The organism is Bacillus sp. SG-1 (genome assembly GCF_000181495.1).
Classification (GTDB): Bacteria; Bacillota; Bacilli; order Bacillales; family Bacillaceae_B; genus Rossellomorea.
In genome coordinates, this window is record NZ_ABCF01000003.1 from 1 (window position 1) to 115,343 (window position 115,343).

Sequence of the window (115,343 nt, forward strand, 5' to 3'; positions counted from 1 at the left end):
AAAAGCATCTGCCGGAAGTGTTGATTAAATTGGAGCAGGCAGGGTATGAGGCTTCCTGCCATGCGACTGTTTGCGAAGGGGACGCAACAGAAGCGGCCCGCACAGCTGTGGAACGAAAGTATGACCTCGTGGTGGCAGCCGGCGGCGATGGAACGCTGAACGAAGTGGTCAATGGGCTCGCTGAACAGGACTATCGTCCGCGCCTGGGAATTGTCCCAATGGGCACGACGAATGACTTTGCCCGGGCACTCCATATCCCAAGGGACATCGGTGCAGCTGTAGATGTCATCATTAAAGGCGACACGATTCCGGTCGATATCGGCCGCATGAATGGCGAACGTTATTTTATTAATATTGCAGGCGGAGGAAGAATTACGGAGCTGACTTACGAAGTGCCGAGCAAGCTGAAAACCGTGCTTGGGCAGCTGGCCTATTACTTGAAGGGCGTCGAAATGCTTCCTTCCATTAAAGCGACCGACCTGACGATTGAATATGACGGGAAGCTCTTTGAAGGTGAAGCCATGTTATTCCTGATCGGGCTTACCAATTCAGTGGGAGGATTTGAAAAACTCGCACCTGACGCGTCCATCAACGACGGGATGTTCTCTTTGTTGATCTTGAAAAAGACAAATCTGGCAGAGTTTATCCGGATAGCAAGTCTTGCGGTCAGAGGCGACCATATCAAGGATCCCAACGTTATTTACACTCAGGCAAACAGGGTTAAGGTCTACTCCAAGGATAAAGTTCAGTTGAATATCGACGGTGAATTCGGAGGGCTTCTTCCAGTTGAGTTTGAAAATCTTTACCGCCACCTGGAAGTGTTTGTTCCGATTGACCAAATACGTGAAGAGGATAAAGCGGATAGAGGCTGATTAGAGTAAATGAATTAAAGGTTGAAGGACAGACTCAGTGGGAATTCTGGGATTTGACAGAACTTCTCCTGACCTGCTCTTCCAGTAATCATTTTAATAAGTAAGTAATTTCCTGACGCTGAATTAATTTTCAGCGTTTTTTTTTAAAAACCGGGTGTTTTTACCAGGTCGATAAATCAACCGGTTTATTGGCATACTAAGCTAAAAAGGAAGAGATTATGAAAAACATCATTGTGTTATGTATGCTTGCTCTATTGTTTGCTACCGGGAATGTTTCAGCAAAAGAACCTGAACCTTCCTCGTTAAAGAAAAGATCCCTATCCATTGTCATTGATGATTTCGGTAATAATATGGAGGGCACAAAGGAAATGCTGGAGCTTCCCATTTCCTTGACCGTGGCAGTGATGCCGCTGATGGACACGACCAAGGAAGATGCAGACCTGGCACACCGGTTAGGCCATGAAGTGATAGTCCATATGCCCATGGAACCGTTGAAAGGAAAGCGGAGTTGGCTCGGACCGGGAGCAATCACCACTGACCTCAGTAATGAGGAAATCAGAAAAAGGGTTGAAGCGGCAATTGATTCGGTACCATTCGCCGTCGGTATGAACCATCATATGGGATCCAGGGCATCGGCGGACGAGCGGGTGATGAGAGTGGTCCTGACGGTTTGCAAAGAAAGGGGCCTTTATTATCTGGACAGCAGGACTACACCTAAATCCGTCATCCCTGAACTGGCGGAAGAAATAGGAGTGCCCCTCTTGGAAAATGAAATGTTTTTTGACGATATATATACTACAAGGCATATCGTGAAACAAGCCAATCGTGTTGTAAAACGTTTGGAAAAAGACGACGAGGTCATTGCAATTGGCCATGTCGGCATCACAGGGACCAAGATGGTGAACGTTTTAAGAGAGTATATTCCCGTATACCTCAATGAAGCGAAGGCGGTGCCGTTATCTGAATTGATTCCGGAATTTGAGTTAGTAAACGAGCGTTTGGAATAAAGGGGAGCCGCAACAAGGAACGACATTTAAGCAAAAATTGAAAGTTGAATCATCTTTTGTCCGATTCCCTTTTCAAGCCAGTATATAACGTGTATGGAAAAAATAGAGCTCCGTTCAATGCGGAGCTCTATTTTTATTTCATTCTTTTTAAAATGTGTTTTCGCAAAATTTTTGGTTTTTAATTCAAGATTTAAAAAAATATAGGTTGGTTGAAGCGGAGTCACGCACCTGGAGCGGAAATCAGTTTTATACATCACAAGAATGATGTCTACCAAAAGAATTTTTAAAGTTGAAATCCCCCGGTGTTTAAGGAACAACACCAATGGGAAAAGGAGGGTTAGAAAAAGACAAAGGAGTTGAAAAGATGAATAACATGAATATGTACAATTTTGAGGGATTTTTAGGAAAGCTCCCCGATTTTATTCTTGCACTAGTAGTTCTTCTTATCGGGTGGCTTATTGCCAAAGGGGTTGAAAAGGCGGTTTACAAACTGCTGAACAGAACCGGGATGGATGACAAGTTATTCTCTCATATCCCTAACAAAAAATATTCATCTGAAAAAATTATCAGTAAAATCGTATATTGGATTTTACTCTTAATCGTATTCATCATTGCACTAAACATCTTAAATCTTGATCTGATCGCAGAACCGCTGGTAAATCTGATGAATTCTATCTTCGGTGCGATTGATAACATCCTTAAAGCAGCTCTCATCCTTCTTGTTGCTTACGCTATAGCAAAGTTAGTCAGCTACGGTGTACGCAAGCTTGGTGAAGCTTCTCACTTTGATCATCTGCTTGTGAAATGGAAACTGGCAGACACTGAAAAGGATGCACATGCAGGCATTGATAAGACAGCTAAGGTCTTGTTCTACCTTGTTCTTCTCTTGTTCTTGCCGGCAGTTCTTTCAGCGCTGGATATTACAGGTATATCCGAGCCATTCACGGATATGCTGAACAGTATGCTCGCATTTATTCCTAAATTGCTTGCAGCGGCATTGATTGTCCTTGTGGGATACTTTGTTGCCAAGCTTGTCCGTACAATTGTGACAAACTTTCTGCATACAATTGGTTTGGAAAAGCTGAGAAGTCGACTTGGATTAAACAACACCCTGAACGGTACGACTCTTTCTTCCCTTGTCGGCAATATCGTGTTCATCCTGATTTTGATTCCGACTGTTATTGCCGCACTGGAGAAACTTGATATCGAAGGAGTTTCAGGACCGGCAATCGACATGCTTAATGATGTTCTGACGATGCTGCCGAATATCGCTGTAGCCATCGTACTGATTCTGGTCGGTCTTTGGGCAGGACGCATGGCAGGCAAGTGGACAACCAACTTCCTTGATCAATTGAGCATCAACTCCCTGATGAGCAATATGAAAGTGGGAAGCTGGAAGCCGGGAGAGTCAACTGATTCACTCACGATTACGAAGATCCTTGGTTACATTGTTCATTTTGTTGTAGCTTTGCTGTTCATTGTGGAAGCACTGCAGATCGTTGAACTTGAATTCCTTGTGACACTGGCTACGGGTGTATTCGCCTATATCCCGAGCGTCATCGCAGCGATTGTCATTCTGGCTGTCGGACTGTACCTTGGAAATATCGCGAAGAAAGTGTTGACCAGCATTCTGAATGGAAACAACAAGAATGTGCTGGCGGCAGTCGCAAAATATGCGATCATCATCATGGCGTTTTTCATGGCGCTTGATCAGCTTGGCATTGCACAATCCATCGTTAATTCTGCGTTCATCCTTGTCCTTGGAGGAGTTGCCTTGGCATTCGGCCTTTCATTCGGACTTGGAGGAAGAGAATTTGCATCTAATTACCTGAGCAAGATGGAAAACAATCTATCTGATATCTCAGTCGATAAAGAAAAAGCAAAAAGAAAGGCTCAGGAAAATCAAAAAGATGATTGGACATCTTCAATGAATGAAGACGGTACAATTGATAACCAGCCGAATCGTTTTGACGATGATTTTCCTAAAAGATAATCAATAAAAAGGGCCCGGGGGCATCCCGGGTCTATTACATACTAATTAGTAGGTAACATGTATTTTGGGTGCCGCATTAACCATTATGCTGAAATAATTTTTAAAATTAGCAAAGATTTGATAGAATAGAGATACAAAGCTCGAAGTTTGCATTTCATGTAATAATATTCAAAACTAAATAAGTTCATACATACTTATGGGACAGATGTCGCTAAGCGTACTCTGAATTGGCTCCGCTTACACTATATTTTGTTGTAATGCAAAATGGTGTATAATTACCAATTATCATTAATAATTGAAAAGTGAATTTATTTACAATATTGTTACAGATTATGTTAAACTATCTTTGTTATTAAAAAAATTTATAGGGGTGAATGACCATGAAAAAGAGAAGTTTATCATTCAGTGCTGTGATTCTTCTTGCAGTGACTATGATTCTGGCAGCTTGCGGCGGCGGAAGCGGCGGTGGATCTGGTGAAGGCGGAGAAACAGAAGTAGACTTTATCGGAATTGCTACAGGTGGTACGGGTGGTACATACTATCCACTTGGCGGTACATTTGCAAAAATCATTTCAGATGAAGCAGGAATTGAATCTTCAGCATCAACATCTGGTGCATCTGCTGAAAATATGGCAAGCATTAAAGCTGGAGATATTGAAATCGCCTTCACACAAACAGATATCGCATCTTATGCGACTGAAGGAACAGAAATGTTCGCTGATAATAAAGTAGAAAATGCTCAAGGTATCGGTACGTTATACCCTGAGACAATCCAAATCGTTACAACTAAAGGTTCTGGTATTGAATCGGTTGAAGACCTGAAAGGGAAAGTCGTTTCTGTCGGTGAAGCGGGATCTGGTACATTGTTGAATGCTACACAAATCCTTGAAGTTCATGGATTGAGTGTTGACGATCTGAAAGCACGCAACCTTTCTTTCGATGATTCAACAACGGGTATCCAAGACGGTACGATCGACGCAGCGTTCATCACATCTGGAACTCCAACAGGTGCTGTAGAAGGACTTGCGGCTACTCAAGATATCGTCATCATTCCTGTCTCAGCTGATAAAGCAGACGAGTTGATTGAAAAGTATCCTTACTATGCAAAAGATACAATCAAAGGCGGCACTTACAGCAAAATTGACAGCGATATCGAAACAGTTGCTGTCCGCGCAATGCTTGTAACACGCTCTGAAATTTCTGAAGATGTTATCTATGAAGTAACGAAAGCCATCTTCGAAAATACAGACAAGATCAGCCATGCGAAGGGTGAACTGATCAGTGCGGAAAATGCACTTCAAGGAATGGGTATCGAACTACATCCTGGAGCTGCAAAATACTTTGAAGAAAAAGGAATCTCTCAAGACTAATATACTTTCTTCAGGCAAGATGGAATAGGCCGATCTTATCGGTCTATTCTTTTGTTATGAAGAACGGAATTTGGAAGAATATTCTTTTTCTCCAAAAAGTATGAAAAGAGTGTTGAAGCATGAAGTGGAAAAGAACGGCTGCATTCCTTGCAGCAGGCACACTGCTCCTTCTGTTATTCGTTCCCTTCCAACGGTGCGTTGTCCTGGTGTCTCTTAAAACAGAGGGGGATAAGGTCCTGGCTCCGCTGAAATCAGGAGAAGAGAGTGAGTTCTCCATCCTTTACACTCATTCCATTCATCTTTCTGATGTCCGTGAGGTGTACAAAGCGGATGAATATATGAACATCGTCCAGACAACCCTGATTTATGAAGACACAGCGATTGGGATGCCCGGGGGGGCAACAGGAGAAGAGGTTTTTGGAAGAACAGAAGACGGACGGTATAAGATCAGCAATATGAACCGGACTTTTCCTTTTATTGATATCTCTATCGGACGAGTAGCGGCAAATCATCGTTTCATATACAATGAAAAGGTATACAAACTGGCTGACTACTTTAAACAAGGAACACTCATCCGCATGAGTGTACAGAAACAATCATTATTTCAACTTTGGAAAGGAGTGATCCTTGATGGATAACAACTCAAAACACTTCGAGTCACTGACAGCTGAGCAGCAGCAAGAGCTGTTGGAAAAATATGATCCTGAGTCTTCCACGAGAAAATTCAAGTCGGGAATCGTCAAATGGATCGTATTCTTTGGATTGCTGGCATTTTCGCTTTTCCAGCTGACAGCCTCCATTTTTCAATTCATTCCCAGGCAATTACTTCTATCCATTCACTTAGGATTTGCATTATCGCTAATCTTCTTATTATTCCCTGCAAGCAAAAAGAGATCACGCAAGGACAAAGTTGCCTGGTATGACATTATTCTTGCATTATTGTCCATAGTCGTCGGAAGCTACTGGACGATTATGCAGGACGATATAGTCAGCAGGATCGGAATCATGACAACGGCTGACTTTACAGTCGGGATCATTGCAGTGGTGCTGGTACTTGAGGCAACACGCCGAGCTGTAGGTTTGCCAATCACAATCATCGCCGGTTCCTTCCTGCTGTATATGTACTATGGAAGAATCATGCCTGGATTCTTGGCACATAGAGGGTATGATATTGATGCCATCGTCAAAACAATGTTTTTTACAAGTGAAGGAATTCTTGGGACACCGTTATATGTTTCAGCGACCTTCATCTTCCTGTTCCTATTGTTCGGGGCGTTTCTGGTCAAGACCGGTGTAGGTCAGTATTTCAATGATCTCGCTGTTTCTCTTGCCGGAAAAAGAACTGGAGGACCGGCGAAAGTCGCAATCTTCTCAAGTGCCCTGCAAGGAACGATCAGCGGAAGCTCAGTTGCTAACGTTGTAACATCGGGTTCATTCACGATCCCTATGATGAAAAAGCTGGGTTACCGTAAAGAGTTCGCCGGCGGGGTAGAGGCAGCCGCATCGACGGGCGGTCAGTTAATGCCGCCGATCATGGGTGCAGCCGCATTCCTGATGGTTGAATTCATCGGCGGGGTTTCCTACTGGGAAATCGCAAAAGCTGCCGCGATTCCAGCCTTGCTTTATTTTACAGGAATCTGGATCATGACCCACTTTGAAGCAAAGAGAATCGGCTTAAGAGGGTTAACAGATGAAGAAATGCCGGATAGAAAAGAAGTCTTTAAGAAAATTTACTTGTTGCTGCCGATCCTGACAGTTATCATCCTATTGTTCTCCGGAATGAGTGTTATGCGTGCGGCCCTATGGTCGATCGTTGCGACGATTGCCATCAGTGCCATCCGCAAAGATACACGAATCGATTGGAGAGATGCGGTGGATGCCCTGGTTGATGGGGCGAGAACAGCTCTTTCCGTTGCAGCTGCGACGGCTGCTGCGGGTATCATTGTCGGGGTAGTAACGAAAACAGGTCTTGGCCTGACAATGGCAAACGGACTTGTTGACCTTGCCGGAGACTTAACTAACTCTGCTCAAGGAAAGCTGTTATTAACTTTATTCTTCACGATGGTGGCTTCCATCATCCTTGGAATGGGTTCACCGACAACAGCGAACTATGTTATCACATCCACCATCGCAGCACCGGCGATTATTTTACTAGGTGCACCTGAGCTTGCTGCTCACTTATTCGTGTTCTACTTCGGAATTATCGCGGATATCACACCGCCGGTTGCTCTTGCTGCCTTTGCCGCCGCAGGGGTATCGGGAGGCGAACCGATACGAACCGGACTCAATTCCGCCAAGCTGGCAATTGCCGCGTTCATCATTCCGTATATGTTCGTCTTATCACCGGAACTTCTGATGATCGACACGACAATTCCATATCTGTTATGGGTTGTATTCACGGCCATCACTGGTATGATGGCCATCGGAGCAGCCATGATCGGCTTCTGGTACCGCAAAGTGACGGCTATCGAGCGTGTACTTTGTCTTGCGGCCGGAATCATGCTGATCTACCCAGAAGGAATGACAGACATCTTCGGATTGATCTTGTTTGTCATCATGCTGGCGCTTCAGTTCTTCATAAAAGGTAAAAGCAGCGGGGATAAAGAACCTGCTACTGCTTGAGCCGGAAATTAACCTCAAGGTAACAGGTTTATTTCGGAACCGAACAAGTAAATAACAAAGTAAAACGCACTGTATTTTATTGTGAAATACAGTGCGTTTTTTTGTGTTGATAACAAGTGTGTTTTAGTTGCCAAGTGTATACAACAACACATATTATCAAATAGAGATATGGAAGAATACGAGGTGTGGAAGTCAAAATTTAGTTCTTCGGAGAGATTACTTTACCCGATACTTTCCTTGTACTAAAAAGAACTAATGTGTTAATGTTAGGTGGAAGAAACGACTAATGGGAAGCTTGAGAGTTTTTTAGTTACTTTCCCTTAACGGAAAGGAGACTTTAGCATATGTCATTAGACTTCACGCAAGCAGACATTAATAATTCAAGTGATCAAACAAACAGCCTAGAAACCCTAACTGAAGGGCATGTTTTTTATCGATTCCAGAATGAAGAAGTTTACATCGACAAGTTACTTTCCTTTATCAAAACTGGAATAGAAAGAAAACAACATATCCTCATTATTGAAAACATGAGAACTACCTTAAAAATAAAATCTAAGATTGATAGTATATTTAGTGATGAACAGCTACAGTGTATTTCTCTGGTAAACAACTTTGATTATTACCTATCAAGTGGAGATTTCAACACAAAGGTGATTATAGAATATTTTCAGAAAGACCTTTCTGTCTTGAAAAAATTTAATTCTTCAATTCGTACGTGGGCTCAAGTGGAATGGGCTTCAACCGAACCAGATGAAGAACTACTTAGGAAATTCGAATCCTCCGCAGATGACTTTGTTATAGAAGCACGTATGCTTTCTGTTTGTGCATACGATTCGCATCGTTTAAATCCCAGATTGAATACAACGTTGGAACAATTACACAAATACATTATGACTGATGATACATTTCAGCTGTCTCCGTTTTATAATAAATAGACTTGTATTCAGTGGTCCTATACTGGCCTAACTGGTTCGGTTTCGGAGTGCAAAAAGGCGCTGCTTGATTAGCGGAATAATCCTTACTAAATTTAAATCAAAAAATACACAGTAATTGGTTTATGTAGTTCAATTTAGAGGTACAAACCATAAAAATTCATAGTCTTTAGCATACGAATCCGCACCATTATTCGTATGCTATTTTTTTATTGATAGTACAGCATATCTTTTACTTTCAAGTGTGTTTTCGTTTCTATAACCGCAACACTGAAATATATTATTTACGTGGCAAATTCATTGTGTAATGGTATAAAAAGCCATAACGGATTTTATCCATTATGGTTAATTCGTTCTTATAGAGATTAAAATAACTTAACAAGTCCACTTTCTATCCTCAAAACAAGCCCCTCGTTTGTTCAACAAGCGATTCTTTATTCCTGGCACTCCTCCGCCATAGAAGCAAGGCCCCCAAAAAAGTACCTGCACCATTAGCTTATATAATAAAGGAAGAAATTTCTCTTAAGTAAGAAATGTCGAGGAAAGTAGGTCAAATAGAGGAAGAATCTTCCGCTATTAACTAAAAAAACATGAAAATTGGGCTGCTGAGCATATTTAACGGAAAATCCTTCCCTTATTTACCTCTCCTCAGCTAAATTCTGCAGTTTAACGGAAAAATCTTCCCTTATTTTAACTAAACTTCCTCTTCTCTTGGTGACTTTCTCGATTAATGAATGCTTTTTCTAGTTTTGTATTCCAAAACTGAACTACTTATATCTGGTAATCTGTGTGTGTTTATTTATTCGAATCCTCCATACCATAGGGAAAGGACATGATTTCCATTGAACTAAGTCTATTTTTTTGACCAAGTACTCCATTTATTAGTTGGGAGGTTATTATTTATTCCGGTTTTAAAATGGTTCTTTGCAAGGGAACTCCGCCCATGCTGACGTTCCTTTCTATAAAAAGATAACTCTTTCCGTCGATGACGAATCGTCCATCGCCCTCATACTTTACATCTCGTCCTCTTTTCTCCAATTCACGATGAATGGCCTGAATATACTCATTGAATTGAAAATACCGTTCATCAAAGTCGATGACGATATGATCTTTTTTATATCCCATCAACGTGTTAAAGAGAAAAAGTCCGCCTGCTAAAACCAAAATAAAAATACCTAAACCGATCAAGGCTTCCATTGAAATCACTCCTTTTCTATAAATACGGATGATAGGACGGGAGGTTTCAAAAAATCGGTTTAACAGAGACAGATTGTGATTGTTGTGCCTCCAGGGTGAGATAAAACCTAAACAAAAAGCCATCAATCCATATTAGGTTGATAGCTTTGAAAAACGTTTTATAGGATTGTAACCGAAAAAGTAAGCGGAAAGCCGACAAGGAACATCCAGCCGATCTCCTGTTTGTGACGCAGCGGCAGAGAACGGACTAGCCAGGACAGTACCTGTGCAATGAACACAAATAGAAAGGCCCAGAAAATCTGTCCGATCACGAAAACAAACAAATACCCGATGGTCGATTCGTTATTGAACAGAAGAGAATAGCCGAAACCGCCGGCTAAGACCCAGATAGTCGCAATGATATGTAGATAGGGGATCCAAAAACGGCGGGATTTCAAAGTCAGCAAGACACCAATGACCACACAGCCAACCAAAATGAAATTGACATAAGAATTCACATCCACAATTACCCCTCCTTAATCTCATCCTAGAAGGTATTTAGCACAACAAACGCCAGCTAAACGTGGAGGATTCTTCCAATCACTAACGCGTTAAAGCGCGATAGGGGACAGTCCCTCTTCGTGCGGTAACGCGTTAATCCACTAAGAGGGACTGTCCCTTTCAGTGCTTTAGAGTGTTAAAGCGTGCGGCAAACTTAAAAGGGCAGCCAATGAAGTCTGCCCTTTAGACGTTTCGCTATTCAAATAACATGAGGTTGCAATATATGAATGAGATTTTATTTGAGTGATGAGATTAAATTGTGTTTTGATAGTGCTCCAAAAATCCGGGGGGATAAGTGTACAGGGGCAGAGGGCGTAAAGATACGGTAATGGTGGAAGGCATAATTAAATCTTGCTGTGCTTGTTTTAAAGATTTATACATTCCCTTGCCACGCACCGAGTTTGCAGAATGAATTGTGATGCGGTTGGCAAAAAGTTTTTCATGAACCATAATTCGAACCAGCATGGTGCCGTCCCTGGTCTTGTTTAGTAAATCGTGATCCAATGACAGATGTTCGATGTCGTAGTTTTTCAATAGATTCAAACATTCGTCAATTGTTTCTACGAGGACATAGCCATCGGGTGCCTTGCGAATGTCATCTAGGAAAACGCTGATTTTCTCCATTTCTTCATGCTCCTTCCCATAAATAGGTATGACTAAGAGAAGTCGAAAGGACCCTAGATAATATGTGATTAAATTCATCGTAACATAAATTGAGCTGTAAATGGGGAAAGTCTGGAAATCCATACATTCCATTATATGACTATGATGATGAATTTTGTCGAACGAGGACGAAAAAATGTACACATCATTTGTTCGGTTGGCAATGTAGTTAGTAAAGGGTTATTCAAAATTATATACGGAATATTTTTGTGGTCCTACTCCTTTTACTTCTGAATAGGCACTATGGATTCCAGTAATAAATTGGTCACGTTCCTTAGTCTAAAAACGCCTTTTTCAGTGACTATAGATAGATTCGCGGTTGATTTAAGCGGAAGGTATGCGACCTCCAGCGGGATTAGCGGGACAGGTGAGACCCCCAATCCAGTTGCAGCGCCCGAGGTTACGTACCCACTGGAACGTAACCCAGCCCCTCGGAGTCAAATAACCCTCATAGAATAAAAGGAAAGATCACCTTTTTTTTGATGAGGAACATTTGCCTGTCGGGGCTGACCGGGGCGCTTCCACTTTTTATACAGGCGAAGCCGAGGAGGCCAATCCAGCTCCGCGGCCAGTGACTAGCAGATTTCGGTCTCTCTCCTTGCGATAAGTCATCATCGAATCGCTAAAGCTCTTCGTGATTCCTATATCTCATGCGAGAGTCCTAAAATCTGTACGTCGCTGAACGGCCGCTTCCGCTTTGTAATTCACCGCCCGCCCCGCGGAGTCGTATACCTGAAGCGGAAATCAAGCAACACCATATTTTAAAAAACATTACTCTTTAAAAAAATCCAATTAATTAACAAAAAAATCAGACAATCAAAGGAGGAATTATGGTAGGGTAAAAATAGTGAGGTGATATATATGAATAAGAATCTTCAATCGATAGCGATTATAATACTGGGGCTCTGTATAGTATTGGGAGCATGGCTCATTTCCAGCGCCCTTGGTGAGAATCCTGAACCTGTACAACAAAATGAAGAGTACAGATATGAATTCCTATCGCCGAATGATAACAACATCATAATTTTCGATAAACAAACCGGCGAATACTGGAGAAGATATATCGATTCTACCGAAGGACCAACAGAATGGGAGAAACAGCCGTCTCCGGTCCAATAGTCATTTAAAGGAGAATGAGGGATGGAAAGAAAACAATTCCTGTATAAATTAAAATTGATAGAAAGATTGACAGATGAAAAAAACTGGACAGAAAAAGAAAATGAAATAGTGTCACAACACTTCGGCTATCTGCAGGAAATGTTGAACGGGAAAAAGCTGATACTGGCCGGAAAAACCAAAGGACTGGATGAATCCACCTTCGGAATCGTCATTTTCGAATCAGACTCCGATGAAGAAGCATTGTCCATAATGAATGGCGATCCTGCTGTAAAAGAGGGAGTCATGACAGCGGAACTTTTCCCTTATCAAGTAGCTTTGATGGGGGATCTGCGCTCATGATGAAGCCTGAGAGATTAAAAGAGGGGGATACGATAGGGATTATCACCCCTTCCACTCCTGCACCCGTTTTGTTCAGTGAACGATATGAAAGAGGTTTGGCTCAACTAAGAAAGATGGGGTTCAACGTTATAGAAGGTAAGTGCTCCAAGCTTTCTCAAGGCTACCGTTCAGCTTCCATCAGAGACCGTGCAGAAGAAATCAATGATTTTATCCGTAATCCTGAAATAAAAGCCATCATCAGCACCATCGGAGGGACAAACTCCAACTCCCTGCTTCTCTACATAGACTATGAAACTTTGAGAAAGAATCCAAAAATTATCATGGGGTACAGTGATGTCACGGCGCTTCTGTTAGGCATTTATAGCAGGACCGGGTTGACTACCTTCTATGGCCCAGCCATTGTGCCATCCTTCGGCGAATATCCGGAGATGCTTCCGAAGGGAAGAGAATACTTTGAAAATACAGTCATGCAGACCCATGAGTGTCCGCACACGCTGGAAATTCCTTCAGAATGGACGGAAGAAATGCTGGATTGGAGGACGCAGGACAGAGCCAAAAAACTGGTCCCGAATTCAGGATGGAACTCACTAAGAAAAGGAAAAACACGCGGAAAGCTGATCGGCGGTAATCTGAACACAATGTCAGGAATCATTGCCTCAGAGTATTTCCCGGACTTGAAAGGAGCAATCCTTTTTATAGAAGATTCTTTTAAAGATATGGCGATCCAGGAACGCTCCTTGAGCATGCTGAAGCTTGCCGGCGTTCTGGATGACATAGCCGGGTTGATTGTGGGTAAACATGAACACTTTAATGATTGCCATGCTCCGTTCACCTTTGAAGATCTTCTGATGGAAGTCATGGGTGACCGCCAGATTCCGATCATGACCAATGTGGACATAGGGCACACCTTCCCGTCGCATGTCTTCCCAATCGGGATTGAAGCTGAACTAGACGCAGACAATGGCACAATCACTTTCTTGGAAAAAGGTGTGAAGTAACAGCGATATCCTTCCTGCTCCTTCGTCTAATGTAGTAAAAAGGAGTAAGGTATGAAAAAGAAAAAAATCGTGTTACTTACCATTTTGCTGTTAATGATCAATCTCAAAACGTCGGCGACTCAATGGATTACATTAGAGCCGGAAGAAGTGATGGAGAGAGCAAACATCATCGTCGTCGGACAGTATGATTTTTCTAAAGATCCTATGAGAACCGTGAGACGTCTTTACAGGCCTTATGAGTTCAGGATAAGCAAGACGATCAAGGGAGAACCGCCGTCCTCCTTGCTTGCGGGAATTTACACGCAAGATATTTCGAGAATGATAGAGTTTCAGGCAGAAGGCGGCGAATTTCTCTTATTTTTAGAAAAAGAGAGCTATTCCAAATACGCGCTGCCCGTGGGTGGACCGAATGGAACCCTTATGCTGATGGATGGAGAATTGTTTCAACCCGGCTTTAATCACAAGGCGCTCTATGAATTGGTGGAACAAGACATCGGGAGTCCTTCAGTCGCTGGTCCGGTGGTGATTTTACTTATTTGCTTCAGCCTTGCAGCACTACTATTTTTTAAAAGACTGTATTCTAAAGATTACTGCTCCTGACACCACCTCTTCTGAATTTGTTTACGAACGGTTGATTGGAGCGGAAGGTGTGTGATCTCCTGCGGGATTAGCGGGACAGGTGAGACCCCGCAGGCGCAGCCGAGGAGGCTCACCGCCCGCCCCGCGGAGTCGCGCACCTGGAGTGGAAATCAACTTTCTCATTCAAATAGCAACAATACACAACGGCAGTCACTTGAGAAATGTGAGGTCCCTTGTGTCAGCGCTGGTGAACCATTGTCCCGCCGGCCATCGTGGGTTGAGTACATATTAAAGAAGGAAACCCAACAGAAATCTCGAATTACTCATCAAGACAAGAAGTGAGGACTGATAAACATGATAAGCTATCCAACGTTAAAAAAAGAAGCAACCATCGGCGTCACAGCCCCTTCTTCAGGAGTGCGGGCAGAACTTCATAGCATGTTCAGGCTTGCCATTGAGCGAATGAGTTCGAGGGGGTTCAATGTCGTGACGGGAGAAACCGCTTGGACTCAGGATAAAGCAAAGTCTGCTCCATCCAGAGTACGGGCGGCAGAATTCAATGAAATGATGCGAAACGAAAAAATCGATATCATCATCCCGCCATGGGGCGGCGAGCTCCTGATTGAAGTCCTGCAGGATATTGATTATTCCTCTGTAAAAAATAAATGGCTTTTGGGTTACTCGGATACAAGTGCCCTCATGCTGGCGATCACGCTGAAAACGGGTATCGCAACAGCGCATGGAACGAATTTTGTAGATCTAAGAGGCGAGTATTGGGATGAAACGACAGCAAAATGGGAAGCGGTCTTATCAACAGAACCAGGCGGCACGATCATCCAGCACTCTTCTCCCCAATATCAATTAAGTTGGGAACACGATACTCCTTCACCATGTGTATTTCATCTCACGGAAGAAACGAAGTGGAAAACAGCAGGAGGTGCGGCGGTAAAAGTTGAAGGAAGGCTGCTCGGCGGCTGTATTGATGTTATCCGTCATCTCATCGGTACCGACTTTGGTGATGTAGCTGGATTCCGTGAAAAGCATATTCCGGGTGAGCCGGTTTTATGGTACATGGAAAACTGTGACATGAATGTAACCGATTTAAGAAGGTCGCTGGTTCAGATGAAGTATGGCGGCTGGTTTGAAAATTGCTCGGGAATCCTGTTCGGACGCAGTGATGCCAATGCTCCAGTCGGCAATTTTATGGTGGAAGATGTCTATCAGGAGTTGGCTGATGAACTGGGTGTACCGGTTGTCTATGATATAGACTGTGGACATATGCCCCCGCAGGTGACGTTCATAAATGGAGCCTATGGGGTAGTTGAAGTGGCGGATGGAAAGGGCAAAGTCGAGCAGAGGTTTGTTTGATGAGATACTTCATCATCTTCCTGCTGGTGCTGCTTGCATCAGTGTCCCTGTTTTTCCCCCTGGCGATGTTTGCAGGTGAAATAGTGGAAACAGGCGTACTGCTGCTCATTCTTCTCGCTGCTTTTATCATCAGCCTGCTGTTTTATATCATAGATTTACTCAAAAAAAGATAGCGCTGCCTCAACATGAAGCAGCGTTTTTGTTTGGAAAAGGGGAATGGGACATGAAACACAAATGGCTGGAGTGGGCCCAAAAGATCCAATCGATATCACAGTCAGGGCTGGCATTTTCAAAAGACGTGTACGATATCGAACGGTATGAAGAGCTGCGGGATTTGAGCGCTGAGATCATGGCTGAGTATACTGACGTTGAAAAAGAGACGGTCAAAGGGCTCTTCGCCCTTGAAAAAGGCTATCAAACGCCAAAAGCAGACGTAAGGGGAGTGGTTTTTGAAGATAACAAAATCCTTCTCGTAAAAGAAAAAAACAATAACAAATGGTCACTGCCAGGAGGATTTTGCGATGTCGGGCTGTCACCTGCAGAAAACGTCATCAAAGAAATCAAGGAAGAATCAGGTTATGAGGTCAAATATAAAAAGCTTTTGGCCCTGCTCGATTATTACAAACATCCTCATCCGCCGCAGCCGTTTCACTACTATAAAATATTCATCCAATGCGAGCTCATCGGCGGCAACCCTGAAGCCGGTCTGGAAACGAGTGAGATCGGCTTCTTTGATGAGAATCAGCTCCCGGAATTATCCGTTGACCGCAATACAGAGTCTCAAATCCGCCTTCTGTTTGAATTTTTAAGGAACCCGGAGAAGGAAACCCTGTGTGATTAAGGGGTTTGTGATGGAATTGCGTCTGTCTGGGAGAAATTAATTGCGTCCAATCCGTGAGAATTGCGTCTAACTCAGATTTATTGCGTCAATTAAAGTTGGTTCGACAAAAACCGGGTCGTGCCTGGCACGCCCCGAATCTAAAGGAGAAAAACGATGCTGGATATGTTCAGATACAACTGGAAAGTAAGGCAGGATTGGTTTGAATGGTCCCGCGAACTGCCGCCTGAGGAGCTAACAAAAGAGCGGCCCGGTGGAATGGGGAGCATCCTGGCCACACTGTTCCACGTAGCTAACGGTGAACAAATCTGGGTCAACCAGATGCAGGGAACACCGGTCATCATGAAGGAAGGTGTCTCTTCTCTTGAGGAAGCCATGGAGTTTACAAACCTGACCCAACCCATAACAGAACAGTTCCTTCAATCCTGGGACAAAGAAAAAGCCAGCCAAACACTTACAAAAAAACACCGGGATGGCAGTACATATGTCATCACCTATGAAAAGATCATCAAACATCTGATTTCACATGAAATTCATCATATCGGTCAGCTTTCTATCTGGGCAAGAGAGATTGGCCGCAAACCGGTCTCCAGCGATCTGGTTTTCCGGGACTACTAATCGAGCCGCTCATTACGGAGTTTTGAAGATTGGTAGGAGACCGACAAAGGTGAGGCCTGTACCAAGAGCCATAACTGATCGCACCAACGAGAGGAGAACAACACAATGAAACGGTATTTTATAGAAAACGGCACAATGCCGGTGCATATCACGGAGTGGGGCAGCGGCAATATACCGGTCATCTTTTGTCTGCATGGCCTGGGAAGCACGAGTCTGAGCTTCATTGATGTGGCCGAAGAGCTTAAAGGCGAGTATCGGATTATATCAGTTGATGCACCCGGTCACGGCAAAACACCAGCCTTTCCCAATGCGGAAGACTATGAGATGCCGAGAATGGCAGAGTGGCTGAAAGATATCATCGCTACTCTCGAACTGAAAGATTTCTATTTCCTGTCTCACTCTTGGGGAAGCTTCGTTCACTTGTTTTATCTGAAAAAATATCAGGACAGAGTCAAAGGCTCCATCTTCATAGACGGCGGCTATCAAAGCAAACGTCATGGAGGAAAATCTATGGAACAGGAAATGGCTTACTATGAAAAGGATTTTGAACAGACATGGGCGAATTGGGATGAGTTTCTGACACTGGTGAAGAGCGAAACAATGACTTGGACGCCGTTAAAAGAAAAAGCTGCTGAGGATCTGGGGCTCAGAAAAGACGGCCGAATTTACTGGCATGCGAGAGGGACGACGGGGGCCAATATCATTAAGGCGATGCACAAGGATGATATAGAGGACATTTTTGAAGACATGCCGCCTGGAATTCTCCTATTGAAAGCCACTTTGCCTCATCACTTGGTGGAAGACAGGAAGAACCAGGCTGAACGATTTCAGCAAAAAACTCGCGCTGAAGTAAAAGATATTTCTGAAGCGACTCATCTTCTGCATTGGGACCGTCCCCAAGCAGTGGTGGAGGAAGTGAGAAGAAGATGGCCGGACCAAAAATGAAAAAGACAGCAGGAATAATCCTCGAAAGCATCTACCTACTCTGTTTTGCAGGCCTATTGTACATTGACTTTTTTGCACATGAAACACCGAAATGGGCAGTGACAACTCTGTTTGGAATCATCATCGTCAGCATCCAGCTCTCCTATATCCCGAAACGGGAGGAATCAGCGAAAAGGACCGGTATCTTTTCGCTGGTGACAACCGTCGTCCTGTTCCTTCTCGTTCTTGGTTTCGAAATGGGCGGGGGTGTTTCAAAGGTGGGCATCACCCTCCATCATCCAATTGTCTGGACTTTGGTCATCTTCAGTGTGTGGATGAGTGTGAGGAAAATTAGAACGGCTTGATGAAGAGTATGGTTACTAATAACCTGAACAATTTCTTATTTGATTCGAAATACTGATTGAGCAAACTAACTAGAGGATCACTGTGCTGCAAAAATGTAGAGAAACATTTTTACCAAACGTTTGTTTAAGATATCTGGGGAGAATGGTGCATTGTGTTGGTGGGGGAAGAAAGTCCATGTTTTTTCAATAAATTAAACAAGAAGGCCCTCCTAAACAACCGGCGGGCCTTTTCCATCTTAGTATGCAGTTTCCAGCAGCACTTCTTTATCCTTGCTGTATATCACAATTTTATAGGAGTCATCTTGTACGGCCTCTTTCGCCTCTTCCGATTGAATGAACTCATTCACGGTTTTTTCGGTTTGGGCAGCGAGCTCTTTTGCACGGCTGTCCGAGGCAGGGAGGTCGAGAGTGACAAATACGGTCATTGATCCCTTGTCGTTAGACTTGGTAATTTTCTTTACGTGGAAGTCTTTTCGGCCCATCAGTCCTTCGCTGATCGTAGTAATCACAGGTGTCCAACGGTGGTTCTGCTCACTTTTTGCCATATCGATTTTCTGGAAGCTGACTTGGACTTTATCCATCCCTGCATCCTGAACAAGCTTTTGCACGGTTGCTTCAATTTCGGCTGTTCTTGTTTCTGTATCGGGAATGTCCAAACCAACTTGTTTTCTTTCATCACTATAAGATCCCCCGACGGAGAGAATTTCAAAATCGTAATTCTTCAGGCCTTCATGGACAGTATTAAGCAAAGTCCTGTTCAAATGCTCCTGATGTTCTTGCTCAGGCGTGTTTTCGTGGGGTTCTTCTTGATAAACTTTTATGGTAAAAGCGTCGTAGCCGCGAGCTGCCAGTAGTTCTTCAACCCGTTCTTCGATTTCTCCTTTCTTACTCAGGAAATATTCTTCAGAACCAGTGACGGCTACTGTAAATTCTTTTTCCGGAGTATAGCTCATCCCCATGGCATCTACTTCATATTCCTCTCTCAATTCTTCAGCAATGATTTGGAAGACCGGCTTTGACTCGAAAAGCTGATTTAAAAGCGGCAGTTTGGAAGCCATGTCAGCCATAGTCGGCGACACAAATGCAGAACCGATGAACATGCAGAAGAGAGCCGCTGCGGCACCTGCAGAATAAGCGGTTTTCTTTGCGAACCCCCATCTTTTCCTCTTCCCGCGGCGTATGGCCGAATCAATGGCTGCGTCCAACTTTTTCTCGGGAACCGGAACTTGGTCCACCTCATGTTTGAAGGAATCTTTCATTACAGACACTCCTCTCTTAGGTCAATTCTCAGTTTATTAATGGCCCTGTGCAGGTTGGTTTTCACTGTCCCCTCAGGACAATCCAGCATGGTGGCGATTTCTTTGATTTGCAAGCCTTTGTAATAACGGAGGATGATCACCGTCTTGTATTTCTCCTCCAGGCGGTCGATGGCATCCACGAGATCAAGGCTTTCGGCGATATGTACCTTCTCACTGGTCTCATAACGCTCGATTTCTTCAAAAGGAATCACTTTTTTGTTTTTCTTGATGAAGTCCAGAGCTGTATTGATCAAAATTTTGGAAAGCCAAGTGGAAAAATAGCCTGGCTCCTTCAAATTCTTAATGGAGATATAAGCTTTGTAGATTGTTTCATGAACAATATCAATCGCGTCATTCTCATTTTTTACATAAAGATAGGCCATCCGGTAGAGCTTGTTCTTTTCTGCTTCAACAAGGTCCTGGAATGCTTTGTCGTTTCCCCTTCTGGCTTTTTTCACTTTCGTAAGCTGCAGCATTACGGAATCCTCCTTTCTGTACAACCGTTAGACATCCTGGGGTAGAAAAACGTTTCAATTTTTTTCGGGAATGGTCCAGCGGTTTATCCTGGTGTAAAAATCCTTCCCGTTTTCGTATGTATTGATCGTTGATTTCCACTCCATGTGCGCGACTCCGCGGGGCGGGCGGTGAGCCTCCTTGGCTCAACTTTTTACAAGTCTTTATGAAATAAAGGCATTTGCAGCCACAACCTCGAATATGGGATTAACTCTTATTTTACAAGAAACGGAGATCTGCAGGTGAGAAAGACAGGAATTGATGCAGCTGGGCAGTTTATCCAGGAGTTCTTTCCTGACTGGGTCTCGGCAGTATAACACCTCAACGAAAAATGAAACCATTCAAAATAAAGGATTCTTTTACCAGGCTTGTCTTAAAGAACGGGTACATGAGCCTGAGTATGGAGTATTTTGGCTGGAAATTGCGGAAGCTGATTCTTTGCTCCACCATGATCACCAAAAATGGGCAGTGAGGAATGCGCCAGAAATGAGTGAATGACTGTTATGCACGAAAACGAGGTGGTTATGCGCCTGATTTCAAAGTTATGCACGAAACCGAAATGGTTATGCATCCAACTCAAGAGTTATGCGTCTAACTCGGGGTGAAATGCACGAAACGTCCGAAAACAAGAATAAAGGAGCCAAAACTAATGAAAACAAGCACTTTACCAAAAGTGATCCTGAGAGAATTGACCCCCGATGACGCGGAGGACCGCTATCAATGGTGTCTGGATGTCGAAGTCACCAGGCACTTGAACATGCCGAATAAATATCCGCCGTTCAGCCGGGAGGAAACACGTCAATGGATTGAGATGTGCATCAGCCGCAGCAACGGGTATGAGCAAATGGCCATCGAGACGGGTGACGGAATCCACATAGGCTGGGTTGATATCAAAAATATAGATAAGCTCAATAAACATGGAGAGCTCGGAATTGCCATCGGAGCCAAGAGGTATTGGGGTAAAGGCTATGGGCTGGCGGCGATGAAAGCGATGCTTCAATACGGTTTCACTACACTTGCACTCAATAAAATCTGGCTGCGGGTGGAAGTAGATAATGAGAAAGCGATTAAGTCTTACAGAATGATGGGCTTTGTGGAAGAGGGTATCCTGCGCCAGGACCGGCTGCGGGAGGATGGCTATGTGGACAGATTGAGGATGAGCATTCTGAAGGACGAGTTTCTCGACAACTAGTCACAACGCATCGGATAATGTGGAAAGGAGGAGAGTGACGAATGAACCTGACTTTTAGAAAAGCAGCAGAACAAGATTTGGACAGTATTGTAAGATTGCTGTCAGATGATATTCTCGGGATCAAAAGAGAGCGGTACCAACACCCGCTTCCAAACAGTTACATAACAGCATTCCAGGCGATTGATGCCGACCCGAACAATGAACTGATTGTCGCTTGCCTGGACGGGGAAGTGGTCGGTGTCCAGCAAATTACGTTCACTCCTTATATCACGCACCAGGGAGGATGGCGGGCAACGATTGAAGGAGTGCGGACGGCTTCAGCTGTAAGGGGGCAGGGAGTTGGAAAGGAAATGATCCAGTACGCCATCCAACGTGCTAAGGAACGCGGCTGCCATCTGGTTCAACTGACAACCGACAAGCAGCGTCCGGAGGCTTTACGTTTTTATGAAAGATTGGGCTTTAGTGCCACACATGAAGGATTGAAGTTGAAGCTCCATTAAAAAGGAGCTAAACAAAAAAGCAAGCTCTGGGGTGAGAACCGAGCTTGCTTTTTTGTCATGAATCAGTAGAGATGCCTTATGCTGGCGGGAGATGTAGGACCAGCAGGCGTGATGTATCCGGCAGGAAGGTATTCGCCAAATACAAAGGATCCCGTTGGTGTACCGAGATAATAGTGTTTCTGTTTTACCTCCTCAATATCCTGGAACTTCTGCAGAAAATAATACTTATAAACAGGCGGTGGAATATAGGGCGGAATGAAGGGAGGGTAAAAAAAGACTCGCATGGCGCCGCTCCTTTGTTTTTAACAGTATATTTCTTCTAGCGGGAATGTTATGGCCTTCTGCCTAAGTCTTTGAATAGTTCTTGCAGTACTAGGCAAAATAAGGTTAAAAGGAGTGAAGAGATGGAACATGTAAAAGCTTTTTTCATCAAATTTACTGCCTGTTTTGCACTGTTGGCAATCATACTTGGAGGAATCTACGGCATTACATTAGGCGACGTATTTGTGATTTCATTGGTACTTAGTATCATCGGTTATGCTGCAGGGGATTTATTTATGCTGAGAAGAGCGAGTAATACAACAGCTTCCCTGGCTGACTTCGGACTCGCTTTCGTTTTAATCTGGGCCATGTTGGCCAATATGACACCAGTTGATGATGTGTTGATCCCGTCTCTGATTGCTGCTGCAGGTGTGGCTGTGTTTGAGTACTTTTACCATAAGTATCTTTATAGGAATCTTTTCCACCAACGCGACAACACAAAAAGCGCACAGGGAAATCTTCAGTATCAGACAGAGGCTGCCGAAGAGATGACTCCGGTCAAACCGGATATCCGGAATGATGAAGGAGATAAATAAAGTGTATGGGCTCTCGCTTAGGTGAGGGCTTGTTTTTATGAAAGGCTCCTTGTTCTTTCGTCTAATTAGCAAAGAGAGATATCATAAAAATTATTCTGGTATCACAGGGAAGAAACTCCAATAGGCAAACTCTAGTTTAGAAAAATGAAATACTGGGAACATATCTTGCAAAGCGGAGGAACTCTTTTTAGAGTATCCGGCTTGAAAAGGTAAAAGCAATAGAAGTAGAGATAGAATTTCACATGGTTTGAAGCAGTCTGGTTCATACTAAAAAACAGAAAGGATGAAATGTCATGAAGGAAAGAGAACCAATCGGCACAGGTGTACCGAAAAATCGTGATGAATTGTTCGGGCTGGATAAGCAGGAAAGCCTGCAGTCCACAAATTTTGCCACAACGGAAAACACTTATCTAAATGAAAGTTTTCAAGACGAAACAGACGAGTAAATGATTTATATAGGAGAGGGACGGACCTGGCTTCGTCCCTTTTTTAAATCCCAAAGGGTCCGTGTTTCCCGTACTGACTCTGTGTGTTAAAGAATAGAATAGAATCAGAGAAACAGTGAAAGGGATGAGAAATACATGTATATTGTACACTCGACGTTTGTCGTACCGGATGAAAAGGCGGATGAAGTGATTTCAATCTATCATTCTCGTTCCCGTTTAGTCGATAAAGCAGATGGCTTCCAGCGTTTTCTGCTGCTGCAAAATGAAAAGAAGCCTGGAGAAATCACGGTCCATATGGAATGGGACTCGAAGGAACAATTCATGACATGGATTCAGAGTGAAGACTATAAGCGCATTCATGAGTTGGAAAAGAAATACCCGGACCAGGAGCTCGCTTCCATCATTCCATCCATCAGCAAGTTCAAGGTGGTGGCGGTATGACCGATATCGGGGAAAAATATGAAACAGTCATCAACCGCGCTGTAAAAGAAATCTATGTGAAGTATCCAGAGCTGGATGAAAAATATGGTGAGCGGGGACGCCAAAAATGTTATGAAGATAACATTTATCATTTTCAGTATTTGGAGACGTCAGCGGGAGTGGGCTCAGCGAAAGTCTTTACCGACTATGCTCTTTGGCTGAACAGTGTCCTCGTCAGCAGAGGAATGTCCACAGACCACCTTGTTGATAACTTTCGCAGCATCATCAAGGCTCTTGAAGCATCACCGGAAGTTGAAAACGGAGATGCATTTTCCGATCATTTATACCAGGCGATCTATGCGCTGGAAGAGAGTGACGGGACGGAAGATGTGGAGCGGCCAGTCTTGTGAAAAATACATAGTATTGAGTAGTGGAGCACCGGATCCTGCGTGGGTTGGGTGTTTTTTTATGTTGGTGAGTGTTGCGAGAAGTGTGTGGTGTGTCGGTTTTTGTCGAACGGTCGATAAATAGGTGAAATCGCCGATAAATCCCCAGAATCGCCGATAAAATCAAAAAAAACGCTGATAACTGCACTGTAATCGCCGATAGATTCACCGGTCACCTGATTGGACCTGTTCAAAAGAAGAGAAGTACCTTAAAGAGCATGCAATTGGCCGAATTGTCCGCTTCAATCAAAATTCTCCTCACACTCCGCCAGTCTCCCGCTTATTTATGCTACCATGGAATTAAATACCACCAACAAAAGGGGGAACACACAAGTGAAATGGTATTTCAAATCCATAAAGAACTACTTGTATTTTGAGGGAAGGGCAAGGCGGAAAGAATATTGGATGTTTACCTTAATTAATTTTCTGATTTTCTGGATACTTGAATTCATCGAAAATTATAAAGGCTGGAGAACGCTTCTATCAGGCCTCTATGGGTTATTCATCATCCTGCCAGTGGTGGCAGTGAACGTGCGCCGGCTCCACGATATTGGCAGGAGCGGGTGGTGGATGCTTATCGGTTTGGTCCCTGTCTTCGGGCCTATTGCATTGTTTGTGCTTGCCTTCATGGACAGTGAAGAGGGCAGTAATCAATATGGACCTAATCCGAAATACAGTTAATACATAAACTCGCCTGCTGGGGTGAGTTTTTTAGTTATCATTTTCAGTCGAATCCTTCAACTTCACCAGATTCGTGATTATACCTACAAGCCCTATAACCGCGAAAGTCAGAGGCAGGGCGGTAAATTCATCGGTCCGTTCTTCGAAGCCCAAGCGATAGGCTCCGTATAAAAAGATGATCAGGCTTACAATCAGGGCCGTAATGATTTTCTTCTTTCTGCTCATATCCTTCACCCCATATAATAATTCTGCTGTCATTCTATCATTATTAATAAATTGAGAACAGGTTTGCATCAAACGTTTGATTAATAGACATTATCCTAAAGTAGTAAGCTTCGATGAAAAACAAAATTCCATTGGGCATTGGACAAGCGCCGCCACCATACCCTTTTCGTTTCAATAAGATATAGAAACGGAAAGGGTGTGAAAAAATGTTTGGATATTCCATGATACAATTGGTACGATCGAATGCCCACCGACTGGACAGGTCGTTGCGTGAAGAAATACTTAATCTATACAGGCCCTTTAGGTGGACTCCATGCTTCCTGCATAAGTTCTTTGAGGGATCTCTCAGGCATATGAAAAAGCTGCCGGTCATCATTGAGTTCGAAAAGGATTGCCATTTGGAGGGAACGGCAGAAATTGCAAGAGTCACCAATAATCATTTCCGCTCAAAGGTAAAGGGCGATTTCTCCAAGATATCCTGCTGCAGTGCAGATTTGTCCCCGAGCGGATTGGAAGAAGTCTTGAGCAGCTGCCGGCATGTTAAAAAAGTATATCTTAACCGAAAAGTCCACGCCTTATTGGATAACGCAGTAGATTCAGCCAACGCGAAGAATGTTATCCGGCAAGGCAGAAAGTTGACGGGAAAGGGAGTGACCATTGCCGTCATTGATACAGGAATATACCCTCACCAGGATTTATCAGGAAGAATCATAGGGTTTAAGGACTTTATTAATGACAGGCCGGATCCTTATGATGACAATGGGCATGGCACCCACTGTGCAGGAGATGCAGCCGGGGATGGTACGGCATCTGCAGGGCAATATATCGGACCAGCACCAGAAGCTGATATTGTCGGTGTGAAGGTCTTGGATAAGATGGGTTCCGGATCTCTGGATACAGTCATGCAGGGGGTTCAGTGGTGTATGGATTATAATGAAAACAACCCTGACAACAAGATTGATATTATCAGCATGTCTCTCGGAAGTGCTGCGCAATCCTATGAATCTGAGAATGATGACCCGATGGTGAAGATAGTAGAAAAAGCATGGGCTTCTGGAATTGTTGTCTGCGTGGCGGCAGGAAATGAAGGACCCGATGCCGGGACCATTGCAAGCCCGGGAATAAGCGACCAGGTGATAACTGTTGGGGCACTGAGTGACAATGATACCTCAGATACAAGGGAAGATGATGATGTGGCAAGCTTTTCGAGCAGGGGGCCGACCCTTTTTGGAAAGGCCAAGCCGGATATACTAGCACCTGGGGTGAATATCGTTTCATTGCGCTCGCCCAATTCATATCTTGACAAGCTTCAAAAATCAAACCGGGTTGGCGATCAATATTTTGTGCTGTCAGGTACATCAATGGCAACTCCAATCTGTGCGGGCATTGTGGCCCTCCTTCTTGAACAATTACCACAGGCAAAACCCGAAGAGGTAAGATCGCTCCTCATGAATGGTACAGATTTATGGAAGGATAGAAATGAAAACATCTATGGCGCCGGGTATATCAATGCCGAGAATTCTGTACCGGGAAGTAATTCATAAAAGATGAACAAAAGTCTGCCTTTTGCTAAAGCAGACTTTTTTACTGTTTGTTTAATATAAATTACAAAATGGTAAGCAAGAGAGAAAAAACCGTGTAACCAGGAGGAGAATCCGGCACCAGGGATTTTTCTGAAAGCCTTATAAAAAAACGCATTACATAATAACGTTTCACACCTTGTCAGGAGGGAAAACATATAGAAAACAGGAGGGATCATTATGTCTGGAAAAAAAGAAAAAAATGAAAATCTAAAACAAGCAGAACGTGACCTTCAAGAAGAAAAGAAGAATGAAAGTGTACTGGACCATAGCAGGGAACCTGATCAGCAGAACCGTCTGAAGGACCAGGAAAACTTAAGGAAATAAGATGACTTGGGGGAATGAAATCATAGGGTTTCATTCCTTTTTATTTAGACTTTGTAAAAGGGGGATGTTGTTTTTAATAAACAGCGCTGTCTGATTTCCGCTCCAGGTGCACGACTCCGCGGGGCGGGCGGTGAGCCTCCTCGGCTGCGCCTGCGGGGTCTCACCTGTCCCGCTAATCCCGCAGGAGGTCGCACACCTTCCGCTCCAATCTATCGTTACTTATATATTCACTGAACCCTCGTTATAACTTAAACGTGATGACTTGAATGATGAGGTTCCAGAGTACCTATTTTGGGGGAATAAGGGAGCGGGTATAAAAAAATTCGGTTATTCTGCATTTAATCTTGAATAACAACATCATTAACTAATAAAGCCTAATAATAGATCTCAGTTAAACAGGGCTGTTGTTTTCACCAAGGCACACACTTTCCAAGGGGGGGTAATTTCCGGTATTTTGGTTTTTTTCAATCTTAAGCAAAAAAACAACATTAAGATTTAACAGAGCTAATACTTAAATAACAGAATATGGTATAATTAGCTTGCCTGATGAAGGCAATTTTTGTTAAGGGAGGCGTTCATTATGACAATCAGTTTTGAAGTGAACATGTATAAACACAAGGGGATCACGCCTCATTAACAAAGATTTTGAAGCGTTCCCCACAATTGAAAGGGGAAAATAAGATGAATGTAAGAATAGAAGAAATTAATTCAGGTAACTGGTATGAGTGCTGTCAGCTGGAATTAACAAACGAACAAGCGGAGTACATGGAATCGAATGCCGTTTCCATTGCCCAGACGAACATTAAAACCGTATGCCATCTATTTCAATGAAAAGGTCGCTGGGTTCCTGATGTTCAACTCTGTGAAGGAAGAGCTGGGCGGATACTGGATCTATAGAATTATGGTGGATAAGGCGTTGCAAGGCAGAGGAATAGGAAAAGAAGCTACAAAAATAATGATCAAGGAAATGGCCAAGCTGCCCGATGCAGAGAAGATCATCGTCGGTTATCACCCTGATAACAAGGGGGCGCATCACCTTTATGCAAGTCTGGGATTCGTCGATAACGGAAATCGGTTTGGAAGGGAAATGGCGGTAATCTACTATCTGAAATAACAAAATCTGGACGGTTCTTCTAAAGAGGGCCGTTTTTTTATTTTGAGAGCGCTGGGAGAAAATCGGGAAAAAGGACGTTCAATTTTAAAATGAGACGTCCTTTTATATGACTATAAAATTCTTTTAAATATCCTAAAAAACCAAATGGATGCCTCTGTCCAGACCCAGCTGTATATCATGGAAAAAAGGGCTATGAGTATGACCGCCAGCCATTGGAAATCTGATGATATGCCTGGTCCAAGCAATGGGAAGTCGAAACCATAAAGAATGATGACAATGCCTCCGAATAAAGCACAGCCTCCGGAGAAAATAATCATTAAGCGGTTTTTAAACTTATGAAACGCCAAGCCGGTCACAATCCCCAATATTCCTGTAGTGAAGGTGAATATGACGACTTCGCTAGGCTGCCAAATCATGAGTACGCCAATGGCTGCCAGATAGGAAATGGCTCCATAGCCGGGAGAAATGACAGCCGCCAGGATCATGGGTGCTGTGGCCAGGGGGCTGACCAGGTAGCCGGGCCCTGGAAAGAAACCGCCTGCCGATTGGAATATGGCTGCAAGAGCACTAAGGATGCCAAGGGTAATCAGCACTCTCAGCCTGGAAGAGTTCATGGAGAAACGGTGCTGCAGGGCCTGTGCATCAGTGGAAGTATTTTGTAAAAAGTGTTTTAGCATCAGCAGCTACCCTTTGACAATGCGCCAGAGTGAACCGGTTTTGGGTTTAGGATCCTTTTGGTCCATCCTGCCAAAATCGACGACGTATAAGTGCCTGCCGTCCCTGCCGAACTTTGCTTGAATGGGACGGAGAGGTCCTTTTTCACTTTTCTCGCCCTTATGGTTTACAAAAAAGTCTCTGATCTGTCCGGTCTTCACATCCACCCTCACAACTTTATATCCCGGAGATTCTCCGTACGAACCAGCTCCGCCTCCGCCGAATTGGCCCAAGAAAATTTCTCCCTCGTATCCAAATTGGGGACTGGTGGAGAAGTCAAATTTATGTGATGCGGTATGGGGACTGAATCGGACCACGGGCTGGCTGGCAAGGGGAGGATGCTGTTTCAATAGAAAAGCAGGCTTCGGTTTATCTTTTACATGAAAGTGTTCCAGAGTGACCGGCAATCCGCTGTAGAAATCCGGCCAACCGTGCCAACCGGCAGAAGTGACCTCCCACAGATTATCCCAGTCACCATAAACCTGACGGCTGCCTCTGGCATCGGCCCCGTTATCAGATAGATAGAGTTTTCCGTTGAAAGGTGAGAATACGAGTCCAAACGGGTTACGGAAGCCATCGGCGATCATTTGAAGATTACTGCCATCCGGACTGCAGGAATAAAGCACTCCATTGGCCATCAGCTCGCCCTGCAGTACTTCGCCATCTTGAGCAGCCTCTCCAAAAGGCTTGAAGGCTCCAGTGACAGCCAAATCATCTTTTTCTGACAGCGGGTTGGAAGAGATAAAGTTCCTGCCATTCAATGTGTAGTTTCTTGAAGGAGTTTCGTGAAATGTAGGGTGCATCTTCAGCCAGCGTTTATTATCAGTTCCGACGACGCCTGAGTTTGTCGCGGTTCCTACCGTGAAGTAAAGCTTCTTGTCAGGCCCCATGATGACATCCCCGGTAAAATGATCACCGCAAGTCTTCAGCCCATCCACAATGACCTTTCTGCTGCCGTCAGGGGAAACTCTGATAATTCGTCCACAGCCTGCTCCAGGATAACCGGCAATCGCTCCTTCCGCTGCGTACAAATATCCATCCGCCCACGTGATTCCGGTTAGCGGTCCTTTAAATCCTTTTGCAAAGACATTGCCCTTACCCTCCGGAGGTACCTTAAGAATTCGTCCTTCCCCGGGCGGAGAACCATAGGCATATCCTGACTCAGCTATATAAATCGAGCCATCCTCATCAAAGGTGATGCAAGTGGGATAGGTTAAGCCGGAGGCCACCTTCTCCAGCTTATATCCGTCCTGAAGTGTATACTCTTTTTCTTTCTTCTTTTTCTCTTTCTTTAAGGAATCTTTTAATTGAATCAACAGGTCCACCTGCTCCGTCTGGCCGGCAATCAAGGTCCGGAAATTCTGGTCTGAACTGGCACCTGGAAGAAAATAAGCAGGATAACTGAAATACTCCTGAAGCAGCTGATATTCCCTTAAATAAAGTTCATCCACGGTTTCCTCGAAGGATTGATATTGAATATCAAGCTGCGGTAGATTTCTGAGACCTCCTTGAAAAAGCGTGATATTTTTAATGATTTCGAGTTGGGCCGCCTGTTTTTGATACATGTCCACCAATTGTCCGGCCAGCTCGGGATATGGATTTTGCTCATACAAATGTCCGTATAGATAAAGGTTCACAAACTCCCATACATACTCTTTTTCAAGCATCCTATTTGGAATATATCCGTTCACAGAAAAAGCCTCCTTTTTACATACCGTCATTCATAAGGTATTCGGCTAGGAGGCGATTTATTTTTCTTTTGTTTTCAAGGTTTACCAAGAGTCTATAATAAACGGATGATTCTCCATATCCGCCTTATAATCAACCCGCGTGTCTCTGTCGACTTCGATGCATTCGAGAAAATCATTCCTCTTGAGATTTGCAATCATCTCCTTGGTTCCGCCAAACAGGGTGAAGTCGATGTCAGGGTCGGTATACAGGCACCAATCTTTAGCTTCATTCCACCAATAAGTAGGCGACCCGATATGTTGGTCACTATCGTATAAATGAATAACGTCATCAAGGCTTCCATAGTAAAGGAATCCTTTACTGTGGTCTTCCCGGTAAAAGGGAATAGCCAGCAAATCATATTGAAAGCAGCATTTTCCCGAAGTGAACGACTGTAATACTGGGCTAATTTCTTCCACTGTCTTCCTCTCCATAGTACCTGCATGTGGAAAGATCATATACCTCGGGACCTGGTTTCCAAGTATGTGGCTGATGGTATGGCTGCTGAATTCTTTCGTGTACTGAAGGTTGAAATTCTGCGCCAGTTCTTTAAAGCTGATCGGCTCTGCCGACTCAAACGCCGGGTCCTCGTCGGGATCACATTGGCTCCATAACAGTTCCTTATCTTTGATTTCATGATCAAGGTAAAAGGGGTGCATAATCTTGCAATAATGACTGAATCTGTGAGGGATAAAGTTCAATACACGGCTGCCTTTCCATTTGTCAAAATCGCCGGGTTCTGTCTCATCGATTATCCATTGAAATGCCGAAAATTCTTTTAGCTTTTTCATCTCAGAATCTCCTCCTGAATTTTATTCTTTCGGCAGCACCATAAAGTTATCTCCGTTGATCTTAATCGTAACCTGCTCGTCAGGATGCCCTTTGATAATCATCTTTTTGCCAATCATCTCAGGGGCAGAGGGCGAGACGTTCGAGATAGTTCCTTCTATATAATGTGGTTCTGAATGTTGAATGGCGGCATCAATGTTGAAATAGGGTTCGTATCTGCGGAAGTTTATCTTGAAGCCTTGTGAAGCATGATCAACGGTGAAAAAGGTGTAATCATTCCAATTGTCATGCTGAATGAGGGGTTCCACCCACTGTTCTTCTGCATAATGGATTGAATTGCTCCGTTCTGTTGGCTCGCCTGTTTCCAGGTCATACTCCTGTACGTAACGGAACTCACATCCTCTATCCAGCCCGCAGCCTGGATACTCATAAGTAACTTCAATGGCCGGTTCTCTCTTACCGCCCATAGCTGCATTCATTTCGTTTGAGTAAGGAGGGATGAAGGAGCTGTCTTGAATGAGGATTGTCCCTTTTATGCTATCTTGCAGATTTGCCTCGTTCTCAGCAAAAGCCTTTGTTATTCCTTGAGGGAAAAGCTGCTTCATCGCTCTTTTATTTGAGATGTCCATATGTACTTCAAACAGCAAATTTAAAAAGAGGAAGGAAGCGACAATATAAAGGAACGTTTTAATCACTATGTATCTGGGTGTGAAGAGGAGCCTCTTTGCCAGCATAGCATTGACGATAGGGACAGCAATGAACATCACCAGCGGCAGGCCGAAAAAAGATCCGATGATCATCGTGTTTGAGTAAGGCTCCATGGGATGCTGTGGATCAAGCAGTACAAAGATTCCGTAGTACACCCACATATAAACTGTAGCGGCAAAGAAAAACAACAGTTCTCTTCCTATTCGTTTTTTCATGTATTTCCCCCAGTGAAAGATTAGTCTATGAATATACAATTATTGTAACAATATAGAACCGTCGGTTAATTTTTCCTGCTGTTTTTTAAAAAAGTCATAAAGAAACCTCCCCACATAATAGTGAGGAGGTTGATAGATTGAGAGATTAGTTACCGTACCAAGTCTTATGAGCTTGGATTTCGTCATCATGTTCTTGATGCCAGTAGTCCACTTGATAAGAATAATCGTAATTCATGATACACTTGATTCCGCTGCCTTGCGGGTCATGTCCCAATCCATAGTTATGGGAAAATTCATGCTGTGCTGCATACGAAGTGTTTTGAGCTCCCTGGTCAAGGTTGACGCTGATGGCACTTCCGCTTGGATCTGAAGAATATACATAAGCGATTCCTCCAGAATTAAAGTTCGCATCTTTTGTAAAGCCTGCCACGAAATCATAGCCTCGTCCATTCCAATCGCGCTCTAGATCCTGCAGGATTTCAACCGCATCATTTCCTTGTGAAGACCACTCTGCAAATGCTTGGATTTTGAAATCGATTCCGTGATCACGCATGAATGCATCATCTGCTTTTTCTACTATATTTTGAGTCAGTGTCTGCCAATCGGGATTAGCGGCGCGATATTCTTCATCAACTGCTACGAGGACGGTCACAGTCCGGTCGGCTGATGTGGAAGTGTCCCCAGATCCGGAACCAGAATCACCGCCATTGCCGAACAAGCCGAACAATTCGGATGATTCCTTGTCACTTTTCTTTTCCTTTTTATCTTTGGATTTTTTGATTTTCTTATCTTTCTTCTTTTTGCCCTTTTCATCCAACACTTCTGCAACGGAGCTTTGTTCCACAAAAGATGGTGAGTCAAACTCTTGTTTTCCTTGATGCTTGGACTTGGGAAGTGCGTGCCCGATGTGAGCTGAATCTTTCTGATGGTCGAACGCATCTTGTGAAGAAGCGGATGGCAGGCTAGGAAAAACAGCCAGGGATAAAGCTAACGACAGTGTAATAAATTTCTTTTTCTTCAATTCTATTTCCTCCCAAATTGTTCTAGTATGTATAACCCTCTATTAAACTATCATATATAAATCTTTTTTTCGGGAGGCACAAAGAATCATTTCTGAAAGACTGCTATGAAAAAAGCCTTATTTTCTGTTAAGAATGGATTGCAGGCGTGTTAAAACCTTGTAAATCCATGTTCCCTAGTAAGAAGAGTGGTTATAAAAATTACCAGTCGTACCGCCTTACAGCTTTTCGCAATATCTCCGCCGTTTGTGGTACAATCAGTTACGACAAAATGAGCGAAGGAAGTAATACGATGAGCAAAAGAGCACCCGTTAAGAAAAACGATTATATAGAGGATGCCTACTTTGAGGACCTGACCCACGACGGGAACGGTGTCACAAAAGTCGACGGCTATCCATTGTTTGTACCGAATGCCCTTCCTGGTGAAAGAGGAAAAGTCAAAGTCGTGAAGGCGAGCAAAAACTATGGCTTCGGCAAACTGATCGAGATCCATGAGGAAAGCGAGTACCGCCAGGAGCCCCCGTGCCCGATTTACCATCAATGCGGCGGCTGTCAGGTTCAGCATATTTCCTATGAAGGCCAGCTGAAGGCAAAAGAAAAGCATGTACGCGACGTCATGGCCAGAATCGGCAAGCTTCCGGATGTCCCGGTTCACCCGACACTCGGCATGGAAAACCCGTGGAGATACCGCAACAAAGCAGCTGTCCCGGTCGGTGAAAGAGAAGGTGGTCTTGTTGCCGGCTTCTATCAGCAGCGCAGCCATGAAATCATCGATATGGAACGATGCGTCATCCAGCATGAAAAAAATGATGAGATTGTCCAGAAGGTAAAAGAGATCTGCCAGAAATACGGCATTCGCCCATATAATGAAGAAAAGCATCGCGGAACACTAAGGCACATCATGACCCGATATGGATACCAAACGGGTGAAGTCATGGTCGTGCTGGTGACCCGGACAGCCGACCTTCCAAATAAAAATCAAATCGTTGATGAAATTGTCAGCTCAATCGAAGGCGTTAAATCTGTCATTCAAAACGTGAATTCAAAACGAACGAACGTCATCATGGGAGACGAAACCAACGTCCTGTGGGGAGAAGAAGTCATCTATGACTATATCGGGGATGTAAAATTCGCAATCTCGGCACGCTCTTTCTATCAGGTGAATCCTGAACAGACCCGCGTACTATATGAAAAAGCCCTGGAGTATGCCGACCTGAGCGGAGATGAAAATGTCATCGATGCTTACTGCGGTATCGGAACGATTTCCCTGTTCCTCGCTCAAAAGGCAAAGAAGGTATACGGAGTTGAAATCGTCCCGCAGGCGATTGAGGATGCGAAGAAAAACGCGGAATTGAACGGCTTTACCAACACAGAATTTGAAGCAGGCCCGGCAGAAGTGGTCATCCCAAGATGGTATGATGAAGGAATCAAAGCGGATGTCCTTGTCGTCGATCCGCCGCGAAAGGGCTGTGATGAAGCGCTATTGAACACCATCCTTGAAATGAAACCGCGGAAGGTTGTTTATGTATCCTGTAATCCGGCCACGTTGGCACGTGATTTGCAAGTGCTAGAGGATGGCGGGTACAGGACGCTTGAAGTGCAGCCTGTTGATATGTTCCCGCAGACTATGCATGTGGAGTGTGTAGCACAACTTGTATTAAAATAATATCTTTTCATTCGGTCCAGTCATTATCTGGGCCGTTTTTTTCTGGTGATGTTTCCAAAATATAAGGAGTGTAGAGTGCGGTGGATTTGAATAAAACCTTTATTTTACCTCGTCATAAATTGTGTTGTCAATAATAAATTTGTAATTATTTCTAGAAAATGTTATAATCTTCTTTAAGTTGTTTTTTAGCGTACGTTTTAAGAAAAATTCAAACAGTTTTGTGAGCTTTTAAGGTAGTAGTACCCGAGTGATAATACAAGGAGGACTAGTATATTGAATTTAATCAATAAGAAAGTTACACATAAGCGGTTTGGCATGGGAAGTATCGTGAAACAGAATGATTCTATCGTTGAAATAAATTTCGCAACGGACAATAAAAAGTTTGTTTACCCCGATGTATTTGGTGAGCATCTAGAGCTTCATGATGCAAGTATTGCTCATTCACTCCACCAAATTATTCAAGAAAAGGTATTGGAACAAAAAGAAGAAGAGATGAAAAAGGAAGAGGAAATAAAGCTTCAGCGAAAGTATCAGGAGCTTCGCTTGGGACATGAAAAACTTATGAGAAATCATAAACTACATCCTGAATCCCAAATGGTTTTCTGGTGTGACGCAGAAGAGCAGAATAGCTCCCTTTCAGAGTGGAAGATTTTTTCAGGGGAAATAAAAAGCGGTAATAACAAAGGGAAGCCAAACAAGCCCATCCGCTTGCACCAAAACAGTGCTGTCCTGCTGACGGCAGTAGAACCCGGCAGGCCTGAAGAAGACAGACGAATCTTGGGTGTCTATATGGTGAAAGATGGATTTATCGGGAAGCTTTGTGAAGATGGATATATCCCTGCTCATTCAGAATACAGATTGCAGCTGACTGAACAGGAATCGGATCAGATGCTTTTCTGGAACTATTACGTAAATGAAAAGTTTCCGCAGAAACAGACGTGGAATACAGGGAAGTACCGTTATTTTGATAATTCATGGATGGCTCAAATCCTGCGTGATATCGTTGCTTTGAAAAACGACACGAGGGAACAAGAGCAGGCGCAGCAATTCTTTGATCATCATTGCAAAATGAATCAACTAATTGAGCAAGATTTACCGAAGCCTAATGGCTCATTAATGCGTGCTTAGAGGGTTTGCGATATTGCGGTACAAAGATTAAATGACGAAATAGAAGTCCGGGAATCTAAAAAGATCCCCGGACTTTTTTCTGATTTATGGACAGCTTTCTAAGAGGTTCTGCTTTATACACTACCTCTTCGTCCCATAGCACCAATTACCAATACATAAGAAACAAGGACCCTATCCATCTGGCAACAAGAAAATATTGTATATAAACCTTACCTGTTATACAATAGTTAGTAACAAAATCAATACTGTTTTAGTACAGTGTTATATATCACAAAGGAGGAAATAGGATGGATCGCTATGTTTCTTGTGGGAATTTAAAAGTGGAGAACCTGTTTTATGATTTTATTAATTCTGAAGTGCTGCCAGGATTAGGAGTCCAAGATTTTTGGGACAAATTTGAAAGACTTATAGAGGAACTTACGCCTGAGAATAAGGCTCTTTTAAAACAGCGCGACGACATACAAAATCGGCTGAATGAGTGTGGTATCGAAAATATGTCTCATTTGATACAAAGAAATATAAATCCTTTTTAAAGGAAATTGATTACTTGGAAGATGAAGTAGAAGACTTTGTCATTAGCACAGAAAATGTGGATGAGGAGGTCGCTCTACAGGCAGGACCGCAATTGGTGGTGCCTGTGAATAATGCGCGTTATGCGATTAACGCCGCAAACGCCAGGTGGGGAAGTCTGTACGATGCGCTTTATGGAACAGATGCCATTTCAGAAGATGGCGGTTGTGAACGGAGCCGATCTTACAATCCAAAGCGGGGAGAAAAGGTTATCGCATTTGCCAAGCAATTTCTCGATGATACCATTCCTCTTACAGACGGATCGCATAAAGAAGTCATTCAATACCGTATTGCCGTGAACAAGCTTCAGGCTCATCTGGAGGATGGAAGAATCGTTGAGTTAATGGATCCTTTAAAGGTAGTGGGATACAGCGGAATTCCGGAAGATCCAAGCGGAGTGCTTTTTAAAAATAACAACCTCCATTTTGAAATCCAACTGGATCGCGGACATCCTATTGGAAAGAGGGACAATGCTGGTGTAAAAGACATTGTCATGGAGTCTGCAGTAACCACAATCATGGATTGTGAAGATTCTGTTGCTGCAGTGGATGCTGAAGATAAGGTTGAGGTATACCGGAACTGGCTCGGATTAATGACCGGGACGTTAACGGCAACTTTTAAAAAGGGAGGCAAAACGGTTACCCGCTCCCTGAACCCGGACTTGACGTATACTTCCCTGTCAGGGAGTATGTTTTCTTTGCGTGGCCGCTCTCTTCTTTTTGTGAGGAATGTAGGACACTTAATGACGACCAACGTCGTGCTGGACAGCAATGGCGAGGAGATACCAGAAGGAATCTTGGATGGTGTCATCACTAGTTTAATAGCGAAGCATGAACTCCTTCAAGAGGGCGGCTTTAAAAATTCCTCAAAAGGGTCCGTCTATATTGTAAAACCGAAAATGCATGGCTCAAAAGAGGTGGGGTTTGCTGATAAGCTCTTCAATCGTATTGAAGATATGCTGGGACTCGAACGGTATACATTGAAAATTGGTGTCATGGATGAGGAAAGGCGAACATCCCTCAATCTGAAAAATTGTATAAACGAAGTGAAGAACCGGGTTGTTTTCATCAACACAGGCTTTCTGGATCGTACAGGTGATGAGATTCATACATCCATGGAAGCTGGAATCATGTGCCGCAAAAATGATATGAAGACAACAAGCTGGCTGCAAGCATATGAACGTGCCAATGTGGCTGCTGGTCTGGCAGCAGGGCTAAAAGGAAAAGCTCAGATCGGAAAAGGGATGTGGGCCATGCCGGATCGGATGGCGGAGATGCTGCAGCAAAAAATCGGACACCTCAAAACAGGGGCCAATACAGCTTGGGTTCCATCTCCAACGGCAGCTACCTTGCATGCACTTCACTATCATGAAGTGAATGTGGCGGAGATACAACAAGGGCTGGAGAAAGGTTCCCATAATAATCATGATGACATGCTGGTGCTCCCTGTTGTGGAAAAACCAACATGGTCAAAGGAAGAAATTCAGCAGGAGCTTGATAACAATATCCAAGGCATCCTCGGGTATGTTGTACGCTGGGTGAACCAAGGAATAGGCTGTTCAAAAGTGCCGGATATCAATAATATAGGGCTTATGGAAGACCGGGCGACGCTGCGCATATCAAGTCAGCATGTGGCCAACTGGCTGCACCACGGAGTTTGCACTTATGAACAAGTGAAAGAGACCTTAGAGCGCATGGCCAAAGTCGTCGATGAGCAAAACGAAGGTGATCCGGATTATCAGCGAATGTCTCCGGATTACGAGTGTTCGGCGGCTTTTCAAGCAGCTTCGGATTTAATCTTTGAGGGTTATCAACAGCCAAATGGATACACTGAGCCGATTTTGCATAAGCGCCGGCTTGAAGTCAAAGGGAATGCGGGGAAGTTAGTTAATTGAGGATGAGATAATACATTAAAAAACTACACTTGAAACAGGGTGTAGTTTTTTTGGTGGGTTAGTTGCTATAAAAAAAGTGAACACATTTCTAACTAAAGAATATGTTTCTGTTCTATAACAGGTTATTGGTATCAAGTTGCTAAAACAGAAGCTTTTTTGCTCGTATTAATATTAAAAAAATATTTTCAGAATTTTTTAATAATCTGTTGCACAACAGAAAGACGTTGTTATATAATAATACCAGATAAGTTAATTCTGTATTAGTACAGTGACTGGAGGATGGGAGAATGACGAACGAAACGGTAAATAATGAGGCAAAGGCACTTAGAGAAGATTGGGAGATGAATCCGAGATGGAATGGGGTAGAGCGTCCTTACTCACCCCAAGATGTGTTACGGCTGCGGGGATCTTTAAAAGTTGAACATACTTTAGCTCAAAAGGGATCCGAGAAGTTGTGGAAACTGATCAATGAAGAACCTTTTGTAAATGCCTTGGGTGCGTTAACGGGAGGGCAGGCCGTTCAGCAGGTGAAAGCCGGACTGAAAGCCATCTATCTAAGCGGCTGGCAGGTAGCAGCTGATGCAAACGTTGCGGGCCAGATGTATCCGGACCAAAGCTTGTATCCAGTGAACTCTGTTCCGCAAGTAGTGAAACGCATTAATAATTCTTTAATACGCGCAGATCAAATTCAACACATGGAAGGCGAAGGCGATATCGATTACTTCGCACCAATTGTAGCCGATGCGGAAGCAGGGTTTGGCGGGCAGTTAAATGTATTTGAGTTGATGAAAAGCATGATCGAAGCAGGAGCCTCTGGAGTTCACTTTGAGGATCAATTGGCATCAGAGAAGAAATGCGGTCATTTAGGAGGGAAAGTTTTACTTCCAACGCAAACAGCCGTTAAAAATCTTATTTCAGCCCGTCTTGCCGCTGATGTATCCGGGGTGCCAACTGTCTTGGTTGCACGAACGGATGCGGATGCCGCCGATTTAATCACCAGCGATATCGACCCGGCAGATGCTACATTTATTACGGGTGAAAGAACACCAGAAGGATTCTTCCGCACTAGGTCGGGAATTCAGCAAGCCATTGCACGCGGTCTGGCTTATGCTCCATATGCCGATCTAATCTGGTGTGAAACATCCAAGCCGTGTCTCGAGGAAGCGAGAACCTTTGCGGAGGCCATTCATGAAAAGTTCCCAGGCAAGCTGCTGGCTTATAACTGTTCACCATCCTTCAACTGGGAAGCCAATCTAGATAAAGAAACCATCGAAACGTTCCAAGTCGAACTCGGTAAAATGGGCTACAAGTTCCAATTTGTTACGCTTGCCGGCTTCCACGCACTGAATTATGGAATGTTTGAACTCGCACGCGGGTATAAAACGCGCGGTATGGGTGCCTATTCCGAACTGCAGCAATCAGAGTTTGCCGCTGAAAAACATGGATACACGGCAACTAGACATCAACGAGAAGTCGGAACGGGATACTTTGACGAGGTCACACAAGTCATCACAGGAGGCACATCCTCTACCACAGCTTTAAAAGGCTCGACTGAAACAGCTCAGTTTCAAAGTTGAATTTTATTAAAAAATATATCGGAGGGATTCAGAATGAACGTACAGAAGGCTGCAAAGAAAGGTTCAAAGGAATGCAGTGATTGCGGAAAAACTATCGATAACAGCCAATTCGCTTATTTTAACCAATGTGAAAAATGCTTACGAAATGCGGATCACTTATAAGCTAAAGGGACGGATTACGATAAAATACCAATGAAGTTACGCCAAGAGAAAAACAAATAGATTTTAGGCAAGATAAAAATGCCCAATGTCCTGTTCTGACAGGAGTTGGGCATTTTTTTTTCCTATCAATCTATGTTGTAAAGAATTCATCTTTTTGCTTCTTAGGCTGTGAAAGCACTTCGATCCACCGTGTACAAACTTTATAAGAGTATTGGAAAATCGGACTCTGGATGAAGGTATAAAGGAAGGTGAAAATGAAGACAGGGCCGCCCAGCAGCCATGCAGCAATCAGCACACTGCTCTCAACCATGATCCGGACGCTGCTTATTGAAAATCCGAGCTTATCTGATAGCGAAAGCATGAATCCATCTCTTGGACCCGAGCCTATCCTTGATGCATTATACATCCCGCCGCCAAACCCCATGATGACAATGCCTGTAAGGAGGACGAGAATGTCTAATGGAAGGGAAGAGGGCTGTGGGAGAATATTGAGCCAGAGAAAACCGTCTACCATGATACCGACCAGGACGGCATTTAGAAACGTGCCGATATTGATGTATCGGCGGTCGATGGCCAGGGACACAAGCACAAGAAGGATGCCGACGGTGATATTCCATGTCCCTACCGTAAATCCGAATTTTTCATGAAGGGCAAGATTCAAAACATCCCACGGGTGGATCCCCAAATGTTTCACTTTAATGGCGACGGCTATGCCGTAACTGAAAAGGATCAGCCCAAGTATGAAAAAAGAAAACCGTATCCAGAGTTTCATCACATCACTACTTTCGCGTATATACTCTCACAAGTTTAACGTATGAATTCCACAGAGGAAAGATGTTTCCCTTATCGTTTCTACTCCCGATTAAAAACCATATATATAGAGTAAAAGACTTCCAGGAGTAGATGCGCATTGAACAAGCAGGACAGTAAATTCAGATGGGTGATATTTGCCACTGTGTTGTTTACCTATTTATTGATGTCGAGCCAGCGGACTGCTCCCGGCTTGATTACGGATCAATTAATGAGTGATTTTGGCGTAACCGCTTCAACGATTGGGCTGGTGGCAAGCATTCAATTCTTTGTCTACACCGGACTGCAGATCCCGATGGGGGTGATGGCAGACCGTTACGGACCGAATGTTTTGCTTATCGCCGGTACGGCACTCACTGGAATGGGGACGATCATCTATAGTTTGGGCACACATGAATTTGTCCTGTTCTTTGCCCGGATTCTAACAGGGATAGGGGATGCGACAATCTGGGTGAACATGGTGCTGATCCTGAGCCTGCGGTTTAATGAAAAAGAATTCACCCGGTTAATCGGTGTTGCCGGCATGACGGGAAGCCTTGGATTCCTGCTGGCCACAGTCCCATTCTCGACCGTGATCGTCCTGCTCGGCTGGCGCGGGGCATTTTTATCTGCCGGGGTCCTTTTGTGTTTATGCAGCATCTTGCTTTTTACTGTACTAGTAAAAAAATCAGAACCATCGGTGTCGGTGAAAAATAAAGGGAAGCATGAAAAGCTGTCGGTATTATTGCGAAGGATATTTTCAAGTCGGCAGGCATGGGCATTATTCTTGTGCCATTTTGGAATTGTCGGAGGGTATATAGGGTTCATTGGTTCATGGGCAGTCCCCTATGCGATGGATATCTATGGTTTGACGCGGGTAGGAGCAAGTAAACTCATCATGGTCAGTCTGTTGGGAGCCCTGATTGGAGCCCCTCTGATCGGCTGGATTTCAAGTTTTCTGCAGGATATCAAGCGGACTTATATCGTGTTTCACATCACAGTATTTTTATGCTGGTCAGCCTTTCTTTTATTTAAGGGTCATCCTTCATTCTTCATGCTTGTCCTCTTATTCTTTATCATTGGCTTCGGGTTCGGCTCCAACTCCTTAACATTTGCACTCGTTCGGCAAACGTTCCCCATAACGGAATCCGGAATGGTCACCGGGTTTGCGAACACGGGCGGGTTCTTAAGTGCTGTATTGCTGCCGGGCATTTTTGGGTTTATATTGGATCATTCAGCAAGCGGCGGATACTACTACGGCTTCATTACTCCTGTGGTCTTTTCCTTGTTTGGCATAGTCGGAGTAATTATTGTGAAAGAAAAGAGTAGGGTTGGAGGACGTTTGCAGGGGTAAAGGGGCTTTCTTTTTTGTTGGCTGGTTGGGATTTGTAGTGAATCGGAGGTTTATCGGCGATTCTATGAATTTATCAGCGATTTTGGGAGTTTATCGGCGATTTTCCGGATTTATCAGCGATTTTTACAAAAATATCGGCCATTCTCAAATTTTATCAGCGATTCAGTAAAAATTCCCGGTCCCGATTTCCGCACGGCTGGGCATAGAGTACAAGTTACAGTAGAATAATAAGAAGTAACATTAGACAAGGTAAAAGGGGCACGTGCAATGAGTAAAAAGGATTATCAGTTGGACGAATCCATCGGCTACAAATTATTTCACGCTTCAAGATTGATGAACAGCAGGTTAAATCAAAACTTCCGCCTCCATGAATACTCGATAACGTATGAACAATGGCAGGTCCTCAGCCGGTTGTATGAAGAAGATGGAATCACACAAAATCAATTGGCCAATAGCATCGAGAGAGACCAGGCTAGCATATCACGTCTGATTGATAATATGATCAAAAAAGAATTAGTGACGCGTGTACCAGACGACACCGACAAGCGCATTAAGCGTATTTACTTGACAGAAGAAAGCAAAAAAATCCAGAGAGACCTCGAAGATTTGGCATTTAAGACCATATCACAGGCGACCCGTAACATGAGTGAAAAAGAATTAGAGATATGCCTGAAGATGCTCGATCAAATACGGAGCAATCTCAAATAAGCAGCAAGCTGGTGGATTAGGCACTATATCCGCGGGTTTGTTGTTTTTTTTTGACGGAGGCTGTTATTGGATCAAGGGATGGAAGGGGTAGCGGACCTTTAACGCTGTAAATGGGCCAATGAGAGAGGCGCTTTTCCCGCACTTTTTTGTTATTGATGACCTTTCAGAAACTGCCACCTAGGCAACCGGACAGGCACGATGTCCCGGTTATTTTTAAAAGTAAACCAGCCTGCATCAACATCAGAAAACACCTAGTTCTAATTTCCGGAAAACAAGTCATATGTATGTAAATGGATAGAACAAACAGGGTGGGTGAATGCATGGATAAGTCATCAAGAGACAATAAGAAAAATGAGCAGCTTGATCAGTATCGAATTAAAAATACGGGGAAAAAGATTACGACCAATGAAGGGCTTAAGGTTGCCAATAATGATGCGACATTGAAAGCGGGAGAACGCGGCCCTGTACTCATGCAGGATTTTCATTTTTTTCAGAAACAGATGCACTTTGATACAGAACGCATTCCAGAGAGGGTCGTTCATGCAAGAGGTTTTGGTGTGCACGGGGAATTTGAAGCGTATAAGTCGATGAAGAAGTATACCAAAGCGGGGTTCTTGCAGGAAGCCGGGAAGAAGACTCCTGTGTTTGCCCGCTTTTCTACTGTGCAGGGAGGCAGGGGATCCAAGGACACCGCCCGGGATATACGCGGGTTTGCGGTCAAATTTTATACAGATGAAGGAAACTACGATATATTAGGGCTTCAATTTCCGATTTTCGTCCTTCATGATGCCTTTAAGTTTGTCGATTCACAGCATGCCTTGAAGCCTGAACCGCATAATGATATGCCGACAGCGTCTGCGGCACATGATAATTTCTGGGACTTTGTTGCGAATAACCAGGAATCTGCCCATTTTGTGATGTGGGCGATGTCAGACAGGGCGCTGCCAAGGAGTTACCGGATGATGGAAGGTTTCGCGATTAATACCTTCCGTTTTGTCAACGAAGAGGGGCAAGCAGCCTTTGTGCGATTTCATTGGAAACCAATACTCGGAGTCCATTCCCTGCTGATGGAGGAAGCGCAATTGATTGGCGGGATCGATCCGGATTATCATAGGCGCGATTTGCGAAATGCCATTGAACGCGGAGCTTATCCTGTATTTGAATTGGGCGTGCAGATGATTGCTGAAGAGGATGAATTCAAGTTCGACTTTGATGTGTTGGATCCTACTAAAGTGTGGCCGGAAGAAGTGATCCCGGTAGACATCATCGGAAAAATGACCTTGAATAGAAATGTTGATAATTTTTTTGCGGAGACAGAACAGGTCGCTTTTGATGTGACCAATCTGGTTCCGGGCATCGATTTCACAGATGACCCGATTCTGCAAGGAAGAACCTTCACCTATAAAATCACCCAGATGCACCGGCTCGGCAGTTCAAACTATCAAGAGATTCCGATTAATCAATCGCTCTGCCCTTTTCATAATAATCAGCGGGATGGCGTGAAAAGGCACCGGATTGACGTTGACCAAGTAAACTATTACGAAAATTCAATAGCCAATAATACACCGGGACCGACACCTCCTGAAGCAGGTGGATATCTCCATTATCCGGAACAAGTTAAAGGGCGCAAGGTGAAGGAAAGAAGCGACTCTTTCAAGGATGTTTTTTCGCATGCCAGACTTTTCTGGAACAGTATGTCGCCGGTCGAAAAACAGCATATCATTGAGGCGTTCAGCTTCGAACTTGCTAATGTAAAAAGCGTCTCTGTACGCCAGCAAGTCGTAGATATGTTTGTCAACGTGGACAAAGAGATGGCGGCTGCCATTGCGGATAATGCAGGGGTGAAACCTCCTCAAGGTGACCATGTCCCTGTTACCGCGGCCTCGCCTGCACTAAGCCAGGCGAATACTCGTTATTACCCCAACTCATTAACCGTTGGCATTTTGATTGGCGATGGATTTGATGGCAAAGAGGTTAAGAGGGTCGTTGATTACTTGAAGGAGCAGGGCGTCTTCGTTGAGATTGTCAGCGAAAAGCTTGGAACAGTTGTCGGTACAGATGGTATAAAACTGAAAGTCACAAAAACATTCCTGACGACGCACAATGTACTTCTGGATGCTCTCTATATCGTCGGAGGACGTGCAGATAACCAGGCTGCCTTTAACCAATACATCACAGAGTTCATCCATGGCGCTTACAAACACTACAAACCGCTGGGATTTGCCGCAAGTGGACAGCCGTATCTTCAATACTCAGCGCATAACAATCTCGCAGGTGTGGTGTTTGCTGCCAATAATTCGGATTTTGAAAAAGAGTTTGTGTCGGCGATTGCTGCCCGGCGTTTTTGGAATAGAACGTAAGAGGTAGAATTCTAATAGAAAAATTCAGAGGCAAGGTGCTGCCCCGTGGTGGGATGAGGGGACAGCACCTTGTCCCGTTTTTTTATTTTGGGGGTATGACGTTCCTTCCATCCCTTGGGCCTGAAAATATCAAGGAAGGAATTATAGTATGTCCTGTCGAAAAATGTTAATTGATAACAAATTCCGGAAATGTAGAGGATACTATGAATATCCTTTTCCTGTTGTAAAAAAAGGCGGTGGTCATAATAGATTTACAAGTTAGCATGTGGGGAGTCTTCCTTGCGATGGCCCTTACCATCATCTTGATTTTCAGAAAAATAAACCCGGCATATGCCATGATGGCGGGGGCTTGTATGGGGGGACTAACCGGCGGGCTGGATTTAACAGTCACGGTCGACTATATGATCGGCGGTGCGCAGCTGCTGACTCCGGCAGTGTTACGGATTTTGGCGGCCGGTGTATTAGTCGGTGTGTTGATTGAGTCCGGTGCAGCCAACGTGATAGCCAACACCATCGTAACAAAGCTTGGTGAAACAAGAGCATTATTAGCGATTACGTTATCATCATTGGTTTTAACGGCAGTCGGAGTATTCATTGCTGCCGCTATTTTAACGGTGGCGCCCATTGCTTTGATGATTGCCAAGCGGACTGGGGTATCCCGTTTAAGTATTTTAATAGCAGTGATTTGCGGGGGGAGGGCCGGCAATGCTATATCCCCCAACCCAAGTACGATTGCTGCTGCCGAAGGATTTTCTCTGCCTTTGACAAACGTCATGGCCGCTGGAATTGGACCGGCTGTCGTGGGAGCAGGGGTTACATACTTGATTGCCAAAAGAGTGAATAAAAAAGGTTCGCAGGTTACCGAAGTTGAGAAGGTGAAAGTAGATAAAAAAGACGAGCCTTCCTTTTTGGGAGCGATTTCCGGTCCGCTATTCACGATTTTTTTGCTTTCCCTGCAACCGTTAGCCGGCATCAAAATCGATTCTTTAGTGGCCTTGCCGGCCGGAGGGTTATTTGGTCTGCTCATGATGGGGAAAATGAAAGAGTTCAAGTTTCATATTTCCAGCGGTCTGCACAAGATGTCCGGCATAGCCATTGTCATCCTTGGAACAGGGACGTTAGCGGGCATAATCGTCCATTCCTCCTTAAATGACATTATTTTGAGCGGGTTAAATCTATTTCATTTGCCTGTTTCTTTTATCGCGCCTTTTTCCGGAGCGTTTATGTCGATGGCAACGGCATCCGCAACTTCATCATCTGCAATTTCGAGTAATGTGTTTGGGGATATGTTATTGGAGAATGGAGTCGCAGCCTTGGCAAGTGCCGCCATGATTAATGCGGGAGCTGTCGGGTTTGACTTTTTGCCTCATGGCCCTCTGTTTCATATTTCACGAGAGAGTCTATTCATGGATATGAAAGAACGACTCAAAGCACTTCCATATGAATTCTTAATTGCTGTTTTAATGGTGATCGTTTCTATGATTATGTTTGGAGGCTTATTTTAACGGGGCAGGTATCTTGTCCCGTTCCCTTTTGGAAAGGGGGCGGAATTTGTCGAAACAATGTTGCTGACAAGATTGATAGATTATGTAAAAATTAACTTGCGCCCTCCTAAATTATTCCACTTCTTTTCTTCCCTTTGAATGCAAGGAACCCCTTTAAAGTAATATGCCGCCGTTTTTTCTATCTTAACTTCCCATTCTGTTTAGAGATTGCTTTATATCTTTTTTTGCTGTATAGACATTTACAAATTTTAAGGAGGATGATTAATGAGTCACGAAATGTTAGGACGGAACAAAGCAGGAGAAGAAATTGCTTATGCACGTTTCAGTATGAGGAATTACAATGCTTTTATCCTGTATGATTTACTGGACGCCCAAGTTTTCAATGCAGGGGTCAGCGGATCGGGCAATAGCTCAACTTTCTCAAATCTGCAAATGGAAAAGGCCTTAAATGCGTGGAAAAGGTTATACGGAAATAATGATTCTGTGTCCGCAAACGGAGCGGAAAACTGGGACCGCAAGCAAATCAACAATTTTATACTAAGCTGTTTTAAAACCGCGCAAAAAGAAGGGAGCGTGAATGTATCATTCTTTTAAATTTTCTTCTTTTTTCCTTCACTGTATTCTTCTAAGAAATACCTCCATTAGTTTCTTTACTTCAAAAAAAAACATTTTAACATTTTAAGGGGAGAGTACCATGGCTTTGTAAATGTTGCTGTAAGTGCTGTTTTGGCGCAGGGCGTCATTTAGAGTGAATGTGTAAAGCCCTGAGGTGCGCCCGCGCGGTGCGTCATTTTGTGTGAATTGGTTGAATGACACCTGGCGGTCCGTCCGCGCGGTAGGTCATTTTGTGTGAATTGGTTGAATGACACCCCGCGCTCTGTCCGCGCGGTGTGTCATTTTGTGAGAATTGGTCGAATGACACCCGGCGGTCCGTCCGCGCGGTAGGTCATTTTGTGAGAATTGGTCGAATGACACCCGGCGGTCCGTCCGCGCGGTAGGTCATTTTGTGAGAATTGGTCGAATGACACCCTGCGCCTCGTCCGCGCGGTAGGTCATTTTGTGAGAATTGGTCGAATGACACCCTGCGCCTCGTTTGCGCGGTGTGTCATTTTGTGAGAATTGGTTGAATGACACCCTGCGCCTCGTCCGCGCGGTGCGTCATTTTGTATGAATTGAACGAATGACACCCCGCGCCTCGTCCGCGCGGTAGGTCATTTTGTGTGAATTGGTCGAATGACACCCCGCGCTCCGCCCGCGCGGTGCATCATTTGTATTACCAACCCGTTCAGGCGCACTTCCTCATCCAGGACGGTGCACTCACCCTTTTTGAGTTGAAAGAAAATTTAAATTTTTTAGTTGACATTCTTTTCCTATTTGTTTTATAGTGAATTTACCAATTTAATAAATTCCAAATTTTTCTTATCCAGAGAGGTGGAGGGACTGGCCCTTTGATACCTCGGCAGCAGACTTTTATAAGTACTGTGCCAATTCCAGTAGCGTAATGCTAGAAGATAAGAAGAGAAGGTCAATTCTATGTGTTTATTAACCCCTCTTCTTATATGCAGAAGAGGGGTTTTTATTATTTTTTCAGGAAGTTTAAATCTTTTAAATAAGGAAGGGATTAACATGACAAAAACATTAATTAAAGCGCCGTTCAGAGCAGATCACGTAGGAAGTTTATTGCGCCCTGAAAGGATTCACCGGGCAAGAAAAGAGTTTCAGGAAAGGGCCATTTCCTCGCAGGAATTGCATGAAATTGAAACAGAAGAGATTAAGAGAATTGTTGACAAGCAGATTGAAGTCGGGTTGAAAGCTGTAACAGATGGGGAGTTCCGCCGCAGGTTCTGGCATACGGATTTTCTTGAACATTTAAATGGGGTGGAGGGCTATATACCGGATCATGGCTTCCAGTTTAAAGGAGAGGAAACAGAAAGATACGATGTGCGTGTTACTGGTAAAGTTTCCTTTAATCCGGACCATCCGCACATAAAAGATTTTATTGAATTCAAAGAGATTGTCGGAGACCGCGCGATTGCGAAACAAACGATTCCTAGTCCGAATCAATTGTTCAACGCCGGCATCCGCAACCTCGAAATTTATCCGGACATTGATGAATATGCGAGTGATGTGATTCAAACGTATCGTGATGCCATTCAAGCTTTTTATGATGCAGGCTGCCGTTACTTACAATTGGATGATGTCTATATCGCGGGCCTTAATGCACCGAAAATTCCTTTTAATGATAGCGGCTATTCCCGTGAAGAGTTAATTGATCTGGCGTTGCATGTGGTGAACAGCGTGTTGGAAGATAAACCGGAAGACCTGATTGTCACAACTCACATGTGCAGGGGCAACTACCGGTCAAAATGGGCATTTGAAGGCAGTTACGCCAAAATCGCCCCAACCTTATTTGCAAAAGAAAAAGTAAACGGATTTTTCCTGGAGTACGATGATGACCGTTCCGGCGATTTCAAACCATTGGAATACATACCGAATGGGGGCCCTCAGGTTGTGCTTGGCTTGTTCACTTCCAAGCATGGTGAATTAGAAGAAAAGGAAAACATCAAAGCGCGTGTGGAGGAAGCGACACAATATGTACCATTGGAGCAGCTGTGTATCAGCCCGCAATGCGGGTTTGCCTCCACTCACCATGGAAATATATTAACTGAGGAAGAGCAATGGGAGAAGCTGAAGTATATTGTTGATGTTTCCAAGGAGATTTGGAGCTAAAAAATAAATAAGGGACAGGCAATGTCTGTCCCTTATTCAAGAAAGCCCCAGCCTGGCGGGAATCCGATATACGAAGATGCCTTCACTCCAATCATCGTTTCGCCGTTATGTTCATAACGCTCGAGGTTTGAAGCAATGACGATTTTTTCTCCTCTTGCACCGTACACTTCTTTAACTGCGTCAGACTGAATTTCCGGATTGAACTCAACCGATATAGAGTATAATTTGTCTTCCTCCCGTTCGATTTCTAAGGTGAAATTGCCTTGTTCATCCACTTCCACTAACTGTTCAAAGACCGGAACTTTATCAGGCTCTACTGTACCATTGGAAATCCCTCTTAAGGATGCATCCTTGGGATATTTCTTAACTGGACCTTTAGGACGCTTCCTTGATGTAATTCAGGGTATCCCATCAACGTAATGTGAGTTCCCTCATAGTCAACGTCTCCGTTGAGAAGAACACTCACAGGATCGTTCCCTGTATTGGTAGGACGGGGTTCAGCATTGGTGGAGACAGCTGTCTTACCGGCGGAATCCCCGCTTAAACTCCACTCTACTCGGCAGCCGCTTAAAAGCAGCAAAAGAATCAGTAATACACATACTCTGATCATAGTGCAATCCTATTCTCCTATCTCTAATATTAGGGTTCAAAACATACAAGAACTCCTGCTATATTCATTCTATAATATGGATAAAAATCCCTGCGCTGAGCAGGTAGATATACTGCTTTCTCCTGGGTTCTTGATCATTAAGCGATGAGAGTATTGGTTATTCAGTGAAATGGTTTTGAATTATGAACATTTTAGAAAAGAGAATGTGTGGGAATACATTTAAGTAGGGTGTACTGCTGAACGTGGTCATGAACAGAAAGAGGGTATAAGTGATATCGAATTGTATCAGTAGGCATGAAGAGATAGATGCTGTTGATGACTTTGTACTCCTTGGAAGGTAATGATTTTAATCTATTGTTAATTGCAGTAGGGAAGTTAGGATTACTATCCTTGTTTATCAGCAGAATTCTTTCAAATGAGAAACTTCATTTTCAGCAAATAGATAGGGGAAAGTCATATGGAGGGCTGTAACCTGAACAGATGGACTTGTTTACATAAGATTACAAACTTAATACATTAAAGTTATTGGTTTTCCAAAGTACGATTAACGTCTTTCTATTTTACTCTCATGCTTAATGGAACGCACTGCAAGTGTATCAATGACAGCCTGTTGATCTTTAAGAGTTTCTTTAATCTCAGCTGATGTATCATCGATGTGTTTCTCAATTTTTTCAAAGTAAGGTCCAAGTGCGTTAATAAGGTTATCTTTTAACTGCTCTTGACCAACTTTCAATTGGTCTTGACCATCTTTTAACTGAACTTGAGCATTTTTCAAATGATCTTGACCAACTTTCAATTGTTCTTGAACATCTTTCAATTGGTCTTGCCCATCTTTTAACTGATCTTGAGCATCTTTCAAATGATTTTGACCAACTTTTAACTGATCTTGAGCGTCTTTTAACCGATCTTGCCCATCTTTTAATTCTTTCACATCTTTAACCAAGCCAGTAAACTGTTGGTCCATGTTGTCAAAGCGTTGATCCATGTTGTTAAAACGTTGGTCCACCTTTGTGGAGCGCTGGTCCATAGTGTCAAAACGTTGATCAACCTTTTCAAAGCGCTGCTCCATGTTTTCGAAACGTTGGTCCACTTGATCAAAACGATCGTTCATTTGTTTCATGAATTGCTTAAATAATTCTTCCATCAGTATCCCTCCTTTCATTTTCTTATAGTATACCATGATAGATAAAAAAGCTGGTATTAAAACTTCCAATGTTTTTCCATCAATCTAGGTCTTGAAACTAGAGGGGACAGGTTTATTTTTCCTGGTTTATTGTGGCTGGGAACCCGACCTGCCCACCGGCGTTTACCGCATATTCGACAATCCTTTATTAATAAAATTATGGAGAATTTCCGCCATTTCTTTCGGCGTTTTGTTCTGGCCGTTTTCGAGCCAGTTTTTGATGACATAGATGCTGCCGCTTACGAGGAAGAGGTTGATATATTCAGAGGTTTCCTGATCCATCTTATTGTCGGTGATCCAGTTATTGAAAATGAATTGCTGGGTGATGAGCATGCCTTTTTTATGAAAGTGGATGTCGCCGTTTTCGCTTAGGAGAATTTGGCAGACGCTGCTTTTTTCTGCGATGAACTCAAACAGTTTTTCGGTCATCTGCAATGCTTCATCTTCTTTTGAAAAATTATACTGGCCCAGTGCGGCCACTAATTCTTCAATGAAATCTTCCTCGATTAAATTGAGGAGCTCGTACTGATTGGAGAAATGAGCATAGTAGGTGGAACGGTTGATGTCCGCCCGCTCGCAGATTTCTTTGATGGTGATGCTGGAAATGGGCTTTGTCTGCAGCAAAGCCATCAAACTCTCCTTTAATACCATCCTCGTGTATTGTTTTCTTCTGTCCATTTTTGAGTTCATGATCCTTAATTCTTTCCTTTACAATGGCTGTTTTCTATAGACTATATTTACTGAAATTCATCCTTCACAATACTTTCACAAAAGTTATCCAACATACTGGTTGGATTTGTTGTGTATTGAACATTATGTGCGCAACTGTTTGTTGTATATCCAACACGGTGTTTAATATAATGATAAAGTGAACGTCGGAAAGATACAAGAGAGGATGAAATATGATAAATATCGCATCACGGATCATTAAACATAAAAAAGCCGTTTTAATAGTATTTGCCCTTATTACTGTGCTGTCGACTGCAGCCCAGTTTTTTGTATCGGTCAATTATAATATGGTCGATTATTTACCGGAGGATGCCCAATCGACAAGAGCGATGGACATCATGGAAAAGGAATTTACGGGGGATGTTCCGGATACACGGGTCATGGTCACCGATGTCACCGTACAGGAAGCCCTGGATTATAAGAACGAATTAGAAACCATCGACGGAATTTCCAGTGTCATCTGGCTCGATGATATGGTCGATTTGAAAACACCGTTGGAGATGGCGGACACAGCGATGGTGGAAAACTACTATAAAGATGGCAATGCGCTGTTTTCCATTAGTGTGCGTTCGGGTGATGAAGTGAGGATCACCAATGAGGTGTATGAACTTATTGGCGAAGAAGGAGCGATTGCCGGTGAAGCGATCAATACGGCCAGCTCGCAGCAGATGGCCGGGTCGGAATCCATGTATGCTGCGATGCTGCTGGTACCGATCATCATCCTGATCCTGGTGGTTTCCACAACATCATGGGTAGAGCCGCTGTTTTTCCTGACGGCGATCGGGGTATCGGTTCTGATCAACTTAGGAACGAACATCTTCATCGGGGAAGTTTCGTTTGTCACCCAATCGGTTGCGCCGATTTTGCAGCTGGCGGTATCGCTGGATTACGCAGTGTTCCTGCTTCATAGTTTTTCAGATTACCGGAAGACGACCAATAATCCGGAAGAAGCGATGGAGCTGGCGATGAAGAAATCCTTCCCGGCGATCATGGCCAGTGCAGCGACGACTTTCTTTGGATTCATCGCGCTGACATTCATGAAATTTGAAATCGGGTCTGATCTTGGAGTGAACCTGGTAAAAGGAATCGTCCTGAGTTTCATCAGTGTCATGGTGTTCCTGCCGGCATTGACCTTGGTTTTTTATAAATGGATGGATAAAACGAAGCATAGGAACTTTGTGCCGAGCTTCAAAGGTATCGGTAATAAAGTGATGAAGCTCAAGTTTCCAAGCTTGATTCTCGTGCTGGCCATCATCGTTCCAGCCTTCCTGGCACAGAGCAATACCTCGTTTATCTATGGAACAGGTGAGCAGCCTGAGGATACACGTGTGGGAAGTGACGCGAAAATCATCACCGAGGCATTTGGTGAAACGACGTCAATTGTATTGCTGGTTCCGAAAGGGGATGCAGCAAAAGAGTCGGAGCTTGTTGATGACATTGAAGGAATGGATTATATCACAGGCGTCATGGCTTACGCAAACCAGGTCGGTGCGGAAATCCCGCCTGAATACCTGGATGAATCGATTACGGAGCAATTCTATTCTGAAAACTACAGCCGGATCATCATCAACACCAATCAGGGAACAGAAGGGAACATTCCATTCAGTATTGTTGAAAATGTTGAAGAAGCAGCACAGAACTACTATGGAGATGGCGCACTTGCTTTGGGAGAGAGCGTGACCCTTTATGATATAAAAAATACGGTCAATAAAGACAATGTCGTCGTCAATGTGTTAACGGTGGTGACGATTGCGATCGTTCTGCTCTTGAGCTTTAAATCGATTTCCATCCCAATTGTGCTTCTGATTACGATCCAAACGGCTGTCTGGATCAACTTATCGATTCCCTACTTCACCAATACATCACTGGTGTTTGTCGGGTACTTGATCGTCAGTACCGTACAGCTGGCGGCAACGGTGGATTACGCCATTCTGTTCACAGAAGAATATAATCATAACCGAAAACAGATGTCTGCAAGGGAAGCCATCGTGAAAACATTGGATGAAAAGACCTTCTCCATTTCGATTTCAGCAGGGATCCTTTCCAGTGTCGGCTTCATCTTATGGATCACGTCTTCCAATCCGATCGTCGGTTCCATCGGGCTATTGATGGGAAGAGGGGCACTGCTGGCGTTTATCATGGTGCTTTTCGCATTGCCGGCCATGCTCGTGGTATTCGATAAATTGATCAAAAAAACAACCTATAAAGCAAATTATTATGAGGAGAAATGATGATGAGAAAAAAACAATTACACTATACGGCTCTCGCTGCGATGATCATCTTGCCTTCATTTCTTAGTCATCCTGCCCAGGCTGCAATGGAAGGCAAAGTCACTTCAAAGGATGAAGTGGTGTATGCGACGTTGAATGCCAATGGGGAACTGGATTCCATCTATGTCGTGAATACCCTGGAAGTTGAAAAAGCCGGGGAAATCCTTGATTACGGGAAATACAGCAGTGTCAAAAACCTGACGGACTTAACGGAAATCGATCAAGAAGGCCAGAAAGTAGAGATGGAAGCCCAGGAAGGAAAGTTTTATTATCAAGGAAATATGGATAAAGAAACCGAATTGCCATGGGATGTCACAGTTTCCTATGTGATGGATGGGGAAATTGTAAAAGCGTCGGAACTGGCTGGGATGAACGGTCATCTTGAGATCTCGGTGGATATAAAAGAGAACAAAGAAGCGGATGCGGCATTCTATGAAAACTACCTTCTGCAAGTTTCATTGACGCTTCCTAACAGCTACCAAGGCATCGAAGCGGAAGGCGGAATGGTGGCGAATGCAGGGAAGGATAAGCAAATCACGTTTACCGTCATGCCTGGACAAGAGGAAAAACTCATTGTGAAGGCAATTGTAGAGGATTTCGAATTCCAAGGTGTGGAGATCGCTGCAGTTCCATCCACCTTGCCGATTGATACATCAGAAACGAAAAATATGACCGAAGATATGGCCGAATTATCGGCCGGGATTAAAGAATTGAATGACGGCGTGGCTGAACTGGAAGACGGTGTAACGGATATGACAAGTGGTGCCGTCAGCCTGCGTAATGGCTCTGCAGACTATAAGGCCGGCATAACTGAGTTGGCAGGCTCATCGTCTGAAATCGTCAGCGGCTCGAATTCTATCAGCAGCGCCCTTAAAGAAATCAATCAGTCGCTTTCCGGGCGGTCGGCTGAGATGGACCTTTCAAGCCTGAATGAATTGCCTGCAGGGCTGACCCGGTTGGCGGACGGACTGGCGGAAGCAGCCGCAGGTCTTGATACTTTGCAAACAAATTATGCCCAGGCTTATGCCGCATTGGATGGAGCCATCAAGGAAATACCAGCAGATGGAATTACGGAGGAACAAATCGCCGGACTTTATGAGAGCGGTGCAGACCCTGCGGTAGTGGATAAGCTGGCAGCTTCTTACGCCGCAGCCCAGAAAGTCAAAGGAACGTACGCTGCGGTACAAGAAGCATTTGCTGCCGTTGAACCGACTTTAATTGAGATCAGCGGATCAGTGACCGAGATGAGCGGACAGCTGACGTCCATCGCCAATAACCTGTCCTCTTCTCTTGAAGAGACAGATATGAGCGGACTGAACGAGTTGCAGGATGGACTGTCGGCACTCTCTTCGAATTATGAAAAATTTCATACCGGCCTGGTAAGCTATACAAATGGAGTGGGGCAGTTATCTTCTTCCTATCGCGAACTGCACTCAGGTATCGTTGAAATGACGGGCGGCACAAGCGAATTGGAGGGAGGAGTCAGCGAGCTTCACGACGGGACCAGTGAATTATACGAAGAAACTAAAAACTTGCCGTTTCAAATGCAAGAAGAAATCGATAAGATGATTTCAGAATATGACAAATCTGATTTCGAACCGGTATCCTTTGTTTCTTCTGAAAATAAAAATGTATCTTCTGTTCAATTCGTCATCAAGACAGAAAGCATTGAAGTGGAAGAACAAGAAGTTAAGAAAGCAGAACCCCAAAAAGAGAAAGGGTTCTGGGAACTGTTGATGGATTTGTTCAGGTAAAAGGGACAGATTTTTTGATATAGTTGAAGATGGGTGTTGAGAAATCTTGATGATTCTCGGGCATCCATCTTTTTTATATTTTAAGGGGGGAAAATGTCAGGGAAATAGAAAAGGATAACTCTTCTTGAAAAATTTGTTATTCTAAAATAATATTCTGAAAAAACCTCCTATTTTGAATATTAATCAAAGTATTCCATTCTATGAATCTGTTCACTATACTTATTGATATGTTTTTGAACTAATTGTTAGAATTTTTAAATCATAAAGAAAAAGGAGGAAGAAAAAGATGGAACAATCGCAAAAGAATGGCTTCATTATGCGTATGTTGAATGTGATCGAACGTGTCGGAAATAAACTTCCAGACCCGGTTACATTGTTCTTTATCTTTTCTGCATTAGTAGTTGTTTTGTCTGCTGTCTTTTCTTCTATGGGCCTTCAAGTAGAAGACCCGCTTAATGAAGGAGAAATGATCGCAGTCAAAAACCTGCTGAGCTCCGAAGGGATTCTGTATCTCTTTGAGAGTGCTGTAACAAACTTCACAGGATTCGCGCCGCTTGGTACCGTTTTGGTAACGATGCTTGGTATCGGTATTGCGGAGCGCTCCGGATTAATCAGTGCCGCACTTCGCGGACTTGTAACATCTGTACCGCGCGTACTGATGACAGCTGCTTTGGTATTCGGCGGTGTTATGTCGAGTATGGCAGCAGATGCTGGTTATGTAGTGCTGACGCCGCTTGGAGCGGTATTATTCGCTGGTCTTGGACGCCATCCATTGGCTGGTCTGGCAGCTGCCTTCGCAGGGGTTTCCGGCGGATTCAGTGCCAACTTGCTATTGACTTCCCTTGACCCGCTGCTTGGCGGATTGACGCAGGATGCTGCGGCGATCATCAATCCTGACTATGCGGCAGGAATCAACTATGCGATGAACTACTATTTCATGATCGCATCCGTATTCTTAATCACCATCATTGGTACATTGGTGACAGACTTTATCGTTGAACCGCGCCTTGGAAAATATAAAGGCGATGTACAAGAAGAAGTGAGTTATCTTAAACCGGAAGAGAGAAAAGGTTTATGGGGAGCTCTTATTGCCTTCCTTCTGACGGTTATCGCACTTGCCTTACTTGTCATCCCATCTTGGGGACCGTTGCGCGGGGGCGAGGAAGAACTGATCAATGCACCATTCTTCCACACGCTCGTTCCAATCATCCTGATCACATTCTTCATTCCGGGACTTGTGTATGGACGAATCACAAAAGAAATCAAGAATGACAAAGACGTAGCAAGACAGCTTTCTGAAACAATGGCTACAATGGGAGCGTACATCGTGTTGGCTTTCGTTGCAGCACAATTCGTTGCTTACTTCAGTGAGTCAAATCTGGGAACTGTCCTGGCTGTAAAAGGGGCAGCATTCATTGATGCCACTGGCTTCAAAGGAATTCCGCTGATCCTGACATTCATCGTCGTATCAGGCTTCATCAACCTGTTTATCGGAAGTGCTTCTGCTAAATGGGCGATCATGGCACCTGTATTCATCCCGATGATGATGCTTTCAGGCTATTCACCTGAATTCACGCAGCTTGTCTACAGAATCGCAGACTCCACAACAAACGTCATCTCACCGTTGATGCCATACTTCGCAATCGTTATCGCGTTTGCCCAGAAGTATGACAAGAAGGTCGGAATTGGAACACTCATCTCTACGATGCTTCCATACTCCATCGCCTTCACGATTGCGTGGGTGGTTATGCTGATCATCTGGATGCTGACTGGACTTCCAATTGGACCAGGATCGCCGATCACATATTAATAGATATTAAGAATGGACCTGATTCCTACGATGGGAGTCGGGTCCTTTTTTGTAGAGGTATCAGGGTTCAGGTTAGTATCAGCCAGAACTCCAGCTTTGCTGGGGGACAAACAAAAGTTACTTCTTTTGAATGCTCCTGATGAAAATTGCAGTTGTTGATAGAATGGTGAAAGTTATTGATAGAAGCAGCGAACTCGTCGATAGAACCGTAAAACTCGTCGATAGAAGCCCCAAACTCGTCGATAGACTGGGAAATCCCTCAGTTTGGTTCATCCGAAATATAGCTTAGACGCAGAAATACCAGTTTTCCACAAGGAATCAGCCAGAACCCCAGCCCTGCTGGGGGACAAACCAAAGTTACTTCTTTTGAATGCTCCTGCTGAAAATTGAAGTTGTTGATAGACTGGTGAAAGTCGTTGATAGAAGCAGCGAACTCGTCGATAGAAGCATAAAAGTCGTTGATAGAAGCCCCAAACTCGTCGATAGAACCGCAACACTCGTCGATAGCCCCATCTCCTATGAACCAAGAACCCATCCATCCGAAAAATCCAGACACAAAAAAACCAGCCCATCACCAGGCTGGCTTGAATGTATTTAATTAATTGCCACAAGTTCACATGCGGAACCTGTTTGCTTCACTTTGCCGTCTTCCATAATGATGATGCGGTCGGCAAGCGCCCTTGCATCCGACTGGTCATGGGTGACAAAGATCGAGGTGACACCAGCCTTTTTAATGATTTCCCGCAGGTCGCTTCTAATCTGGATCTGCAGGTCGGCATCGAGATTACTGAAAGGCTCATCAAACAAGATCAGGGAAGGGTTCGGCGCAATGGCTCTTGCCAGGGCGACCCTTTGCTGCTGTCCGCCGCTGAGTTCATATGGATAACGCTTGGCATAGTCGGAGAGCCCGACCAATTCCAGCACTTCCTTTAGTCGGTGGTCTTTCTCTTTTCGGCTCATCTTTTTCAAGCCGTACTTTACATTGTTCGCGACAGTCATATGAGGGAAAAGGGCATAGTCCTGAAAAACAAAGCCGATGCCGCGCTTTTCGGGCTGTACAAATTGAGTGCTGCTGGCCATCACCTGCTCATTGATCAGGATGGAACCGCCCGCTGGCACCTCAAGGCCTGCAATCAGCCGGAGAATTGTACTTTTCCCGCTTCCGCTTTTCCCCAGAATGGAGATGAACTCACCTTTTTCAATTGAGAAAGAAATATCATCCAGAGCCAGTTCCTTTGAGTTTTGATAACGGAAATCGATATTCTTTAATTGAACAAACATTAGTTAGTCTCCTTTTCTAAAATACTGTGAAAAACATAAATGGACACACCGCTGATCAAGATGATAAGAATGGAAGCCAATGCGGCTTCATGAACCATCTCATCGCCGGCGTACTGAAAAGCTTTCGTAGCCAAGGTGTAAAAATTGAACGGCTGCAGAATCAAGGTCAGCGGCAATTCCTTCAATACTTCTACAAAGACAAGGATGAACCCGCCGAATACCGCTCCTTTAACCATCTTAAAGTCGACTTTGAAAAAGGACTGAGTCATGTTCATTCCAAGCATCCTGGAAGCTTCGGTAAAGGAACGCCCAACTTTATCAAACCCTGCCTCGACAGAATTATAGCCGATGGCAAGGAAGCGGATGATGTAGGCGAAAATCAGCATCGCGATGCTCAAGCTGAGAATGACGGAAGGCTGCTGATTCATTAAACCGTAAAAATATTTTTGGACTTTATCAAGTTCAAGAAATAAGGTTAATACACCAAGGGCAATGACGGCCCCCGGGATGGAATAGCCGATCAGGGTCGTTTTTGACAAGAGTTTTGGGACGATTCCCTCATGCATCCTGCTGAAATTGGCGATAATGACGGCAATAATGGTGATGAAAGCAGCCGCAATAAATGCAACAAATACAGAGTTCCAAATCAACCAAAGGAATTGTTCGCTGATGATTAAGTCATAAGTCATGAATAACCACTCGACCAGCTGTAAAAATGGGATGAGGAACCCAACTGAAAATACAAGCATGACATAACTGAACATTAGCCAGCCTTTCCATTTCGACAGTCTTGCAGGCTTGATTGGCTTCACCTTCGAGGTGGAGTAACTATAATTCTTTCTGCCCCTCAACACCTTTTCCAAGACGAGCAGCAGAAGGACTATGGACATAAGAATCCCTGCCAGCTTGATGGCTGAATCGATATCCGCCATTCCAAACCAGGCCTGAAAGATCGCCGTACTGAAGGTCTGAATACCAAAGAACTTCACCACCCCGTAGTCATTCAGAACTTCAAGGATGACAAGACTCACACCTCCAACGATGGCTGTCCTTGAGAGGGGAAGGATGATACGGAAAAATATTTCAAAGGAACCGCTTCCCAGCAATCTCGCATTTTCAATCAGTGCAGAGGATTGATTTTCAAGGAAGGCCCTTGTAATTATATAAACATAAGGATATAGGAAAATAGTAAAAATGAAGATGGCACCCTGCATTGTCATAATATCAAAGTATTTTTGATTCACTTCGATACCGAATGAGTTCCGCAATGTTGTTTGGATGATACCCGTATAATTAAGCATTCCGTTATACGTGTAAGCTCCGATATACGGCGGAATCGCCAATGGAAGAATGAGGGCCCATTTGAAAAACCTCCTGAGAGGGAAGTCGTAAACGGAAATGAACCAGGCAAGACTTAACCCAATCAGGACGGAGAACAAGCCAGTGAAAAAAATCAGCACCAGCGTATTATTAATGTAGTTGTTCAATAAGTACTCTTTGATATGGTACCAATTTTCATTCGGTTCCGAGAAAAAGTGCACCCCCATTGAAAAAACAGGCAGAGCAAGAACAATAAAAAACAACAGGCTTAAAACGGCCCAGCTATTCGATTGTCTTCTAATATCACGTATGAGTTTCAATGGATGCACGTCCTCTATCAAAAGATCTTAATTATAGTAAGTGGGTAAAAATTCATACCTATATGATTGTAACATGGATATAATACCTATGGCCGTATCAATTAAGATACGGCCAATTTTTTAATAGATAAATTATTTCCAACCAACTTCGTTGAATAGTTTTACAGCATCTGCATTGTTTTCACCAAGCACTGCCATCGGGATATCTTGTTTTTTGAAATCTCCCCATGCCTTCAATGTTTCGGAAGCTTCTACTTCAGCGTTTGCAGGGTACTCATTGTTTCCTTCAGCAAAGGCACCTTGTGCGTCCGTTCCTGTCATGTATTCAAGGAATTTGATGGCATTTTCATTATTTTTCGCATGCTTCAGCAAGCCTGCTCCTGAGATGTTAAAGTGTGCACCAGTTGTATCCTGGTTAGGGAAGAATACGCCAACCTGTTCAGCTACTTTCACTTCTTCCGGATCAGAAGAGTTCAGCAGTCTGCCTACATAATACGTGTTGGCAATCGCAACATCGCCTTCACCGGCAACGATTGCTTTCACCTGGTCAGTGTCTCCGCCTTTAGGATCTCTGGCCATGTTTTCCACAATGCCAGCAGCCCATTCTTTCGCTTTTTCTTCTCCATGAAGCTCAATGAAAGAAGCCATTAGCGACTGGTTATAAATGTTTTCAGAAGAGCGGATCAAGACTTTTCCGTTCCACTTTTCATTTGTCAGGTCTTCGTAAGTTGATAATTCAGAAGGATCGACACGGTCTTTAGAGTAAACGATGACGCGTCCGCGCTGCGTTAAAGCCACCCACTGATTATCAGTATCACGTAGATTTTCGTCGATGTTGCTGTTTACAGTTTCACTTTCAATGCTTTGTAGAAGTCCAGCTTCTTTCGCTTTATGTAAGTTGCCGGCATCCGCTGTGATGAATACATCGCCTTCTGTTGCTTCACCTTCACGCTTAAGACGCTCCATCAATTCATCGCCTTCACCTTTGATGACATTGACTTTGATGCCTGTTTCTTCTTCAAACTTCTTGTAGATGGCATCATCTGTATCGTAATGGCGGGCTGTGTACACATTCACCTCACCTGAATCTGTAACTTCTTGCTCGTTATTTTCTGTGTTTCCTGTGTTGTTTGCTGCTTCATTCCCTGTGTTATTGTTGGAACAAGCTGCAAGAACTCCGAATGTCAGCATAAATGCCAACAGGGTAGTCCATAATGATTTCTTTCTCATACTTTCACCCCTGGATGTTTTTTTATTTGAGCAACCCTTAATGAATATGATTCTCAATATCATTTATAAATGAAAACTGTTCTCAAGTCAATAGATTAATAAAAAAAGTTTTAAGCGTTTCCAATATGGGAGGCAAAACTTGGCCCAAAAGACTAATAGATAGAGTTAAAAGTGGAGGCATACAAAGCTGTGTTTTTTGAAGGCGGAACCGAGCAGGGACTTTTTTACAAAGAAATAGTTATTACAATATTAATGGGGGTATCTCATGTATAGTTAGAGTAGGACATACAAATGAAGGTAGAATAGTTATTGAACGAAATGAGTGCATGGTGTTTCCGTTATGTTTTATTTAGATAGAACTTTTAATAAGTGAGAAGCTGATTTCCGCTCCAGGTGCGCGACTCCGCGGGGCGGGCGGTGAGCCTCCTCGGCTTCGCCTGTGGGGTCTCACCTGTCCCGCTTATCCCGCAGGAGGTCACGCACCTTCCGCTACAATCAAACCTTTTAACCAAAAATGTTTACAAAAGTGCGTTTCTAACATGGTGTGATGGAAGCTGTTAGATCCAGAAGGAACCTTTTAACAACGGGATCAATCAACTTTCTTTTTAAATATCAAGAAAACAAAGGGGGAAAAGATGTGAAAAAGATTATTTTAACAACTGAGAGTGGCGCGGATCTGCCAAATGATTTGGTTGAAAAATATAATGTTAGAGTAGTGCCGATGCATATCATCATGGATGGGAAAGATTATTTGGATGGTTCCCTGCCGGTGGAGGACATTTATGACTACTATGCACGCACGAAAAAAATCCCCTCCACAACTTCTACAAACGCACACGAGTATCAAGAACTTTTCACCAAGATCAGAACTGAATTTCCTGATTGTACAATTATCCATATTGGCTATACGTCAAAGGCATCATCTTCCTTTCAAAATGCGGTCATCGCTGCGGAAGAATTTGGAGATATCTATCTCATTGACGCCTTGAATGTGACGGGAGGATTAGCGGCCGTTGTGATATATGCTGGTCAAGTGCTGCAGAACGAACCAGATATTGAACCTCAACAATTAGTTGAAAGAATCGAATCAATCGTCCCTAAATCAAGGCTCTCTTTCGTCCCAGGCAGCCTGGAGTTCCTTAGGGCAGGAGGACGTGTAAGCAACATGGCTTCACTTGTGGGGGCCCTGTTAAAAATAAAGCCATGTATAGAACTGGTGGACGGCAAGCTGGTTTCTACAAAAAAATACCGAGGGAAAATGAGTACAGTAGCTGAAAAACTCCTGCGTGAGTATTTGGATGAATACAATATCGACCGGGAACAGCTTTATTTCATCTACTCCATAGGTTTAGATGAAAGTGTAAAAGCGAGGATGGATGAAGTCGCCAAAGAAAACGGGTTCCAAAATATAAGATGGATTCAAGCAGGCGGTATGATTTCGACTCACTCTGGAGCCGGTGGATTCGGGGTTGCGGGGTTGGAAGTATAACGACGGAGTCAGATTTCAGTACAAGGTAATTTTAAAAAAGATAGGAGGCAGGACTATGAGGGAACCTGTTATTATCGTCGGGGCTGGATTAAGCGGACTTCATGCGGCCTCCCTGCTTCACTCTCAAGGCATTGAATGCAGGGTCCTCGAATCGCGGAACCGAGTAGGAGGCAGGGTGTTAACAGGGATGGTTGAGGGCGGTCCGGACAAGGGGATGTTTGACCTCGGTCCGACTTGGTTCTGGCCTGACCAAGAACCGGTTATCTCCAGTATTGTGAAAAAGTTCGGCTTGTCCACATTTGAGCAACATACGGAAGGGGCTCTGTTATTCGAGCAGTCTCAAAAGGAAGCTGCCCAGCGGCACATACCGCCGGCAGGATCCTTTGCGAAATCGTTTCGTTTCCGAGGGGGTGTGCAGACCCTCATTGACTCTATTTCTGCGACTCTTCCTCCCGGGACAGTCGAACTGGATACGCGGGTGACCGACATCCATTTGGATGAAGAAGGGGGATGTACGGTAGAAGCAGCCACAACTGATGGAAGGAAAAAAACGATGGGGGCAGGGGCTGTCATCCTGGCGCTGCCTCCCCGATTGATAGTCCAAACCATCAACTTCTCACCCGCCCTCCCGGAGGAACTAATCAAACGTTTGATGAAGGAACCGACGTGGATGGCTGGGCAGGCCAAGGTGGTTGCGGTTTATAAAGAGCCTTTTTGGAGGGAACAGGGCCTTTCAGGACAAGCCATGAGCTGGGCCGGTCCCTTGCAGGAAATTCATGATGTCTCACCTGAAACAGGATACGGTGCCCTTTTCGGTTTCTTCGGATTACCTGCCAAGACCCGCCAAGAGATCGGGGAGGAAAGAGTTCGCAAACTTGTGCTCGACCAGTTGATCCGGTTGTTTGGACCATCTGCAGAAAAACCGGTTTCCCTTTTATACAAAGATTGGGCCAGTGATCCCCAAACGGCTGTTACCGAAGATTTAGAACCGCTTAGAAGCTTTCCAAACTACGGTCCTATTCCAACGTGGAAAGAGAAAATCCTGTTTGCCGGTACAGAAACTTCTCCTGAACATGGGGGTCACCTTGAAGGTGCGCTGGTGTCGGCGGAGCGCGCGGTTGATGAGGTCATGAGGCAGTATAAATGATAGCCCTATTTAAATAGAGTACGGCATGACTTAACAGCTTCTCCTATCGAGTGGAAAAAATCAATTACAGTGATAATAGCAATTAGCAAAAAAAATAACAGTGAAAAGCAGTGGGTGATCGAAGCATCCACTGCTCTTTTAGTTTGTATAATATTTTTGGACTGTGAAATTATATGGTTATTTTTGTTAATATATAGTTAGAACAATTGTTCAAGTAAAGGAGCAGTTTAGTTATAAGGAGGGAGAGAGAATCAGTAAATTAAAAAGGGTAAATGATATTCTCTATATCATCGTATTTGGGCTTTCTGCATCATATTTTTTAATGGAGAATAAGATACCGATATATATTGTTCCCGCTCTTTTATCTATTACGTTTATGCTAACGGCAGTTGAGTTCATCAAAGGACGCAAGGATAAGGGCGGCTATAAGTATATTGTTGGGGCAGTTGTTATGCTTTTTACCGCTATGGTGTTCTTATAAAGTAATGTAAAAGCCGCTTTTCCACTACTTACCGTGCTCATGCTGAACAGTGCAGCATGTCAGACTGATTATAGGGTATCATTATATGTGGGCAAAGATGGGTATTCAGTATATTAAAAGGTAGTGAGTTTTTATGGAAAATTTGAATCATAATTTTCATAATCCGAATGATACTTTGTTACCTGTATTTTTAATGGGATTTGTACCTTTTTTAATAATTATTTTATTGGTTTTACTATTGGTACTATATTACAAAAAAAAGTAAAGTACCTCCCTCGCTTCCCTTCAGAAATTAAGAAAAAGTCCTTTCGACATAGAAGGGCTTTTTCTGCTTTTTCGACAAGGAATCACACTGCTTTTCGGTGCATCTTTTTTTCTCCTCGTAAAGTTCTTTCTTCTGAGGTTGATATACAAACCCTAGCTAGATATCCCGTCCTTCCCTGTCTACCCCTGCGAGCTGCCCCACTTGTGCATTTCTTCAAGCAGCGGTTTCAGGGTCAACCCCTTCTCCGAGATCGAGTATTCCACTTTTGGCGGCATTTCGTTATATTGTTTCCGGTTGATCAGCCCTTCTTGTTCAAGTTCCTTGAGCTGCTGGCTGAGCATTTTGTGGGTAATGCCCGGCAAGAGCCTTCGCAGCGCGTTATAGCGGTGGATGCCGTCATAGGCAAGATGCCACAGGATGACGGGCTTCCACTTCCCGCCGATCTTGTTCAATGTATATTCAATCGAGCATTTGAGCTTTCCGTTGTCATCCACTTGAATGGAGTCTGTCATTCTGTATTTTCACTCCTTACTTCCCTTTTGGGTAGTATCTTCCCCAAAAGTGCATACTTTTGAGTAGAAGAATAACCGTTTATAATACGAACTGTCAAACCATTAAAGGAGGAAACAACTATGACACCATTTCCAAGAACCTTTTCACATATCGGCTTATCCGTACCTGACCTGGACAAGGCGGTTAAATTTTATACGGAGCTGTTCGGCTGGTACGTAATTATGGAGCCCTCCGAGGTGAAAAATGATGATACGCCGGTAGGCCAGATGTGCCGGGATGTATTCGGGAACGATTGGGAGACCTTCCGCATCGCCCATCTCTCAACAGGGGACAAGATCGGCATCGAACTATTTGAATTCCCTCACAATGAACAACCGGAAAATAATTTTGAATACTGGAAAACGGGAATCTTTCATTTCTGTATCCAGGATCCGGATATCGAGGGATTGGTGGAGAAGATTAAAGAGCATGGAGGCAAGCAGCGAATGCCGATCCGCGAATATTATCCTGGCGAAAAGCCATACAAAATGGTGTACGTTGAGGATCCATTCGGCAATATCTTTGAAATCTATACCCACAGCTATGAACTGACGTATTCACAGGGAGCATACTGAAAAAATGGGACTGTGCTGAGCACAGTCCCATTTCCTATTAATCCAGTATCTTCACGACTGTCCGTCCCCTAGTTTTTCCCTGCAGGATAGCGGATAGTGTCCTTGGCAATTCTTCCAGTGTTACTTCATTTTCGATTTCCCCTAAACCGTCCGGCTTCAAGTCGTCTGCCATGCGGTTCCATAGCGTTTCCCGTAATTCTTTTGGGCAATAAACCGAGTCGATTCCCAATAAATTCACGCCTCTAAGGATGAAAGGGAAGACCGTTGTTGGCACGTCAGCACCCCCGGTTAATCCGCTGACAGCTACAGCACCGCCGTATTTTGTATTGCTTAAGACGGACGCCAGTGTCTTCCCGCCGACTGGGTCTACTGCACCAGCCCAACGCTGCTTCCCAATTGGACGGATTTTTTCCGGAGCGACCTCTTCACGCGAAACAATCTCTTTTGCTCCTAACGACTTTAAGTATTCATGTTCGGATTCTTTTCCGGTACTTGCGGTGACATGATAATTTCGTTTGGCAAGCATGGCAACCGCCATACTTCCGACACCGCCGGTTGCTCCTGTAACTAAGACCGGTCCATTTTCCGGTCTCAGCCCGCTGTTTTCAAGTTGATGAATGGAAAGGGCGGCAGTGAAACCAGCCGTCCCAAAGACCATGGCTTCTTTTAAAGTTAAATTGTCCGGCAATGGCACGACCCAGTCACCTGGAACCCTTGCATATTCACTGTAACCGCCGTAATGAGAAACCCCTAACTCGTAGCTCGTTACGATGACTTTGTCGCCTTCCTTATAGCGGTCGTCGTCAGAGGAAGTGACGACTCCTGCAAGGTCGATCCCCGGTACAAACGGATAGGACTGAACGACTTTCCCATTTGGAATGCTCGCCAATCCGTCTTTATAGTTTACGCTGGAGTAATGAACGCGGATCGTCACATCACCCTGGGGCAAGTCTTCAAAAGTTAATGGTTCAATATTGACTGAAAAATCTTCCTCCGTTTTATTCACAACAAGAGCTTTGAAAGTATTTGACATCATAAGTTCCCCTTTCAAAAATGATTTATTCTTCCAACCTATCATAATACTTTTTATTCCGACTGGTCAATTTATTTTGACCGGTCAGAATAAAATAACTCGTAATGAGCCATTGTTTTTTGTATACTATCTTTAGGTAGTAAAATGGAGGTTCTAAAAATGGCAAACAAGGGAGAACAGAGACGCAAACAAATACTGAAAGCAGCCTTTCAAGCTGCATCTGAAAAGGGATATGAATCTGTGACTCTGCAGGATATTGCGGATTACGCTGACGTAAGCAAAGGCGTGACGAACTATTACTTTGAAAATAAAGCAGATGTATTTGCGCAGTTATTCCAATGGATCACGACCAGGATCTATGAAAAAGAAGCGGCATCGATTGATGAAAAGGAAACAGCGATTGAAAAATTAGAAGCTTACGTGAATCGGGTATTCATCAGCCCCGAGGAAAATAAAGCATTTTATCGTGTGTACTTAGATTTTTTGGCACAGACGAAAAACAACGAGCGATACAAAGAAATCAACCAGCAATTTTACGCAAACTGCTGGTCCATCGGCAGGGAGATCATTACACAGGGTATTGAAGAGAACGTGTTTAAAGCGGATGATATCGACCAATCTGCCATCAGCATCCGCTGTATGATCGATGGCTGCTTAATTCAATGGTTAATGAGGGACGATGACAGCTTGCACGGTTATTACCGGAATGTTTGTTATGATTCCATTTTGCAGCTTTTGAGTTATAAAAAGTGAGGGATGAGGTGATTGGCGCCTCATCCCTTTTTGACATTACTTTTCTTCTCACATCTTCCTGCTTTCGACCATTTCAAATAGCCCTCTTTCGGCAAGAGCCCCTTCCGTCTTCTCCTTTTTATAACTCCCGGACGCAGGAATATCGTTCTTTTCCAATTCTTTTGACAATCCAATCAGCATCATCTTTCCGGCGAGGATTGTCAAGGTGAAGAATATGACCGGGATGAAGGCAATCCATGGATACGAGGTCCAAAGGAATTGCCACCAGCTTCCTAATGAGCCCGACCATTCATGCGATAAGGAAATAAAGTTGGGGACATTGAAAACATCTTCCGCCAACCTGGCACCCCCGATAAATATGCCAAGTACCCCCAAATGAGAGATGAGCAGCATGGAGGCGATAAATTCCCTGATCAAAACGACATAAATTTGCGGAACGATAAAAGGCCGGATATGGTTCTTGATGAAATGGAGTTCCTTCGCACCAAGCACCTTTGCACTCTGGATGAATTCCTTGTTCATCACGTTTTCGACTTCGTTGGCAAAAAGCAAAGAAACAGATGGGATTGAAATCGCCACCAGGATCACGATATAGATCATGACTTTTTCCTCGAAGGAATAGGGAAAAGTATCCGGATTATGCAGAGGACCATCAAACATTACCCAATACATCAATAGAAACGCCAAAAGAGTCGTCGGGAAATAATTGGAGGCATCAATGATGGATGCCAGGATTCGTTTGATTTTATGTAAGACAAAATGGATGATCAATCCAAATAAGACGGACGGAATCACCCTCAGGAAAGCAATGATCATCGCCGAACCGATTGTATACTTGGCCCCCACCAGCATAAGGTAGAAAACATTGCGGCCGAAATTATCCGTCCCCAATGGGGGGAACTCCAAAGGTGAGTAAGGAGGCGATAAATAGTTTCCATCCTCATCTTTTACTAGTTCAGTAGTAGGGATATGATCGCCGGTTACCCAGTAATACACAAAGCTGCTGATAAACAAGCCGAACAGGAATATGGCTCCCACTACGAATGAAGGGTTCTTTAACAGCCTGAAAATCAACATCAGATCACCACCTTCTGACCAGTTGTCAGGTAAATAAGGACATTACTGATCATGAGTAATAGAAATATAGGCAGGTAAAACATAATCAAACTGAAGGCGATGACATCGATCTGCGGGAATGCAAAAATGAAGTGGGTCACTCCATAGATATTAAACAACCGTTCAAACACAATGAGGTTCGACAGCAAGATCAAGATAAAGGCTTTCATATGGTTCATCATGCTTGGCATGATATTCCTCACAATATGTACGGTAAAGATATACATCTTTCTGAACCCTTTGCTTCGGGCCAGGTCGACATAAGGCTTCGTCAGTTCATCTTCCACCAGCAGCAGGCACAGCCTGAAAATGAATATGGAAGGAAGGATGGCGAGAGCACAAATGGGCAGCAGGTATACAGGGTCATTGCCTCCGGCCACAGGTGCCAGCAGGATGCCTGTCCGTTTGAAGAAGATAATGACGAAAAATTGAATGACGATGATGATCAGCAAATCAGGCAAGGACTCCAAGAAATTAAGGACCTTCAGCATGATGCCGGATGCTTTTTGAGGAAGCCCGATGGTGAAAAAGGTTAAGATGAACGCTGTCAGTGTAGCCAGCAGAATGGATGAGATAAAGATAATTATAGAATAAAAGTAATAACTCCAGAATGTTGGAAACATCGGATACGTATTATTGTCCTCATTCGTGATAGTAATATCAGAGGGGGAGCTTAACGACAGGATGATCTGCCATATATTCTTAAGGTATCCTTCCAGGCTTATCTGGATGCCATCCGTAAATAAACCTATGATTCCGCTGATCATCACGATTCCAAGAGACACAAACAGAAACTTCAACACCATGCCTGACAGACTTCTATACAACATTGAATTTTTGCCCCTTTCACAAGCTATAATCTTATTATAAGGAAGAAAATGTATCGAGGCCCCAACTATTCCTCGACGAAAATTCCTTTAAGAATATTTTGAAAGACGACAGGATCTTTAATAATCAGGCCGACTGGCGAAAAATCGAAACTCATCGGAAACCTCCTCTTCAATACTATAAAGGTTCAACTCTCATATAAGTAAAATTATACCAGAACAGTGAGGTTAGGAAATGATTAATTTCCTGCCAGATGGAAAAAGGGACAAGACGACGAATATTCACTTTAGAGGCACAAACCATAAAAATTCATAATCTATTATCATACGAATCCGCCCGTTATTTTTTTATTGAGATAGCAGCTTTTATTTTCAAGTGTGTTATCGCATCTAAAACCGCATCACTGAACTTTGATTTACATGGCGGATTCACTAGCGGAATGATATGAAAAATCTAATAAGAATCGAGAGCTTAAATTGAAGGGATAATCATTTTTCTACCAGTGACATTGCTAAGTTATTTTATCCCGGACCCTGGCTTATATAATAAGGGAAGAAATTTCTCTTATTAATGAAATGTCGAGGAAAATAGGTCAAATAGGCGAAAAATCTTCCGTTATTCACTAAAAAAACATGGAAATTGGGTTACTGAGCATGTTTAACGGAAAATTCTTCCGTTATTTACATCTCCCCAGCTAAAATCTGAAGTTTAACAGAAGAAAATTCCCTTATTTTTAGTACCCTTCCCTTGGTGACTTTCTCAATTATTGATTATTACGAACCCATGGTAAAAAGCAGTCCGTTTTAGACTGCTTTTTCTAGTTTTGCACTCCAAAATTGACGAACGCCTTGTCCCTCTATGGTTGTTGAGGGAGGACGGGGGAAGGCTTCCTCCCTAAATTCATTTTGTGTAGCGGTTCGCATAACTCGAAGCAACGAACGCATCCGGCTTGATCTTCGGTTCCACGCCCATCGCTTCCATTCTGGCGACCATTTCTTTCACAAACTTCCGCGTCTTGTTCTTCTTTCCAGCCCCGATGTCGATATGGCCTTCCATTGTAAAAGTCGCTCCTTGATAAAGGTGGGGAAGAACGATCTCGATTAACTGATTTTTTCTTTCTTCCGTAAACAACGAAACAATCTCCTCGGATAAAGAAATCTCATAGGAAATCCGCTCATGCAACTGCAGCATCTGCCGGGGGACCACCACTTTTCGTATACATGCCCACACACCATTTCCTTCATTTAATATGGCAATCCCTGTGATGAAGACGGTCTGCTTGTGATGAACCTGGGAATCAGTCCCCACCATCAACCGGTAGTTCCCGTCAGGCTGAGATTTCATGAACGTCACAATACGCTGGAAGACATGGTCAAATGACATCCCGTTTTCCTGGAGATTTTGAAATGAGCAGCAATCATCCGAATAGCTTTTCATCTTGTCATATCACAGCTTTCTTAAGCAATTTGTTATCTATATCTTATGATGAAGCTTTTGGGATGGTGTGAGGAAAATGGGTACTTCAGTCCATGACATTTATTTGGGAAAATTAGAAGCCTATGGGTGTTATCATGGTAAAATTAGTTAAAGAACGTCCTTCGTTAATACAAGTCGTTTAATCGAAGAATCGCTAAAAGGGGGAGAGAAAATGGGCTGGTTAATAATTGTCGCTGTTGCATACCTGCCAATTATCTATCGTATTCATAGACGTTTAGATTACTTAGAAAAAGAAGTGAAAAGGTTAAAGGGGGAAGATGATTTAAGATGATTGTAAGTTAGTGATGAGCATAGCAGGTTGTGACTTTCAATATTGGGATAATTATGTGGTGAATGTACTAGTAAAATCAAGAGGGATATTTAGTGAGAATTTCCTTTTTTGCTAACGGGCAGATAATTGAAGATCAAATATAGCATTTGCTCCACTATTGAGCAGGGTTGGTAAAAGAGGTACATCCACTTATAAGAGCTGGTTTGTTCAAAAGAAATTACAAAAGGAATGAGCGTTTAATTATTACACGTATATGGAGGAGTTGTGATGTGGGTTATATTAGGGGTTATTGCAATAGTAGTAACTTTTATAAATCTTTATTTGTACACAGCCGGAAAGGATTACAAGCTTGCTATGGCGATGGGGTTATCATTTACAGCATTAACACTCTGCGCACAATACAGTCTTGTATCCGAGTGGGTAGAAGTTGAAGGTTGGGCAGCTTTAATGGATGTAGTACCTGGTATGGAAAGGGCATTATGGTTTTTAACAATTGTTTCTATCTTACTAAATATAGCACCTATACTTTTAGAACGAAAAGGTAAGAAATAATGACGTATTGTCACCCGTTTATATAAAATGCAATTATTGTGTAAGTCTTTATATATAACTATCGGTGGCGTTTGCTGAACAAGCAGCCACCCTATGTTCTAGGGCAGGTTTCTGAAAGTCTGATGAAAAATAATGCAAAAATTTGGATGCGGCACATTAGTATGATGCCACGTTATAAAGTGGAGGAATTGTGATGTGGGTAATTTTAGGGGCTATTGCAATAGTAGTAACTTTTATAAATCTTTATATGTATTCAGCAGGAAAGGATTATAAGCTTGCTATGGCCTTGGGGTTATCATTTACTGCATTAGCACTTTGTGCAGAATACAGCCTTGTATCGGAGTGGGTAGAAGGGGAGAATTGGCCAGCTTTATGGGAAGTGCCTAATTTTGCGAGGGCATTATGGTTTTTGACCATTGCTTCTATTTTATTAAATATTGCACCTATACTTTTAGAGAGAAAAAGTAAGAAATAATGACTTGTTGTCATACCATGAGTTTGCTGAACAAGCAGCCGTCCCTTCAACTACGCCAGCAAGTTTTAGCATCTTCGTTCGGTTAACGGAGAAGAAATCTTAGCGATGGGGTGTCTTACAATGTCAAAAAACAAAGGTTTTTATATAATTGCACTCCTTATAATAGGGGGATTTGCTTTAATTTTGACGTCGTATATTAAAGACCAGCCGTTTCGGGATATTGCGTGGCAATATGTAGAGGAAAATAATTGGGAACAAGAGGGAGTAGGAAAGTGGGCTTCTACTGTTACTCCAACAATAGCAGGTAATGACTACTCTCATCATCTTTATGATCCTTCGTTTGGTGGAATGGAAATATATAAGGTGGAGTCTTTTGGCGGCGACGGTGCTAATGGTGTGCCGGCTATACTTATCTCCAAAGAAACAAATGAAGTAGTAGGAATTATTCCAACTGAATAAAACATCCTTCTTCAACCTGGTAGCGGATGTGTTAGCTGAATTAGCAGTAATGGATAAAAAATCCAGACTTTTATTGATGTTTTTTCTCTTTTGGTGTAAAATTACACCATAATCTCGTCGTCAGGAAGGGGAAATTCATTATCAAATCTTGCGGTATTATTTTAATTTCAGTTGGATTAGTTTCATCGATATTTGGACTGTTACCCGTTGTGTTCATCTACCCTTTTAAATATTGGGATGCCTCATCTCAATATTGGAACTTCATATTATTTCAAGATGGGAACCGTTTAACTTGGCAAGGGGGCTTAATTGCGATATTGACTGGTATTCTTTTATATATAAAAGCTAAAAAAAGGCAGGCTTCAATCGATTAAAGGTATTTCCGTTATAGGGGTCCTTTGCAACCTGCTGATTGAATAAGGGCTTATAGAGATTCCAAACTCTGGATGAATGGAAATTTTGGAAAAAAAGAGCCAGACTGAAGAGAGGAATAATATAATGAATTATTTTAGCTGGTTATATATTTTTTCGATAGTTTGGTTCTTATGGGCTATCCCAAGTTTTGTTTACTTTCGATACAGACATAATTCTTTAATAAAGAATAATATGAAAAAATGTTATCTTTTCTATATCTTTTCTTATGTTGTTTCATTAGTAATAAGTATTATCTTGTATCTGCTGCTCTTAAATGGTTTGAAGGAGCAACAATTTAATAATTTGTCTCCCGCAGTGCCTGTGTTGTTGATGTTTGTTACAGTGATTCTAACATTTATGATTTCTTATTATTCCTACCTTCAGTTTTCTAAGAAATTTGAAGAGCATTCAATAAACAAACTATTCTTCTACTACACTTTATTACTTACTTCGCTTACTTGCTTATATGGAATTATATTTTTAGTGTTTTTTGGATGACAAGTATGAAAATAAATCCGTCGTATAGGATGATAGACATCAAAGGGGACTGTTAAATAAGCAGTCGTCCAGTTTTGTAAAAAAGTAATGAGCTTGTTCCATTATAGCGGGTGATTGCAGGACAAGCAGCCGCCCTTTGTTCCAGTAAACCTGCTAATGGAATACCGGAACTTAATTAAGTTGGCTCCCGTTTAATTGCTAGAGAATAATTTCTCAATCAAGTATTCTGATTAGAATTTGATGAAATCTTGGGGGAGGGGATATTGTGCAGAGATTTCTCATGAGTATTGGTTTTCTTATTTTTATGTCTTCATTAGTTGGTTGTACCCATAATGAAAACCAAGAACAATTAGAAGTTCTTGTGAAGACCCACTGGGGAGATAAAATGTTACACGAACGCAATTTTTATCAGACAATCATAACAGAATTGTCTTCAGAAGATTTGAATGCAGGTTTTCTAAAGGGTGTCGGTGCTACCCAACGTGATTTTTATACAATTAATCAACGTGATGATAAGGGCTCAATACAAGATATAATTGACCAATATTATGAGGACGAAGAAGTTGAAAAAATTAATGAGGTTCTTCAAAAAGCAGAAGATACTTCATTTGCTTTAGCACATCATTTGGAGAACGAAGATCTATCGGTTCTATTCCATAATAAGCAATTTATCAGTTCAGTGGATGGTCTTATAGATGCTTATGTAATTGGGCAGGGTTCCGTTATTTCTTCCGATGATTTGACTTTAATTAATATAATTAAATATCCTGAAAATATTTCTGAAAAGTATTCTTCAAATGAAATTTTGACCTTACTGATTGATATTGAAAATAATTTAGAGTTACTTTCTCAAGAGATCGTAAATGTCGAATAAATTCCCTGCTTCTTCAAGGATAGGGGACGCTAATGAAACCCGGCCATTCTCAAACAAGGGAATTTGCTCTTTTTATGTTGCCCGAATTCCAGTATTTCTTGAACGGCATCATGCATATCTGAAAGACTTAGTTGTCAAACGTTTTGACTTTTTATTTACAATGTTTCAAAATGAAGGGAGAAGAAGAGGTGGAACGATGACTGAGAAGGTAACGAGTGTAAAGTGGTTTGGAATGGCGATTCAGGCCTTACTGGTGCTGGCCAATCATGAAGGACTCTGTCCGAGCGGTGTATTGGCAGAGAAGCTTGATTCCAAGTCGGTTTTTCTAAGAAAAATACTAAGGCACTTGGTGAAAGAAGAGTTGATTCAGGCGAAAGAAGGCCGGGACGGCGGCTATTATCTTGTGAAAAATCCTGAAGACATTAAGTTGTCGGATGTTTATAATGCGATGAGATCAGAAACTTTCTCAAAAGGTTTTTTTGATGTAGAGAGTAAAGAATGTTTTGCTGCATGTACGCGCGATTCTCTTTTTGAGCTGCGGGATGAAATGGAAAGCTGGATAGTAAATGGGTTGGAACAGAAGACGATCAAGGATTTAATGAAACAGTAAAAAGCGAAGCGGTGTTTACACTACTTCGCTTTTTTATTTTGCCCGGAATAACTGTATTTGACACAAGAACAGTTTTGAATTTATACTGTTCTTGTGAAAGTTACAGTTTTGAGGAGGATATTTTGATGTCTGATAAAACATTAAGCAAAGAAGAATATTTAAATAAAGCAAAAGAACTTGATACTACGAAAGAAGCTCCGAAGCAGTTAGAGGATACGGACTTTTTAACAGTAGCGAAAGAGCGCCGTTCAGTGCGCCATTATGATCCTGATTTTAAATTGGAAGAGAGTGAAATCAGAGAATTGCTGGAAACAGCGACACTGGCACCTTCGTCCAGTAACCTTCAGCCTTGGAGATTCTTAGTGATAGAAGATCAGAAGGAAAAAGAGCGGTTACTGCCGATTGCCAACAACCAGCAGCAAATCGTTGATGCATCCGTTGTCTTTGCGGTACTTGGCGATCGTGAAGCTTATAAAAATGCCGATCGTATCTACAGCCAGATTGCTGAAAAAGGAAACATGCCAGAAGACGTAAAGGACATGTATGTGAACAGCATTTTTGAAAACTACGGAAATTTTCCTAAAGAGCGCCAAGCGAAAATCGCTCACATTGACGGCGGAATCGTCGCGAATCAATTAATGTTGGCAGCCAAAGCGAAAGGCTATGATACTGTGCCGATGGGCGGCTATGATGAGGCTAAGTTCATGGAAGCATTCAATGTTCCGGAAACGTACGAACCCATCATGTTGATCTCATTAGGAAAAGGAACCAAAGCTGGTTTTGAGAAGACACGTCTTCCACTTGATGATGTTATGCAATGGAATAAATTTTAATAAACAAAAGGCCTGACTCCTGGTACTGCTGGGGCAGGCTTTTTTTCGGGTTCATACCAATGGACCTCAGAGAAGGAATTCCCCCCTTTAACTCGAATTGTAAAAAGATATAACACTGGAGGGGATTTCCATGTTCACAGAGATCAAGAAAGTAATACAAGAAGAGATGTCAGGCAGGCAGGCGTTCAGATATGCAGACCGGATTGCGCAATATCACCGCATCCAGGCGTCACCGGGATACCGCGAAGCAGCACATGAAGTGTTGAAACTATTAAAACGTGATGGCGTGGAAGCGGAACTGGTATCGTACCCAGCACGATTCGGCGAGCGGTTCCTATCCCATCAATCGTTTAAAGAATGGAGTTGCGAAAATGCAGAGCTCTGGATTGAAACCCCTGAGCGCAAACGGATTGCCAGATTCCAAGAGGAAGAGATTTCAATCGTCCAAAGGAGCATTTCGACACCACCGGAAGGAGTAGAGGCGGAACTAGTTGTCATTGAAAATGCCGAAGAAGAAAGCAGTTATGAAGGACTGGACCTTGAGGGCAAGATTGCGCTTGTGAGAGGAAATCAGTTCATTATCCATGCCTTGGCGGTCGAGAAATATAAATGTGCCGGGCTGATCTTTGATAATCTGGCTGAATTCAAGCCGGTCCGGACGCGCATGGATTTACCGGATACCCGCCAGTACACATCCTATTGGTGGCATCACGAAGAGGAAGTGAAGTCATTCGGGTTTGTCGTCTCCCCAAGAATCGGAGAAAAGCTCAGAAATATGGCGAAAAAGGGGACGATCCGTTTGAAGGCAAATGTAAAAGCAGAACTGAAAGACGGACACTTCGAGAACATCGAATACTTCATCCCCGGCAAAAAAGAACAGGAAATCCTGCTCGTCAGCCATCTATGTCACCCTTACCCAGGAGGGCAGGACAACGCTTCCGGACCGGGAACATTAATGGAAGTCATGCGGACTTTGACCCGCTTGATAAAAGGAGGAAAGCTGCCGCAGCCTGAACTTGGAATCCGTTTCTTAATGATGCCGGAAATGACAGGTACTGCAGCTTATTTCCAACAGCATCAAGACCGACTAGCCAAAACGATCGCAGCATTAAATCTGGATATGGTTGGAGCGGATCAAACGAAGGGCGGCGGGCCGCTGTGCATTGAACAGCCGCCAATGGCTGCACCGACTTTCCTGGACAGGTTTGCCTTCGGGTTAGTCGAAGAAACAGCGAACAATACATCCAACTTCACGGGCACCTCTCGATACAGTACGGTTCACTATGTCAAAACGCGCTTCTCCGGCGGCAGCGATCACTATATTATTTCGGATCCGACCATCGGGATTCCGTGTCCGATGCTGATTCAATGGCCGGACAAGCATTATCACACAACCTCGGATTCTACTAATCATCTTGATGAAAAGATGATGAGATTAGTCGGAACTGTCACTGCCTTATATAGTTACGGGTTGGCAAATGGGGACGAGCAGGGGTGGGTTTCGTACACCTCGCAGCATATGGGCAGAGCAGGCTCTTACTTGAATGATGCCAAAGAGTGGCTGATGAAATCCAATCCTTCTAAAAAAGCATTCCAGGATGCGTTCTCGTTTTATGTTGGATATGAAAAAGACTCCCTATTACAGCTGGAAGAGTATGCTAACATTCGCGGTTTTAATAGTTTGCTGGAGGAAATTGCGAAGCTGAAACACCTGATAGATGAGCAAGCCGAAATCATTTCTACCATCGGAGAACATAGGCTTTCAGTGTTTACAGAGGAAAAGGAACATCCCGACTGGACGAACGCTGTTTATAAAAGAAACTATCAGGGACCTATCCGCCTGGTCGGTGAGATTGCTCTCCTTCCTTTAAAGGAAAGAGTTCATTGGTTAAAAGAAGTGGAACCGAAAATCCCGATGGGCTATGCAGACTTCATTTTGTATTGGATGGACGGGAAGCGGACCGTCCAGGAAACACTTGATCTAACATTCTATGAAACCGGTCAGTTTTATCCCGAGTATGTAAAAGAACTCCTGAAACTCTACTCGAAGCTCAATATCATAAAGATGAGTTTATGATGCATAGGAAAAAGATAATCCTGCTAATAGTTTTCATGTTTGTCTTTTTGTCCACATCTTTCTTGATCAAAAGCTTTTCAAACATGACTGATGAGGAAAGTGGACAACTAAGTGTGGAAGGGATAATTGGGGGGATTAACGGTGAGCAGCTATTAATTGTACAAGGGCTGAACAGCGAGGAAGTAAGGAATTTATCTGAAAGAGAAATTCTAGCAAATTCAACAAGTGCAACTTACTTTACCTTGCTAGATAGTGAAGAAAAGTTAGCTGTGGGTTATAAAGTAAAGGTTTGGTATGAGAATTTAGATACTTCTAATCCAGCAAGGGGTACAGCTACTAAGATATCGGTTATAGATAACTAGGATTCTAATCTTTCACGGACTAGAAGAACCCTACCAAGCTAGATATTATAACTAAAACAGGAGGTGCATAAAACATGACAAAGATATTTGACCTCGACACACCGACATTGCTGCTGGATTACCAGAAGCTAATGAAAAATATTAACGAGATTGCCAGCTTTGCCAAGGAACACAGTCTTTCCTACAGGCCGCATATCAAGACACATAAGTCCGTTGAAATCGCGAAACTGCAGCTGCAGGCGGGGGCTATCGGCATAACGACCGCGACCATCCCGGAAGCAGAAGCGATGGCTGCCGGCGGGATCAATGACATCTTGATCGCCTATCCAATCGCTAGCCCGCAGAAGATTAAGAGGTTGATTGCACTATTGGAACAGGATGTGAAGCTGAAGATATCTGTGGATAACCCAGTGCAATTAACCCATCTGCAAAACGAGCTCGAACATACACCATTTACGTTAGAAGTTTGGATAAAAGTCAATTCAGGATTGAATCGCTGCGGAGTGGAACCTGGAAAAGACGCAGTGGCGTTAGCAAAGAACATTATGGGGTGCACTAAACTTAAGTTGGGCGGAATCTTAACTCATGCCGGACATTCCTATGCTGCTTCAAGTTACGCTGAGATTGAACGGATTGGCAATCTGGAAGGGAAAACGGTAGTGGAAAGTGCAGAGGAGTGTGAAAAAGCCGGGATTCCTATTCCTGTACGAAGTGTCGGTTCCACGCCTACCTATAAAATTTCCGGTAATGTACCAGGAATTACGGAGATCAGGCCGGGGAATGCGGTGTTTTTTGACAGCATCCAGGCAGGATTAGGGGTAACATCCCTTGAAAACTGTGCACTTACCGTATTGGCTTCCGTTGTTGGAGTTTATTCCAATCGGATTGTCTTGGATACCGGAAGTAAAACCCTTTGCCTCGATAAAGGGGCACATGGAAACGAGACAGTAAGAGGATTCGGCCATATCATTGGCCACCCAGAAATCACGGTAGAACGGTTATCTGAAGAGCATGGGGTGGGGACTTTTACAGGAGAGGGTTCTCTGAAATTGAATGATAAGGTGCAGATTATCCCTAATCATGCTTGTACAGTGGCAAATCAGTTTGAGGAATATGCTGTTCATGAAGAGGGGAAAGTGATTACCACTTGGAAGGTCGAACGAAAAAAATAACCACTCAATGCTGTGTAAAAAAGAGCTTTAATCTAAGTATCAAAGCTCTATAGGAATAAAAATCAGGGCCTGTCCCCCAGTACACTAAATACAACGTACTGGGCGGCAGGCCCTTCTTCTAATAATAAAACTTGCGTCTCTGAGAAAAGTTCAGTACTATATATCTAAATGATACATATCTTTTAGATAGGTGGTTCGATATGAAGAAATATAACGATACAACTTACGCTATTCTAGGCATCCTGACAACGAACTGTAAATCGGGATATGCCATTAAACAGCTTATTGATAATAGCCTGAATCACTTCTGGAAAATCAGCTACGGTCAAATATACCCTGCCCTGAAACTCATTGTTCAAGATGGCCTGGCGGAAATCAAGGAAAATTCCAGTCCTGGTAAAAGGGATAAAAATGAATACCACCTTACACCTAAAGGAAAAGAAGTCTTAAAAAGCTGGCTGGAGCAGCCGATTGAACAATTGCCGGTCGAACGTAATGAAATCTTATTGAAATTGTTCTTTGGACAGCATCAGACGAGAGAAAAGACCAACTTACTTTTACTGAACTATAAGCGGGATTTGGAAAAGCGTTATCAAACGTATATCACAATTGAACAATCCATAACCGCCAAGCATCCTCATGATAGGGATGCAGCGTATTGGCTTTTTACATTGGACTATGGAAAAAGAGTCACAAAAGCTGCTGTGGAATGGTGTGAAGTAACGCTGGATAAGTTTTCAGAAACGGAGGGTGTGTAATGGGAAAACAAATTTTTAATGGCCGTTATACAACTGAAAACAGCGAAGACCTTGTCGTATTTATCATTGGAATGCGTATTAACAAGCCGTTTGCGTTTCATAAGTGGTTACCCGTTATGAACGCCATGCCTGGCATGATCAAAGAGCTCTATACCAACAAAGAAGCTTTAGGATTTCTATCGATGGAAAGTTATTTTGGACTTAGAACAACCTGTATGATCCAATATTGGCGTTCGATGGAAGACCTGCTGGCATACGCTCATAATGAAAGGCATTTAACTGCTTGGAAGAACTTTAATAGAAAGATCGGAAACAATGGAGCTGTAGGGATTTATCATGAAACCTATCCAATAAACAGGGGAAACTATGAATCCATTTATGGAAATATGCCTCGCTATGGATTAGGGGAAGCTTTGCAGCATATACCTATTTCTTCTGGACGAAATACGGCCAGGGAACGGATTGATTCTCATGCCAATATGAAGAGCACCTAACCGGTTCCCCAAACAGCTCATTAGACATTAAGTCTCTATCCCATATACGATAATCCTATAAAAGAAATCAGAAAGGGTGGATACATTGAACATTCTTGTAGTCGGAGCAAATGGACAAATCGGAAAACAGTTAGTCGGCATCATTCAGGACAGCGGCAGTCATACGGCCAAGGCAATGATACGTAAACAGGAGCAGGCATCCCATTTCGAATCGCTGGGGGCTGAAACCGCCGTAGTGAATTTAGAAGGAGAAATTGAAGATATCGCAAAAGCAGCAGAAGGAGTCGACGCCATCGTCTTCACAGCCGGTTCCGGACCGCACACGGGTGCTGACAAAACCCTCATGATTGACTTGGACGGTGCGGTAAAAACCATTAAAGCAGCTGAAAAAGCAGGCGTGAAGCGGTTTGTCATGGTGAGCTCATTTGATACAACCCGTAAAGCGATACAGGAAGCCCCGGAATCCTTTGCACCCTATGTAGTCGCCAAGCACTATGCAGATGAGTGGCTGCGGGGAACAGACTTAGATTTCACCATCGTCCACCCTGGCAGGCTTACAAATGAGAACGGTACTGGAAAAGTGGAAGCCGCAAGTGAAGTGGAAAGAGGAGAAATTTCACGTGAGGATGTTGCGCAGGTTCTCTTTGAGTGCCTAGAGAGTGATTCGACAATTGGGAAAGAGTTTCAGGTAGTGAGCGGATCTACGTCTGTTAAAGACGTCATAAGCAATTTATAAATACAGAACAAAAATGAAAGCATACAATCCCAACACTTTTGACAGTGAAAGGGGCTGTATGCTTTTTTCTTATTGAACAGTCACTCCACCTTTGGAGTAGACAGTATTTTTTTCTTGATTTTGCATCCTTTTAATATCAGCACGCAAGAACAGGCTGATCACGAAGGCGCAAGCGATTAACCCGAGGAAAACATAGAATACAGGAATGTAGCTCCCGGTTGCTCCTTTAATATTCGAAACAAGCAGAGGTCCAAGGATTCCGCCAAGAGACCAAGTTGTTAATAGATATCCGTGTATGGCCCCGAGCTGCTTTGTGCCGAACAGATCCCCAATAAAGGCTGGTAGATTGGAGAAGCCGCCGCCATAACAACTGACCACTAATAAAATCATTGTTTGAAACAGGATTACATTGGTTGTCATTGGAAGTGTGACAAACGCAACCAATTGTATGACGAAAAAGATGATAAACACATTTTGCCTGCCTAAATAATCCGAAGCGGCAGCCCAGCCCAATCTTCCGCCGCCATTGAATATCCCCATGATTCCGACCATCGTTGCGGCCGCTGCAGCAGATAACCCGACGATGTCCTGAGCCATTGGAGAGGCAACGGAGATCATCATGATTCCGGCACTTGTATTGATTAACATCATGGACCATAACATCCAAAAGTGTTTGGTTTTGATGGCTTCCTTTGCTGTTAGCTGCCTTAAGTCTTCTCGGACGGTTTTCTGACCGCCGGCAACTGCTTTCTTTAGGGTATCTGGCAGCCAGTCTTCCTTAGGAGGCGCAATATAGGAAGCCCCCAGGACCATAAGGATGAAATAACTTGCACCTAATATGTAAAAGGTACTCGAAATTCCGATGGATACCATAAGAGCAGCGGCAACTGGAGCGGTAATGAGTGCCCCCGTACCAAAGCCGAGTACAGCCATACCCGTTGCCAAGCCTCTACGGTCAGGGAACCATTTTACTAATGTAGATACAGGTGAGATATATCCAATCCCTAACCCTAATCCACTAAGCAATCCATACGTGATGATGAATAGGATTGAAGAATCCAGCGTGACAGCAATCCCAGAACCGGCTTGTCCCAACCCGAACAATACAGCCGCAACAGCCGCAGACTTCCTTGGGCCGTTCCTTTCCACGAAGCTTCCCATAAAGGCCGCCGTAAATCCTGCAAGCGCCATCATAACTGTGAATGCTAAAGTAACGTGTGATTCTGACCATCCCATTGAATCAATCAGCGGATTTTTATAAACGCTATACGCATAAGCCGCACCAATAGAAAGGTGGATCGCAATCGCCGATAAAGCAATAAGCCACCTGTTTTTTGTTCCCTTCACATTACTTCCCCCTTTGTAAAAATAGTTTCTCCGTGAAATCTCCCAAAAATTGTATGACATCTACAAATATAATATATTTCGAAGTAAAAATCTAACAATTTAGACTAATTAAATAATTTAGATAATTAAAATGAGTAAATAGGCTGAAAAAACAACCTGTAAACTGACTATAATCAGGGATAAGTCTGCCGGGTATATGTGGGTGGGAGAATGATTCTGTTCATCCATAAGTCCGGTATGGATTGATATGTACTTATTGATGAATTAATATATATGGTATCAAATTTATGTTACCTTGGAGTGAGCTTAGGTGAAATGGATTCCTCGAAAAAATAAGAAACCTCTTATAGTATTTATCCTTATTATTCTATTCATTGCTGGTGTGCTCGATATCATTTTTGAGGGCTTGCTCTTTCAATTATTACCGGATGCTGTTCAGGCATTTTTAAAAGGGTAAAATATTCAGGGCTGCCCCCAAACGCTACCGGGGGCAGCCCTGTTCTTTTAGAACCAGGAAAAAGAGTAAAACCCCCTGGATTCAGACGGTTTCATTTCGTAATTATGTATTTGAATCAAGCAAGTTTTGAATTCTTAACGATGTTGATCGACAAGGATTGCGTTGCCATCCGGGTCTTCCACTGTAAAATAAGCAGGACCCTCCGTGGATTCATCAACTTCTTTCATGATCTTAATGCCTTTTTCTTTAAGCTCTTTTTGCAATGCTCTCACATCTGTAAACGAATCTATGTTTTCGGCATTTTCATTCCAACCCGGATTAAAAGTCAGGATATTTTTATCAAACATGCCCTGGAAGAGCCCGATAATACAATTCTCATTTTTCATAATCAGGTAATTATGCTCCACATTACCCCCTAATGAACTAAACCCCAGTTTTTCGTAGAACTCTTTAGATGCTTGAAGATCCTTTACAGTCAGGCTTACAGAAAATGCACCAAGTTTCATGAATACAATCCCCTTTCCTTTGTTATGAAAAGCCTTTCGTACAAATAAGTATAATGGGGGATAGCGGAAGATACAACAAGCGTTCAGGGTTGTTGAAAATCAGGACCTGCCTCCGCATGTAACCTTTAAAACATTTTAATAATTGAAAAATCAACAAACAAATTCTGTTAGAAATTGCTATAATATTTCTTGTAGGAATAATGGTAAAAATTGCATTTATTAAAGAGAACAAGGGGGAGCGGCGAATGTCTGAGTTTAACGAAAACCCGTTAATCAAGAACGAAGAAAAGAAACCAAAAGTCAAGGTGGAAAGAAAAGAAGGAGAGCCAACCGCCGCATTTAAAGGCGCAAGCTGGGCAGCATTGATTGCAGGTGTATCTGCTTATCTAATTGGCCTATTCAATGCGGGAATGGAGCTGAACGAGAAAGGCTATTACTTTGCTGTATTGGTATTCGGCCTGTATGCAGCGGTATCGCTTCAGAAAGCAGTAAGGGACAAGGAAGAGGATATCCCCGTTTCGGGCATTTATTACGGAATCAGTTGGTTTGCAGTGATTGTATCGATTTCATTGATGGCGATAGGACTTTATAATGCCGGAAGTATCATCTTAAGTGAAAAAGGATTCTATGGTATGTCATTTGTTCTCAGTCTATTTGCGGCCATCACCATTCAGAAAAATATTCGAGATACGCAGTTAGCCAGGGAAAGAGATTAACAATGTTGGGCGGTGCAGTTCTACTGTGCTGCCTTTTACTATTTGCAAGGATAAAGACTAGCACTCTTTCGGAAATACACTTGTATTCAGGAGGCTGCTTGCTTCTTAACAAGACTCCCTTAATGCTGACTCTTAGTTCAGCATTTTTTTATTGAAGGGTGTCCTTTTTGCAAAAACTTCTCTATATAACCAATGAAAACCTAATATAGGGAGGAAATAATAATGACAGGATGGATCAAATTTAACCGGAGCACGATTGAAAGCCCGATTTGGAGCAGTCCGTTCACCTTGAGACTTTTATTATTGCTTAGATGCAGGGCGGTTCAGAAAGAGTTCATGTATGTGGAAGAAGTGAAGGTGCATAGAGGCCAATATTTACGGTCCTATTCTCGTCTGGCTGATGATCTGCAGTATGTGGAAAATGGCAATTTGAAAATCCCAGCGAAGAGTACAATCAAGCTAAGTGTGGATCGTTTGAAAAAGTACGGTCTCATCTCTACGGAGGAGACAAAAATGGGCACATTGTTCACAATACTGCAGAGTGAAGATGATTTTTCTTTGCCCGAAAACGGGGAAACGGCTGATGAATCCCAGAAGGACGCAGCGAATACCACTGCTGTACAAAAAGAAGAATGTAAGAAGGGTAGAGAAGAGAAAGAAAAAGAGAGCGGGCGCGTGAGGAATGAGCTGCCTTTCAAACCAGATGCGCAGAGCAAGATTGAGAAGGTCACGGAAAAATTTCTGAGGCTGCGAAACTCTGGGTTCTATATCTCGCCTAAGGAACAGTCTGCCATTGAAAAAATCTGTGAGAAGGAGATCGCAGTGGAAACGCTGCTGTCCTGGATGGAGACGATCGATTCCGATTATCGACAGCGGAATGATAATGACACAATCAAGTCGTTCACTTACTACGAGAAGGCGCTGCGGCGAAAAATCAGGAACAGCTCGTTAAAGCCGGAAAGCTCTTCTGCCCGCCGGGTAAAAGAAACGAATGACTTCCTGTCCAAATTGGAGAAGTGGAAGAGGGAGGGGGAGAACCGCCTTGCAAACGGATCCAAGAGAATCAAACCGTCCTTTAAACCTTTATGGAACCGATGAGATGGCGAGTCATCAGGAATTGTATGATGCTGAAAGTATGCTGCTTGGAGCAGTTTTCCTGGAGCCTGCGGCCATTAACGACATCATCCTGAAACCAGAACATTTTTCACAGAGCCGCCACCGGGTTATTTTTACAGCCATGAGGGATCTGCAGCGCGACGGGGTGGAAATCAACCCTTTCAGTTTGGTCAATCATCTTGGTGCTGAGATAGAGAATGTCGGCGGTGTTACCTATTTCACGGAGATTTCCCTTTGCTGTCCTTCCGTAAGCGGGCTGGAGCATTATCAGGAAGTTGTGCTGAAATCTTACCGGATAAGGGAGCTGCGGAAATCGGCCGCCCATTTCCTGAATCATTCAAGTGCTGAAACGGCAGAGGCTTTTTATCAAAGATATGTCGAGACACAGGAGCTTAGGCTGGAGAAAGGGGATAGAAAAGGTGAAGCATTGGCCGAGATTTTTGAATCCCTCTATTCTGAGCCTGAACTCGGGGGCATCTCTTCCGGATATGAAAACCTTGACGGATTAACGGGAGGGTTCAAACCAGGGGAACTGATCATTGTCGCGGGAAGGCCGTCGATGGGGAAAACCGCCTTCGTACTGAATCTGGCCTATAATGCTGCCTCAAAAGGAACCATTGTCGATTTCTTCTCACTTGAGATGAGTGAGGTCCAGCTTTACCAGCGAATGATCAGCAGGATGGTTTGCATAGATGCGTCCAAGTGGCAGAATCCATCCCGAATATTCTCGGAAAAAGAGACCCAAAAGGCGAACGAAGCACTGAACACATGCTACAACATGCCTTTTCAAATTCATGATCAAGGCAGGATGACCCTGGACGAAATCCGGGCAAGGATCCAGAAGACGAGAAGGGAAAACGAAAATGCTCCATGCTTAGTGGTCATTGATTACCTGCAGCTGATTCCGATTGAAGGGAAGTTTGAGCGCCATGACCTCGCAATAGGGGCCATCACCAGGGAATTAAAGCAGATGGCGAAACAGTACAAAGTACCGATCATTCTATTGTCCCAGCTTTCCCGGTCAGTCGAACAGCGCCAGGACAAACGGCCGATGATGTCCGACCTTCGCGACTCCGGAAGCATCGAACAGGACGCGGACATCGTCATGCTGCTTTACAGGGAAGGGTATTATAAGCAGGATTCCAAGGAACTGAAGACGGAGATCAACTTAGTGAAGCACCGGAATGGGCCGGTTGGGACCGTTAAAATGAATTTTATTAAGGAGTTTAGTTGGTTTGCTGGAGGATGAGTGGAGTGTAGTGTTAATCAAACGTTTGATTAAATAGAGTGCCAGAAGGGTAGACGGACTGTTCCGTATTTCCTTTATAAGAATCAGGGCCTGCTCCCCCAGTATACTAACGCATTAACGTACCGGGGGTCAGGCCTGCCTTTTCTTTTTTCCTGCATTGGATCAGCAAGAGCGGGACAAGGGACCTGTCCCTTTTTTTCGTCCCTATCTAATAATTCCATTATATTTTGTGAGAAGAAGATGAATACTATCAAGGTAATAATTTACAAATACTTCAAAATTCAGGGTGTTAGGTAGGGTGGTTTTTTTGCATTTTGTTTATAACGCTCTTATGCTGCTATCGGTCATAAAATGGGGAGATTGGAGAAACTGGAGACAATACTATCCAACAATTTTATTTTTTATTGTCGGCGATTTACTAAAACAGTTTTTACTCTATGAGCATTCAATGTGGTCATATCAGGAACTATATTTTGGAGCAAATGCGATCTTAAAGAACCACACATTCATCACACTTATGATTATGTTTGTATTTTATACAGGTACAATATTGATATTTCTAGGACATTACCCTGCAGGGAAATTAAAACAATTTTTTTGGATTATGTTTTGGGTAGGTATTTATTTCTTTATAGAATACATAAATTTATACAATTTGAACTTAATAAATCACCATAACGGTTGGACTATTTGGTGGTCACTAGTCTTTAATATAATAATGTTTGTAACATTAAGAATACATTTTAAAAACCCTTTAATTGCTTGGGCTTTGTCTTTTGTTATAATTCTCGCTTTATGGAATATTTTTGATGTTCCTGTAAGCAGCCTGAAGTAGTTCATAAGAGTACATCTTTGGGGCAGGTTCCTCGTCCCCTCATATATTTACAACAGGAACTCCCAATAACAGACTGAGCCTATGCCAGGCAGTGTTGTTAACATGGAGCTGAAAACAGCTCTACCTTATTAAATAGCAGGCAATTAAAAAAGGTTCAATAGAAGGCACAATGCCACTCTTTTGAACCTTTGTTCTTGTCATTAAGCAAATATAGACCACTTATTCTCTTCCGCCACTTTGACCATGCCTTCTTTAGGATTGACCAAAACCGGATTGCTTACATAATGGAGCAGGGGGATATCGCTTTCACTGTCTGCGTATGCCCAGATTTCTTTTGGTGGATTTTCCGTCAGGTGCTGCTGTTGGTTTATCCATTCCTGTAATTTCGTTACTTTTACATCTCCGTTGACAATATGTCCGATTTCCCCGGTGCATTTGCCATTCTGGTCGAACTGCAATTCTGTGCTTAATACATGGACATCGTTTAGTTGAAGGTGATTAATAAAAGCTTTTAGGAATGGCTGCAGTGCGCCGGATAACACAATGACTGTGTCTCCGTTCTTCTGATGATCATGGATTCTGCTGACAAGGGTGTGATGAACTTCCTCTTTCCCATGATTGACGAGTTCTTGGAAGAAGAGATCTAATTCTTCGGTGGTTTTGCCTCTGAACGTCTTTGCAAAGCTCCTGAAAAAATCGTGGCGGAATTTGTTTTTGCCTTTTAGTAAGCCGCCAGCAGCCGCCTTCGCCAATCCCACTGCCACAATAGCCCACTGTTTAGCGGTGAATGTTTCCTTCCCTACCGAAAACATGGCCTTAAAGGAGTTTCCCTGATAAAGCGTTCCATCAAAGTCTACCGTGATAATTGCCAAAACCGAACACCTCGCTTTTTTAGTAAGTATAGGACAGTTGGTATGATTTGTAAATTAACTAGAAGGACCAGTTGTGTTTTACTTTAGTACTTTAGAGCACGAAGAGGGACTGTCCCTTTTTGTGCTTTAAAGTGGGGAAGAGGTGTGCTGTCCTATAAATTGGGCTCTCTGTATTTTAACGAAGAGACGTCTTCGGTGGGACGAGGAACCTGTCCCTCCGAACCTTTGGAGAGCTTAAAGTATATTTAAATCAGTTTAACCATTAATCATTACTAATTATAGTTACATGTATTACATCTACTTTGCCATTACATCCTTCTAACTGATAAATAGTTCGATCGCTTTTGTCTATTTTCTTTATACTTTCACATACATCTTCCATTACTAATTGATTCCCAAATTCATCTTCTCGTGTATCTTTTTTCGAGGTTAGTGTATCGTTGGAATAGGTTAAGTCATGAATAATTGGATCGCCTTCGTCCGTGTAATTTACTACTCGAACTTCACTTTCTTTATTCATCGACACATCTTCCATAAAATTTTCAAGTAATCTTATATTCTCTATGTGTCCATGTGTATTCACTACATCATGCTTAGAAGGAGAATACTCGCCACAAGCGGAAAGAAAAAATAGTAATACCCAGATAAAATATAATTTCTTCATATAATCACTCCCTCTAAGAAACAACCTCTCTAGTCATTCTTTGGTCATCTCATATAATGCTCCCTGTAAGAGAATGGATTGGTTTTGGCGGCCGTTTTCAAAATCAGGGCCTGACCCCCAGTACACGAGGGTCAGGCCCCTTTTCTTTTTCCTAATTTTTCTGTCGTTTGTTAACTTCAATCGTAATGAACTCCGGCAAATAGTTGGGAGTACATCCTTTTGAGACTTTTTCATCTTTGTAAAGGCCCGTTTTCTCACCAAGTTGGATACAACGTTCGCGATTCTTTTCATCATAAACGCCAATCCAGCCTGCGGTGAAATTCATAGCCCATTGAACTTCGGGTTCTTCCTGCGTAATGTTAGCTTCTAATGCAGATAGCAAGTCTGGAGTATTATCAGGCGGTGTTTGTCCAGTCCATCTCAATCGCGCTTGATAATACCAGAAAGCTCGCCTTTGAAGAGCAGAATGACTATTTTCCCATGACTCCATCAAGGCTATTTTCTTCTTGTCCTTGGTGAGTTGATTGGCCATTAACCAATCCATTAAGTTATTCCGCTCATCAAAAGTGTGAGTCTGCATATCCTTATCAAGCCTGTTTAGAACATCTTGTGAAAGAAGTTTTTTGTCCATAATTAAGATTGCTAATAGTCTGGGCAAAAATTCTTCGGTTGACCAAAGTTCCATAGCTAGGTAGTGATCTTTTTTTATGTCCTTCGCGATTTTTCGTAAGTCGCCCAGCTTCGTTTTACAATTGATCTGAAGTAGGATGTTTTCTGCTTTTGAAGAGCGTTTTATTTCTGTATCTTTTCTTTCATCCATCTTAAACAACTCCTTCATTAAAACACTGTTTCATGGGACAGATGGCCAGGTGATCCTTCTTCCCTCTAAGGCATACCCCTCTAGTCATTCTTCAGAGACCTCATATATTCCTCCCTGTAAAAGAATGGATTGGTTTTGGCGGCCGTTTCCAAGCTGAAGGCCAAAGGGGCTTTCGCCAAATGCACTGAGGTAATCTTTAACGATGCCATCCTCGATAGGAGTACAAAACAATAGGTTTCCGTGCGGCAGGTAAAGGCGCTGGCATTTTGCACCCCATTTCTCATTTGTAAAAGCCTCCCCGATTTGCAGATCGAAAAGAGAAGACCAGCGAGAAATTTTATCATCCAAATCTTCAACTGCAAACAACACATCCTTTATTTGAAGAGATCCGGCTGGATGGCTGGAGTGTACCTTCAGTTTCTCTCTTCTAACCGCATCATCTTCTCCCCATTGGATGAAGAAGGGAAGGGGAAGTGTTGGATGCTCCTCCTTGATAAACAGCATGGACCATTGCAAAAGTTCTCCACTTTCCGTTAACCGCGAACCTTTGACAGGGCCATGGAGTTTCAAACCTTTTTCTTTAAGTTCGACAGCAAGTTGGTCCATATTATTCGTCCTGAGAGCGATCCTCCCCGGGTGGTCTCCCAAAGGCAGCTCAGTGACGAGCTGTTGAATCAGCGGGTTATCGTCAACCTGTATGGAAACAGATCGATCTTGAATTCCGAGCCACTCAATATAACCTAAACCAAAATAAGCAAGCGTGTTATAAGTCCCCCAGTTTTCATGCTTCCCTCCCTCAATAACATGAATGCCATGCTGCAGCATCGTATTTTTCGCGGATGTTGGATCAGATGAAAAGTGAACAAGGTGATCAAAGGCAAGTGAAGTCATTTTATTTCCCCTCGTTTCTGTTTAGTGATGTGATTCTATTTTAGCAGGTTTCAAGAAAAGATCTGAGTGTCTAATTGTCTTTAAAACAATACCAAGAGGAGGGAAAGGCTGCTGGTGCCACCTTTAACCTTTTTTAACAACAAGTTATTTTATAGAACCTAGAAAAAGAGTCGTTTACAGTTGATTTTGAAAAATGTTTAAAAAATTACTAATAAGTAAAATGAAGTAACTTTCTCCGTTCTCTTCAAAGTATTTGGTAAGATAGAGATATATTTAAAAGAAGGAGAATTACATTTGTTTATAGAGGAACTATTATCGGTTTACAGGAAGTCTTTTGGGTTATGGGCTTCTCTCAAGAGGAGTTCAAGGGTTAACAAGCTAATTTGGATTTATATAGGAATATATATAATTGATGCTGGGTTATTTTATTACTTCTTCCTTAACAAAGAATACGAAGGGGTATTATTCTGTATAGGTCTTTACATTGTTCTTACTTTTGTATCCAGTAAACAAAGTAAGTATAAACTTAGTAAGCACCGCAGCCAATCTTCTACTATACCAGGTACTGAACAGTTTCGGGAAGTAATGGCTGAGTTGAAGGTAACCACTAGCGAGGAAATGGAACTATTAGATAAAGTAATTCTTGAAGAGTTAGCTCTAATAAAGGAAAGAAGAAAATATCCACTTGGAGACATTTTAAGGCAGCTGATGGTTGCATTACTCATTTCTGGAATCTTGGCAATTGCGGTTTTTGAAATCAGGGAAGGAAACATCCCTAAAGCTACCTCTTACTTTTTATTTTATATTGCTTGTTTGGGTGTAGTCGCTATATTGAATGGTGCTCTTAAAACTTATTTAGATTTCTTCGGAAGACATACGCAGCTAATGGAGGTTTCATCATATATACATCTAACCAGGCTTAGTCAGAGTATAGAGAACAAACGCGAAAATGAAAACAGCATCTCAGTTCCAGGACTGCCAGCCAGGCGAAAAAGAAGATAATTTATATTGGGAATCAGGGCTTGACTCCCAATACACATACCATTTATTCCTAAGCACAATTGAAAGAATGGCCAGTATCAACTATTTTGTGATTTTGTTAAAATGGAAAAAAATAGATTGTTTTAGTAAAGGAGAACTAAGGATGATAAATTTTAATGATAAAGTCAATTTTATATGGACAATTGCTGAAATTTTACGGGGGCCATATAAACCAGAAGACTACGGAAAAGTAATACTGCCAATGGCAGTCCTTCGAAGATTTGATTGTGTTCTTGAAGACACCAAAGAAGAAGTGTTGGAAAAGCATGAACAATTCGAGAATCTTCCCGAGGAATCAAGAGATGAAATCTTAAATCGGGTAGCACAGCAAAAGTTTAGCAATATAAGTAAATACGACTTTTCGAAGCTGTTAATTGATTCTGACAATATCGCTGACAACCTGCGTGACTATATTAATGGCTTTTCTAAAACAGCAAGGGACATCATTGACTATTTTAATTTTGATACAAAAATCGAAAAAATGGAGAGGAATGACCTACTATATCTTGTTGTGAAGCGATTTAGTGAGATTGATTTACATCCAGAAGTAGTCTCGAATGTTGAGATGGGATATATCTTCGAAGAACTAATTCGTAGATTCTCCGAGGATGCTGAAGCAGGTGATCACTACACACCAAGAGAAGTTGTGCGTCTTATGGTCAATCTGTTATTCCTTGAAGACGAGGATATATTAACAAAACAAGGTATTACCCAAACTCTTTACGATAGCTGCGCAGGGACAGGTGGTATGGGTTCTGTTGCACAAGAATATTTAATGGAATTGAATCCAACAGCAGATTTAGAGTTTTTCGCACAAGAGATTAACGAAGAATCTTACGCAATCTGTAAAGCAGATATTTTAATTAAAGGGGAAGAAGCAAGGAACATTCGTTTCGGAAATACGTTATCCAATGATGCTTTTCCTGAAATGAAATTCGATTATTTAATTACAAACCCACCGTATGGAGTAGAGTGGAAGCCTGCGGAAAAGGCTGTAAAAGCAGAGTATGAAAACTTGGGATATAATGGGCGTTTTGGTGCGGGATTACCACGTATTTCAGACGGACAACTTCTGTTTCTTCAACATCTCGTATCGAAGATGAAGCCTGTTACAGAAGATAATCCTAAGGGTTCACGTATTGCAATCATCATGAATGGCTCACCTCTTTTTACAGGGGATGCAGGCAGTGGGGAAAGCGAGATTCGCCGTTATCTAATTGAGAATGATTTAGTTGAAGGAATTGTGGGAATGCCAACTGACTTATTTTACAATACGGGCATCTCCACATATATATGGATTTTGACAAATCATAAAAGTTCAGTTCGTAAAGGTAAAATACAGCTTGTTAATGCTGTGGACTATTATCAAAAGATGAAAAAGAGCATGGGAAGTAAGAGGAAAGAACTTTCAGATAAACATCTTCAAGAAATTGTACGACTTTATGGAGACTTCGTTGACAATGAAAAGGTAAAGATATTTGATAATGAAGAGTTTGGTTATCAAAAAATAACAGTAGAGCGGCCATTACGCTTAAATTTCAAGATTGACGATGCACGAATCCAGGAGCTTCATAATCAAACTACTTTTGTAAACTTAGCAAAGTCAAAGAAAAAGGGTGAAGCAGGTATTCAAGAAACAGAGCAAGGTAGAGAGCAACAGGAAAAAATTGAAGAAGCACTAAGATCAATAAAAAATGATAAAGTCTATAAAAACAGAGCTGAATTTACAAATATACTAAAGAAGTTGTTTAAACAACTTGATTTAACAGTAAATGCTACATTACTGAAAGCAACATTAAATGCTTTATCACAAAAAGACGAGACAGCCGATATTTGTATTGATAGTAAAGGAAACCCTGAACCAGATACAGACTTACGTGATACAGAAAATGTCCCATTGAAAGAGAGTATTAATGAATACTTTAAAAGAGAAGTAAAGCCTCATGTACCTAATGCTTGGATAGATGACGCAAGAACTAAGATCGGTTATGAAATTCCATTTACTCGTCACTTTTATGAATATACTGCATTACGAAGTTCGGAGGAAATTAAGGAAGAAATTAAAGAGTTAGAGAAGGACATCTTAAGGAAATTGAAAAAGGTGATGATGTAGTGGTACTAAATGAATTTCAAAATAGTGCAGATATAAATTGGTATGAGAGAGTTCCTGAAGATTGGTCTGAAAAAAAGCTAAAATATTTAGTTGAGACTATCAAGGGCTACGCTTTTAAATCCCAATTATTTGGGGATAAAGGTGTTCCAATTATAAAAACTACTGATATAAAGAATGGCAAAATACAAGATAGTGATATATTTATTGATGAAAGATTCGAACATGAATATAAAAATGTTCGTGTGAAGAAAAATGATATTTTAATGAGTACAGTTGGTAGTAAAGTAGAAGTAACAAATTCCGCCGTTGGACAAATCGGAAAGGTACAAAAGAAATATGAGGGGGCTTTACTTAATCAAAACGCTGTAATTCTTCGTTGTAAGTCTAAAGATATAACAAATAATTTTTTGTTCTATTTTTTGAATAGTCATTCATATAGAAAGTATCTGGACTTATTTGCACATGGTACAGCTAACCAGGCAAGTTTGTCATTAAAGGATATTTTAGATTTTAAAATGCCACTACCATCTAGAAAGATACAGCATCAAATATCAGAATTCCTTGATCATAAAACTTCTGATGTCGAAACACTCATAGCAGACAAACAAAAGCTCATTGAGTTGCTCGAAGAAAAACGTCAAGCAATTGTTACCGAAGCGGTGACAAGAGGGTTAAATCCTGATGTGAAAATGAAAGATTCTGGTGTGAAATGGATTGGAGACATACCTGAACATTGGGATATTAGTAAAATAAAATATAGTACCTACGTAAAAGGGAGAATAGGTTGGCAAGGATTACGGTCTGATGAATTTATTGATGAGGGGCCTTACTTAGTGACTGGTACGGATTTTAAAGACGGTATTATTCATTGGGATACTTGTTATCACATTAGTGAAGAAAGATATAGTGAGGCTCCACCAATACAACTAAAAGAAAACGATTTATTGATTACTAAAGATGGTACTATCGGTAAAGTCGCCATTGTAAAAAACAAGCCAGGAAAAGCAATTTTAAATAGTGGTATATTTGTAACGAGATGTCAAGATAAAGAATACCTTACGAAATTTATGTATTGGATTTTGACTTCGGAAGTCTTTAAAAACTATATCAAGTATATGGAGACAGGTTCTACAATAAAGCATTTATACCAAGAAACCTTTGTGAATTTTTCTTATCCACTACCTAATATAGAAGAACAAAAAGCTATTGAGTACTTTTTAGAAACAAAAGTCAGAGAAATAGATAGTGTGAAAAAGGAAATATCTGACCAAATTGAACTACTAAAAGAATACCGCCAATCTCTCATTTACGAAGCAGTCACAGGAAAAATTGATTTGCGGGATTATCAAGAAGTGCCAAGCTAAGGAGGGAGACTTATGGCGATAGATTATAGTGAAAGAGGGTTTGAGGAAAATATTGAGGAAAGTTTGAGACAATCTGGTTTTTTAAAGCGAAAACTAACGGGACAAGCATTAGATTCATTTAAGAAGTATGCATTAGATGTAGAAGTGTTGTTTCAATTTTTAGAAGCAACCCAACCAAAAGCTCTCGAACGGTTACATAAGGTGTATAAGGAACAATATAAGGCAAAGATTATTGATCGTCTGCATAAAGAGCTTGGAATGCGTGGTACGATTGATGTTCTGCGACATGGCATTAAAGACTATGGTGTGACGCTGAAACTTGCCTTTAATAAACCTGTCAGCACCATGAACCGAACTCTTATCGAACAATATGAACGAAATATCTTTACTGTTAGCAGACAAGTTTTTTACAGCAGTAAGAATAATAACAGTATTGATAAGATGGTTTCGCTTAATGGACTCCCCATCGCTGTATTAGAATTGAAAAACCAATTAACAGGACAAACAGTGGAAGACTCCAAAAAGCAGTACCGAAATGACAGAGATCCAAGAGAGCTTCTCTTCCAATTTAAAAAGCGTGCTATTGTCTTTTTAGCAGTGGATACAGACGAGGTTTACATGACAACACAATTGAATGGAGAAAAGACCTTTTTCTTACCTTTTAACAAAGGAAATGAAGGAGGAAAAGGCAATCCTATTGTCTATAACGATTATAAGACATCTTATTTGTGGAAAGATGTCTTACAAAGGGACAGCCTTTTGGACATTCTCTTTCGATTTGTCTATGTTAACCAAGAAGATATACTTGATAGCACTGGAGAAATTATTGATAAAAGGGAAACAGTTATTTTCCCGCGTTACCATCAATTGGATGTAGTAAGAAAGATTGAAGATGATGTAACGGGTAAAGGTGTAGGACAGAATTATTTGATTCAGCATAGTGCCGGTAGTGGGAAAACGAATAGCATATCTTGGTTAGCTCACCGTTTGGCAAAGCTGCACAATCAAGATGATGACGCGATGTTTAATAGTGTGATTGTCATTACTGATCGCAGGGTTCTTGATAAGCAGTTACAAGATGCTGTTTATCAACTTGAACATAAAGCAGGTTTGGTAGAGAAGATCGATAAGGATTCATCACAATTAGCAAGTGCTATATCAAGCGGGACAAGAATTATCATAACTACACTTCAAAAGTTTCCTTTTATCATGGAAAAAGTAGGAGACTTTGCAAAAGGTAAGTATGCAATCATTATTGATGAAGCACATAGTAGTCAAGGCGGAAAGGCTTCCACAGCAATGACAAATATTTTGTCTGATAAGTCTTTGGAAGAAGCGGTTGAAGCTGACCGAATTGCGGAGGAAGAACTGGGAGATATGGAAGAAAAAATTGCTGAAGTAATAGCGAAGAGTGGCCGCCAAGATAACATCTCATTCTTTGCATTTACAGCAACTCCGAAAGCAAAGACAATTGAGAAATTCGGTACATATGATGCCGAAGAAAAACCACATCCGTTCCATGTCTACTCTATGCGACAAGCGATAGAAGAAGGCTTTATTATAGATGTACTAAAGAATTACACCACATATAAAACCTACTACAAAGTAGCGAAGAGCGTGGAAGATGATCCAGAAGTGGTGAAAAGTAAAGCTGCAAAACAGATTGCCAAGTATGTATCCCTACATCCACATAACATAGCACAGAAGACAGAAATTATTATAGAGCATTATCGCTCAGTAACAAGGTATAAGATTGGTGGAAGAGCGAAGGCAATGGTCGTGACAGGAAGCCGTCTTCATGCGGTGAGATACAAACATGCTTTCGATAAATATATCAAATCAAAAGGCTATGACGATATGAAAGCAGTGGTCGCTTTCAGTGGTACAGTGGAAGATAACGGAATCTCTTATACAGAACCAGATATGAATAAATTTAGTGAAAAGGAACTTCCAGATAAGTTTCATTCGGATGAATATCAGGTTCTATTAGTAGCAGAAAAATATCAGACTGGTTTTGACGAGCCCCTGCTACATACAATGTACGTAGACAAGCCGCTGTCAGGCATAAAGGCAGTACAAACATTATCAAGGTTAAATCGAACGTGTAAGGGCAAAAATGATACCTTTGTGCTTGATTTTGTAAATGAAGCGGAGGAAATCCAAGAGGCATTTCAGCCCTACTACGAAGTAACTGGATTAGAAAGCACCACTGATCCAAATGTATTGTATGACTTAGAGCGAGAGTTAGATGCATGTCAGGTATATACAAAAGTAGAGATAGAGGAAGTTTGTAAATTAGAGTTTAACGGGAAAAAGAAAACAGCTAAAACACAAGAAATGCTTAATGCACTTCTTGATAAAGCTGTTGAACGCTTTAATAATCAAATTGATAAAGAACAGCAGGAAGACTTTAAAGGAGCTGCCACTAAATTTATCCGGACGTATTCCTTTATATTGCAAATTGCCCCATTCTGTGATGTTGAACTCCACAAGCTGTTCGTTTACTTAAACTACCTATTAAAGAAACTCCCGAAGCGAACCACTGATGACGTTTATCTTGCTGATGATATTGCCTTACAATATTATCGCAATGAGAAAGTATTTGAGGGCAGTATTGCACTAAATGTTGAAGGTGGAGCAGAACTACATGGAACAAAGCATGGGAAAGGAGGGGGAAAAGAAGAAGAGAAAGAAAGGCTTTCTTCTATTATTGATAGATTGAATGAGAAGTTTGGTACGGAATTTACAGACACAGATAAGCTTTCGAGAGACCAAATTAAAGAAGATATAATCAATAATGAAGATTTGGCTAGTAAAGCTCGTAACAACACAAAGGATAACTTTAAATTCTCTTATGAAAAGGCGTTTATGGATTTTGTTATCTCAAGAATGGGACAAAATGAAAAGTTCTTTATGAAGATGCTTGAAAATAGTGAATTTAGATCGTTTATTATGGATGATATGTTTGAAGAAGTATATACTGAATTGAACATTTCTTAATCCAAAAATAGGGTCTGACTCCCAGTACACTAACGTATTAACGTACCAGGGGTCAGGCCCTGCCTTTTTTACAGCCGGGTCCGGCCAGACAACTGCTGCAAATAAAATCCCATTATTGATTACCCGACGCCCAAAAAACAATAAAAGCTGCTGATCGTCAGGGCGATTTTCAAAACCCGTGAAGAGATAAAGCAAGCACCTGAATCATTTGGGACGTATCTTTTGACAACCGCTACTAGATGAGTGGTTGCGAGGAACGAACATTCCATTTAACAGCGTCTATCCAGGATTACTTACATTGCAGAGTGGACTGGAATAGTTAAAGTGGCAAGTGAGTTTTAAGAGGAGGGGGACAGCGTGAGAACATATTGTAGGTTTTTATGAAGGTTAGTGGAAGGATCCGTTTACGGCTGTCAAAGGGTACGCTATTTTAAATACGAGAAGAGCTGTATTACTTAGACTTGATTCACTATAGTCGGAATATTTTTAACATAAGGGTCACCAAGATTAAAGAAAATCAGGATGAGTAGCATCGATAAGTAAATTAGGTTCTTAGTCCAATTTAAAGGTTGGAATTTTAGTTTAGAAATCTGAGCCTAATAAATATAACTTTTGACAAAGGAGTTCTGTCTTTGTGAATAGAATATATACAACAAAACGGCTTAACTGTTAAAGATATTTAAAGTTTCACGAGAAAGGGTTAAAAAGATGGATAATTTTTATTGTACTGCTCATAGAATGTGGAAGGATGCTAACGTACTACATACATCCGGCAGTAGTTACTTTAATACATGTTATTTAGCTGGGTATATATTAGAAAGTTATGGTAAACTCATCGTTAAAGCCTATGACTCAACAATTAATGTGAGGCGTTTCAGTCATAGTTTGAGTGATTTAAATACAAAGATTAAAAACGATATAACAATCGCACCATCTCTTGGGAAATATTGTTTAGACTTAAGTATTGAATGTAATACTATATTTAGTGGAAATAATGAATGGGGTCCCTTAAAAAGATACGAAGATAATCCTAACTTGTGGAGTACTAAACAGACTGCGGATAGTTACATCAGTGAGTCGAAAAAAATTATTGATATGATTGATGAAATGAAAATCGACGGGGTGATATAAAATGACTGTTCACTTTGATGAAGTTTTGATGCTATTAAAAGATAAAATGCTAGTTTTAAAAAATTACAGTGGATATAATTTCTTTATAGTTAGAGATGTATTTGGAAGAATATCTGTATATATAGAAGGAGAACAAGTTGATAACAATTTAATAGATTTTGTTAGAAACATTTTAAAGGATACTCTTGGTATGGGGTGGGTACATAATATAGAGAAAGTTGAATCCAATTCAAATTTATTAGTTCAGTTGAATAAATCATGTGATTTGATTGAAGATACAAGTAATATTTATTTTGGAGAGAGACACCTTACAAGATTAAATTGGTTTAGTAAAGAAAAAGGTAAATTTATACGATCTGATTTAAGTTCGAAAGTTGTTACTTTTTATTCATATAAAGGTGGACTAGGGAGAACCACATCATTAGTATTAACTGCATTACAGTTGGTGAGGGCTGGAAAAAAAGTAGTTGTGGTAGATTTTGATTTAGAAGCACCAGGACTCTCATCTTTACTTATTCCAGATAATAACCAGTATTCAAATTATGGTTTAGTTGATTATTTATTGGAGAGTCCTATTTATAACAATGTTGAAAACAAATTAGATATAGATGAATACGTGTATCCTATACTAAATAAAGAGTTAACTGGTTCAGCAGGTGGGAAATTGTATGTTGTACCGGCTGCTAATGCTAACGAGGATAATTCTGATTCATACTTAGAAAAAATGGGGAGAATAGACTTTAACACGCCGAATTACTCAAATGAAAATAATCCTATTAGCAAATTGTTAAGTCAATTAAATGAAAGATACAAACCAGATTTTATTTTCCTAGATTCCCGAACTGGCATTCATGAAGTTGGCGGTCTAACTTTAACCCAATTCACGGATATTTCGTTTTTGTTATTTTATGGTAATAAACAGAATATGTCTGGAATGAAAATGGTACTCCCTAAAGTGATTGAGGCAAATATTCCTTTCTTTCTAATAAACAGTCCTGTTCCAAATTCAGAGGAAGAAGCAACGGAAGTAAAAGAGTATTACTTGGAACAAGCGCACAATTTATTATGTGAAGTTGATTATTATAAAGATGGAGATATACCTGATTTATATGAAGAAAATGCTGACCATTATCCTTACATGGTTAACTATCAAATGCCAGCAGTAATATTAAATTCAAATAAGAAAATTATTAGCCTATTAGAGAATGACGGTAACGCTAATATATATTTGAAATTTGCTGAGCAAATAGCATCTTATAATGTAGAAAGATCTAATCCGATCACTAATGGAAAGAAAGAATCAGTAAATAAATTTGAATTCTTACGAGCAATTGAACAAATTATGCCTGGGAAGCTCGCATCTTCTGAACATGAGTTCCATGAAGATAAAGATTTAGAAAAGAAGTTCTATCCATTAAAAGAACATAGATTTATTTTCGAGCCTGATAAGTTCTTAATATTAGGAGCCAAGGGGAGTGGGAAATCTGCGTTATTCTCAGTGTTAGAACATGCTAATTTTGCTAAAAGTTTAGCTTCATTTTACGATCTTTCTATGGAATCCATCGAAAATATGGAATGGATACCTGGGCTAAAGATTTCTGGTGACTACCCTTCTAGTAATTCATTTGATTTATTAAGTGAACATAATGATTTTATATATTATAAATCTTACTGGAGATTATTAGCGATAAGGTATATTTGTAAACATTTAAAAGATTTATCTATAGAAAAGGACTTATTTGAAGCCATAAATGATGACAGTAAAATTAGAGAATTGGCTAAAGATAGGTCTTTATCGGAAGATATAGAGAAGTACTTGAAAACTATTGATAAGTACTTAGATGAAACTAACCAAAAGGTTACAGTGGTTTATGATGCTCTAGATGTGTTGTTAGGAAAAGAATACAGAGGAAAGATGATTTCAGCTTTAATTAGTTTATGGTATGAATACCTCCCTAGATATAAAAATATTAGAGTAAAAATATTTCTCCGTGATGATATTTTTGAAAAGGAAGTTAGTGATATTCCGGATAAGGTTAAGTTGAGGAACTATTCTGAAAAGCTTAGTTGGACATATGACGAATTACTTGCAATGATATGGAAGAGAATAGCAAGTAATTCAGAAGAAGTGGCACAACACTTCCATTCAACTTTTAATAGAATGGGAATCTTATTAAGGTATGAGAAGTTTTTGGGTTATATACCTAAATCTGAAGAAGAAGTTAATAAAGTCATATTAAAATTAATTGTTGGTGAGCGCATGGGAACGGGTAAAGCTGCTTATTCTTACAATTGGATTAGGAATCACTTAGCAGATACAAATGAAAGAATTTTACCTAGAAGTATAATTAAACTCTTTGCTGAAGCTGCAGTTAAAGAACTTGAACTTAATGAAATGTATCCTTACTCCACTTCAATAATAAGACCAAGAAGTTTGAATGAAGTCATGAAAGAAGTATCTATTGACAGAGTTAAAGATTTATTAGAGGAATATAAAGAGTATGAAAATTTATTCAATAATCTAAAAGATTATTTACCTAAATTTCCTGCTTATGAAGAGGATTTAAAACAATCTTTAAAACTCTGTGGTGTACAAGAAGGTAAAGAGGTATCAACTATACAAGACTTGGTGAATATCGGTGTAATGAAACCATATCAAAGAAAGAAAAGTGACCCTATTCGCTATCATATTCCTGATATATTTTTAATTGGACTGGGTCTTTCCAGGGTTGGTTTAAGGGCAATTAATTAAGTGAATAAGTTAATACATTACAGTGAACTGTATCAGATCAATAAAGACAACCTAAAATGAAAAAGAAAGCTTGATCTTGAAGTAATAGGAGCTCACATCACTAGTGAGCTCTTTTTTGAACAACTTATATCACTTGAAAAATCACAATAAAAAAAGAAAGCCGGTGCTTCTAATTTTTACAATATATTCTTATTAGCCCGCGGCACCAAATAAGAAGGCATTTCCTCCTCAAGCTCCCACACAAAACTCATCGGTTTGTTCCCGGAGTGCTTAATATAATTGGCTGTCCCCAGAAAGACGAAAGGTGAAGGAATGCTGCCTTTCTCTTTTTTGTATTCTCTGACAAACAGGGCGATTTTGTTTCCGGTCTGGCGGTGGTGGATATACCGCTGGCCGGTCGGGCTTTCTTCGCTGACTTTACTTTGGGTTTGCCAGTGGAATAGTTTTTCGTTTATCGCATAGTCCTCGTAAAGTGTTGATGGCGAGAAGTCTTTTTCTGATTTGTTCAGGGTGATGAAAAAGATATCAAGGTTCTTGTCTTTGAAGTATTTGACTCCTTCCCGGAACGCCGGGCTTTGCTCTTCGTTGTTGTAGTCAAATCCGGCCAGCACTTGTGCCGTCGAGTAGCGGCTGTGGACTTGAAGCGGGCAAGGGAAGGTGAAGTTCGGCTTCAACTCAATTGTCTCTAAAGAGTCATATAGTACCTCTACAATCTGTTTAATCTCCTCTTTGAATGCAGGATGTTCTAACACTTTTTCAATTCCTTCTTTTATAGAAGAGAGTCCTTCTTTTTCAGGATGGGCTTGATAGAAAGAGTAGTAGAACATGTTCAGCATCAGTTCTTCTTCTTTCCTGTTCACTTCTTCCGTTTCCATATAGTCTTTTAAAAACTCCAGCAGCTTTCTTGAATTGAGATGAAAGAGGTTCGGCAGGCGACTTGTAAGCCACTGTTCTCCTTCATAGGTGAAATCTTCTGCAAGTCCCGCGTCCACTAGCAAGCGGGAAAAGCTTCTATTTTTATTCCCTCCGTAAAAGTCATAGAGATCCAGGTGATAGTGCTCCAGGAAGTTTTTCAATGTAACAGGTTTCCCGGTATCATGCTGGAAGGTTTTCAGTTTGGCTACCAGGTTTGCTTTGTTATTGACTCCGGTTTTGATGTTCCGCAGGATGTATTCCTTTGCTTGTTTTTCCAGTTGAACGAAGCAGCCTTTTGGCAGGTTGAAGAATCCGTTTTCGACATAGTACTGGACGGAGTGCTTTGATTTGCCGATCAAGGCTCTCAGTTTTTCTTCGTATGAATAGTTGCGGTGGGCTTGTCCGACGAAATCCAGGACAGTCAGGCATTCTTTGTCCTCTGATAGACGAAGGCCGCGTCCGAGCTGCTGCAGGAAGACGGTTAAACTTTCCGTTGGCCGCAGGAACAGCACGGTGTTGATTTCCGGGATGTCGACTCCTTCATTGTATAAGTCGACGACGAAGATGAATTTGATATCCCCTGAAACTAGCAGCTGCTGGGCTTCCAGACGGGATTTCCGGTCGGTTCCTCCATGTAATGCGATGGAAGGGATGCCGGATTGGTTAAAGAAATCGGCCATGTACTGCGCATGCGCAATCGATACGCAGAAGCCCAGTCCTTTTACATCGCTGATATCCGTGACATACTTCTGTATGCTTTGGACGATCTGCGAGCTTCTGAGGTGATTGGACGTATAGACATTTTCTAATTGCTTGGTATCGTAACCGCCTCGGGTCCATTTCAGGTTTGAGAGATCGACGGTATCGGTGACACAGAAGTATTGAAATGGACTTAACAACTTTTGATTGACCGCTTCGGTTAACCGCATTTCGGCTGCGATGTGGTCATCAAAATAAGAGAGAATACTTTTTCCATCCATTCTCTCAGGGGTAGCGGTCAGTCCCAGGAGAATCTGTGGCTGGTAATGGTTCAGCAGCTTTTGATAAGAGTCAGCGGCCGCATGGTGGAACTCATCGACAACAATAAAGTCGTAGAAGCCGCTTTCGGTATGCTGATGAAGCTCCTTGCTGTTAAAGCTCTGGATGCTGACGAATAAGTGATCGAGAGAGGACGGCTGCTGTGCCCCGACAAGCATGTCACCGAAGTTAGGCTCCCGTAAAACTGCGCGAAAAGTGTGCAGGCTTTGTTTTAAAATTTCTTCCCGGTGAGCGACGAAAAGCAGCTTTGCTTTCCCGCCGTTTGCCTTCCTGAAGCGTTTGTAGTCAAACGCAGAAATGACCGTTTTTCCCACACCGGTTGCGGCGACCAACAGATTTTTGTAGCGGTGATGGACTTCCCGTTCTGCCTGCAGCTTTTCGAGAATCTCTTTTTGATAGTAGTAGGGCTGGATGTCAAAGAGATACTGAACCGATTCCTCAGCGACTTTGCTTTTTTCCAAAGCCAGCTTAAGCGTCAGGTTGTCTTCCTCATTTTCTCCGTTAAACGCTTTGAACTCCTTGTCATTCCAGTAGCTTTCAAAGGTCGCCTCACATTTTTTAAGAACATCAAAGGAATCCTTCTCGGTTACCTTCACGTTCCACTCGAGCCCCGATGTCAGAGCAGGGTTGGAGAGATTGGAAGAGCCGATGTAAGCCGTGCTGAAGCCGGTATCTCTTTTAAAAAGATAGGCCTTGGCATGAAGTCTTGTCCGCTGCACATCATAGGAAATCCGGATCTCGGTGTTGGGAAGCTTGCTCAGCTCCTGAATCGCCTTATAATCCGTCGCCTCCATGTAGGAGGTCGTGATGACCCGGAGCCTGCCGCCACCCTCCGTGAAGGTCTTCAATTCCTCTAAAATGATCCGCAGCCCGCTCCACTTGATGAAGGACACGAGCATATCGATAGAATTAGAGGAGACGATTTCCTTCTTCAGTTCACCAAGCATATTCGGCTCGTAGCTGGAGCCAGTGAATAAGGAGCTCTCAGAGATGGGTGTCACGGGACGGGTGACTTCCTGATTCCCGATGCTTCGGATGGAGTTCATCCTGGAGTAGATATGTGTCAGTACTTCGCCTTCTTCAGCAATCTTCAGTCGTTCAAATTCCTGGCGGTCCAATCGCTGGCTCAGAATCGTGATGATTTCATTGCAGGTCTCGATCTGTCTCAGGAGAGCCTGCCCATCATTCCGCTCCTCATCGCGAACAGCTTTCAGCGCATTCCTTGTCACCGAACTGATGTAAGAAGAAAGGACTTTCCGCGCTTCCTCTACATCCAGAAGGGACTTGCCGATATCAAAATCCATATCGGAGCCAGACAGCTCTTCCTGAAGCTTCTTCGTAATGATTTCTTCATAGATTCCTTGTTTAAGCATGTTGGGGATCCTTTCCTAATTTATGGGTTTATTTGGTATAATCATAATAACATAGATATTACCGGATTCGTGCTTATGAATAGAGGAGGTCCACATGATTAAGAAATTCTTAGAACTCTCGCACCTTGAAGCAACGATAAGTCTAAGGCAGAAAGAATTATTGGAGTTGGAAGAAAAGATAGAGGAAAAGAAGAGGCTGCTGAAACAGTTAAGTCGGAAAGCCCGCAGGTATGAGGAATATAGTAGTGCTGAGAAAGAGATTGCCGTAGGGATAGCGGTGGATGCAGAGCCTGTTAGTGAGAAGAAGGTGGGGGAAATCGCGAGAACTGATTTAGTGAGACTGTTGGAGAGTGGTCGTGTTCCGCAATCTGTGATAGAAAACTTGAAGGAAAAAAGATACTCCAAAGACACTTTTGATCTGAATTTTCCTTTGCTTAGGGAGATAACGGACATGGGTAAGATTGAAGAACTTAAGAAGGATCATACTGGGCGGAATCGGTATTATGCTAAGCCTATAACGATACACGGAAAGAAGTACTTGCTCTGTGCTCAGTGGTATGACCGGAGTAAGACGAAGTTGGTTAGGTGGATTGGGAAGTATCAGTAGGGTTTATTATAGGAGGTTAAAAAAATGTCGATAACTGATAAAGAGAGCAAAGTTTGCATACGTATAGGTAATTTTGATGATGCAGAATCAATTTTAGATATTCAGAGAGATGTTATAACAGAAAATAAATACTTGATTTCATTACCAGAAGAGTTCGATAAAACATTAGACCATCAAAGAACTCGGATACAAAGAATTTTAGAAAATAAAAGGGAAACATTGATTGTAGCTGAAAAAGATGAGAAAGTTATTGGCTTTATAGTTTTCGAATCACCGAATCGCAAAAGGTTATCTCATACTGGCTCATTTGAAACGATGATACACAGAGATTACAGGGGGATAGGGATTGGTAAAATGCTTATTAGCGAACTTTTAACTTGGGCAAGAGAGAACCCATTAATAGAAAAGGTGAGTTTAGGAGTGTTTTCTACTAATAAAAGAGCTATTTCTTTGTATAAAAGTATGGGTTTTGAAGAAGAAGGACGGAAAAACAAAGAGATTAAGATAGGTGAAAAAGAGTATGCAGATGACATCCTTATGTATAAATTTGTTTAAGGGTTATACCACACAAGAGCTATACATCCTTTGTAAACAACTGATAAATAATGGGAGTTATTATTTAATAGCAACAGAAAAGGCAGTAGGATTTATCCTTAGCATACCTAAAAATGGTTCTAAGGAGTTTAATAGTAAAGTCTCACCTAAAGAAAGATAAAAGCCGAAGACCTGATGATCTTAGGCTTTTGTTTTTTTTTATCAAAGATCTTCATATTAATGATCAAAAGAAAAAATATCCCGCAGAGGAATTACTGGAACGTTTTAGAGTCATTATTTACTGAAAATTGAAACTTTTTCTGTTTTCAACCGTAAAAGTAATTAACTGGAGGGATTTCATGAAAAAACTATTTGTATTTGTCACTATATTGTTTCTGGCAGCGTGTGGTAACAGTGGGGCTTCAAGTAATCTCGAGGATTTTGATAACTCAGACTTGAAAGAAGGCCTGCAGGAGGAAGCATTTCAATCAGAACTTCCTACAAAATTGCCTTTTGCAGTGAGAGGAGCAACTTTTACTCCGACTCCAGGGGATCAACGAGAGCTTAGGCAGACTTTCCAATTCGATGGTGTGGATGGTCAGTTTATGGATTTAAGAACAAATAGTGGTGAAGTTCACTTTACAGGCACTGATAATGATGAGCAAGTGAAAATCGGTGATCACGATGGTACTATTGGGGAAACTGAAAATGGTTCATTGAGTCTTCATTGGAAAGACGGTGATCTGACCTATCATTTAATGGCAAATGGTGATGAGGTTACGAAAGAAGAGTTGATTGAAACAGCAGAATCATTTGAATAATTTTGTTGTTTTGTCTTTAAAGTATAGGTTATTCCATAAGAAAGGGGGCGAATTTCCAGGTTATTGGATAGCTCCCTTTGTTCCGTTATAGGGGCGGTTGATGACTAAGCAGCCGCCAAAGTCAGGATTGTAACCATGGAGAACATACCAAAATGGAGGGGGCTTATGAAGTCTTATATAGGAATCATTGCACTTATACCATTGTTGCTTTTGGCAGGATGCACAAACGACGAAACCGTTTCTGTTGAAGGAGAGATACACAGTGTTGACCAAGAGAATAAAACGATCATTGTGTATGTTGAAGATGAATTGACAAAATCCCAAAGACAAACAATGGATTTTGATCAAGAAGAAAAAAATATTGAAGCCTTTTTAGTCCGTGCTGAGGACGCAGCGGTAACGGGGGAAGTAACGTCCTTCGATGATTTGCAAACTGAACAAAAGGTGACAGTTGAGATTAAAGGAAAATATGAAAAAGAATTGGTAACGGTAAAGGCCCTCTTTGATGAGGAAGAAGAACTTCCTGATTATCATGCTGAAAAAGTGACGGTCAATCCTTATTCGAAAGAAGACCTTATTGAAGAAATGACAGTGGAAAAAGGAAAATACGGTCTTTATATTTATAATCCAAAGCCCAATGAGGAAGGAGTATACAGTCCTCCTGAAACAATGAAGGTTTTTCATTCTATGACGATGTACACCTCTGCAGATGAAGTCAAGAACACACAGCAATTGTTAGAGCTTTATGAAGATTCCCCGACTTATATTGTGACGAATCACGAAGGCATCATCTTTAAGACAGATGATGAAGCGGAACTAAATGAGTTCGCTAAGACGCTGGGAGAAAAAGAAAATAATTAACTCGAAGTTATTTTGCCGGAGTATAGAAGGTTGTGCTGCTAACGGGTTACTTCAATTAGAAATACTAAGAAGGTGGTGTAACGAACAATGGACGGTGTTGTAAAGTGTCCTGAATGTGTTAATGAGTTGAAGCAGGGATACATTTTCTCTCCTCGAAGAATTTGCTGGTCAGACTCTCCTGATTCAATCTTTGCTGATTTTGGAAGTGAAATATTAATAGGGGATGCATGGGTTAAAGTCAAAAAAACGCCGGCATTAAGGTGTGAAGAGTGTAATATAGTTATTTTCAAGCACAAGGATAATAATGATGAGTGAAAAATAGTGGTTGTTATGAACATATCTTATTTAACATAAAAGGGGCGTTGATCTAAGAAGAATTGACGCTTTCTTTATTGAAGCTATATAAACAGGAGGGGAATACATATGGAGCAGCAGCAACAACTGAAACCTAAAGTAATGGTGTTAGGTACCTTTCATATGAGGTATACACCAGATATTCATAAAGTTGAATTTGATGATTTGTTAACTGATAGAAGGCAAAATGAGATTAGGGAAGTTGTACATAAAATTAAAAAGTTTAATCCAACAAAGCTGGCGTTTGAAGTAGTAAAAGAAAATGAAGAAGACTTAAATAAGGAATACAGGCAGTTTTTGAATAATGGTCTAAAGCTGAAAATTGATGAAATTCATCAATATGGTTTTAGATTAGCTTCAGAGTTAGGGCATAAAAAGGTTTATGCAGTTGATTGGATGGAAACTGTTGGGAACAGAGGGATTGGACAGGTGTTTGAGTGGGCAAAAACCGAACAGCCTGATCTTTATAAATACATAGAAGAAACGTATCGGCCTGGAAGAGAATTTAACTTAGCCGAAAAAAGCATCGTCGACCTGATGAAAGAAATGAATGAAGAAAGCAGCGTGAAAAAAGACCACGAAAAGTATATGGCAGTAGCACGTATCGGAAGTGAGGAGGACTATGTAGGTATTGATTGGCTCAGGTGGTGGTACCAAAGGAATTTAATAATATACTCGAACTTGGCCAAGATAACAAGCTCGCCTTCAGAAAGGACCCTGTTAATTATTGGAGCTGCACACATCCATTTGGTTTCCCAGTTTTTAAAAGAAAGTGGAATGTTTGATGTAGAACCAGCAATAGCTTACCTTTAAAATTCAATCAAACGGGGAAGGCATTGAATGATGCATACTAAATATTGAGGCACTGCTAAATAGCTTCAGCGCCTCATAATATTTCACTCATTATTCACTTTAACACCACCTGTAAAAGCCGTTGTTTTTATTGAAGGCTGTTTTCGTGTAGGTTGTTGTTTTCGGAAAAATCCCTAGTGCCGGCTTTTTCTGTATACAAGGTTTGTTCTCTCTGAACAGGGGAGTAGCTCTTTTGAGGATATGCAGTGGGACAAAGAACCTCCGTCTTGCTATTCCTTTAAAAGTTAACGAAAGGCAGGGGGGAGTAAGATGCTAGTAAAGATAGTAATTTCTATAATGATGCTGATTAACGTAATCAATATTGCGTTTTTAGTAAAGGATTTTATTGTTTCTATACCTTTCTTTGTATTATCCGGTCTATCTATCTTTTATTTATTTTATGAAAAGGATGAGGAGGAAAAGAGAGTAAGATAACCTAAAGCAATAATTTACTCTTTTCAACGGGGCGATAACTGAACATCCGTTAAATGAGCCAGCTATTGCTCCTTTTCAGAAATTCAGGCAGCAGTTTAACGGGACATTGGGGTCAGGCCCCGCCTAGCCGAACAATGCTTAGTAGGGTAATTGAAGAGATTGAGTGGGAATAGGAGGAAATTTGGTGAAAGTAAAAAGATATTCTTGGTTAAGTTATTCGTCAATTGGATTAGGAATATTATTAATATTGCACCCGCTACTAACTAATGTGTTTCCTAAATACTTTATGAACTTACAGTATATCGGTATACCATTAACAATCATAGTTAGTCTTTTTGCTCTTCAAAGAAAGAATGAGAAGAAACTATTAGCTACAATAGGTTTATCGCTTGGGATTATAATGATGTTATTTGTTGCAGTAATTCTTTATATATCCTTAAATAAATACAGCCCTATTTAATGCAGAAGCTATTACAGTATCCTCCATAATAGGTGGAAATAGCAGCTACAGCTCTTCTTCAATTGTTGGGGCAGGTTAATGGAAGAAAGGCTATTACGCAACCATAATAAGATAATCTAAAATGACTTACTAAAGGGGAAAATTTATGTGAATTCTTGCACTACTTATTGTTGTAGTTGTTGGGACAATTGTTGGTTTTTTGAAAGAACAATCTAAACAGAATAAAAGAATTATTGAACTACTTGAAGAGATAAATCAAAACAAATAATAAATCAATAAGCAGGACGTGCTAAACAAGCAGCCGCTCTATGTTCAAGTAAAGGGGCAGGTTAGTGGAACAAGCCCTATTTTTTTAGGATAAACTTTAAACGAGGGTGGTCCTGATGAAAAGAACTTGGACAAGAGGGACAGGTTCCTTGTCCCTAATTATGTTCTCCTGGTACCGAAGATATGAAAGTAGTGGGCATTAAAAAGATGGAACGGAAGTAGAGCTAATGAAGGATCGGGAGTTCCAATTTTAATTTGTCTACAACTAAAAACAGAGCAAACTTATTTCTGGTGTGCTAGTTATACTGGAAACAAACTGTGTGTACCAGGGGTCAGGCCCCGCTTAGTACAATTTTCCATCATAAGAAAGTAACTCTGATGGATTTGAATCGAACAGTGAACAAATTAATATTTATATAGAAAACACACCAAAAGTGATGAAGAAAATATTTGGAGAATATTTAGAGAGGTTTATTTAAATTGATTTGAAGTTAACCGAATAGTATAGGGTCGTCCCTGTTATCAACTAATGAAACCCATTTAATTTACATAATTGTGTAAATTTTGAAACTTATCATGATCCTGTCTCGTATATAGGGTATAAGAATAATTGAAAGGGTGGTACTAAATGAGTAAAATCAAGAAATACTTTCAGCCCTTGATATTATTGGGGGTTCTACTTTTAGCTTCTGGTTGCACAAACTCCGATACCGCAAGGGGCAACTCAGAAGAGGCCGGGGCCGAAAGTGCTGCTGAACAAAATATTGAAGCTTTCTTAGAAAATGTATTTACTGGACCTAATGAGGAGAACGAGTTTTTGTTCAACTTTGAAGATTTGGAAGGAAGAGGCGAAAGGATTTCTGAGTACTATCAAGATAATTTCCAACCTTATATGAGCGAAAGTCTTTTAGAGGATTTTATCAATTCTAATGGTGCAGTTCAATTCTTGATTGCTGCTCATCCTGATTATGTTTTAGCAACAGAAGAAATCACACTTGAAGAAAACGAGGATTATTACACCTTTGCTGCCGAAGTATCGTATACGAATAAGGAAAGTAATGAAAGTGACACAGTTACAATTAACGGCAATATACAAACAGATGAAGAAGGTTTGGTCACGGGTATTCAATATCATAGGGGCGAATATGAAGAATTTCGCACAGCTTTAAATTAGGAATCAGAAACCTTAACACTAAAAAAATCAGGCTCAGTTCAATTTGGGACTGAGCATTTTTTATGCTAAACCACTCTCCCTAAAACTATATGGCAATTAAGAAGGTTTATTAATTTGAGTTGAAGGATACTTCAGGATCCTTTCAGCTCGCTTTAGATATAAGCTCTTCTGTGAGAGAGGGCGTTTGCGGAACAGGCCGCTGCTCCCTGCGGATTATTCAAGAAAGTTGTAGGTTACTAAACACGAAGAGGAAGGTGCTATAGCTAACAATGGAGGATGTTGTAGGGTGTCCTGGATGTGGTAACGAGTTGAAGCAAGGATATATTTTCTCTCCTCGAAGAATTTGCTGGTCAGACTCTCCTGATTCAATCTTTGCTAATTTTGGAAGTGAAATATTAATAGGCGATGCAGTGTTAAAAGTCAAAAAAACTCCAGCATTAAGATGTGAAGAGTGTAATTTAGTTTTTTTAAACACAAGTGAAATAACAATATTAAAATAGCAATAGTTGTGAACGTAACTTATTTAATAAAAAGGGGGCGCATGTTGAACAAGTGGCTGCCCTTTGTTCAAGGTGCAGGATTATTGAATAAGGGTTTATTAAGAAAAGTGAAAGAAAAGGATTGATACCAAGTGATGAAGGTCTTTAGTGGTTTTATTCTGATTATGTTAATTATGGTTATTCTATATTTTTTGCTTGGGGTTGGTTTGTTCTCGGGCGGAACAGGTAATGAGGGGCTAATTTATATATTTGGTACTTTGATTATTATTCTTCTATCCTTTATAACTTCATTATTGGTGCATTTAATAGAAGTAATAAATAAAAATTCAAAATGAAAAGTTTATTCAAGGGGCATTTGCTGAACAAGCTCTTTTAAAGTAAGGGAGCAGTTTAGTCAAAGAACCTTTTAAAGGAGGGGGAGAGAATCAGTAATTTAAAGAGGGTAAATGATATTCTCTATATCATCGTATTTGGGCTTTCAGCATCATATTTATTAATGGAGAATAGGATACCGATATATATTGTTCTAACTCTTTTATCTATTACTTTTATGCTAACGGCAGTGGAGTTCATCAAAGGACGCAAGGATAAGGGAGGCTATAAATATATTGTTGGGGCAGTTGTTATGCTTTTTGCCGCTATGGTGTTCTTTATAAAGTAAATGTAAAAAACACTTCCACTACTTACCGTCCTTATGCTGAACAGTGCAGCTGTCATTTGTTCAAGTAAAGTTTGAAAGGATGAAAAAGCAGTCGCCTTTATTATAAGTCTAACTTTTGGGGCTGTTAACAATTTCAGCAAGGTGAATATCACGTTAAAAATTATATTTGATATTATTGAGGAGTGTTTGAATGGGTTTAAATTCACAAGGACATTCATTAGGGATTATTGTTTTCACCATTTTGTTTGCTGTTACAGCGGTTCCTATGATTTTCCTTGGAACAAATGATGTAAATAGGTATGAAGAAATAGGAAAAAATGTTTCTGTTGAGATACTAGAACGTCTAAACAGAGAAGGTTATAAAAAAGATGATGATAATACAGAATGGAGTTTAGATGATGTGAAATTATCCCTTGCCTTTAGTGGGAAGGGGAAAGGTAACGTTAAAACGACTGTTGGAGAGTATGGACATTGGGGTCAGGCCCCGCCTAGCCGAACAATGCTTAGTAGGGTAATTGAAGAGATTGAGTGGGATTAGGGGGGAATTTGGTGAAAGTAAAAAGATATTCTTGGTTAAGTTATTCGTCAATTGGATTAGGTATATTATTAATATTGCACCCGCTACTAACTAATGTGTTTCCTAAATACTTTATGAACTTACAGTATATCGGTATACCATTAACAATCATAGTTAGTCTTTTTGCTCTTCAAAAGAAGAATGAGAAGAAACTATTAGCTACAATAGGTTTATCGCTTGGGATTATAATGATGTTATTTGTTGCAGTAATTCTTTATATATCCTTAAATAAATACAGCCCTATTTAATGCAGAAGCTATTACAGGATCCTCCATAATAGGTGGAAATAGCAGCTACAGCTCTTCTTCTATTGTTGGGGCAGGTTAATGGAAGAAAGGCTATTACGCAACCATAATAAGATAATCTAAAATGACTAAATAAAGGGGAAAATTTATGTGGATTCTTGCACTACTTATTGTTGTAGGTGTTGGGACAATTGTTGGTTTTTTGAAAGAACAATCTAAACAGAATAAAAGAATTATTGAACTACTTGAAGAGATAAATCAAAACAAATAATAAATCAATAAGCAGGACGTGCTAAACAAGCAGCCGCTCTATGTTCAAGTAAAGGGCAGTTTAGTAACAGAAGTATATTTACTGATTAATGAACAAAAATGCAAATGAAAAACTCAAAGGGTGGTAAATAATGATTG

Annotated in this window: 112 protein-coding genes, 2 pseudogenes and 1 riboswitch (1 of these 115 running past the window's edge); of the genes and pseudogenes, 81 read left to right on the plus strand and 33 right to left on the minus strand. The window is 42.0% G+C overall.

All coding sequences use genetic code 11. From position 1 onward, the window contains the following. The 7 genes from BSG1_RS04575 to BSG1_RS04610 all read left to right on the plus strand — a co-directional run. Positions 1-872, plus strand: an 872-nt coding sequence (locus BSG1_RS04575; protein ID WP_006835724.1) for a diacylglycerol kinase, incomplete at its 5' end; no start/stop codon positions are given. Between the two features lie 218 nt (positions 873-1,090). Continuing rightward, a complete protein-coding gene (locus tag BSG1_RS04580; RefSeq protein WP_006835725.1) occupies positions 1,091-1,879 on the plus strand; it encodes a divergent polysaccharide deacetylase family protein in 789 nt (262 codons plus the stop codon). Positions 1,880-2,243: 364 nt separating this feature from the next. Further along, on the plus strand, positions 2,244-3,872 hold the full coding sequence (locus BSG1_RS04590) for a mechanosensitive ion channel (RefSeq protein ID WP_198008189.1): 1,629 nt from the start codon (positions 2,244-2,246) through the stop codon (positions 3,870-3,872). A 380-nt stretch (positions 3,873-4,252) separates the two neighbouring features. Then, complete coding sequence (locus BSG1_RS04595; protein ID WP_044022413.1) at positions 4,253-5,242, plus strand: TAXI family TRAP transporter solute-binding subunit; 990 nt, start codon at positions 4,253-4,255, stop codon at positions 5,240-5,242. Between the two features lie 119 nt (positions 5,243-5,361). Continuing rightward, entirely contained in the window at positions 5,362-5,880 is a 519-nt protein-coding gene (locus BSG1_RS04600) for a DUF1850 domain-containing protein (protein WP_006835729.1), read from the plus strand. Continuing rightward, on the plus strand, positions 5,873-7,864 hold the full coding sequence (locus BSG1_RS04605) for a TRAP transporter permease (protein ID WP_006835730.1): 1,992 nt from the start codon (positions 5,873-5,875) through the stop codon (positions 7,862-7,864). The genes BSG1_RS04600 and BSG1_RS04605 overlap by 8 nt, the downstream gene beginning before the upstream one ends. A gap of 344 nt (positions 7,865-8,208) precedes the next feature. After that, on the plus strand, positions 8,209-8,799 hold the full coding sequence (locus BSG1_RS04610) for an MEDS domain-containing protein (RefSeq protein ID WP_006835731.1): 591 nt from the start codon (positions 8,209-8,211) through the stop codon (positions 8,797-8,799). Between the two features lie 897 nt (positions 8,800-9,696). On the opposite strand, the gene BSG1_RS04615 is transcribed toward BSG1_RS04610, so the two are convergent. From BSG1_RS04615 to BSG1_RS04625, 3 genes are all read right to left on the minus strand, one after another. Then, positions 9,697-9,993: a hypothetical protein gene (locus tag BSG1_RS04615; protein WP_006835732.1), complete on the minus strand. Its 297-nt coding sequence runs from the start codon at positions 9,991-9,993 to the stop codon at positions 9,697-9,699. Positions 9,994-10,151: 158 nt separating this feature from the next. Then, a complete protein-coding gene (locus BSG1_RS04620) occupies positions 10,152-10,496 on the minus strand; it encodes a hypothetical protein (protein WP_006835733.1) in 345 nt (114 codons plus the stop codon). Positions 10,497-10,785: 289 nt separating this feature from the next. Continuing rightward, complete coding sequence (locus BSG1_RS04625) at positions 10,786-11,157, minus strand: cyclic-phosphate processing receiver domain-containing protein (RefSeq protein ID WP_044022414.1); 372 nt, start codon at positions 11,155-11,157, stop codon at positions 10,786-10,788. A 900-nt stretch (positions 11,158-12,057) separates the two neighbouring features. On the opposite strand from BSG1_RS04625, the gene BSG1_RS04630 reads away from it, so the two are divergent. From BSG1_RS04630 to BSG1_RS04670, 10 genes are all read left to right on the plus strand, one after another. Then, positions 12,058-12,315, plus strand: a complete 258-nt coding sequence (locus BSG1_RS04630; RefSeq protein WP_006835735.1) for a hypothetical protein — start codon at positions 12,058-12,060, stop codon at positions 12,313-12,315. 21 nt (positions 12,316-12,336) lie between these two features. Beyond that, entirely contained in the window at positions 12,337-12,654 is a 318-nt protein-coding gene (locus BSG1_RS04635; protein WP_006835736.1) for a YciI family protein, read from the plus strand. Beyond that, positions 12,651-13,652, plus strand: a complete 1,002-nt coding sequence (locus BSG1_RS04640; RefSeq protein WP_006835737.1) for a S66 family peptidase — start codon at positions 12,651-12,653, stop codon at positions 13,650-13,652. The genes BSG1_RS04635 and BSG1_RS04640 overlap by 4 nt, the downstream gene beginning before the upstream one ends. 51 nt (positions 13,653-13,703) lie before the next feature. Beyond that, the gene (locus tag BSG1_RS04645; protein WP_006835738.1) at positions 13,704-14,252 is read left to right on the plus strand and encodes a hypothetical protein; all 549 of its coding nucleotides are present in this window, start codon (positions 13,704-13,706) and stop codon (positions 14,250-14,252) included. A gap of 333 nt (positions 14,253-14,585) precedes the next feature. Next, positions 14,586-15,599, plus strand: coding sequence for a S66 family peptidase (locus BSG1_RS04650; protein WP_006835739.1), 1,014 nt, complete (start codon positions 14,586-14,588; stop codon positions 15,597-15,599). Next, positions 15,599-15,772 (plus strand): hypothetical protein, encoded by a 174-nt coding sequence (locus tag BSG1_RS20755; RefSeq protein ID WP_006835740.1) that lies wholly within the window; start codon positions 15,599-15,601, stop codon positions 15,770-15,772. The genes BSG1_RS04650 and BSG1_RS20755 overlap by 1 nt, the downstream gene beginning before the upstream one ends. 50 nt (positions 15,773-15,822) lie before the next feature. Continuing rightward, positions 15,823-16,440, plus strand: coding sequence for an NUDIX hydrolase (locus BSG1_RS04655; RefSeq protein ID WP_044022415.1), 618 nt, complete (start codon positions 15,823-15,825; stop codon positions 16,438-16,440). Positions 16,441-16,593: 153 nt separating this feature from the next. Further along, on the plus strand, positions 16,594-17,055 hold the full coding sequence (locus BSG1_RS04660) for a DinB family protein (protein ID WP_006835742.1): 462 nt from the start codon (positions 16,594-16,596) through the stop codon (positions 17,053-17,055). Between the two features lie 105 nt (positions 17,056-17,160). Then, the gene (locus BSG1_RS04665; protein WP_006835743.1) at positions 17,161-18,000 is read left to right on the plus strand and encodes an alpha/beta fold hydrolase; all 840 of its coding nucleotides are present in this window, start codon (positions 17,161-17,163) and stop codon (positions 17,998-18,000) included. Continuing rightward, positions 17,982-18,344, plus strand: a complete 363-nt coding sequence (locus BSG1_RS04670) for a hypothetical protein (RefSeq protein ID WP_006835744.1) — start codon at positions 17,982-17,984, stop codon at positions 18,342-18,344. The genes BSG1_RS04665 and BSG1_RS04670 overlap by 19 nt, the downstream gene beginning before the upstream one ends. A gap of 236 nt (positions 18,345-18,580) precedes the next feature. Here BSG1_RS04670 and BSG1_RS04675 read toward each other — a convergent pair whose 3' ends face one another. Both BSG1_RS04675 and BSG1_RS04680 read right to left on the minus strand, forming a co-directional pair. Beyond that, complete coding sequence (locus BSG1_RS04675; protein ID WP_006835745.1) at positions 18,581-19,603, minus strand: DUF4030 domain-containing protein; 1,023 nt, start codon at positions 19,601-19,603, stop codon at positions 18,581-18,583. Then, on the minus strand, positions 19,603-20,118 hold the full coding sequence (locus BSG1_RS04680) for a sigma-70 family RNA polymerase sigma factor (protein ID WP_044022416.1): 516 nt from the start codon (positions 20,116-20,118) through the stop codon (positions 19,603-19,605). Before BSG1_RS04680 ends, BSG1_RS04675 begins: the two co-directional genes overlap by 1 nt. Positions 20,119-20,804: 686 nt before the next feature. On the opposite strand from BSG1_RS04680, the gene BSG1_RS04690 reads away from it, so the two are divergent. After that, positions 20,805-21,347 (plus strand): GNAT family N-acetyltransferase, encoded by a 543-nt coding sequence (locus BSG1_RS04690; RefSeq protein ID WP_006835748.1) that lies wholly within the window; start codon positions 20,805-20,807, stop codon positions 21,345-21,347. Positions 21,348-21,388: 41 nt separating this feature from the next. Further along, a complete protein-coding gene (locus tag BSG1_RS04695) occupies positions 21,389-21,847 on the plus strand; it encodes a GNAT family N-acetyltransferase (RefSeq protein WP_006835749.1) in 459 nt (152 codons plus the stop codon). A 62-nt stretch (positions 21,848-21,909) separates the two neighbouring features. Here the strand turns inward: BSG1_RS04695 and BSG1_RS04700 are convergent, their stop codons facing one another. Continuing rightward, entirely contained in the window at positions 21,910-22,131 is a 222-nt protein-coding gene (locus BSG1_RS04700) for a hypothetical protein (protein ID WP_044022417.1), read from the minus strand. Between the two features lie 120 nt (positions 22,132-22,251). Here BSG1_RS04700 and BSG1_RS04705 point away from each other — a divergent pair, with 120 nt between their 5' ends. The 5 genes from BSG1_RS04705 (at position 22,252) to BSG1_RS04720 (ending at position 24,697) form a co-directional block, all read left to right on the plus strand. Then, positions 22,252-22,704 (plus strand): YndM family protein, encoded by a 453-nt coding sequence (locus tag BSG1_RS04705; protein ID WP_006835750.1) that lies wholly within the window; start codon positions 22,252-22,254, stop codon positions 22,702-22,704. A gap of 293 nt (positions 22,705-22,997) precedes the next feature. Continuing rightward, complete coding sequence (locus BSG1_RS21060) at positions 22,998-23,150, plus strand: hypothetical protein (protein ID WP_006835751.1); 153 nt, start codon at positions 22,998-23,000, stop codon at positions 23,148-23,150. 135 nt (positions 23,151-23,285) lie between these two features. Next, positions 23,286-23,591, plus strand: a complete 306-nt coding sequence (locus BSG1_RS04710; protein WP_006835752.1) for an antibiotic biosynthesis monooxygenase family protein — start codon at positions 23,286-23,288, stop codon at positions 23,589-23,591. Next, positions 23,588-23,980 carry a hypothetical protein gene (locus tag BSG1_RS04715; protein WP_006835753.1) on the plus strand — a complete coding sequence of 131 codons (393 nt, stop codon included), beginning with the start codon at positions 23,588-23,590 and terminating at the stop codon, positions 23,978-23,980. The genes BSG1_RS04710 and BSG1_RS04715 overlap by 4 nt, the downstream gene beginning before the upstream one ends. Before the next feature lie 369 nt (positions 23,981-24,349). Then, a complete protein-coding gene (locus BSG1_RS04720; protein WP_044022418.1) occupies positions 24,350-24,697 on the plus strand; it encodes a DUF805 domain-containing protein in 348 nt (115 codons plus the stop codon). Positions 24,698-24,727: 30 nt separating this feature from the next. On the opposite strand, the gene BSG1_RS04725 is transcribed toward BSG1_RS04720, so the two are convergent. Then, positions 24,728-24,922, minus strand: coding sequence for a hypothetical protein (locus BSG1_RS04725; protein WP_044022419.1), 195 nt, complete (start codon positions 24,920-24,922; stop codon positions 24,728-24,730). A gap of 206 nt (positions 24,923-25,128) precedes the next feature. Between BSG1_RS04725 and BSG1_RS04730 the strand changes: the two genes are divergently transcribed. The 3 genes and pseudogenes from BSG1_RS04730 to BSG1_RS04735 all read left to right on the plus strand — a co-directional run bounded on the left by BSG1_RS04730 (position 25,129) and on the right by BSG1_RS04735 (position 27,943). Continuing rightward, on the plus strand, positions 25,129-26,466 hold the full coding sequence (locus BSG1_RS04730; RefSeq protein WP_044022420.1) for a S8 family peptidase: 1,338 nt from the start codon (positions 25,129-25,131) through the stop codon (positions 26,464-26,466). A gap of 216 nt (positions 26,467-26,682) precedes the next feature. Further along, positions 26,683-26,829 carry a hypothetical protein gene (locus BSG1_RS20760; RefSeq protein WP_006835757.1) on the plus strand — a complete coding sequence of 49 codons (147 nt, stop codon included), beginning with the start codon at positions 26,683-26,685 and terminating at the stop codon, positions 26,827-26,829. A 681-nt stretch (positions 26,830-27,510) separates the two neighbouring features. Next, positions 27,511-27,943 (plus strand): annotated as a pseudogene (locus tag BSG1_RS04735) (GNAT family N-acetyltransferase). Between the two features lie 110 nt (positions 27,944-28,053). On the opposite strand, the gene BSG1_RS04740 reads toward BSG1_RS04735, so the two are convergent. The 5 genes from BSG1_RS04740 to BSG1_RS04760 form a co-directional block, all read right to left on the minus strand. Continuing rightward, a complete protein-coding gene (locus tag BSG1_RS04740; RefSeq protein WP_006835760.1) occupies positions 28,054-28,620 on the minus strand; it encodes a hypothetical protein in 567 nt (188 codons plus the stop codon). A gap of 6 nt (positions 28,621-28,626) precedes the next feature. Continuing rightward, positions 28,627-30,348, minus strand: coding sequence for a PQQ-dependent sugar dehydrogenase (locus tag BSG1_RS04745; RefSeq protein WP_052302359.1), 1,722 nt, complete (start codon positions 30,346-30,348; stop codon positions 28,627-28,629). Positions 30,349-30,429: 81 nt separating this feature from the next. Next, positions 30,430-31,176 carry a hypothetical protein gene (locus tag BSG1_RS04750; RefSeq protein ID WP_006835762.1) on the minus strand — a complete coding sequence of 249 codons (747 nt, stop codon included), beginning with the start codon at positions 31,174-31,176 and terminating at the stop codon, positions 30,430-30,432. 21 nt (positions 31,177-31,197) lie between these two features. Continuing rightward, on the minus strand, positions 31,198-32,097 hold the full coding sequence (locus BSG1_RS04755; RefSeq protein ID WP_006835763.1) for a hypothetical protein: 900 nt from the start codon (positions 32,095-32,097) through the stop codon (positions 31,198-31,200). Positions 32,098-32,242: 145 nt separating this feature from the next. After that, positions 32,243-33,118: a zinc-dependent metalloprotease gene (locus tag BSG1_RS04760; protein ID WP_006835764.1), complete on the minus strand. Its 876-nt coding sequence runs from the start codon at positions 33,116-33,118 to the stop codon at positions 32,243-32,245. Positions 33,119-33,408: 290 nt separating this feature from the next. On the opposite strand from BSG1_RS04760, the gene rlmD reads away from it, so the two are divergent. The 5 genes and pseudogenes from rlmD (at position 33,409) to yhfH (ending at position 40,113) form a co-directional block, all read left to right on the plus strand. Next, the gene (gene rlmD, locus BSG1_RS04765; protein WP_006835765.1) at positions 33,409-34,782 is read left to right on the plus strand and encodes a 23S rRNA (uracil(1939)-C(5))-methyltransferase RlmD; all 1,374 of its coding nucleotides are present in this window, start codon (positions 33,409-33,411) and stop codon (positions 34,780-34,782) included. 273 nt (positions 34,783-35,055) lie between these two features. Then, the gene (locus BSG1_RS04770; protein ID WP_044022421.1) at positions 35,056-35,910 is read left to right on the plus strand and encodes a hypothetical protein; all 855 of its coding nucleotides are present in this window, start codon (positions 35,056-35,058) and stop codon (positions 35,908-35,910) included. Between the two features lie 287 nt (positions 35,911-36,197). Beyond that, positions 36,198-38,374, plus strand: a pseudogene (locus tag BSG1_RS04780) (malate synthase G). 287 nt (positions 38,375-38,661) lie between these two features. After that, positions 38,662-39,951 (plus strand): isocitrate lyase, encoded by a 1,290-nt coding sequence (gene aceA, locus BSG1_RS04785; protein ID WP_006835769.1) that lies wholly within the window; start codon positions 38,662-38,664, stop codon positions 39,949-39,951. Positions 39,952-39,984: 33 nt separating this feature from the next. Then, positions 39,985-40,113, plus strand: coding sequence for a protein YhfH (gene yhfH / locus BSG1_RS20125; protein ID WP_083802838.1), 129 nt, complete (start codon positions 39,985-39,987; stop codon positions 40,111-40,113). Positions 40,114-40,243: 130 nt separating this feature from the next. Here the strand turns inward: yhfH and BSG1_RS04790 are convergent, their stop codons facing one another. After that, a complete protein-coding gene (locus BSG1_RS04790; RefSeq protein ID WP_006835771.1) occupies positions 40,244-40,885 on the minus strand; it encodes a YczE/YyaS/YitT family protein in 642 nt (213 codons plus the stop codon). A 138-nt stretch (positions 40,886-41,023) separates the two neighbouring features. On the opposite strand from BSG1_RS04790, the gene BSG1_RS04795 reads away from it, so the two are divergent. The 6 genes from BSG1_RS04795 to BSG1_RS04820 all read left to right on the plus strand — a co-directional run bounded on the left by BSG1_RS04795 (position 41,024) and on the right by BSG1_RS04820 (position 49,559). Further along, on the plus strand, positions 41,024-42,256 hold the full coding sequence (locus BSG1_RS04795) for an MFS transporter (protein WP_044022422.1): 1,233 nt from the start codon (positions 41,024-41,026) through the stop codon (positions 42,254-42,256). A gap of 267 nt (positions 42,257-42,523) precedes the next feature. Continuing rightward, complete coding sequence (locus BSG1_RS04800; RefSeq protein WP_006835773.1) at positions 42,524-42,964, plus strand: MarR family winged helix-turn-helix transcriptional regulator; 441 nt, start codon at positions 42,524-42,526, stop codon at positions 42,962-42,964. A gap of 320 nt (positions 42,965-43,284) precedes the next feature. After that, positions 43,285-45,324 (plus strand): catalase, encoded by a 2,040-nt coding sequence (locus BSG1_RS04805; RefSeq protein WP_006835774.1) that lies wholly within the window; start codon positions 43,285-43,287, stop codon positions 45,322-45,324. Between the two features lie 245 nt (positions 45,325-45,569). Further along, positions 45,570-46,829: a GntP family permease gene (locus tag BSG1_RS04810; protein ID WP_044022447.1), complete on the plus strand. Its 1,260-nt coding sequence runs from the start codon at positions 45,570-45,572 to the stop codon at positions 46,827-46,829. Between the two features lie 264 nt (positions 46,830-47,093). Beyond that, positions 47,094-47,423, plus strand: a complete 330-nt coding sequence (locus BSG1_RS04815; protein WP_044022423.1) for a hypothetical protein — start codon at positions 47,094-47,096, stop codon at positions 47,421-47,423. Between the two features lie 822 nt (positions 47,424-48,245). Continuing rightward, positions 48,246-48,347, plus strand: a riboswitch (SAM riboswitch). Between the two features lie 108 nt (positions 48,348-48,455). Beyond that, a complete protein-coding gene (locus BSG1_RS04820) occupies positions 48,456-49,559 on the plus strand; it encodes a 5-methyltetrahydropteroyltriglutamate--homocysteine S-methyltransferase (RefSeq protein ID WP_044022424.1) in 1,104 nt (367 codons plus the stop codon). A 32-nt stretch (positions 49,560-49,591) separates the two neighbouring features. On the opposite strand, the gene BSG1_RS04825 is transcribed toward BSG1_RS04820, so the two are convergent. The 4 genes from BSG1_RS04825 to BSG1_RS04840 form a co-directional block, all read right to left on the minus strand. Next, on the minus strand, positions 49,592-49,834 hold the full coding sequence (locus tag BSG1_RS04825) for a hypothetical protein (protein ID WP_044022425.1): 243 nt from the start codon (positions 49,832-49,834) through the stop codon (positions 49,592-49,594). 62 nt (positions 49,835-49,896) lie between these two features. Continuing rightward, a complete protein-coding gene (locus BSG1_RS04830; protein ID WP_006835779.1) occupies positions 49,897-50,169 on the minus strand; it encodes a hypothetical protein in 273 nt (90 codons plus the stop codon). A gap of 544 nt (positions 50,170-50,713) precedes the next feature. Further along, positions 50,714-51,313, minus strand: a complete 600-nt coding sequence (locus tag BSG1_RS19720; RefSeq protein WP_052302360.1) for a hypothetical protein — start codon at positions 51,311-51,313, stop codon at positions 50,714-50,716. A gap of 162 nt (positions 51,314-51,475) precedes the next feature. After that, positions 51,476-52,042, minus strand: a complete 567-nt coding sequence (locus BSG1_RS04840; protein ID WP_006835781.1) for a TetR/AcrR family transcriptional regulator — start codon at positions 52,040-52,042, stop codon at positions 51,476-51,478. 212 nt (positions 52,043-52,254) lie between these two features. On the opposite strand from BSG1_RS04840, the gene BSG1_RS04845 reads away from it, so the two are divergent. From BSG1_RS04845 to BSG1_RS04855, 3 genes are all read left to right on the plus strand, one after another. Next, positions 52,255-54,312, plus strand: a complete 2,058-nt coding sequence (locus BSG1_RS04845; protein WP_006835782.1) for an efflux RND transporter permease subunit — start codon at positions 52,255-52,257, stop codon at positions 54,310-54,312. Positions 54,313-54,314: 2 nt separating this feature from the next. Continuing rightward, on the plus strand, positions 54,315-56,105 hold the full coding sequence (locus tag BSG1_RS04850; protein WP_044022426.1) for an X-X-X-Leu-X-X-Gly heptad repeat-containing protein: 1,791 nt from the start codon (positions 54,315-54,317) through the stop codon (positions 56,103-56,105). A 286-nt stretch (positions 56,106-56,391) separates the two neighbouring features. Further along, positions 56,392-57,915: an AbgT family transporter gene (locus BSG1_RS04855; RefSeq protein WP_006835784.1), complete on the plus strand. Its 1,524-nt coding sequence runs from the start codon at positions 56,392-56,394 to the stop codon at positions 57,913-57,915. 259 nt (positions 57,916-58,174) lie between these two features. On the opposite strand, the gene BSG1_RS04860 is transcribed toward BSG1_RS04855, so the two are convergent. The 4 genes from BSG1_RS04860 to BSG1_RS04875 all read right to left on the minus strand — a co-directional run bounded on the left by BSG1_RS04860 (position 58,175) and on the right by BSG1_RS04875 (position 62,066). Next, positions 58,175-58,471, minus strand: coding sequence for a hypothetical protein (locus BSG1_RS04860; RefSeq protein ID WP_156791401.1), 297 nt, complete (start codon positions 58,469-58,471; stop codon positions 58,175-58,177). Positions 58,472-58,509: 38 nt separating this feature from the next. Beyond that, a complete protein-coding gene (locus BSG1_RS04865; RefSeq protein ID WP_006835787.1) occupies positions 58,510-59,196 on the minus strand; it encodes an ABC transporter ATP-binding protein in 687 nt (228 codons plus the stop codon). Next, positions 59,196-60,743, minus strand: a complete 1,548-nt coding sequence (locus BSG1_RS04870) for an ABC transporter permease (RefSeq protein ID WP_083802841.1) — start codon at positions 60,741-60,743, stop codon at positions 59,196-59,198. Before BSG1_RS04870 ends, BSG1_RS04865 begins: the two co-directional genes overlap by 1 nt. A gap of 225 nt (positions 60,744-60,968) precedes the next feature. Then, complete coding sequence (locus BSG1_RS04875) at positions 60,969-62,066, minus strand: Fe(3+) ABC transporter substrate-binding protein (RefSeq protein ID WP_044022427.1); 1,098 nt, start codon at positions 62,064-62,066, stop codon at positions 60,969-60,971. A gap of 637 nt (positions 62,067-62,703) precedes the next feature. Between BSG1_RS04875 and BSG1_RS04880 the strand changes: the two genes are divergently transcribed. Together BSG1_RS04880 and BSG1_RS04885 are read left to right on the plus strand one after the other, a co-directional pair. Then, entirely contained in the window at positions 62,704-63,555 is an 852-nt protein-coding gene (locus BSG1_RS04880) for a DegV family protein (protein ID WP_044022450.1), read from the plus strand. Between the two features lie 55 nt (positions 63,556-63,610). Next, positions 63,611-64,702, plus strand: a complete 1,092-nt coding sequence (locus tag BSG1_RS04885; RefSeq protein WP_006835791.1) for a flavin monoamine oxidase family protein — start codon at positions 63,611-63,613, stop codon at positions 64,700-64,702. A gap of 925 nt (positions 64,703-65,627) precedes the next feature. On the opposite strand, the gene BSG1_RS04890 is transcribed toward BSG1_RS04885, so the two are convergent. Beyond that, the gene (locus tag BSG1_RS04890) at positions 65,628-65,960 is read right to left on the minus strand and encodes a winged helix-turn-helix transcriptional regulator (protein ID WP_006835793.1); all 333 of its coding nucleotides are present in this window, start codon (positions 65,958-65,960) and stop codon (positions 65,628-65,630) included. Positions 65,961-66,080: 120 nt separating this feature from the next. Here BSG1_RS04890 and BSG1_RS04895 point away from each other — a divergent pair, with 120 nt between their 5' ends. Continuing rightward, positions 66,081-66,575 (plus strand): lactoylglutathione lyase family protein, encoded by a 495-nt coding sequence (locus tag BSG1_RS04895; protein ID WP_006835794.1) that lies wholly within the window; start codon positions 66,081-66,083, stop codon positions 66,573-66,575. 37 nt (positions 66,576-66,612) lie between these two features. On the opposite strand, the gene BSG1_RS04900 is transcribed toward BSG1_RS04895, so the two are convergent. Next, positions 66,613-67,608 (minus strand): NADPH:quinone oxidoreductase family protein, encoded by a 996-nt coding sequence (locus BSG1_RS04900; protein ID WP_044022428.1) that lies wholly within the window; start codon positions 67,606-67,608, stop codon positions 66,613-66,615. A 159-nt stretch (positions 67,609-67,767) separates the two neighbouring features. Here BSG1_RS04900 and BSG1_RS04905 point away from each other — a divergent pair, with 159 nt between their 5' ends. Beyond that, positions 67,768-68,361, plus strand: a complete 594-nt coding sequence (locus tag BSG1_RS04905) for a TetR/AcrR family transcriptional regulator (protein WP_044022429.1) — start codon at positions 67,768-67,770, stop codon at positions 68,359-68,361. 48 nt (positions 68,362-68,409) lie between these two features. Here the strand turns inward: BSG1_RS04905 and BSG1_RS04910 are convergent, their stop codons facing one another. The 3 genes from BSG1_RS04910 to BSG1_RS04920 form a co-directional block, all read right to left on the minus strand. Then, the gene (locus tag BSG1_RS04910) at positions 68,410-69,438 is read right to left on the minus strand and encodes an ABC transporter permease (RefSeq protein WP_006835797.1); all 1,029 of its coding nucleotides are present in this window, start codon (positions 69,436-69,438) and stop codon (positions 68,410-68,412) included. Next, positions 69,438-70,307 carry an ABC transporter permease subunit gene (locus BSG1_RS04915; RefSeq protein WP_156791402.1) on the minus strand — a complete coding sequence of 290 codons (870 nt, stop codon included), beginning with the start codon at positions 70,305-70,307 and terminating at the stop codon, positions 69,438-69,440. Before BSG1_RS04915 ends, BSG1_RS04910 begins: the two co-directional genes overlap by 1 nt. 898 nt (positions 70,308-71,205) lie before the next feature. Further along, a complete protein-coding gene (locus tag BSG1_RS04920; RefSeq protein ID WP_006835800.1) occupies positions 71,206-71,742 on the minus strand; it encodes a ribonuclease H-like YkuK family protein in 537 nt (178 codons plus the stop codon). 598 nt (positions 71,743-72,340) lie between these two features. On the opposite strand from BSG1_RS04920, the gene BSG1_RS04925 reads away from it, so the two are divergent. The 12 genes from BSG1_RS04925 to BSG1_RS04980 all read left to right on the plus strand — a co-directional run bounded on the left by BSG1_RS04925 (position 72,341) and on the right by BSG1_RS04980 (position 82,387). Then, positions 72,341-72,625 (plus strand): hypothetical protein, encoded by a 285-nt coding sequence (locus BSG1_RS04925; protein WP_006835801.1) that lies wholly within the window; start codon positions 72,341-72,343, stop codon positions 72,623-72,625. A 193-nt stretch (positions 72,626-72,818) separates the two neighbouring features. Beyond that, complete coding sequence (locus BSG1_RS04930) at positions 72,819-73,100, plus strand: hypothetical protein (protein WP_006835802.1); 282 nt, start codon at positions 72,819-72,821, stop codon at positions 73,098-73,100. A 183-nt stretch (positions 73,101-73,283) separates the two neighbouring features. Then, positions 73,284-73,559: a hypothetical protein gene (locus tag BSG1_RS04935; protein WP_156791404.1), complete on the plus strand. Its 276-nt coding sequence runs from the start codon at positions 73,284-73,286 to the stop codon at positions 73,557-73,559. Positions 73,560-74,736: 1,177 nt separating this feature from the next. Next, complete coding sequence (locus tag BSG1_RS04940) at positions 74,737-75,345, plus strand: hypothetical protein (protein ID WP_044022430.1); 609 nt, start codon at positions 74,737-74,739, stop codon at positions 75,343-75,345. Further along, positions 75,335-75,955, plus strand: a complete 621-nt coding sequence (locus BSG1_RS04945) for an RrF2 family transcriptional regulator (RefSeq protein WP_006835806.1) — start codon at positions 75,335-75,337, stop codon at positions 75,953-75,955. Before BSG1_RS04940 ends, BSG1_RS04945 begins: the two co-directional genes overlap by 11 nt. A 125-nt stretch (positions 75,956-76,080) precedes the next feature. Beyond that, positions 76,081-76,788 (plus strand): nitroreductase family protein, encoded by a 708-nt coding sequence (locus BSG1_RS04950; RefSeq protein WP_006835807.1) that lies wholly within the window; start codon positions 76,081-76,083, stop codon positions 76,786-76,788. A 130-nt stretch (positions 76,789-76,918) separates the two neighbouring features. Then, positions 76,919-78,865, plus strand: coding sequence for a DUF4910 domain-containing protein (locus BSG1_RS04955; RefSeq protein WP_006835808.1), 1,947 nt, complete (start codon positions 76,919-76,921; stop codon positions 78,863-78,865). An 83-nt stretch (positions 78,866-78,948) separates the two neighbouring features. Then, a complete protein-coding gene (locus BSG1_RS04960; RefSeq protein ID WP_198008191.1) occupies positions 78,949-79,227 on the plus strand; it encodes a DUF3221 domain-containing protein in 279 nt (92 codons plus the stop codon). A gap of 74 nt (positions 79,228-79,301) precedes the next feature. After that, entirely contained in the window at positions 79,302-80,399 is a 1,098-nt protein-coding gene (locus tag BSG1_RS04965; RefSeq protein WP_006835810.1) for a D-TA family PLP-dependent enzyme, read from the plus strand. Between the two features lie 200 nt (positions 80,400-80,599). Further along, the gene (locus tag BSG1_RS04970; RefSeq protein ID WP_006835811.1) at positions 80,600-81,157 is read left to right on the plus strand and encodes a PadR family transcriptional regulator; all 558 of its coding nucleotides are present in this window, start codon (positions 80,600-80,602) and stop codon (positions 81,155-81,157) included. Next, positions 81,157-81,651, plus strand: a complete 495-nt coding sequence (locus BSG1_RS04975) for a DUF4188 domain-containing protein (RefSeq protein ID WP_006835812.1) — start codon at positions 81,157-81,159, stop codon at positions 81,649-81,651. Before BSG1_RS04970 ends, BSG1_RS04975 begins: the two co-directional genes overlap by 1 nt. 85 nt (positions 81,652-81,736) lie before the next feature. Continuing rightward, complete coding sequence (locus BSG1_RS04980) at positions 81,737-82,387, plus strand: SDR family oxidoreductase (RefSeq protein WP_044022432.1); 651 nt, start codon at positions 81,737-81,739, stop codon at positions 82,385-82,387. A gap of 69 nt (positions 82,388-82,456) precedes the next feature. Here BSG1_RS04980 and BSG1_RS04985 read toward each other — a convergent pair whose 3' ends face one another. After that, complete coding sequence (locus tag BSG1_RS04985; RefSeq protein WP_044022433.1) at positions 82,457-83,734, minus strand: L-lactate MFS transporter; 1,278 nt, start codon at positions 83,732-83,734, stop codon at positions 82,457-82,459. A 310-nt stretch (positions 83,735-84,044) separates the two neighbouring features. On the opposite strand from BSG1_RS04985, the gene BSG1_RS20765 reads away from it, so the two are divergent. Further along, entirely contained in the window at positions 84,045-84,191 is a 147-nt protein-coding gene (locus BSG1_RS20765) for a hypothetical protein (protein WP_006835815.1), read from the plus strand. Between the two features lie 134 nt (positions 84,192-84,325). On the opposite strand, the gene BSG1_RS04990 is transcribed toward BSG1_RS20765, so the two are convergent. Beyond that, positions 84,326-84,697, minus strand: a complete 372-nt coding sequence (locus BSG1_RS04990) for a VOC family protein (RefSeq protein WP_006835816.1) — start codon at positions 84,695-84,697, stop codon at positions 84,326-84,328. 245 nt (positions 84,698-84,942) lie between these two features. Between BSG1_RS04990 and yiaA the strand changes: the two genes are divergently transcribed. The 4 genes from yiaA to BSG1_RS21630 all read left to right on the plus strand — a co-directional run bounded on the left by yiaA (position 84,943) and on the right by BSG1_RS21630 (position 88,613). Beyond that, positions 84,943-85,413 (plus strand): inner membrane protein YiaA, encoded by a 471-nt coding sequence (gene yiaA / locus BSG1_RS04995; RefSeq protein ID WP_044022434.1) that lies wholly within the window; start codon positions 84,943-84,945, stop codon positions 85,411-85,413. Between the two features lie 222 nt (positions 85,414-85,635). After that, positions 85,636-86,511, plus strand: coding sequence for a hypothetical protein (locus BSG1_RS05000; protein WP_006835818.1), 876 nt, complete (start codon positions 85,636-85,638; stop codon positions 86,509-86,511). After that, on the plus strand, positions 86,456-87,778 hold the full coding sequence (locus tag BSG1_RS05005; protein ID WP_232214195.1) for a replicative DNA helicase: 1,323 nt from the start codon (positions 86,456-86,458) through the stop codon (positions 87,776-87,778). The genes BSG1_RS05000 and BSG1_RS05005 overlap by 56 nt, the downstream gene beginning before the upstream one ends. 331 nt (positions 87,779-88,109) lie before the next feature. Beyond that, positions 88,110-88,613, plus strand: coding sequence for a CBO0543 family protein (locus BSG1_RS21630; protein WP_332248297.1), 504 nt, complete (start codon positions 88,110-88,112; stop codon positions 88,611-88,613). A gap of 200 nt (positions 88,614-88,813) precedes the next feature. Here the strand turns inward: BSG1_RS21630 and BSG1_RS05015 are convergent, their stop codons facing one another. From BSG1_RS05015 to BSG1_RS05030, 4 genes are all read right to left on the minus strand, one after another. Beyond that, entirely contained in the window at positions 88,814-89,485 is a 672-nt protein-coding gene (locus BSG1_RS05015) for an HAD family hydrolase (protein WP_006835822.1), read from the minus strand. Positions 89,486-89,747: 262 nt separating this feature from the next. Next, entirely contained in the window at positions 89,748-90,149 is a 402-nt protein-coding gene (locus BSG1_RS05020; protein WP_006835823.1) for a DUF4362 domain-containing protein, read from the minus strand. 151 nt (positions 90,150-90,300) lie between these two features. Further along, the gene (locus tag BSG1_RS05025) at positions 90,301-90,969 is read right to left on the minus strand and encodes a DNA alkylation repair protein (protein ID WP_044022436.1); all 669 of its coding nucleotides are present in this window, start codon (positions 90,967-90,969) and stop codon (positions 90,301-90,303) included. Positions 90,970-91,053: 84 nt separating this feature from the next. Further along, positions 91,054-91,860: a VOC family protein gene (locus tag BSG1_RS05030; RefSeq protein ID WP_006835825.1), complete on the minus strand. Its 807-nt coding sequence runs from the start codon at positions 91,858-91,860 to the stop codon at positions 91,054-91,056. A gap of 294 nt (positions 91,861-92,154) precedes the next feature. Between BSG1_RS05030 and BSG1_RS05035 the strand changes: the two genes are divergently transcribed. The 6 genes from BSG1_RS05035 (at position 92,155) to BSG1_RS05060 (ending at position 103,261) form a co-directional block, all read left to right on the plus strand. Further along, positions 92,155-92,862, plus strand: coding sequence for a hypothetical protein (locus BSG1_RS05035; protein WP_006835826.1), 708 nt, complete (start codon positions 92,155-92,157; stop codon positions 92,860-92,862). A 142-nt stretch (positions 92,863-93,004) separates the two neighbouring features. Further along, positions 93,005-95,014 (plus strand): type I restriction-modification system subunit M, encoded by a 2,010-nt coding sequence (locus tag BSG1_RS05040; protein WP_044022437.1) that lies wholly within the window; start codon positions 93,005-93,007, stop codon positions 95,012-95,014. Continuing rightward, positions 95,014-96,378: a restriction endonuclease subunit S gene (locus BSG1_RS05045; protein ID WP_006835828.1), complete on the plus strand. Its 1,365-nt coding sequence runs from the start codon at positions 95,014-95,016 to the stop codon at positions 96,376-96,378. Before BSG1_RS05040 ends, BSG1_RS05045 begins: the two co-directional genes overlap by 1 nt. A gap of 12 nt (positions 96,379-96,390) precedes the next feature. Next, the gene (locus BSG1_RS05050) at positions 96,391-99,378 is read left to right on the plus strand and encodes a type I restriction endonuclease subunit R (protein ID WP_006835829.1); all 2,988 of its coding nucleotides are present in this window, start codon (positions 96,391-96,393) and stop codon (positions 99,376-99,378) included. A gap of 708 nt (positions 99,379-100,086) precedes the next feature. Further along, a complete protein-coding gene (locus BSG1_RS05055; protein ID WP_006835830.1) occupies positions 100,087-100,509 on the plus strand; it encodes a hypothetical protein in 423 nt (140 codons plus the stop codon). A gap of 1 nt (position 100,510) precedes the next feature. Next, positions 100,511-103,261: a tyrosine-protein kinase family protein gene (locus tag BSG1_RS05060; RefSeq protein WP_006835831.1), complete on the plus strand. Its 2,751-nt coding sequence runs from the start codon at positions 100,511-100,513 to the stop codon at positions 103,259-103,261. Positions 103,262-103,437: 176 nt separating this feature from the next. Here the strand turns inward: BSG1_RS05060 and BSG1_RS05065 are convergent, their stop codons facing one another. After that, positions 103,438-106,587 carry a DUF3427 domain-containing protein gene (locus BSG1_RS05065; RefSeq protein WP_006835832.1) on the minus strand — a complete coding sequence of 1,050 codons (3,150 nt, stop codon included), beginning with the start codon at positions 106,585-106,587 and terminating at the stop codon, positions 103,438-103,440. A gap of 94 nt (positions 106,588-106,681) precedes the next feature. Between BSG1_RS05065 and BSG1_RS05070 the strand changes: the two genes are divergently transcribed. The 13 genes from BSG1_RS05070 to BSG1_RS05130 all read left to right on the plus strand — a co-directional run. Next, on the plus strand, positions 106,682-107,194 hold the full coding sequence (locus BSG1_RS05070) for a hypothetical protein (RefSeq protein WP_006835833.1): 513 nt from the start codon (positions 106,682-106,684) through the stop codon (positions 107,192-107,194). A gap of 24 nt (positions 107,195-107,218) precedes the next feature. Next, on the plus strand, positions 107,219-107,749 hold the full coding sequence (locus BSG1_RS05075; RefSeq protein WP_006835834.1) for a GNAT family N-acetyltransferase: 531 nt from the start codon (positions 107,219-107,221) through the stop codon (positions 107,747-107,749). 338 nt (positions 107,750-108,087) lie between these two features. Next, positions 108,088-108,549 carry a DUF4367 domain-containing protein gene (locus BSG1_RS05085; protein WP_044022439.1) on the plus strand — a complete coding sequence of 154 codons (462 nt, stop codon included), beginning with the start codon at positions 108,088-108,090 and terminating at the stop codon, positions 108,547-108,549. A gap of 165 nt (positions 108,550-108,714) precedes the next feature. Continuing rightward, positions 108,715-109,410, plus strand: coding sequence for a hypothetical protein (locus tag BSG1_RS05090; protein ID WP_044022440.1), 696 nt, complete (start codon positions 108,715-108,717; stop codon positions 109,408-109,410). An 87-nt stretch (positions 109,411-109,497) separates the two neighbouring features. After that, positions 109,498-109,725 carry a PF20097 family protein gene (locus tag BSG1_RS05095; protein WP_006835838.1) on the plus strand — a complete coding sequence of 76 codons (228 nt, stop codon included), beginning with the start codon at positions 109,498-109,500 and terminating at the stop codon, positions 109,723-109,725. Positions 109,726-109,833: 108 nt separating this feature from the next. Then, positions 109,834-110,577: a DUF5694 domain-containing protein gene (locus BSG1_RS05100; protein WP_006835839.1), complete on the plus strand. Its 744-nt coding sequence runs from the start codon at positions 109,834-109,836 to the stop codon at positions 110,575-110,577. Positions 110,578-111,235: 658 nt separating this feature from the next. Further along, positions 111,236-111,511, plus strand: coding sequence for a hypothetical protein (locus tag BSG1_RS05105; protein ID WP_044022441.1), 276 nt, complete (start codon positions 111,236-111,238; stop codon positions 111,509-111,511). 895 nt (positions 111,512-112,406) lie between these two features. Next, positions 112,407-112,952, plus strand: coding sequence for a hypothetical protein (locus BSG1_RS05110; RefSeq protein WP_006835842.1), 546 nt, complete (start codon positions 112,407-112,409; stop codon positions 112,950-112,952). A 269-nt stretch (positions 112,953-113,221) separates the two neighbouring features. Beyond that, positions 113,222-113,452 (plus strand): PF20097 family protein, encoded by a 231-nt coding sequence (locus BSG1_RS20135; RefSeq protein ID WP_232214196.1) that lies wholly within the window; start codon positions 113,222-113,224, stop codon positions 113,450-113,452. Between the two features lie 851 nt (positions 113,453-114,303). Next, entirely contained in the window at positions 114,304-114,651 is a 348-nt protein-coding gene (locus BSG1_RS05120) for a hypothetical protein (RefSeq protein ID WP_006835846.1), read from the plus strand. Between the two features lie 11 nt (positions 114,652-114,662). Further along, positions 114,663-114,938 (plus strand): hypothetical protein, encoded by a 276-nt coding sequence (locus tag BSG1_RS05125; RefSeq protein ID WP_044022443.1) that lies wholly within the window; start codon positions 114,663-114,665, stop codon positions 114,936-114,938. A gap of 145 nt (positions 114,939-115,083) precedes the next feature. Next, on the plus strand, positions 115,084-115,206 hold the full coding sequence (locus BSG1_RS21520; RefSeq protein ID WP_006835848.1) for a hypothetical protein: 123 nt from the start codon (positions 115,084-115,086) through the stop codon (positions 115,204-115,206). Between the two features lie 130 nt (positions 115,207-115,336). After that, positions 115,337-115,343, plus strand: partial view of a hypothetical protein gene (locus tag BSG1_RS05130; protein ID WP_006835234.1) — the 5' portion only. It continues 308 nt past the right edge of the window; 7 of the gene's 315 nt are visible here — the first part of the coding sequence; it begins with the start codon at positions 115,337-115,339; the stop codon falls past the right edge of the window.

Excerpts from the sequence above, each read along its gene's own strand:
- BSG1_RS04580 (WP_006835725.1), top strand. The coding sequence starts at position 1,091 with ATGAAAAACATCATTGTGTTATGTATGCTTGCTCTATTGTTTGCTACC.
- BSG1_RS04590 (WP_198008189.1), top strand. The coding sequence starts at position 2,244 with ATGAATAACATGAATATGTACAATTTTGAGGGATTTTTAGGAAAGCTC.
- BSG1_RS04595 (WP_044022413.1), top strand. The coding sequence starts at position 4,253 with ATGAAAAAGAGAAGTTTATCATTCAGTGCTGTGATTCTTCTTGCAGTG.
- BSG1_RS04600 (WP_006835729.1), top strand. The coding sequence starts at position 5,362 with ATGAAGTGGAAAAGAACGGCTGCATTCCTTGCAGCAGGCACACTGCTC.
- BSG1_RS04605 (WP_006835730.1), top strand. The coding sequence starts at position 5,873 with ATGGATAACAACTCAAAACACTTCGAGTCACTGACAGCTGAGCAGCAG.
- BSG1_RS04610 (WP_006835731.1), top strand. The coding sequence starts at position 8,209 with ATGTCATTAGACTTCACGCAAGCAGACATTAATAATTCAAGTGATCAA.
- BSG1_RS04615 (WP_006835732.1), bottom strand. The coding sequence starts at position 9,993 with ATGGAAGCCTTGATCGGTTTAGGTATTTTTATTTTGGTTTTAGCAGGC.
- BSG1_RS04625 (WP_044022414.1), bottom strand. The coding sequence starts at position 11,157 with ATGGAGAAAATCAGCGTTTTCCTAGATGACATTCGCAAGGCACCCGAT.
- BSG1_RS04630 (WP_006835735.1), top strand. The coding sequence starts at position 12,058 with ATGAATAAGAATCTTCAATCGATAGCGATTATAATACTGGGGCTCTGT.
- BSG1_RS04635 (WP_006835736.1), top strand. The coding sequence starts at position 12,337 with ATGGAAAGAAAACAATTCCTGTATAAATTAAAATTGATAGAAAGATTG.
- BSG1_RS04640 (WP_006835737.1), top strand. The coding sequence starts at position 12,651 with ATGATGAAGCCTGAGAGATTAAAAGAGGGGGATACGATAGGGATTATC.
- BSG1_RS04645 (WP_006835738.1), top strand. The coding sequence starts at position 13,704 with ATGAAAAAGAAAAAAATCGTGTTACTTACCATTTTGCTGTTAATGATC.
- BSG1_RS04650 (WP_006835739.1), top strand. The coding sequence starts at position 14,586 with ATGATAAGCTATCCAACGTTAAAAAAAGAAGCAACCATCGGCGTCACA.
- BSG1_RS20755 (WP_006835740.1), top strand. The coding sequence starts at position 15,599 with ATGAGATACTTCATCATCTTCCTGCTGGTGCTGCTTGCATCAGTGTCC.
- BSG1_RS04655 (WP_044022415.1), top strand. The coding sequence starts at position 15,823 with ATGAAACACAAATGGCTGGAGTGGGCCCAAAAGATCCAATCGATATCA.
- BSG1_RS04660 (WP_006835742.1), top strand. The coding sequence starts at position 16,594 with ATGCTGGATATGTTCAGATACAACTGGAAAGTAAGGCAGGATTGGTTT.
- BSG1_RS04665 (WP_006835743.1), top strand. The coding sequence starts at position 17,161 with ATGAAACGGTATTTTATAGAAAACGGCACAATGCCGGTGCATATCACG.
- BSG1_RS04670 (WP_006835744.1), top strand. The coding sequence starts at position 17,982 with ATGGCCGGACCAAAAATGAAAAAGACAGCAGGAATAATCCTCGAAAGC.
- BSG1_RS04675 (WP_006835745.1), bottom strand. The coding sequence starts at position 19,603 with ATGAAAGATTCCTTCAAACATGAGGTGGACCAAGTTCCGGTTCCCGAG.
- BSG1_RS04680 (WP_044022416.1), bottom strand. The coding sequence starts at position 20,118 with ATGCTGCAGCTTACGAAAGTGAAAAAAGCCAGAAGGGGAAACGACAAA.
- BSG1_RS04690 (WP_006835748.1), top strand. The coding sequence starts at position 20,805 with ATGAAAACAAGCACTTTACCAAAAGTGATCCTGAGAGAATTGACCCCC.
- BSG1_RS04695 (WP_006835749.1), top strand. The coding sequence starts at position 21,389 with ATGAACCTGACTTTTAGAAAAGCAGCAGAACAAGATTTGGACAGTATT.
- BSG1_RS04700 (WP_044022417.1), bottom strand. The coding sequence starts at position 22,131 with ATGCGAGTCTTTTTTTACCCTCCCTTCATTCCGCCCTATATTCCACCG.
- BSG1_RS04705 (WP_006835750.1), top strand. The coding sequence starts at position 22,252 with ATGGAACATGTAAAAGCTTTTTTCATCAAATTTACTGCCTGTTTTGCA.
- BSG1_RS21060 (WP_006835751.1), top strand. The coding sequence starts at position 22,998 with ATGAAGGAAAGAGAACCAATCGGCACAGGTGTACCGAAAAATCGTGAT.
- BSG1_RS04710 (WP_006835752.1), top strand. The coding sequence starts at position 23,286 with ATGTATATTGTACACTCGACGTTTGTCGTACCGGATGAAAAGGCGGAT.
- BSG1_RS04715 (WP_006835753.1), top strand. The coding sequence starts at position 23,588 with ATGACCGATATCGGGGAAAAATATGAAACAGTCATCAACCGCGCTGTA.
- BSG1_RS04725 (WP_044022419.1), bottom strand. The coding sequence starts at position 24,922 with ATGAGCAGAAAGAAGAAAATCATTACGGCCCTGATTGTAAGCCTGATC.
- BSG1_RS04730 (WP_044022420.1), top strand. The coding sequence starts at position 25,129 with ATGTTTGGATATTCCATGATACAATTGGTACGATCGAATGCCCACCGA.
- BSG1_RS20760 (WP_006835757.1), top strand. The coding sequence starts at position 26,683 with ATGTCTGGAAAAAAAGAAAAAAATGAAAATCTAAAACAAGCAGAACGT.
- BSG1_RS04740 (WP_006835760.1), bottom strand. The coding sequence starts at position 28,620 with ATGCTAAAACACTTTTTACAAAATACTTCCACTGATGCACAGGCCCTG.
- BSG1_RS04750 (WP_006835762.1), bottom strand. The coding sequence starts at position 31,176 with ATGAAAAAGCTAAAAGAATTTTCGGCATTTCAATGGATAATCGATGAG.
- BSG1_RS04755 (WP_006835763.1), bottom strand. The coding sequence starts at position 32,097 with ATGAAAAAACGAATAGGAAGAGAACTGTTGTTTTTCTTTGCCGCTACA.
- rlmD (WP_006835765.1), top strand. The coding sequence starts at position 33,409 with ATGAGCAAAAGAGCACCCGTTAAGAAAAACGATTATATAGAGGATGCC.
- aceA (WP_006835769.1), top strand. The coding sequence starts at position 38,662 with ATGACGAACGAAACGGTAAATAATGAGGCAAAGGCACTTAGAGAAGAT.
- yhfH (WP_083802838.1), top strand. The coding sequence starts at position 39,985 with ATGAACGTACAGAAGGCTGCAAAGAAAGGTTCAAAGGAATGCAGTGAT.
- BSG1_RS04790 (WP_006835771.1), bottom strand. The coding sequence starts at position 40,885 with ATGAAACTCTGGATACGGTTTTCTTTTTTCATACTTGGGCTGATCCTT.
- BSG1_RS04800 (WP_006835773.1), top strand. The coding sequence starts at position 42,524 with ATGAGTAAAAAGGATTATCAGTTGGACGAATCCATCGGCTACAAATTA.
- BSG1_RS04805 (WP_006835774.1), top strand. The coding sequence starts at position 43,285 with ATGGATAAGTCATCAAGAGACAATAAGAAAAATGAGCAGCTTGATCAG.
- BSG1_RS04815 (WP_044022423.1), top strand. The coding sequence starts at position 47,094 with ATGAGTCACGAAATGTTAGGACGGAACAAAGCAGGAGAAGAAATTGCT.
- BSG1_RS04820 (WP_044022424.1), top strand. The coding sequence starts at position 48,456 with ATGACAAAAACATTAATTAAAGCGCCGTTCAGAGCAGATCACGTAGGA.
- BSG1_RS04830 (WP_006835779.1), bottom strand. The coding sequence starts at position 50,169 with ATGATCAGAGTATGTGTATTACTGATTCTTTTGCTGCTTTTAAGCGGC.
- BSG1_RS19720 (WP_052302360.1), bottom strand. The coding sequence starts at position 51,313 with ATGGAAGAATTATTTAAGCAATTCATGAAACAAATGAACGATCGTTTT.
- BSG1_RS04840 (WP_006835781.1), bottom strand. The coding sequence starts at position 52,042 with ATGAACTCAAAAATGGACAGAAGAAAACAATACACGAGGATGGTATTA.
- BSG1_RS04845 (WP_006835782.1), top strand. The coding sequence starts at position 52,255 with ATGATAAATATCGCATCACGGATCATTAAACATAAAAAAGCCGTTTTA.
- BSG1_RS04850 (WP_044022426.1), top strand. The coding sequence starts at position 54,315 with ATGAGAAAAAAACAATTACACTATACGGCTCTCGCTGCGATGATCATC.
- BSG1_RS04855 (WP_006835784.1), top strand. The coding sequence starts at position 56,392 with ATGGAACAATCGCAAAAGAATGGCTTCATTATGCGTATGTTGAATGTG.
- BSG1_RS04865 (WP_006835787.1), bottom strand. The coding sequence starts at position 59,196 with ATGTTTGTTCAATTAAAGAATATCGATTTCCGTTATCAAAACTCAAAG.
- BSG1_RS04870 (WP_083802841.1), bottom strand. The coding sequence starts at position 60,743 with ATGGGGGTGCACTTTTTCTCGGAACCGAATGAAAATTGGTACCATATC.
- BSG1_RS04875 (WP_044022427.1), bottom strand. The coding sequence starts at position 62,066 with ATGAGAAAGAAATCATTATGGACTACCCTGTTGGCATTTATGCTGACA.
- BSG1_RS04885 (WP_006835791.1), top strand. The coding sequence starts at position 63,611 with ATGAGGGAACCTGTTATTATCGTCGGGGCTGGATTAAGCGGACTTCAT.
- BSG1_RS04890 (WP_006835793.1), bottom strand. The coding sequence starts at position 65,960 with ATGACAGACTCCATTCAAGTGGATGACAACGGAAAGCTCAAATGCTCG.
- BSG1_RS04895 (WP_006835794.1), top strand. The coding sequence starts at position 66,081 with ATGACACCATTTCCAAGAACCTTTTCACATATCGGCTTATCCGTACCT.
- BSG1_RS04900 (WP_044022428.1), bottom strand. The coding sequence starts at position 67,608 with ATGTCAAATACTTTCAAAGCTCTTGTTGTGAATAAAACGGAGGAAGAT.
- BSG1_RS04905 (WP_044022429.1), top strand. The coding sequence starts at position 67,768 with ATGGCAAACAAGGGAGAACAGAGACGCAAACAAATACTGAAAGCAGCC.
- BSG1_RS04910 (WP_006835797.1), bottom strand. The coding sequence starts at position 69,438 with ATGTTGATTTTCAGGCTGTTAAAGAACCCTTCATTCGTAGTGGGAGCC.
- BSG1_RS04915 (WP_156791402.1), bottom strand. The coding sequence starts at position 70,307 with ATGTTGTATAGAAGTCTGTCAGGCATGGTGTTGAAGTTTCTGTTTGTG.
- BSG1_RS04920 (WP_006835800.1), bottom strand. The coding sequence starts at position 71,742 with ATGAAAAGCTATTCGGATGATTGCTGCTCATTTCAAAATCTCCAGGAA.
- BSG1_RS04925 (WP_006835801.1), top strand. The coding sequence starts at position 72,341 with ATGTGGGTTATATTAGGGGTTATTGCAATAGTAGTAACTTTTATAAAT.
- BSG1_RS04930 (WP_006835802.1), top strand. The coding sequence starts at position 72,819 with ATGTGGGTAATTTTAGGGGCTATTGCAATAGTAGTAACTTTTATAAAT.
- BSG1_RS04945 (WP_006835806.1), top strand. The coding sequence starts at position 75,335 with ATGTCGAATAAATTCCCTGCTTCTTCAAGGATAGGGGACGCTAATGAA.
- BSG1_RS04950 (WP_006835807.1), top strand. The coding sequence starts at position 76,081 with ATGTCTGATAAAACATTAAGCAAAGAAGAATATTTAAATAAAGCAAAA.
- BSG1_RS04955 (WP_006835808.1), top strand. The coding sequence starts at position 76,919 with ATGTTCACAGAGATCAAGAAAGTAATACAAGAAGAGATGTCAGGCAGG.
- BSG1_RS04960 (WP_198008191.1), top strand. The coding sequence starts at position 78,949 with ATGACTGATGAGGAAAGTGGACAACTAAGTGTGGAAGGGATAATTGGG.
- BSG1_RS04965 (WP_006835810.1), top strand. The coding sequence starts at position 79,302 with ATGACAAAGATATTTGACCTCGACACACCGACATTGCTGCTGGATTAC.
- BSG1_RS04970 (WP_006835811.1), top strand. The coding sequence starts at position 80,600 with ATGAAGAAATATAACGATACAACTTACGCTATTCTAGGCATCCTGACA.
- BSG1_RS04975 (WP_006835812.1), top strand. The coding sequence starts at position 81,157 with ATGGGAAAACAAATTTTTAATGGCCGTTATACAACTGAAAACAGCGAA.
- BSG1_RS04990 (WP_006835816.1), bottom strand. The coding sequence starts at position 84,697 with ATGAAACTTGGTGCATTTTCTGTAAGCCTGACTGTAAAGGATCTTCAA.
- yiaA (WP_044022434.1), top strand. The coding sequence starts at position 84,943 with ATGTCTGAGTTTAACGAAAACCCGTTAATCAAGAACGAAGAAAAGAAA.
- BSG1_RS05000 (WP_006835818.1), top strand. The coding sequence starts at position 85,636 with ATGACAGGATGGATCAAATTTAACCGGAGCACGATTGAAAGCCCGATT.
- BSG1_RS21630 (WP_332248297.1), top strand. The coding sequence starts at position 88,110 with ATGCTGCTATCGGTCATAAAATGGGGAGATTGGAGAAACTGGAGACAA.
- BSG1_RS05020 (WP_006835823.1), bottom strand. The coding sequence starts at position 90,149 with ATGAAGAAATTATATTTTATCTGGGTATTACTATTTTTTCTTTCCGCT.
- BSG1_RS05025 (WP_044022436.1), bottom strand. The coding sequence starts at position 90,969 with ATGGATGAAAGAAAAGATACAGAAATAAAACGCTCTTCAAAAGCAGAA.
- BSG1_RS05030 (WP_006835825.1), bottom strand. The coding sequence starts at position 91,860 with ATGACTTCACTTGCCTTTGATCACCTTGTTCACTTTTCATCTGATCCA.
- BSG1_RS05040 (WP_044022437.1), top strand. The coding sequence starts at position 93,005 with ATGATAAATTTTAATGATAAAGTCAATTTTATATGGACAATTGCTGAA.
- BSG1_RS05050 (WP_006835829.1), top strand. The coding sequence starts at position 96,391 with ATGGCGATAGATTATAGTGAAAGAGGGTTTGAGGAAAATATTGAGGAA.
- BSG1_RS05055 (WP_006835830.1), top strand. The coding sequence starts at position 100,087 with ATGGATAATTTTTATTGTACTGCTCATAGAATGTGGAAGGATGCTAAC.
- BSG1_RS05060 (WP_006835831.1), top strand. The coding sequence starts at position 100,511 with ATGACTGTTCACTTTGATGAAGTTTTGATGCTATTAAAAGATAAAATG.
- BSG1_RS05065 (WP_006835832.1), bottom strand. The coding sequence starts at position 106,587 with ATGCTTAAACAAGGAATCTATGAAGAAATCATTACGAAGAAGCTTCAG.
- BSG1_RS05070 (WP_006835833.1), top strand. The coding sequence starts at position 106,682 with ATGATTAAGAAATTCTTAGAACTCTCGCACCTTGAAGCAACGATAAGT.
- BSG1_RS05075 (WP_006835834.1), top strand. The coding sequence starts at position 107,219 with ATGTCGATAACTGATAAAGAGAGCAAAGTTTGCATACGTATAGGTAAT.
- BSG1_RS05085 (WP_044022439.1), top strand. The coding sequence starts at position 108,088 with ATGAAAAAACTATTTGTATTTGTCACTATATTGTTTCTGGCAGCGTGT.
- BSG1_RS05090 (WP_044022440.1), top strand. The coding sequence starts at position 108,715 with ATGAAGTCTTATATAGGAATCATTGCACTTATACCATTGTTGCTTTTG.
- BSG1_RS05095 (WP_006835838.1), top strand. The coding sequence starts at position 109,498 with ATGGACGGTGTTGTAAAGTGTCCTGAATGTGTTAATGAGTTGAAGCAG.
- BSG1_RS05100 (WP_006835839.1), top strand. The coding sequence starts at position 109,834 with ATGGAGCAGCAGCAACAACTGAAACCTAAAGTAATGGTGTTAGGTACC.
- BSG1_RS05110 (WP_006835842.1), top strand. The coding sequence starts at position 112,407 with ATGAGTAAAATCAAGAAATACTTTCAGCCCTTGATATTATTGGGGGTT.
- BSG1_RS20135 (WP_232214196.1), top strand. The coding sequence starts at position 113,222 with ATGGAGGATGTTGTAGGGTGTCCTGGATGTGGTAACGAGTTGAAGCAA.
- BSG1_RS05120 (WP_006835846.1), top strand. The coding sequence starts at position 114,304 with ATGGGTTTAAATTCACAAGGACATTCATTAGGGATTATTGTTTTCACC.
- BSG1_RS21520 (WP_006835848.1), top strand. The coding sequence starts at position 115,084 with ATGTGGATTCTTGCACTACTTATTGTTGTAGGTGTTGGGACAATTGTT.